General features: G+C 74.0%; 94 protein-coding genes and 5 pseudogenes (2 of these 99 cut by a window edge). 44 read left to right on the plus strand and 55 right to left on the minus strand.

Annotation, left to right across the window (positions count from 1 at the left end; genetic code table 11):
• The 4 genes from ACIOHG_RS00420 to ACIOHG_RS00435 all read right to left on the minus strand — a co-directional run.
• Positions 1-173: the 5' portion of a hypothetical protein gene (locus ACIOHG_RS00420; protein WP_400943495.1), read on the minus strand. The gene continues 424 nt to the left of window position 1, outside the view; the window shows 173 of its 597 coding nt (coding positions 1-173); the start codon lies at positions 171-173; the stop codon falls past the left edge of the window.
• Positions 174-341: 168 nt separating this feature from the next.
• The gene (locus ACIOHG_RS00425; RefSeq protein ID WP_400943498.1) at positions 342-2,372 is read right to left on the minus strand and encodes an FtsX-like permease family protein; all 2,031 of its coding nucleotides are present in this window, start codon (positions 2,370-2,372) and stop codon (positions 342-344) included.
• Between the two features lie 662 nt (positions 2,373-3,034).
• Entirely contained in the window at positions 3,035-3,718 is a 684-nt protein-coding gene (locus ACIOHG_RS00430) for an ABC transporter ATP-binding protein (protein ID WP_400943501.1), read from the minus strand.
• Positions 3,715-4,242 carry a PadR family transcriptional regulator gene (locus ACIOHG_RS00435; protein ID WP_400943504.1) on the minus strand — a complete coding sequence of 176 codons (528 nt, stop codon included), beginning with the start codon at positions 4,240-4,242 and terminating at the stop codon, positions 3,715-3,717. The genes ACIOHG_RS00430 and ACIOHG_RS00435 overlap by 4 nt, the downstream gene beginning before the upstream one ends.
• Positions 4,243-4,350: 108 nt before the next feature.
• On the opposite strand from ACIOHG_RS00435, the gene ACIOHG_RS00440 reads away from it, so the two are divergent.
• On the plus strand, positions 4,351-4,881 hold the full coding sequence (locus ACIOHG_RS00440) for a hypothetical protein (RefSeq protein ID WP_400943507.1): 531 nt from the start codon (positions 4,351-4,353) through the stop codon (positions 4,879-4,881).
• A 6-nt stretch (positions 4,882-4,887) separates the two neighbouring features.
• Here ACIOHG_RS00440 and ACIOHG_RS00445 read toward each other — a convergent pair whose 3' ends face one another.
• The 3 genes from ACIOHG_RS00445 to ACIOHG_RS00455 all read right to left on the minus strand — a co-directional run bounded on the left by ACIOHG_RS00445 (position 4,888) and on the right by ACIOHG_RS00455 (position 8,811).
• Positions 4,888-5,691 (minus strand): exodeoxyribonuclease III, encoded by an 804-nt coding sequence (locus ACIOHG_RS00445; RefSeq protein ID WP_400943510.1) that lies wholly within the window; start codon positions 5,689-5,691, stop codon positions 4,888-4,890.
• 108 nt (positions 5,692-5,799) lie between these two features.
• A complete protein-coding gene (gene ggt, locus ACIOHG_RS00450; RefSeq protein ID WP_400943513.1) occupies positions 5,800-7,590 on the minus strand; it encodes a gamma-glutamyltransferase in 1,791 nt (596 codons plus the stop codon).
• A gap of 123 nt (positions 7,591-7,713) precedes the next feature.
• Complete coding sequence (locus ACIOHG_RS00455; protein ID WP_400943516.1) at positions 7,714-8,811, minus strand: ROK family glucokinase; 1,098 nt, start codon at positions 8,809-8,811, stop codon at positions 7,714-7,716.
• Between the two features lie 222 nt (positions 8,812-9,033).
• Here ACIOHG_RS00455 and ACIOHG_RS00460 point away from each other — a divergent pair, with 222 nt between their 5' ends.
• Positions 9,034-10,185: an alpha/beta hydrolase gene (locus tag ACIOHG_RS00460; protein WP_400943519.1), complete on the plus strand. Its 1,152-nt coding sequence runs from the start codon at positions 9,034-9,036 to the stop codon at positions 10,183-10,185.
• 57 nt (positions 10,186-10,242) lie between these two features.
• Here the strand turns inward: ACIOHG_RS00460 and ACIOHG_RS00465 are convergent, their stop codons facing one another.
• Positions 10,243-11,166, minus strand: a complete 924-nt coding sequence (locus ACIOHG_RS00465; RefSeq protein ID WP_400943522.1) for a hypothetical protein — start codon at positions 11,164-11,166, stop codon at positions 10,243-10,245.
• 420 nt (positions 11,167-11,586) lie between these two features.
• Here ACIOHG_RS00465 and ACIOHG_RS00470 point away from each other — a divergent pair, with 420 nt between their 5' ends.
• The 3 genes from ACIOHG_RS00470 to ACIOHG_RS00480 all read left to right on the plus strand — a co-directional run bounded on the left by ACIOHG_RS00470 (position 11,587) and on the right by ACIOHG_RS00480 (position 15,614).
• Entirely contained in the window at positions 11,587-12,057 is a 471-nt protein-coding gene (locus tag ACIOHG_RS00470; protein WP_400943525.1) for a hypothetical protein, read from the plus strand.
• Between the two features lie 130 nt (positions 12,058-12,187).
• Positions 12,188-14,266 carry a bifunctional polysaccharide deacetylase/glycosyltransferase family 2 protein gene (locus tag ACIOHG_RS00475; RefSeq protein ID WP_400944811.1) on the plus strand — a complete coding sequence of 693 codons (2,079 nt, stop codon included), beginning with the start codon at positions 12,188-12,190 and terminating at the stop codon, positions 14,264-14,266.
• Between the two features lies 1 nt (position 14,267).
• Positions 14,268-15,614 carry an acyltransferase gene (locus tag ACIOHG_RS00480; RefSeq protein WP_400943528.1) on the plus strand — a complete coding sequence of 449 codons (1,347 nt, stop codon included), beginning with the start codon at positions 14,268-14,270 and terminating at the stop codon, positions 15,612-15,614.
• A gap of 55 nt (positions 15,615-15,669) precedes the next feature.
• Here the strand turns inward: ACIOHG_RS00480 and ACIOHG_RS00485 are convergent, their stop codons facing one another.
• Complete coding sequence (locus tag ACIOHG_RS00485) at positions 15,670-17,265, minus strand: PucR family transcriptional regulator (protein ID WP_400943531.1); 1,596 nt, start codon at positions 17,263-17,265, stop codon at positions 15,670-15,672.
• 285 nt (positions 17,266-17,550) lie between these two features.
• Here ACIOHG_RS00485 and ACIOHG_RS00490 point away from each other — a divergent pair, with 285 nt between their 5' ends.
• The 5 genes from ACIOHG_RS00490 to ACIOHG_RS00510 all read left to right on the plus strand — a co-directional run bounded on the left by ACIOHG_RS00490 (position 17,551) and on the right by ACIOHG_RS00510 (position 24,169).
• Positions 17,551-18,438 carry an FAD binding domain-containing protein gene (locus ACIOHG_RS00490; RefSeq protein ID WP_400943534.1) on the plus strand — a complete coding sequence of 296 codons (888 nt, stop codon included), beginning with the start codon at positions 17,551-17,553 and terminating at the stop codon, positions 18,436-18,438.
• The gene (locus ACIOHG_RS00495; protein ID WP_400943536.1) at positions 18,435-18,920 is read left to right on the plus strand and encodes a (2Fe-2S)-binding protein; all 486 of its coding nucleotides are present in this window, start codon (positions 18,435-18,437) and stop codon (positions 18,918-18,920) included. Before ACIOHG_RS00490 ends, ACIOHG_RS00495 begins: the two co-directional genes overlap by 4 nt.
• Entirely contained in the window at positions 18,917-21,277 is a 2,361-nt protein-coding gene (pucD, locus tag ACIOHG_RS00500; protein WP_400943538.1) for a xanthine dehydrogenase subunit D, read from the plus strand. Before ACIOHG_RS00495 ends, pucD begins: the two co-directional genes overlap by 4 nt.
• 148 nt (positions 21,278-21,425) lie before the next feature.
• Complete coding sequence (locus ACIOHG_RS00505) at positions 21,426-22,886, plus strand: NCS2 family permease (protein ID WP_400943540.1); 1,461 nt, start codon at positions 21,426-21,428, stop codon at positions 22,884-22,886.
• Between the two features lie 131 nt (positions 22,887-23,017).
• Positions 23,018-24,169, plus strand: a complete 1,152-nt coding sequence (locus tag ACIOHG_RS00510; protein WP_400943543.1) for an XdhC family protein — start codon at positions 23,018-23,020, stop codon at positions 24,167-24,169.
• A gap of 179 nt (positions 24,170-24,348) precedes the next feature.
• On the opposite strand, the gene ACIOHG_RS00515 is transcribed toward ACIOHG_RS00510, so the two are convergent.
• Positions 24,349-25,506 (minus strand): Dyp-type peroxidase, encoded by a 1,158-nt coding sequence (locus tag ACIOHG_RS00515; RefSeq protein ID WP_400943546.1) that lies wholly within the window; start codon positions 25,504-25,506, stop codon positions 24,349-24,351.
• A gap of 61 nt (positions 25,507-25,567) precedes the next feature.
• Between ACIOHG_RS00515 and ACIOHG_RS00520 the strand changes: the two genes are divergently transcribed.
• Positions 25,568-26,866, plus strand: a complete 1,299-nt coding sequence (locus ACIOHG_RS00520) for a right-handed parallel beta-helix repeat-containing protein (RefSeq protein ID WP_400943549.1) — start codon at positions 25,568-25,570, stop codon at positions 26,864-26,866.
• 28 nt (positions 26,867-26,894) lie between these two features.
• On the opposite strand, the gene ACIOHG_RS00525 is transcribed toward ACIOHG_RS00520, so the two are convergent.
• A complete protein-coding gene (locus ACIOHG_RS00525) occupies positions 26,895-27,719 on the minus strand; it encodes a hypothetical protein (protein WP_400943551.1) in 825 nt (274 codons plus the stop codon).
• A gap of 86 nt (positions 27,720-27,805) precedes the next feature.
• Entirely contained in the window at positions 27,806-30,499 is a 2,694-nt protein-coding gene (locus ACIOHG_RS00530; protein WP_400943554.1) for an SdrD B-like domain-containing protein, read from the minus strand.
• Positions 30,500-30,742: 243 nt separating this feature from the next.
• Between ACIOHG_RS00530 and ACIOHG_RS00535 the strand changes: the two genes are divergently transcribed.
• Positions 30,743-31,171, plus strand: coding sequence for a VOC family protein (locus ACIOHG_RS00535; RefSeq protein WP_400943557.1), 429 nt, complete (start codon positions 30,743-30,745; stop codon positions 31,169-31,171).
• An 80-nt stretch (positions 31,172-31,251) separates the two neighbouring features.
• Positions 31,252-31,545 carry a hypothetical protein gene (locus ACIOHG_RS00540; RefSeq protein ID WP_400943560.1) on the plus strand — a complete coding sequence of 98 codons (294 nt, stop codon included), beginning with the start codon at positions 31,252-31,254 and terminating at the stop codon, positions 31,543-31,545.
• Positions 31,546-31,578: 33 nt separating this feature from the next.
• On the opposite strand, the gene ACIOHG_RS00545 is transcribed toward ACIOHG_RS00540, so the two are convergent.
• Together ACIOHG_RS00545 and ACIOHG_RS00550 are read right to left on the minus strand one after the other, a co-directional pair.
• Entirely contained in the window at positions 31,579-33,735 is a 2,157-nt protein-coding gene (locus tag ACIOHG_RS00545) for a bifunctional serine/threonine-protein kinase/ABC transporter substrate-binding protein (protein ID WP_400943562.1), read from the minus strand.
• Positions 33,736-33,811: 76 nt separating this feature from the next.
• Positions 33,812-34,447, minus strand: a complete 636-nt coding sequence (locus tag ACIOHG_RS00550; protein WP_400943563.1) for a LysE family translocator — start codon at positions 34,445-34,447, stop codon at positions 33,812-33,814.
• Positions 34,448-34,607: 160 nt separating this feature from the next.
• Between ACIOHG_RS00550 and ACIOHG_RS00555 the strand changes: the two are divergent.
• Both ACIOHG_RS00555 and ACIOHG_RS00560 read left to right on the plus strand, forming a co-directional pair.
• Positions 34,608-35,600: pseudogene (locus ACIOHG_RS00555) on the plus strand (IS701 family transposase).
• Positions 35,597-36,214: a hypothetical protein gene (locus ACIOHG_RS00560; protein WP_400943565.1), complete on the plus strand. Its 618-nt coding sequence runs from the start codon at positions 35,597-35,599 to the stop codon at positions 36,212-36,214. The pseudogene ACIOHG_RS00555 and the gene ACIOHG_RS00560 overlap by 4 nt, the downstream one beginning before the upstream one ends.
• 127 nt (positions 36,215-36,341) lie before the next feature.
• Here the strand turns inward: ACIOHG_RS00560 and ACIOHG_RS00565 are convergent, their stop codons facing one another.
• Both ACIOHG_RS00565 and ACIOHG_RS00570 read right to left on the minus strand, forming a co-directional pair.
• The gene (locus tag ACIOHG_RS00565) at positions 36,342-37,112 is read right to left on the minus strand and encodes a transposase family protein (protein WP_400943568.1); all 771 of its coding nucleotides are present in this window, start codon (positions 37,110-37,112) and stop codon (positions 36,342-36,344) included.
• A 204-nt stretch (positions 37,113-37,316) separates the two neighbouring features.
• On the minus strand, positions 37,317-38,066 hold the full coding sequence (locus ACIOHG_RS00570) for a hypothetical protein (protein WP_400943571.1): 750 nt from the start codon (positions 38,064-38,066) through the stop codon (positions 37,317-37,319).
• A 629-nt stretch (positions 38,067-38,695) separates the two neighbouring features.
• Between ACIOHG_RS00570 and ACIOHG_RS00575 the strand changes: the two are divergent.
• Positions 38,696-39,385: pseudogene (locus ACIOHG_RS00575) on the plus strand (IS701 family transposase); the annotation flags it as partial.
• A gap of 211 nt (positions 39,386-39,596) precedes the next feature.
• Here the strand turns inward: ACIOHG_RS00575 and ACIOHG_RS00580 are convergent.
• The 4 genes and pseudogenes from ACIOHG_RS00580 to ACIOHG_RS00595 all read right to left on the minus strand — a co-directional run.
• Positions 39,597-39,764: pseudogene (locus ACIOHG_RS00580) on the minus strand (IS5/IS1182 family transposase); the annotation flags it as partial.
• Positions 39,765-39,786: 22 nt separating this feature from the next.
• A complete protein-coding gene (locus tag ACIOHG_RS00585; RefSeq protein WP_400943574.1) occupies positions 39,787-40,533 on the minus strand; it encodes a hypothetical protein in 747 nt (248 codons plus the stop codon).
• Positions 40,534-40,606: 73 nt separating this feature from the next.
• Complete coding sequence (locus tag ACIOHG_RS00590) at positions 40,607-40,984, minus strand: hypothetical protein (RefSeq protein WP_400943576.1); 378 nt, start codon at positions 40,982-40,984, stop codon at positions 40,607-40,609.
• 278 nt (positions 40,985-41,262) lie between these two features.
• Positions 41,263-42,099 (minus strand): annotated as a pseudogene (locus ACIOHG_RS00595) (DUF3626 domain-containing protein); the annotation flags it as partial.
• Between the two features lie 208 nt (positions 42,100-42,307).
• Here ACIOHG_RS00595 and ACIOHG_RS00600 point away from each other — a divergent pair.
• Positions 42,308-44,242: a glycoside hydrolase family 5 protein gene (locus ACIOHG_RS00600; protein WP_400943579.1), complete on the plus strand. Its 1,935-nt coding sequence runs from the start codon at positions 42,308-42,310 to the stop codon at positions 44,240-44,242.
• Positions 44,243-44,320: 78 nt separating this feature from the next.
• On the opposite strand, the gene ACIOHG_RS00605 is transcribed toward ACIOHG_RS00600, so the two are convergent.
• The 5 genes from ACIOHG_RS00605 to ACIOHG_RS00625 form a co-directional block, all read right to left on the minus strand.
• Entirely contained in the window at positions 44,321-46,054 is a 1,734-nt protein-coding gene (locus ACIOHG_RS00605; protein ID WP_400943582.1) for an SDR family oxidoreductase, read from the minus strand.
• Positions 46,051-46,893 (minus strand): M24 family metallopeptidase, encoded by an 843-nt coding sequence (locus tag ACIOHG_RS00610; protein ID WP_400943585.1) that lies wholly within the window; start codon positions 46,891-46,893, stop codon positions 46,051-46,053. The genes ACIOHG_RS00605 and ACIOHG_RS00610 overlap by 4 nt, the downstream gene beginning before the upstream one ends.
• Positions 46,894-46,897: 4 nt before the next feature.
• A complete protein-coding gene (locus tag ACIOHG_RS00615; RefSeq protein WP_400943588.1) occupies positions 46,898-47,983 on the minus strand; it encodes a PDR/VanB family oxidoreductase in 1,086 nt (361 codons plus the stop codon).
• Positions 47,984-48,125: 142 nt separating this feature from the next.
• Positions 48,126-49,019 (minus strand): metal-dependent hydrolase, encoded by an 894-nt coding sequence (locus ACIOHG_RS00620; RefSeq protein WP_400943590.1) that lies wholly within the window; start codon positions 49,017-49,019, stop codon positions 48,126-48,128.
• 307 nt (positions 49,020-49,326) lie between these two features.
• Positions 49,327-50,223, minus strand: coding sequence for a helix-turn-helix transcriptional regulator (locus tag ACIOHG_RS00625; RefSeq protein WP_400943592.1), 897 nt, complete (start codon positions 50,221-50,223; stop codon positions 49,327-49,329).
• Positions 50,224-50,412: 189 nt separating this feature from the next.
• Between ACIOHG_RS00625 and ACIOHG_RS00630 the strand changes: the two genes are divergently transcribed.
• Complete coding sequence (locus ACIOHG_RS00630) at positions 50,413-51,174, plus strand: SDR family oxidoreductase (RefSeq protein ID WP_400943595.1); 762 nt, start codon at positions 50,413-50,415, stop codon at positions 51,172-51,174.
• Between the two features lie 134 nt (positions 51,175-51,308).
• Positions 51,309-51,857: a pyridoxamine 5'-phosphate oxidase family protein gene (locus tag ACIOHG_RS00635; RefSeq protein ID WP_400943597.1), complete on the plus strand. Its 549-nt coding sequence runs from the start codon at positions 51,309-51,311 to the stop codon at positions 51,855-51,857.
• Between the two features lie 7 nt (positions 51,858-51,864).
• Here ACIOHG_RS00635 and ACIOHG_RS00640 read toward each other — a convergent pair whose 3' ends face one another.
• Entirely contained in the window at positions 51,865-52,263 is a 399-nt protein-coding gene (locus tag ACIOHG_RS00640) for a DUF6193 family natural product biosynthesis protein (RefSeq protein WP_400943600.1), read from the minus strand.
• Between the two features lie 152 nt (positions 52,264-52,415).
• Here ACIOHG_RS00640 and ACIOHG_RS00645 point away from each other — a divergent pair, with 152 nt between their 5' ends.
• The 3 genes and pseudogenes from ACIOHG_RS00645 to ACIOHG_RS00655 form a co-directional block, all read left to right on the plus strand.
• Positions 52,416-53,288, plus strand: a complete 873-nt coding sequence (locus ACIOHG_RS00645) for a hypothetical protein (RefSeq protein ID WP_400943603.1) — start codon at positions 52,416-52,418, stop codon at positions 53,286-53,288.
• A gap of 93 nt (positions 53,289-53,381) precedes the next feature.
• Entirely contained in the window at positions 53,382-54,212 is an 831-nt protein-coding gene (locus ACIOHG_RS00650) for an SHOCT domain-containing protein (protein ID WP_400943605.1), read from the plus strand.
• A 36-nt stretch (positions 54,213-54,248) separates the two neighbouring features.
• A pseudogene (locus ACIOHG_RS00655) lies at positions 54,249-54,350 on the plus strand (GNAT family N-acetyltransferase); the annotation flags it as partial.
• 94 nt (positions 54,351-54,444) lie between these two features.
• On the opposite strand, the gene helR reads toward ACIOHG_RS00655, so the two are convergent.
• Entirely contained in the window at positions 54,445-56,607 is a 2,163-nt protein-coding gene (helR, locus tag ACIOHG_RS00660) for an RNA polymerase recycling motor ATPase HelR (RefSeq protein ID WP_400943607.1), read from the minus strand.
• A 247-nt stretch (positions 56,608-56,854) separates the two neighbouring features.
• The gene (locus ACIOHG_RS00665; RefSeq protein WP_400943609.1) at positions 56,855-57,499 is read right to left on the minus strand and encodes a hypothetical protein; all 645 of its coding nucleotides are present in this window, start codon (positions 57,497-57,499) and stop codon (positions 56,855-56,857) included.
• Between the two features lie 151 nt (positions 57,500-57,650).
• Here ACIOHG_RS00665 and ACIOHG_RS00670 point away from each other — a divergent pair, with 151 nt between their 5' ends.
• Positions 57,651-58,682, plus strand: coding sequence for an AraC family transcriptional regulator (locus ACIOHG_RS00670; RefSeq protein ID WP_400943611.1), 1,032 nt, complete (start codon positions 57,651-57,653; stop codon positions 58,680-58,682).
• A 242-nt stretch (positions 58,683-58,924) separates the two neighbouring features.
• Here ACIOHG_RS00670 and ACIOHG_RS00675 read toward each other — a convergent pair whose 3' ends face one another.
• From ACIOHG_RS00675 to ACIOHG_RS00710, 8 genes are all read right to left on the minus strand, one after another.
• Positions 58,925-59,548: a GNAT family N-acetyltransferase gene (locus tag ACIOHG_RS00675; RefSeq protein WP_400943614.1), complete on the minus strand. Its 624-nt coding sequence runs from the start codon at positions 59,546-59,548 to the stop codon at positions 58,925-58,927.
• Between the two features lie 55 nt (positions 59,549-59,603).
• Complete coding sequence (locus ACIOHG_RS00680; protein WP_400944813.1) at positions 59,604-60,389, minus strand: IclR family transcriptional regulator; 786 nt, start codon at positions 60,387-60,389, stop codon at positions 59,604-59,606.
• Between the two features lie 144 nt (positions 60,390-60,533).
• On the minus strand, positions 60,534-61,994 hold the full coding sequence (locus tag ACIOHG_RS00685; RefSeq protein WP_400943617.1) for a catalase: 1,461 nt from the start codon (positions 61,992-61,994) through the stop codon (positions 60,534-60,536).
• A 228-nt stretch (positions 61,995-62,222) separates the two neighbouring features.
• Positions 62,223-63,371, minus strand: coding sequence for an allantoicase (gene alc / locus ACIOHG_RS00690; protein WP_400943619.1), 1,149 nt, complete (start codon positions 63,369-63,371; stop codon positions 62,223-62,225).
• Positions 63,372-63,392: 21 nt separating this feature from the next.
• On the minus strand, positions 63,393-64,748 hold the full coding sequence (gene allB, locus ACIOHG_RS00695) for an allantoinase AllB (protein ID WP_400943621.1): 1,356 nt from the start codon (positions 64,746-64,748) through the stop codon (positions 63,393-63,395).
• Positions 64,749-64,861: 113 nt separating this feature from the next.
• Positions 64,862-65,986 carry a glycerate kinase gene (locus tag ACIOHG_RS00700; RefSeq protein ID WP_400943623.1) on the minus strand — a complete coding sequence of 375 codons (1,125 nt, stop codon included), beginning with the start codon at positions 65,984-65,986 and terminating at the stop codon, positions 64,862-64,864.
• Positions 65,987-66,269: 283 nt separating this feature from the next.
• On the minus strand, positions 66,270-67,157 hold the full coding sequence (locus tag ACIOHG_RS00705) for a 2-hydroxy-3-oxopropionate reductase (protein ID WP_400943626.1): 888 nt from the start codon (positions 67,155-67,157) through the stop codon (positions 66,270-66,272).
• Between the two features lie 48 nt (positions 67,158-67,205).
• Positions 67,206-68,042, minus strand: a complete 837-nt coding sequence (locus ACIOHG_RS00710) for a TIM barrel protein (protein WP_400943629.1) — start codon at positions 68,040-68,042, stop codon at positions 67,206-67,208.
• 194 nt (positions 68,043-68,236) lie between these two features.
• On the opposite strand from ACIOHG_RS00710, the gene ACIOHG_RS00715 reads away from it, so the two are divergent.
• The 7 genes from ACIOHG_RS00715 (at position 68,237) to ACIOHG_RS00745 (ending at position 73,869) form a co-directional block, all read left to right on the plus strand.
• Positions 68,237-68,542: a thiamine-binding protein gene (locus ACIOHG_RS00715; protein WP_400943632.1), complete on the plus strand. Its 306-nt coding sequence runs from the start codon at positions 68,237-68,239 to the stop codon at positions 68,540-68,542.
• Entirely contained in the window at positions 68,539-68,910 is a 372-nt protein-coding gene (locus ACIOHG_RS00720) for a helix-turn-helix domain-containing protein (protein WP_400943635.1), read from the plus strand. The genes ACIOHG_RS00715 and ACIOHG_RS00720 overlap by 4 nt, the downstream gene beginning before the upstream one ends.
• 152 nt (positions 68,911-69,062) lie before the next feature.
• Positions 69,063-69,566 carry a 2-oxo-4-hydroxy-4-carboxy-5-ureidoimidazoline decarboxylase gene (uraD, locus tag ACIOHG_RS00725; protein ID WP_400943637.1) on the plus strand — a complete coding sequence of 168 codons (504 nt, stop codon included), beginning with the start codon at positions 69,063-69,065 and terminating at the stop codon, positions 69,564-69,566.
• A 67-nt stretch (positions 69,567-69,633) separates the two neighbouring features.
• Positions 69,634-69,966 carry a hydroxyisourate hydrolase gene (gene uraH / locus ACIOHG_RS00730; RefSeq protein ID WP_400943640.1) on the plus strand — a complete coding sequence of 111 codons (333 nt, stop codon included), beginning with the start codon at positions 69,634-69,636 and terminating at the stop codon, positions 69,964-69,966.
• A gap of 31 nt (positions 69,967-69,997) precedes the next feature.
• Positions 69,998-70,918 (plus strand): factor-independent urate hydroxylase, encoded by a 921-nt coding sequence (gene pucL, locus ACIOHG_RS00735; RefSeq protein ID WP_400943643.1) that lies wholly within the window; start codon positions 69,998-70,000, stop codon positions 70,916-70,918.
• Between the two features lie 201 nt (positions 70,919-71,119).
• Complete coding sequence (locus ACIOHG_RS00740; protein WP_400943646.1) at positions 71,120-72,526, plus strand: nucleobase:cation symporter-2 family protein; 1,407 nt, start codon at positions 71,120-71,122, stop codon at positions 72,524-72,526.
• Entirely contained in the window at positions 72,487-73,869 is a 1,383-nt protein-coding gene (locus ACIOHG_RS00745; RefSeq protein ID WP_400943648.1) for an 8-oxoguanine deaminase, read from the plus strand. The genes ACIOHG_RS00740 and ACIOHG_RS00745 overlap by 40 nt, the downstream gene beginning before the upstream one ends.
• A 107-nt stretch (positions 73,870-73,976) precedes the next feature.
• Here ACIOHG_RS00745 and ACIOHG_RS00750 read toward each other — a convergent pair whose 3' ends face one another.
• Positions 73,977-75,236 carry an MFS transporter gene (locus ACIOHG_RS00750; protein ID WP_400943651.1) on the minus strand — a complete coding sequence of 420 codons (1,260 nt, stop codon included), beginning with the start codon at positions 75,234-75,236 and terminating at the stop codon, positions 73,977-73,979.
• Positions 75,237-75,292: 56 nt separating this feature from the next.
• Between ACIOHG_RS00750 and ACIOHG_RS00755 the strand changes: the two genes are divergently transcribed.
• The gene (locus tag ACIOHG_RS00755; RefSeq protein ID WP_400943654.1) at positions 75,293-76,291 is read left to right on the plus strand and encodes a helix-turn-helix domain-containing protein; all 999 of its coding nucleotides are present in this window, start codon (positions 75,293-75,295) and stop codon (positions 76,289-76,291) included.
• A 7-nt stretch (positions 76,292-76,298) separates the two neighbouring features.
• Here the strand turns inward: ACIOHG_RS00755 and ACIOHG_RS00760 are convergent, their stop codons facing one another.
• From ACIOHG_RS00760 to aceB, 3 genes are all read right to left on the minus strand, one after another.
• Complete coding sequence (locus ACIOHG_RS00760; RefSeq protein ID WP_400943656.1) at positions 76,299-77,882, minus strand: TROVE domain-containing protein; 1,584 nt, start codon at positions 77,880-77,882, stop codon at positions 76,299-76,301.
• Between the two features lie 531 nt (positions 77,883-78,413).
• Entirely contained in the window at positions 78,414-78,800 is a 387-nt protein-coding gene (locus tag ACIOHG_RS00765; RefSeq protein WP_400943659.1) for a gamma-glutamylcyclotransferase, read from the minus strand.
• 62 nt (positions 78,801-78,862) lie between these two features.
• The gene (gene aceB, locus ACIOHG_RS00770; RefSeq protein WP_400943662.1) at positions 78,863-80,506 is read right to left on the minus strand and encodes a malate synthase A; all 1,644 of its coding nucleotides are present in this window, start codon (positions 80,504-80,506) and stop codon (positions 78,863-78,865) included.
• 125 nt (positions 80,507-80,631) lie between these two features.
• Between aceB and ACIOHG_RS00775 the strand changes: the two genes are divergently transcribed.
• Positions 80,632-81,402 carry an IclR family transcriptional regulator gene (locus tag ACIOHG_RS00775; protein WP_400943665.1) on the plus strand — a complete coding sequence of 257 codons (771 nt, stop codon included), beginning with the start codon at positions 80,632-80,634 and terminating at the stop codon, positions 81,400-81,402.
• A 68-nt stretch (positions 81,403-81,470) separates the two neighbouring features.
• On the plus strand, positions 81,471-82,037 hold the full coding sequence (locus ACIOHG_RS00780; protein WP_400943668.1) for a Uma2 family endonuclease: 567 nt from the start codon (positions 81,471-81,473) through the stop codon (positions 82,035-82,037).
• 60 nt (positions 82,038-82,097) lie between these two features.
• On the opposite strand, the gene ACIOHG_RS00785 is transcribed toward ACIOHG_RS00780, so the two are convergent.
• The gene (locus ACIOHG_RS00785; RefSeq protein WP_400943671.1) at positions 82,098-82,685 is read right to left on the minus strand and encodes a hypothetical protein; all 588 of its coding nucleotides are present in this window, start codon (positions 82,683-82,685) and stop codon (positions 82,098-82,100) included.
• Between the two features lie 268 nt (positions 82,686-82,953).
• On the opposite strand from ACIOHG_RS00785, the gene ACIOHG_RS00790 reads away from it, so the two are divergent.
• Positions 82,954-83,409 (plus strand): hypothetical protein, encoded by a 456-nt coding sequence (locus tag ACIOHG_RS00790; RefSeq protein WP_400943674.1) that lies wholly within the window; start codon positions 82,954-82,956, stop codon positions 83,407-83,409.
• Between the two features lie 7 nt (positions 83,410-83,416).
• On the opposite strand, the gene ACIOHG_RS00795 is transcribed toward ACIOHG_RS00790, so the two are convergent.
• Together ACIOHG_RS00795 and ACIOHG_RS00800 are read right to left on the minus strand one after the other, a co-directional pair.
• Positions 83,417-84,577: a hypothetical protein gene (locus ACIOHG_RS00795; protein ID WP_400943676.1), complete on the minus strand. Its 1,161-nt coding sequence runs from the start codon at positions 84,575-84,577 to the stop codon at positions 83,417-83,419.
• 400 nt (positions 84,578-84,977) lie between these two features.
• Positions 84,978-86,240, minus strand: a complete 1,263-nt coding sequence (locus ACIOHG_RS00800) for an esterase/lipase family protein (RefSeq protein WP_400943679.1) — start codon at positions 86,238-86,240, stop codon at positions 84,978-84,980.
• A 209-nt stretch (positions 86,241-86,449) separates the two neighbouring features.
• Between ACIOHG_RS00800 and ACIOHG_RS00805 the strand changes: the two genes are divergently transcribed.
• Complete coding sequence (locus tag ACIOHG_RS00805) at positions 86,450-86,845, plus strand: ribonuclease domain-containing protein (RefSeq protein ID WP_400943682.1); 396 nt, start codon at positions 86,450-86,452, stop codon at positions 86,843-86,845.
• 92 nt (positions 86,846-86,937) lie between these two features.
• Positions 86,938-87,267, plus strand: coding sequence for a MoaF-related domain-containing protein (locus ACIOHG_RS00810; RefSeq protein ID WP_400943685.1), 330 nt, complete (start codon positions 86,938-86,940; stop codon positions 87,265-87,267).
• Between the two features lie 313 nt (positions 87,268-87,580).
• Here the strand turns inward: ACIOHG_RS00810 and ACIOHG_RS00815 are convergent, their stop codons facing one another.
• Positions 87,581-88,786, minus strand: a complete 1,206-nt coding sequence (locus ACIOHG_RS00815) for an alpha/beta hydrolase (protein WP_400943688.1) — start codon at positions 88,784-88,786, stop codon at positions 87,581-87,583.
• Positions 88,787-88,974: 188 nt separating this feature from the next.
• Positions 88,975-89,739 (minus strand): SDR family NAD(P)-dependent oxidoreductase, encoded by a 765-nt coding sequence (locus tag ACIOHG_RS00820; protein ID WP_400943691.1) that lies wholly within the window; start codon positions 89,737-89,739, stop codon positions 88,975-88,977.
• 152 nt (positions 89,740-89,891) lie between these two features.
• Between ACIOHG_RS00820 and ACIOHG_RS00825 the strand changes: the two genes are divergently transcribed.
• The gene (locus ACIOHG_RS00825; RefSeq protein WP_400943694.1) at positions 89,892-90,611 is read left to right on the plus strand and encodes a TetR/AcrR family transcriptional regulator; all 720 of its coding nucleotides are present in this window, start codon (positions 89,892-89,894) and stop codon (positions 90,609-90,611) included.
• Positions 90,612-90,866: 255 nt separating this feature from the next.
• Here ACIOHG_RS00825 and ACIOHG_RS00830 read toward each other — a convergent pair whose 3' ends face one another.
• The 3 genes from ACIOHG_RS00830 to ACIOHG_RS00840 form a co-directional block, all read right to left on the minus strand.
• Positions 90,867-91,730 carry a universal stress protein gene (locus ACIOHG_RS00830; protein WP_400943697.1) on the minus strand — a complete coding sequence of 288 codons (864 nt, stop codon included), beginning with the start codon at positions 91,728-91,730 and terminating at the stop codon, positions 90,867-90,869.
• 108 nt (positions 91,731-91,838) lie between these two features.
• On the minus strand, positions 91,839-93,089 hold the full coding sequence (locus ACIOHG_RS00835; protein WP_400943700.1) for an alpha/beta fold hydrolase: 1,251 nt from the start codon (positions 93,087-93,089) through the stop codon (positions 91,839-91,841).
• Between the two features lie 118 nt (positions 93,090-93,207).
• Positions 93,208-93,510, minus strand: coding sequence for a hypothetical protein (locus ACIOHG_RS00840; RefSeq protein ID WP_400943703.1), 303 nt, complete (start codon positions 93,508-93,510; stop codon positions 93,208-93,210).
• Here ACIOHG_RS00840 and ACIOHG_RS00845 point away from each other — a divergent pair.
• The 5 genes from ACIOHG_RS00845 (at position 93,503) to ACIOHG_RS00865 (ending at position 98,505) form a co-directional block, all read left to right on the plus strand.
• On the plus strand, positions 93,503-94,324 hold the full coding sequence (locus ACIOHG_RS00845; protein ID WP_400943706.1) for a sensor histidine kinase: 822 nt from the start codon (positions 93,503-93,505) through the stop codon (positions 94,322-94,324). The genes ACIOHG_RS00840 and ACIOHG_RS00845 overlap by 8 nt on opposite strands.
• Positions 94,321-94,998, plus strand: coding sequence for a response regulator (locus tag ACIOHG_RS00850; protein WP_400943709.1), 678 nt, complete (start codon positions 94,321-94,323; stop codon positions 94,996-94,998). Before ACIOHG_RS00845 ends, ACIOHG_RS00850 begins: the two co-directional genes overlap by 4 nt.
• Positions 94,999-95,231: 233 nt before the next feature.
• A complete protein-coding gene (locus ACIOHG_RS00855; RefSeq protein WP_400943712.1) occupies positions 95,232-96,410 on the plus strand; it encodes a DUF262 domain-containing protein in 1,179 nt (392 codons plus the stop codon).
• A complete protein-coding gene (locus ACIOHG_RS00860) occupies positions 96,400-97,542 on the plus strand; it encodes a DUF3696 domain-containing protein (RefSeq protein ID WP_400943715.1) in 1,143 nt (380 codons plus the stop codon). The genes ACIOHG_RS00855 and ACIOHG_RS00860 overlap by 11 nt, the downstream gene beginning before the upstream one ends.
• A 66-nt stretch (positions 97,543-97,608) precedes the next feature.
• Positions 97,609-98,505, plus strand: a complete 897-nt coding sequence (locus ACIOHG_RS00865) for a hypothetical protein (protein WP_400943718.1) — start codon at positions 97,609-97,611, stop codon at positions 98,503-98,505.
• Between the two features lie 137 nt (positions 98,506-98,642).
• Here ACIOHG_RS00865 and ACIOHG_RS00870 read toward each other — a convergent pair whose 3' ends face one another.
• The 3 genes from ACIOHG_RS00870 to aspT (ACIOHG_RS00880) are packed head-to-tail and all read right to left on the minus strand — an operon-like array spanning position 98,643 to position 103,707.
• Positions 98,643-100,295: a bifunctional aspartate transaminase/aspartate 4-decarboxylase gene (locus ACIOHG_RS00870; RefSeq protein WP_400943721.1), complete on the minus strand. Its 1,653-nt coding sequence runs from the start codon at positions 100,293-100,295 to the stop codon at positions 98,643-98,645.
• Between the two features lie 22 nt (positions 100,296-100,317).
• Positions 100,318-102,015 (minus strand): aspartate-alanine antiporter, encoded by a 1,698-nt coding sequence (gene aspT, locus ACIOHG_RS00875; protein ID WP_400943724.1) that lies wholly within the window; start codon positions 102,013-102,015, stop codon positions 100,318-100,320.
• A gap of 18 nt (positions 102,016-102,033) precedes the next feature.
• Positions 102,034-103,707: an aspartate-alanine antiporter gene (gene aspT, locus ACIOHG_RS00880; protein WP_400943727.1), complete on the minus strand. Its 1,674-nt coding sequence runs from the start codon at positions 103,705-103,707 to the stop codon at positions 102,034-102,036.
• Between the two features lie 135 nt (positions 103,708-103,842).
• Between aspT (ACIOHG_RS00880) and ACIOHG_RS00885 the strand changes: the two genes are divergently transcribed.
• Positions 103,843-104,709 carry a GNAT family N-acetyltransferase gene (locus tag ACIOHG_RS00885; protein WP_400943730.1) on the plus strand — a complete coding sequence of 289 codons (867 nt, stop codon included), beginning with the start codon at positions 103,843-103,845 and terminating at the stop codon, positions 104,707-104,709.
• Between the two features lie 34 nt (positions 104,710-104,743).
• On the opposite strand, the gene ACIOHG_RS00890 is transcribed toward ACIOHG_RS00885, so the two are convergent.
• Positions 104,744-105,736, minus strand: coding sequence for an Lrp/AsnC family transcriptional regulator (locus ACIOHG_RS00890; RefSeq protein WP_400943733.1), 993 nt, complete (start codon positions 105,734-105,736; stop codon positions 104,744-104,746).
• Between the two features lie 205 nt (positions 105,737-105,941).
• On the opposite strand from ACIOHG_RS00890, the gene ACIOHG_RS00895 reads away from it, so the two are divergent.
• Complete coding sequence (locus tag ACIOHG_RS00895) at positions 105,942-107,561, plus strand: MFS transporter (protein WP_400943736.1); 1,620 nt, start codon at positions 105,942-105,944, stop codon at positions 107,559-107,561.
• 198 nt (positions 107,562-107,759) lie between these two features.
• Here ACIOHG_RS00895 and ACIOHG_RS00900 read toward each other — a convergent pair whose 3' ends face one another.
• The 3 genes from ACIOHG_RS00900 to ACIOHG_RS00910 all read right to left on the minus strand — a co-directional run.
• Complete coding sequence (locus tag ACIOHG_RS00900) at positions 107,760-109,907, minus strand: MMPL family transporter (RefSeq protein ID WP_400943739.1); 2,148 nt, start codon at positions 109,905-109,907, stop codon at positions 107,760-107,762.
• Between the two features lie 314 nt (positions 109,908-110,221).
• A complete protein-coding gene (locus tag ACIOHG_RS00905; protein ID WP_400943742.1) occupies positions 110,222-110,794 on the minus strand; it encodes a GNAT family N-acetyltransferase in 573 nt (190 codons plus the stop codon).
• A gap of 52 nt (positions 110,795-110,846) precedes the next feature.
• Positions 110,847-113,008, minus strand: the 3' portion of a protein-coding gene (locus ACIOHG_RS00910; protein WP_400943745.1) for a BTAD domain-containing putative transcriptional regulator. Its footprint extends 1,762 nt past the window's final position; the window shows 2,162 of its 3,924 coding nt (coding positions 1,763-3,924); its start codon lies beyond the right edge, outside the window; the stop codon is at positions 110,847-110,849.

Genomic DNA, 113,008 nt, shown 5'->3' on the forward strand with positions numbered 1-113,008 from the left:
TCGGTGCTGCTCGCGCAGGTCACGCTGACGGCGACCGACTGGCCGGGCTGCGCCTGCGCGGGGGTGACCCAGGCGGGTTCGCTGCCCTTCGCGGACGCGGGGGCGGCGGTGGCCAGGCCGAGCAGGACGGTGGTGCCGAGCAGAGCGGCGGCGGCGGTGCGCGTCGGGCGCATGCCGTACCTCCAGGGGGTCGGGCGGGAGGGGGCGGCTCCGTGTGCATCCCGCTACTCCCGGTTGCCGACCACGCTAGGCAGTGCTGTCCGGCCCGGCGACACCTCGGGGCCGTTCGGGGCCGTTCGGGCCGGGGTTTCCTCCGGGCCCGAACGGTTTCCGACGGCCCGTCACTCGTTGCGCGCCGTCTCCGGTCCGGTGATCCGGCGCAGCAGCGGCAGGGTCGCGCCGATCGCGGCCAGCGCGGCGGCCAGGCCCGCCGCGACCGCGAGCCAGTAGCCGGCGTCGAGGGGGTGCAGGGTGTACTTCAGCTGCGAGCGCAGGAACAGGTCGGCGGCCAGCAGACCGACGCCGACCGCGACCGCGGAGACCGCCAGCAGCGGGACGGCGGACTCCAGCAGCACCACCCGGCGCAGCATCCGCAGCGGCACGCCGGTCAGCCGCAGCAGGCTGAACGGCCGCTTGCGCTCGCCGAGTCCGGCGGCGGCCGCGACGGCCAGGCTGCAGCCCGCGATCGGGAAGGTCGCCAGGATCACCACGTTCGCCAGCTGCTGGTAGCCCTTCAGCTCGCCGCCGGAGAGGTTCCTCCCCTCTGCCAGGGTGATCGCCTGCCGGACGGCCGGGTACGCGGCGTCCACCGTGGTGCGGGCCCGCTCGACGGCGGCCTGCGAGCCGTCGGTGCCGACCACCAGCTTCTCCACCTGGAGCGCGGCCACCTGTTCGGCGGTCCAGGGGGCGGTGGGCCAGACGGTGGCGGAGTAGTCGCGGGCCCCGGCCCAGATGTACGGCACGTACGCGGTCGCCGCGCCGGGCGCGCAGCGGCCGAAGACCTGGAGGTCCGCCAGTTCCCGGCAGTCCGCGGTCTGGGAGGCCCGGTCCTCCCCGCCGGCGTCGATCGGCACCACCGTGCCGATGGGGTGCACCAGCAGGACGCCCGTGACGCCGGGGACGGAGCGGAGGCGGGCGAGCAGTTCGGGCGGCGCGGGCCGGCCCGCGGTCTCGAAGTGGCCGTCCGGGGTGTAGCCGCTGCCGAGTTCGTCCGACAGCACGTTGTCGAACTGCCGGCCGCCCTCGGGGAGGCCGCGTTCGGCGGTCATGGTGCCGATGATGCCGACGGTCGCGGTCATCACCAGCAGGGCCAGCACCAGGCCGCTGACGGCGCGGAACCCGGCGGTCGGGTTGTCGGCGAGCCGGCGCACCGCGATCAGGGTGGCGGGGCGCTGGGTGCGGCGAGCCAGCAGGGCGGCGGCCCGGCCGGTCAGCCAGGGGCCGGAGAGCACCAGACCCAGCATGATCAGGCCGAACGCGGACAGGTAGCCGCGGGTCTGGCCCTCGACCGAGGACGGGTGCCAGACCAGGAAGGCCGCCAGTTCGACCAGTCCGGCCAGCAGCGGGACCACCCGCCAGGCCCGGGGCGGCTTCGGGGTGACCCGGCGGCTCACCCCGAGCGGGGAGATCCGGACCCGGTGCAGCGCGATCCGGGCCGCGACGGCTGCCGCGAGCGGGACGCCGAGCGCGACGGCGAGGACCTGGAGAGGCGTCAGGGTGACGTCGGAGGTGAAGAACCGGTCGCCGCTCAGCGACATCCCGGCGACCGGGGCGCGCAGCGCGAGGTGCGGCAGGAAGCCGAGCGCGACGCCCGCGGCGGCGGCCGCGACGGCCTCGACGGCGGAGACCACCGAGACCTGCCGGGGCGTCGCGCCGACCAGCCGCATCGCGGCAAAACGGCGTTCGCGCTGGGTGGCGGTCAGCCGGGTGGCGGTGCCGATCAGGATCAGCACGGGGAAGACCAGCGCGCCGGTGGCGACGGTCAGGATCAGCGCGGTGCCGTTGGACTTGATGCCGACCACGCAGTCGTCGCACCGGTCGGGCGAGGTGCTGGCGATCCGGTCCACCAGGGCGGCGCCCGGCAGTTCGCGCATCGCCTGCGGGGACCGGCCGACCAGGGCGACGAGGCTGTCCGGGGCGGGCAGCGCGTCCTTGCCGAGGATGCCGACCCGGTGGCCGCCGAAGCGGTCGGCGAGCTGCTCGGCGGGCGTGGCGTCGACCAGCCGGGCCAGCGCGGGCGACAGGTAGTACTCGCCGTCGGCGGGCATCCGGTCCACCCCTGGCGAGGTCACGGCGGACGCCCCGGTGAGCGCGACGTCGACCCGCCCGATCTCCCGCCCCTGAAAGGCGTCCCGCCGGGTCAGCCACCACATCGGCGCCTTCCCCCCGGAGGCGGAACTCCCTACCCCCGCACCGGCAACAGCACCTCCCGCCACACCGCCGGAGGCCGTCGCCCCCACGCCGGAACCCCCGCCGGAGGCGGAACTCCCCACACCGGACTCCCCGCCGGAAGCAGAACCTCCCGCCGCACCGCCGGAAGCCGTCGCCCCCGCGCCCGCACCCCCGCCGGAGGCGGAACTCGCCGCCGCACCGCCGGAGGCCGTCGCCCCGACACCGGCTTCCCCGCCGGAGGCAGAACCTCCCGCCGCACCGCCGGAGGCTCCCGTTCCCACGCCGGAACCCCCGCCGGAGGCGGAACTCCCCACACCGGCTTCCCCGCCGGAGGCAGAACCTCCCGCCGCACCGCCGGAGGCTCCCGTTCCCACGCCGGAACCCCCGCCGGAGGCGGAATTCCCCGCCGCACCGCCGGAGGCTGTCGTTCCCGCCGCCTCCCGATCGGCGGGAGCGACCCGGGAGCCGGCCGTGAGGCCGGTGTTGAACCAGGCGTAGCGGTCGTTCTGGGTGTGCACGGCGTTGACGGCGGCGAGGGTGGTGAGCAGCAGTCCGACGCCGATGGCGACGGCCGCGGCGGTGACCAGGAGGCGCAGCAGCGCGTCCCGGCCGCCGCTGACGGCGAGGCGCAGGCCGAGGCGGATCACGGGGTGAGCCTTCCGGTGAGCGAGGTGGCGCGGCCGTCGCGGACGATGGTCTCGCGGTCCGCGTAGGCGGCGATCCGGGCCTCGTGGGTGACCAGGACGACGGTGGTGCCCTGGCTGCGGGCGGCGTCCACCAGCAGGTCCATCACGTGTTCGCCGGTCAGCGAGTCGAGTGCGCCGGTGGGCTCGTCGGCGAACAGCACGCGCGGCTCGGCGACCAGGCCGCGGGCCAGGGCGACCCGTTGGGCCTGGCCGCCGGAGAGCTCGCCGGAGCGGCGGCCCTCCAGGCCGTCCAGGCCGAGCCGGGGGAACCAGGCGCGGGCCCGGGCGAGGGCGGTGGCGCGCTTGGCGCCGCCGAGCAGCAGCGGCAGGGCGACGTTCTCCTCGGCCGTCAACTCCGGGACGAGCTGGCCGAATTGAAAGACGAAGCCGAAGGAGTCGCGGCGCAGGGTGCTGCGCTCCTGCTCGCCGAGGCGGTCGATCCGGCGGCCGTCGAAGTGGATCTCGCCGCTGTCGGGGGCGAGGATGCCGGCCAGGCAGTGCAGCAGGGTGGACTTGCCGGAGCCGGAGGGGCCCATCACGGCGAGGATCTCGCCGGCCTCCACTTCGAGGTCGGCGCCGCGCAGGGCGGGGGTCTCGCCGAAGGCGAGGGTGAGGGCACGGGCTTCGATCAGGGGGCTCATCGCTGGGTGACCTCCGCGGCGAGGGCGTCGAGTCGGGCGGTGGTGAGGTCGATCCAGCGCAGGTCGGACTCCAGGTGGAACAGGCCGTGGTCGGCGAGCAGGGCGTCGACCAGGCTGCCGGTGCGCTTGACCTCGGTGAGTTCGCGCATCCGCCGCAGGTGGGCGGCGCGCTGGGTGTCGAGGTACTGCTCGGCGTCGCGGCCGAGCATCAGGGCGAGCACGACCTTGCTGAACAGCACGGTCTGCAGGTGGGGTTCGGCGGCGACCGGTTCGCGCAGCCACTCCTCGAACTCGGTGGCCCCGGTGTCGGTGATCACGTACCGCTTGCGGTCCGGGCCGTCGCCGGCCTCGGGTTCGCCGACCACCACCTTGCCGTCCCGGGCGAGGCGGCCGAGGGTCGCGTAGACCTGGCCGAAGGGCAGCGGCTTGCCGCGCCCGAAGAAGGCGTCGTAGTCGCGCTTGAGGTCGTAGCCGTGGCTGGGCTCGCGTTCGAGGAGCCCGAGCAGGGTGAGGGGAACGCTCATGATCGAAGGCTACGCCGCGCGTACACTCCGCGTCTATACACTCAGAGAATAGCGACGTGCGGATCTTCGCCCGCTAGCCTCTCCCTGCGGTTTTCACCCACGGGGGGCATGATGCGGTTCGGGCCACTGGAACACTTCACGACGAAGACGGACACACCGCTCGGCGAACTGCTGCTGCTCCGGCGGCCGCTGAAGCAGGACCCCTTCGGCCTGCCGAAGATCAACGGTCCCGAGGACTGGTCGCTGAGTCTGGCCGGCCGGCAGCTCGCCGAACTGCCCGGGTTCGAGCTGTACGCGGCGCGGGGCGCCGGGCTGCGCCGGGGTGCGGTGGGCGGCGTCGAGGGCGCCGAGCTGCGGATCGAAGTGCGCGGCGGCCTCCGGCGCTCCCACCGCGGGGTGGAGTTCCGCAGCGGCGGGCGCACCCTCCGCTTCGTCCGCCGGGGGCTGGCCCGCGCCGAACTGCTGGAGGACGGGCGGACGGTGGCCCGCACCGGCTCCGGCGGCTGGGAGCACGAGGAGACCGACCCGCTGCGGGTGCTCGCCCTGGCGGTGTACACCTGGGCGGCCCTGGACCGCGTCAACACCAACCCGGTGCTGCGCGACGTGCTGCCGGCGCTCCTCGGCTCGCTGATCTCCTGACGGACCTCACAGGTCCAGGTCGACCACCACGGGGGCGTGGTCGGAGGTGCCCTTGCCCTTGCGGGCCTCGCGGTCGACGTAGGTGTCGGTGACGGCGTCCGCGAAGGGCTTGTTGGCGTAGGTGAGGTCGATCCGCATGCCGCGGTTCTTCGGGAAGGCCAGCGCCCGGTAGTCCCAGAAGGTGTACGGGCGGTCGTACTTGAGGGCGCGCGGGACGACGTCCTGCAGGCCGATCTCCTGGAGGGCGGTCAGGGTGGCGCGCTCGGGCTCGGTGACGTGGGTGAGGCCCTCGAAGGCGGCGACGTCGTAGACGTCCTCGTCGGCGGGGGCGACGTTGAAGTCGCCGAGGACGGCGAACGGGCGCCCGCCCGCCGCGTCCTCCCGGACGGCGTCGCGCAGCGCGGCCATCCACTCCAGCTTGTAGCGGTAGTGCGCGTGGTCGACCTCGCGGCCGTTGGGCACGTACACCGACCAGACCCGGACCGGGCCGCAGGTGGCGGCGATGGCGCGCGGCTCGACCACCGCGGCCGGCGCGTCCTCGGCGAGGTAGCCGGGCTGGCCGGGCAGGTCGCGGACCACGTCGGCCAGGCCGATCTTCGACAGCAGGGCGACGCCGTTCCACCGGCCGTCGCCGTGCGCGGCGGACTCGTAGCCCAGCTCGGCGACCGCCTCGGCGGGGAAGGCGTCGGTGGCGCACTTGAGTTCCTGCAGGCAGAGCACGTCCGGCCGGGCGGACTCCAACCATTCGAGCAGCTTGGGGAGCCGGGCGGTGACGGAGTTGATGTTCCAGGTGGCGATGCGGACGGTCACGGCGGCCTTCCCTCGGCGGTACGGACGGACGGGGCCCCGGCGCGCGGGCCGGTCGCCCCGTCCGAACATACCGCCAGGCGCCGACAGCGCCCGGCAGTCGACGGTCCGTCAGCGGGCGGGCCGCAGCACCGCCGCCGCTCCCCCGCCGCGCCGGACCGGTTCGGCGGCGGCGGTCCAGCTGCCGTCCGGGTGTCGTTCGACGCCGGTGGCGGCGCCGATCTCCGGGACGGCCGCGAAGACGTGGCCGAGCGCCTGCAGCCGCGCCGCCTCGGGCGAGGCCAGGAAGGCGGGTTCGGCCTGGGTGGCGGCGGTGTTGCGCTGGCTGGCCCGGGGCGCGGCGATGGCCTGCTCCAGTGTCAGGCCGCGGTCGACCCGGCCGGTCAGCACCTGCAGCACGGTGGTGATGATGGTCGCGCCGCCGGGCGAGCCGAGCGCCAGGTAGGGCCGGCCGTCCTTGAGCACGATCGTCGGCGAGATCGAGGAGCGCGGCCGCTTGCCGGGGCCGGGCAGGTTGGGGTCGGGCACGCCCGGGGTGAGCGGCGCGAAGTCGAAGTCGGTCAGCTCGTTGTTGAGCAGGAAGCCCCGGCCGGGGACGGTGATGCCGCTGCCGCCGGTCTGCTCGATGGTCAGGGTGTACGCCACCACGTTGCCCCAGCGGTCGGCGACCGTCAGGTGGGTGGTGCTCTGCCCCTCGTACGGCTCGGCCGCCGGCTGCCCGCTGCTCGCGCAGGCCGCCGGGTGGTAGGGGTCGCCGGGGGCGAGCGGGCTGGTCAGGGCGCGGTCCGGGTCGATCAGGCAGGCCCGGGCGGCGGCGTAGCGGGGGTCGAGGAGTTGCCGGGTCGGCACCTGGACGGCGCTCGGGTCGCCGACCCAGCGGTTGCGGTCGGCGAAGGCGATCCGGCTGGCCTCCAGGTACTGGTGGTCGTAGGCGGCCGGGTCGGTGAGCTTCGCGGCGCCGTTGGCGGCCAGCACGTTCAGCGCCTCGCCGACGGTGGTGCCGCCGGAGGAGGACGGCGCGATGCCGTACACGTCCAGGCCCCGGTAGGTCACGTGGGTGGGCTCCTGCACCCGGACCCGGTAGGCGGCCAGGTCGGCGGTGTCGACCTTCCCGGGGCGGGCGTTGCGGCCGGAGGCCGGGTCGACCGGCGGGTGCTGCAGGGTGCGGACCACGTCGGCGCCGATCGGGCCGCGGTAGAGCGCGGCGGTGCCGGTGCGGCCGAGTTCCCGGTAGGTGGCGGCCAGGTCGGGGTTGCGGAAGGTGGAGCCGACCACCGGGAGCTGCCCGTCCGGCAGGAACAGCGCCCGGCTGGCCGGGAAGTCCTGGAACCTGGCCTGGTTGCCGGCGGTCTGGTCGCGGAAGGTCTGGTCGACGGTGAAGCCGCGCTCGGCGATCCGCTCGGCGGGCTTCAGCACCTCGTCCAGGTTCCGGCTGCCCCAGCGGCGCAGCGCCTCCTGCCAGGTGGCGGCGGTGCCGGGGACGCCGACGGACAGGCCGCTGGTGACGGCGTCGGCGAAGGGCAGCGGGGTGCCGTTCTCCAGGAACAGCGCGCTGTCGGCGGTGCGGGAGGCGGTCTCCCGGCCGTCGATGGTCTCGACCTTCCCGGTGCGGGCGTCGTAGTGGACGAAGTACCCGCCGCCGCCGATGCCGGCCGAGTAGGGCTCGGTGACGCCGAGCGCGGCGGCGGTGGCCACGGCGGCGTCCACCGCGTTGCCGCCGCGCCGCAGCACCTCCAGGCCGGCGGCGGTGGCGTCGGCGTCGACGCTGGCGACCGCGCCGCCCCACCCGACGGCCTCCGGCTGCTTGCCCGGTGGGGCCTGGGCCGCCCGGGCGGGTGCGGCGGCGCCCAGCAGCCCGGTGACCAGGGCGAGGGCGGGGACGAGACGGGCGAGGGCGCGCATACGGCCTCCCAGGGACGGCGTCGGTCCCCCGTTCTCCCACAGCCGCCGGGCCCGGGACAACCGGTCGTTCGGCCAACCGCGCCGGTTTCACCGGATGTTGACACGGCGTCAACGAATGCGGGGTCAGCCGGGCAGGGCGCGGCGGCGCTTGACGGTGCGGAAGCGGCGGGCGACCTGGCGGGCCAGGTCGGCGGCGCCGACCAGGCCGGCCTCGTTGCCGAGGGCGGCGTGCACGATCTCGGCCTCGGGGCGGAAGCCGCGGCCGGTGAGGGTGCGGCGGAAGGCGTCCCGGGCGGGGCCGAGCAGCAGGTCGCCGGCCTCGCTGACGCCGCCGCCGACCACGAAGCGGCCGGGGTCGAGCGCGGCGGCCAGGTTGGCGATGCCGACGCCGAGCCAGCGGCCGACCTCGTAGAGCAGCTCCACCGCGACGGCGTCGCCCTCCCGGGCGGCCTCGGTGACCAGCGGGCCGGTGATGCCGAGCGGGCTGCCGCCGGCCCGGGCCAGCAGCGGCTGGACCACCGGGGACTCCTCGGCGGCGAGCTCGCGGGCCTCCCGGACCAGGGCGTTGCCGGAGGAGTACTGCTCCCAGCAGCCGCGGTTGCCGCACGGGCAGCGGTGGCCGCCGGGCACCACCTGCATGTGGCCGAATTCGCCGGCCAGGCCGTACCGGCCGCGGTCGACCCGGCCGTCCCGGACCACCGCGCCGCCGATGCCGGTGCCGAGGGTGATCATCACCATCTGCTCCTCGCCGCGGCCGGCGCCGAACCGCCACTCGGCCCAGGCGGCGGCGTTGGCGTCGTTCTCGACCACGACGGGGAACCGCAGCCGGGAGCTGAGCGCCTGCTGGAGCGGTTCGCCGCGCCAGTTCAGGTGCGGGGCGAACAGCACGGTGGAGCGGTCGGCGTCGACCCAGCCGGCCGCGCCGACGCCGACGGCGTGCACGTCGTGCTTGTCGGCGAGCTGCAGCACCAGCTCGACGATGACGTCCTCGACCACCTTCGGGCTCTTGCTCTTGTCGGGGGTCTCGGTGCGGACCCGGTCCAGCACCCGGCCCTCGCCGTCGACGACCCCGGCGACCACCTTGGTGCCGCCGATGTCCACGCCGATCGTCGGCAGGCGGAGCAGCCCGGCGGGCAGGGTGCGGCGGCGGCGTTCGGCGCGGGGGCCGAGGCCCAGCAGGTTCGGCAGGACGGGGCGGGCGGAGCCGTTGGCTGTGGTCACGTGATGAATGCTCCTGGTTTCGGTAAAAGGTCGGCCCGAGTGGAGGTCGGCCGTCGGCGAACTGGCAGACTGAGCCACGAACGCACAGCGGATTTTCACGAAAACGTGATGTTCCTCTCAGGTTTCTCCGGGTGTCGGCAGCAACTGATCGTGTGTTTGACGCAGTCTGACAAGTGTGATGTGCGAACCGGGGGACCGTGCCCCGGACGGCCGGACGACCCGATGCGAGAGACCCCGATGCAGCTGACAGGCACCCCGTTCCTCCTCCTCACGATCGTCCTGGTGCCGGTCTCGATCGTGGTGGCGCTGCTGCTCTGGGGCCGGGTCCGGGGCCCGCGCCCGGTGCAGGTGCTGTCCCGGATCGTGATGCTGCTGTTCTGCCAGATCACCGCGGTCACCACGGTCTTCGTGATGGTGAACAACGCCAACCTGATCTACGGCAGCTGGGACGACCTGCTGGGCACCGGCAACCACGTCCGCGCGGTGCCGAACGTGCAGGCGGAGACGGGCGGCGCGTCCGGCGCGCCGGGCACCCCCGGCAACGACGCCAAGCACAGCAAGGTGATCCAGAAGTTCGACCCGGTCGGCGACCCGAAGGTCCCGAACGACGTGCAGACCACCAACCTGAAGGGCGCGGTCTCCGGCGTCGACGGCGAGGTGCTGGTCTGGCTGCCGCCGCAGTACAACGACCCGGCGTACAAGGACAAGAACTTCCCGGTGGTCGAGCTGCTGCCGGGCTGGCCGGGCTCCTCGAAGACCTGGTTCGGCACGCTGCGGGTCTCCGAGCAGCTGAAGCCGATGATGCAGAGCGGGCAGGTCGCCCCGTTCATCCTGGTCTCGCCGCGCACCAACCTGCTCGGCGACAGCGTCGACACCGGCTGCGCGGACGTGCCCGGCAAGGTCAACGCGGACGCCTGGCTGTCCCGGGACGTGCCGCAGATGGTGCTGGACAACTTCCGGGTGGACCCGTCGGCGGACCGCTGGGCGGTGGCCGGCTACTCGGCGGGCGCGCACTGCGCGGCCAAGCTGGCGCTGGAGCACCCGGACCGCTACCGCGCGGGCGTCAGCCTGTCCGGCTACAACGACCCGGCCGGCGAGGAGAAGTCGCTGACCGCGAAGGACCCGCACCTGCGGGAGGTCTCCAACCCGCTGAACATCCTGAAGTCCGCCAAGACCCCGCCGAAGACCGCGCTCTACGTCAGCGGCAACAAGGGCGACGGCCTGGAGGCCGGCGAGGCGCTGAAGGCCGCCGCGAAGGCGCCGACCACCGTGACCGTGCAGGAGACCACCGGCGCGCACAGCAGCGACGTGTGGAAGCCGATGGTCCCCGGCATCTTCACCTGGCTGACCTCGGTGATCCCGGCCAACCACTGATCCGGCCCGGTGCCGGCCCCCGCGCGGGGGCCGGCACCGGGTTCAGGACTTCGGCTTTCAGGACTTCGGCACCGTGTTCACGTACTCGGTGCCGGCCGCGTAGAAGCCGTCCACGGTCTTCTGCACCTCGGCCGCGGGGACGGCCTGGTCGGCCTTGTAGTAGAACCAGTTGACCTTCATGTCCCAGCTGCGGCTGCCGCCGATCGCGGGCAGCAGGTCGATGAACCAGTTGCTGAAGTGGACGTCCACCTTCTCGCGCAGGACGTACTTGCCGGAGCTGGTGTACAGGTCCTTGCCGTCCATCGCGTAGGTGGCCTTGCCGTCCATCACGGTGATCGTCATCAGGTGCCAGCCGCCGAACGCCTGCTTGGTGGCCTTGGTGACCCGGTCCGGCGGGTCGGCCTTGAACCAGCTGGTGGTGTCGAGCTGCGGGCCGGGCGCGCCCCAGCCGCCGTTGGCCAGGTACTCGAAGTCCAGCTCGCTGTAGTTCGCCGAGGAGTCGGCGGGCGAGATCGGGAAGAAGGTCTGCACCACGTGGTCGCCGGTGCGGCCGGTGCTCGGCTTGTCGCTGAGGTAGATCCGGGCCGCGTAGGTGCCGTTGAGCAGGTTGGCGCCGGTGGTCAGCACCTCGACCTGCTGGGTGCCCTGCTTGGTGCCGTCGGTGGTGGAGCGCAGCTGCATGGTCCGGCCGCCCTGGGCGGTGGAGTCGGCGGGGAAGCCGGCGCCGGCCGCGGACCAGGTGTCCTTGATGCCGGGGCCGCCCGCGCCGGCCCGGACCTCCCAGCCGTGCGCGGCCAGCGCGGGGTCGTCGGCGCCGGTGTAGTGGAAGGTGTCGAACAGTGTCCCGGGCGGGCCGGTGGGCGTCGGCGAGGCGCTGGGGGCGTCCTTCGCGGAGCCGCCCTTGGCCCCCGTGGCCGCGCCGCCGGTGGCGGGGGCGCCGGAGGAGCAGGCGGCGAGCGCGCCCAGCAGGGCCGGCAGCACGAGGAGCCTCCACGCGCGGCGACGGGGTGTGCGGCGGGGCTGGCTCAACTCGGGCTCCTTGGGTGGCGCGGCGGTGGCGCGGCGGCGGTGCGGTGGGGCCCGCCCGCTGTGCGGGCGTCGACGGCCGTTCCGGTGAGGCGGTCATCCTAACGGGGCGCGCAAGGCGCACCGCCCTTGCCCCGACGGGTTCCTGACGTGCATGAGCCAAGGTCAACGGTCCGTGCACAGGTCTGCACCTGTACGTGGCGATACGTGGCGGAAGTCGTCTCGATCCGATTACAACACCGCGTCAGATCGCCGCAAAAACAGACATAGTTCCCATTTCTTCGAAGGTCCCCTCAGGTCCGTGGACTAGCGTTCGCCCTAATCTCCTGCGGCCCGAGGGCCGTGCTCCGAAAGGCCCGCACCATGTGCCCTGTCATGACTTCTCCCGAAGCCGGATCGGTGCCCGCCGCGGAGCCCGTTCCACCCGGTACGAACCCCGCCCCCGAAGAGGCGCTCCCCGAGCCGGTGTTCGTCGACGGATCGGGCCTGCGGGGCCGGCTGCTGCGCGGCCTGGGCTGGCCGGTGTCGCTGGTCGGCGCGGTGCTGGCGGTCGCCATGGGCGGCAGTCTGGTCGGCATGCAGGCGGACGCTCCCGCGCTGGGGATACCGCCGCAGCCCGCCCGGTCCCCGGCCGCCCCGGCGCCCTCCCCCTCGGCCCTGCCCACGACGCCCGCGACGCCCGCGCCGACCGCCTCCTCGGAGGCGAAGCCGGGCGGCGGCGCCTCCTCCTCCCCCGCCAAGCCGAAGAACTCGCCCAGCGCCCCGGCCAAGTCGACGGCCTCCACGGCCTCCACGGCCGGGCTGCGCGGGGCGGCGCCCACCGGCGCCGCGTCCAAGCGCCCCTGACCCGCTTCTCGGAGCAGCACCCCCGAACGTCCGCACCGCCCTCCCAGGAGCACCATTGTCCCGCCACCAGCGCCGCCGGCAGTCCCTGCTCAGGCCGCGCCGACTGGCCGCGCCGCCGCTGCGCTTCTTCATGCCGCTGTCGCTGCTGGCCTGCCTGCTGGTGCTGCTCGTGCTGCGCGGCCTGGCCACCAACGAGGTGTTCCACGACACCCGGATCGCGGTGTCGGTCGACAAGGACACGGTGCCGCCGGAGCTGCTCAAGGGCGGGCCGGTGATCGACGCCCGCGGCAGCAAGAACGCCCACCCGGTGAGCTACCGCATCCCCGACAGGACCGTGGTGCTGAGCTTCGACGACGGCCCCTCCCCGGAGTGGACGCCGAAGATCCTGGACGTGCTGGCCAAGCACGACGTGCGCGCCGACTTCTTCGTCACCGGCGCGATGACCACCCGCAACCCGGAGCTGATCCGGAAGATCGTCGCGGGCGGCCACGAGATCGGCCTGCACACCTTCACCCACCCCGACCTGGCCTACCAGTCGCACGCCCGGATCAGCTGGGAGCTGGCCCAGACCCAGCTGGCGCTGGCCGGCGTCGCGGGCGTGCACAGCTCGCTGTTCCGGCCGCCGTACTCCTCGGACGCCTCCGCGATGGACGACTGGAACTACCCGGTCATCAAGTACGTGGGCGCGCACGGCTACCTGACCGCGTTCATCGACCGGGACACCGACGACTGGAAGCGCCCCGGCGTCGAGGAGATCGTCAAGGCCGCGCTGCCGGCCACGCCCGGCGCGGGCGAGCTGATCCTGCTGCACGACGCGGGCGGCGACCGCGCGGAGACCGTCGAGGCGCTGGAGCAGATCATCGTCAAGCTGCAGGGCGAGGGCTACCGCTTCACCACCGTCTCGGACGCGCTCGGCGCGTCCAGCGCGATGGTGCCGGTGCACGGCTTCCAGCTGTGGGCGGGCAAGGGCTTCATCTGGGCCACCCACGCCGCCGTGGTCACCCTGCCGCTGCTGGTCGGGCTGCTCGCCCTGGTCGGCTTCCTGAACTTCGGCCGGTTCGCGCTGATGCTGGTGCTGGCCCCGGTGCACGCCCGGCGCGCCAAGCGCACCGACCAGTGGGGACCGCCGGTGACCGAGCCGGTCACCGTGCTGGTCCCGGCGTACAACGAGATCGAGTGCATCGCCAACACGCTGAACTCGCTGGCCGCGAGCGACTACCCGATCGAAGTGATCGTCATCGACGACGGGTCGACCGACGGCACCGCGGACGCCGTCGAGGAGCTGGACCTGCCGTTCGTCCGGCTGATCCGCAAGGTCAACGGCGGCAAGCCCAGCGCGCTGAACGCCGGCATCGCCGCCGCCTCGCACGACATCGTGGTGATGATGGACGGCGACACCGTCTTCGAGCCGTCCACCGTCCGCGAGGTGGTCCAGCCGTTCGCCGACCCGGCGATCGGCGCGGTGGCGGGCAACGCCAAGGTCGGCAACCGGGACAGCCTGATCGGCGCCTGGCAGCACATCGAGTACGTGCTCGGCCACAACCTGGACCGCCGGATGTACGACGTGCTCAACGTCATCCCGACCATCCCCGGCGCGGTCGGCGCGTTCCGCAAGGAGGCGCTGCGGCAGGCCGGCGGGATGAGCGACGACACCCTCGCCGAGGACACCGACATCACCATGGCGGTGCTCTGCGCGGGCTGGCGGGTCGTCTACGCCGAGCGCGCCCGGGCCTGGACCGAGGCCCCCGCCAGCCTCCAGCAGCTGTGGTCGCAGCGGTACCGCTGGAGCTACGGCTCGATGCAGGCGATGTGGAAGCACCGGCGCGCCGTGCTCGCCTCCGGCCCGGCCGGCCGGTTCGGCCGGATCGGCCTGCCGCTGGTGGTGCTGTTCGGCGTGGTCGCCCCGCTGCTGGCGCCGCTGGTCGACCTGTTCCTGCTGTACGGGGTGCTGTTCGCGGACGCCCCGATCACCCTGACCAGCTGGGGCGGCTTCATCCTGCTCCAGTCGGTGCTGTCCTGGTACGCCTTCCGGCTGGACCGCGAGAAGCCCTGGCACCTGATCAGCCTGCCGCTCCAGCAGGTGGTCTACCGGCAACTGATGTACATCGTCCTGCTGCAGTCCACGATCACCGCGCTCACCGGTGGCCGGCTGCGCTGGCAGAAACTGCGGCGCACCGGCGAGGTCTCCGCCGCGCCGGTGGAGGTCTGACATGACGTCACCTGCCGAGCCCGGCGGACCCGACGGCCACGACGGACGCGGCGGCCACCAGGACACCGTCGCGCTGCGCGTCCCGGCGAACTTCGGCGGTCACCAGGACACCCTGGCGCTGCGCATCCCCGAGCAGCTGCGCCGCGAGTACGCCGAGGACAGCGGGCACCCCGCGGAGCCGGTGGAGCCGGTGCGCAAGGGCGGCCGCGACCGCTACCTGGACCTGCTGCGCGCCCTGGCGCTGGTCCGCGTCGTGCTCTACCACAACTTCGGCTGGTTCTGGCTGCCGCTGCTCTTCCCGTCGATGGGCGTGATGTTCGCGCTGGCCGGCTCGCTGATGGCCCGTTCGCTGAGCCGCCCCGCGCTCGGCGTGGTCCGGGGCCGGCTGCGCCGCCTGCTGCCGCCGATGTGGCTGTTCGGCGCCCTCGTGGTCGGCCTCCAGGTCGCCGACGGCGGCGGCCCGCACAGCGACGGCCACCCCACCTGGTGGTGGGCCAAGCTGGCGTTCTGGGTGCTGCCGCTGAGCACCCCGCCGTACGCCGACGCGGGCCTGGGCGGCTTCGGCCACCTGGTGGAGTCGGGCTGGGCGACCCAGCTGGTGGTGCCGCTGTGGTACCTGCGGGCCTACCTCTGGTACGTGCTGCTGTCGCCGCTGCTGCTGAAGGCGCTGCGCCGCTTCCCGGTGCCGACGCTGCTGTTCCCGCTGGCGATGGTGATCGTCATGAACGGCTGCTTCCCGGACCAGGAGTTCGTCTACCAGCGGGTCTGGGAGACCGCCAACGACTTCGCCACCTTCGGCTCCTGCTGGGTCCTCGGCATGGCGCACCAGGAGGGGCTGCTGAAGCGGATCCCGCAGTACGTGCTGCCGTCGATCGCGCCGCTGGTGATGGTGGCGGGCTTCTGGTACCTGCAGACCCGGCCGGTCGACCCGGCCCAGTCCACCGACATCGAGGCCTGGCCGATCGCGCAGGCGGTCTGGTCGTTCGGTTTCGTGGCGCTGCTGCTGCACGTCAGCCCGTCCTGGGAGCAGTGGCCGGCCCCGCTGGAGCGCTGGAACGGGCTGGTCAGCCTGCTGAACTCGCGGGCGGTCAGCGTCTACCTGTGGCACGTGACGGCGCTGGTGCTGGCGGTGCCGGTGATCGACCACCTGTGGGACGTCGACTTCTTCTACTCCCACCTGCGCTGGCTGCTGACCAGCCAGTGGTTCACCCTGCTGGTCGGCATCCCGCTGCTGGCCCTGCTGGTGCTGGTCTTCGGCTGGGTCGAGGACGTGGCGGCGAAGCGCCCGCCGCGGCTGTTCCCGTACCCGCGCCGCAAGCGCGGCAAGCGGCGGGTCGGCACGGCCTGACCCGGCGCCGCCCCGCCGCGGGGCCCGGCCCCTCCCGGGCCGGGCCCCGCGGCGTTCAGCGGGCCAGTTCCAGGGCCAGGTAGAAGTCGACCCGGTCCTCCAGCCGGGACAGGTCGCGGCCGGTCAGCTCCTCGATCCGGCCGATCCGGTAGCGCAGCGTGTTGACGTGCACGTGCAGCCGGGCGGCGCAGCGGGTCCAGGAGCCGTCGGAGCGCAGGAAGGCTTCGAGGGTGCGGACCAGGTCGGCCTGGTGCTCCAGGTCGTAGGCGATCACGGTGTCGAGCAGGCGGGAGCGGAAGGCGCGGCGGACCTCGTCGGGGACGGCGGCGAGCAGCAGGACGTGCGAGGCGAGTTCCTCGGGGCCGGCCACGCAGACCCGGCCGACCCGGGCGGCGGCGATCCGGCGGGCGTGCCGGGCTTCTTCGAGGGCGCCGCGCAGGCCGCCGGACTCGGCGGCGGGGGCGCAGACGCCGACGGTGATCCGACCCTCGGAGCCGAGGCCGGCCTCCAGCGGGGCGAGCAGCTCGCGGACGGCGTCGGCGGGGACGGCGGCGTCCAGGGCGGGGAGGACGGCGACGGCGCCGGTGGGGCCGAGGGCGGCGGTCAGCGCCCGGTCGGTGGCGCCGGCCAGCGCCTCCTCCAGGACCGGGCGGAGCGCGCCGTCGGGCAGGCCGGTGGCGTCGGCGGACAGCACCAGCCACTGCGGGTCGGTGCCGGGCCGCTCGGTGGAGCCCTCGTAGCGGACGGCCATGGTGGTCGCGGTGTGCAGGGCGCGGCCGATCTCGGCGGGGTCGGCGTCGCGCTGGAGCAGGGCGAGCACCTCGTCGGCGATCCGGCGGCGCAGCCGGCGGCCCTCGTCGCGGCGGGCGCGTTCGGCGGCGACCAGCCGGGCCAGGTTGTCGGCGAGCTGCTGGCGCTCGGTCGTCCACTCGGTGACGTCGCCGGCGACGGCCAGGATCCAGTCGGCGAGCGGGGACTCCTCGGCGCCCTCGGCGGCGGCGGGCAGCAGCGAGTAGGTGTCGGCGGCGAGGCGGACCCGGTGCGGGGGCCGGCGGCGGCCGCGCTGGGCGGCGAGGTGGGCGCGGGCGAGCCGGTCGCGGTCGGCGGCCGGCAGGTGGTCGGCCGGTCCGGCGACGACGCGGCCGGTGGGGGTGAGCACCCAGCAGTCGAGGTCGAGGTCGCCGCCGAGCAGGTCGAGGACGGCGTCCAGGCCGCCGGCGCCGGCGGCGGAGACCAGCAGGCGGTGCCGGTCGACCAGGGCGGCCAGGTCGGCGGCCCGGTCGGCGGAGACCTGGCGTCCGACGTACTCGGTGACGGCGCCGAAGGCGACGTCGTCGGGGACGGCGAGCAGCGGCAGCCGGTGCCGGCGGCAGGCGGCGGCGAGGTCGTCGGGGACGGGGCCGACCTCGACCTCGCCGGCGCCGAGGGCGGCGGCGCCGGCCGTGACCAGGGTGCGGACGAAGCGTTCGGAGTCGGCGGGGGCGGTGCGCCAGAGCATGCCGGTGAGGACCAGTTCGCCGCCGTGCAGGTAGCGGCCGGGGTCCTGGAGGTCGGTGGTCATCACTCCGGTGACCTGCCGGTCGAGTTCGTCCTCGCCGGCGAGCAGGCGGAGCCGGGGCGCACCGGGGGCGAGCAGGTCGCGGACGCGCATGGGCGGGCCCTTCTGTGGTCTGTGAGGGTGGCAGCGAGGGCTGGGACGGCCCAGTGTGCACGACCTGAGCTGGAGGATCGTCCACCTTGGAGGAACGTACAGGACGGTGCTGCGGGCCACCGCCGGGGCTCATGCCATCGGTGACTGCCAGTGGCCCCCGTCACAGCGGTTCACTTGCCAACACGCCGCCGGGCTGCACCGCGGCGCCCGACCGGCCCCGGCCCCGGGCGCCGGCAAGGGCGCAGTGCCCGCGTCCGGTCGGCGCCGACTTGAGGAGTTACCCGCATGGAGTTCCTTCGGCCCGCCACCTGGGACGAGGCACTCGCGGCGAAGGCCGAGCACCCCACCGCGCTGCCGATCTCCGGCGGCACGGACGTCATGGTCGAGATGAACTTCGACGTGCACCGGCCATCCGCGATCCTCGACCTGAACCGCGTCACCGAGCTGGCCGAGTGGTCGGACGACGGCGCGGTGGTCCGGCTGGGTGCGGCGGTGCCGTACACCCGGATCATCGAGGAGCTGTCGGGGCCGCTGCCGGGCCTGGCGCTGGCGGCGCACACGGTGGGGTCGCCGCAGATCCGCAACCGCGGCGGCGTGGGCGGCAACCTGGGCGCGGCCTCGCCGGCCGGCGACTCGCACCCGGCGCTGCTGGCCGCGGGCCGGGACGTGTTCGTGGAGGCGGCGTCGGTGCGCGGGACCCGGCTGATCCCGATCGACGAGTTCTACGTCGGGGTGAAGCGCAACAGCCTGGCCCCGGACGAGCTGATCCGGGCGGTGCGGATCCCGGTCGCCGACGGGCCGCAGCAGTTCTCGAAGATCGGCACCCGGAACGCGATGGTGATCGCGGTCTGCGCGTTCGGCTTCGCGCTGCACCCGAAGGACGGCACGGTCGGCACCGGCATCGGCTCGGCCGCGCCGACGCCGCGCCGGGCGGTGGCGGCCGAGGAGTACCTGGCCGGGGTGCTGACCGAGCGCGGCCTGTGGGAGTCCGGCGGCCTGCTGGGCCCGGAGGTGCTGCGGCGCTTCGGCGAGCTGGTGCAGGAGGCGGCCTCGCCGATCGACGACGTCCGGGGGACCGCCGCGTACCGGCGGCACGCGCTGGCCGTGCTGGCCCGGCGCACCCTGACCTGGTGTTGGAACGACTACGGCAAGCAGATCAGGAGCGCGGCATGAGGGTCACGTTCACCGCGAACGGCAAGCCGGTGGAGGCCGACGACGTGTGGGAGGGCGAGTCCCTGCTGTACGTCCTGCGCGAGCGGGTCGGCCTCCCCGGTTCGAAGAACGCCTGCGAGCAGGGCGAGTGCGGCTCGTGCACGGTCTACCTGGACGGGGTGCCGGTGTGCTCCTGCCTGGTGGCGGCGGGCCAGGTGCAGGGCCGCGAGGTGCGCACCGTGGAGGGCCTGGGCGGCGAGGACGGCGAACTGGGCCTGGTCCAGCAGGCGTTCGTGGACGCGGGCGCCGTGCAGTGCGGCTTCTGCACCCCGGGCTTGCTGGTGCAGACCGACGCCCTGCTGGCCGCGGACCCGCAGCCCTCCGACACCGACATCCGGGAGGCGCTGTCGGGCAACCTGTGCCGCTGCACCGGGTACGAGAAGATCATGGACGCGGTGCGGCTGGCCTCGGCCCGCACGTGCGCCGGGGGGAACGAGAAATGACGACCCGTACGGTGCAGGGCGAGAAGAACCTGCAGAACATCCACCAGTCCTCGAAGGACGGCATCGGCGGCTCGCCGCTGCGCCCGGACGGCCACCTGAAGGTGCGCGGCGAGTTCGCCTACTCCTCGGACCTGTGGCACGAGGACATGCTGTGGGGCACGGCGCTGCGCTCCCCGCACCCGCGGGCGAACATCCTGTCCGTCGACATCTCCGAGGCGCTGAAGGTGCCCGGCGTGTACGCGGTGCTCACCCACGAGGACATCCCGGGCGAGAAGTACTACGGCCTGGAGATCGCCGACCAGCCGGCCCTGGCGATCGACAAGGTCCGCTACCACGGCGAGGCGATCGCCCTGGTGGCCGCGGACCACCCGGAGACGGCCCGGCGCGCGGTGCGGAAGATCGAGGTCGAGTACGAGGTGCTGACCCCGATCACCACCGAGGAGCAGTGCCTGAACCCCGAGGTGCACGGCTACGTGCACGAGCCGCACGAGTACAAGTCGCACGCGTACGGCAACGTCTGCCACGAGCAGAAGCTGGTCTCCGGCCTGGGCGTCACCGACGAGGTGCGGGCGCTGGCGGACGTGATCGTGACCGGCGAGTACGAGGTCGGCATGCAGGACCAGGCGTTCCTGGGCCCCGAGTCGGGCCTCGCGGTGCCGGCCGAGGACGGCGGCGTCGACCTGTACATCGCCACCCAGTGGCTGCACGTGGACCGCCAGCAGATGGCGCCCGTGCTGGACCTGCCGCTGGAGAAGGTCCGCCTCACGCTGGCCGGGGTGGGCGGGGCGTTCGGCGGCCGCGAGGACCTGTCGATGCAGATCCACGCCTGCCTGCTGGCGCTGCACACCGGCAAGCCCGTCAAGATCGTGTACGCCCGCGACGAGTCCTTCTTCGGGCACGTGCACCGCCACCCGGCCAGGATGCGCTACGAGCACGGCGCCACCCGGGACGGCAAGCTGGTCTTCGCGGACTGCCGGATCGTGCTGGACGGCGGCGCCTACGCCTCCGCCTCCCCCGCGGTGGTCGGCAACGCGGCCTCGCTCGGCCACGGCCCGTACGTGATCCCGAACGTCGGGATGCACGCCATCGCGCTGTACTCCAACAACCCGTCCTGCGGGGCGATGCGCGGCTTCGGCGCCGTGCAGGCCGCGTTCGGCTACGAGTCGCAGATGGACAGGCTGGCCGAGGCGCTCGGCATGGACCCGGTGGAGCTGCGGCAGCTGAACGCCGTCACCCAGGGCGACCGGATGCCGACCGGGCAGGAGATCGACGCGCCCGCGCCGGTCGCCGAACTGCTCCAGCGGGTCAAGGACATGCCGCTGCCGCCGCCGCTCGACCCGGAGCACCCGGACGTGCGCACCCTGCCGGGCGCGCTGTCCAACACCTCGCACGGCGAGGGCATCGTGCGCGGCGTCGGCTACTCGGTGGGCATCAAGAACGTCGGCTTCTCCGAGGGCTTCGACGACTACTCGACGGCGAAGGTCCGGCTGGAGGTGATCGGCGGCGAGCCGGTCGCCATGGTGCACACCGCGATGGCCGAGGTCGGGCAGGGCGGCGTCACCGTGCACGCCCAGATCGCCCGCACCGAGCTGGGCGTCGAGCAGGTCACCATCCACCCGGCCAACACCGAGGTCGGCTCGGCCGGCTCGACCTCCGCCTCCCGGCAGACGTACATGACCGGCGGCGCGGTGAAGCTGGCCGCCGAGGCCGTGCGGCACGAGCTGCTGGAGCGCGGCCGGCAGCGCTACGGCTGGACCCAGGACGACCTGGCGCTGGCCGGCGGCAAGGTGGTCTCCGCCTCGGCCGGGGTGCTGATCCCGATGGTCGACCTGCTCGGGGACGACGTGATCGAGCAGACCCGCGAGCACCACCACCGCCCCACCGTCCCGTTCGACAAGGAGACCGGGCAGGGCTTCGGCCACGTCCAGTACACCTTCTGCGCCAACCGGGCCGTGGTCGACGTGGACGTCGAACTGGGCCTGGTCAAGGTGGTCGAGCTGACGGCCGTCCAGGACGTCGGCAAGGCGCTGAACCCGCTCTCGGTGGTCGGCCAGATCCAGGGCGGCTGCACCCAGGCGCTCGGCCTGGCCGTGATGGAGGAGATCGTGGTGAAGGACGGGAAGGTGCGCAACGCCTCCTTCACCGACTACCTGATCCCGACCATCCTGGACACCCCGCCGATCCCGGTGCAGCTCCTCGAACTCCCCGACCCGCACGCCCCCTACGGCCTGCGCGGCGTCGGCGAGGCCCCCACCGTCTCCGCGACGCCCTCGATCGTCGCGGCGATCCGGCAGGCCACCGGCAAGGCGCTCACCCGCATCCCGGTGCGGCCCGAGCACCTGACCGACACGCTCTGACGGTGCGCCACCCCGGGCCGCCCGCGCCTCGCCGGGCCGGGCGGCCCGCGCACCACCCGTGAGTCGAACCAGTCCCCCTGCGTACCCCCCTGACGGGCGCTCAGGTCGGCTCGCCCACCCCAACCCCCTATGAACCTTGGGAGTGGACATGAACCGGACCTCCACGGAGCCCGGCCCCACCGAAGCGGCCCCCACCGCGCCAGTACCGGCACCGCGAGGCGCCCTGGACGCCTACTTCAAGATCTCCGCCCGGGGCTCCACCCTCGGCAACGAGATCCGCGGCGGCCTGACCACCTTCATGGCGATGGCGTACATCGTCCTGCTCAACCCGATCATCCTGAGCGGCGCCGACGTCAGCGGAGCCAAGCTCGACCACGCCCAGCTGACCACCGCGACCGCGCTGGCCGCCGCCGTCACCACGATCCTGATGGGCCTGGTCGGCAACGTGCCGCTGGCGGTCGCCGCCGGGCTCTCGGTCTCCGGCGCGATCTCCGCGCTGGTGGTGCCGCACACCACCTGGGCGCAGGCGATGGGCCTGTGCGTGATCTACGGCCTGCTGATCGTGCTGCTGGTGGTCTCCGGCCTGCGCGAGAAGATCATGAACGGCATCCCGCTGGCGCTCAAGCACGCCATCACCATCGGCATCGGCCTGTTCGTGGCGATCATCGGCTTCTACAAGGCCGGGTTCGTGCACACCGGCGGCCCCACCCCGCTCTCGCTCGGCCCCTACGGCGAGCTCCAGGGCTGGCCGGTGCTGGTCTTCGCGCTCACCCTGCTGACGATCTTCGTGCTGCTGGCCCGGGGCGTCCGGGGCGCGATCCTGATCGGCATCGCGGCCGGGACGGTGGTCGCGCTGGTGGTCGACAAGGCGGCCGGACTGACGGCGAAGGACTGGGGCGGCTCGGCGCCGGCGTGGCCCGGCTCGCCGGTCGCCGCCCCCGACTTCGGGCTGTTCGGGCACGTCGACCTGTTCGGCGCGTTCGGTGCGCACGGGCTGGGCGCGATCAGCGCCTCGGTCGCCGTCTTCACGCTCGTCCTGGCCGGGTTCTTCGACGCGATGGCCACCATCATCGGCGTCGGCACCGAGGCCGGGCTGGCCGACGCCAAGGGCCGGATGCCCGGCCTGTCGAAGGCGCTGTTCATCGACGGCGCGGGCGGCGCGATCGGCGGCCTGTCCGGCGCGTCCGGGCAGACCGTGTTCGTCGAGTCGGCGACCGGCGTCGGCGACGGCGCCCGCACCGGCCTGGCCTCCACCGTCACCGGCGGCGCGTTCGCGCTGATGCTGTTCTTCTCGCCGGTGGCCGCCGTGGTGCCGGTACAGGTCGCCTCGGCCGCGCTGGTGGTGATCGGCGCGATGATGATGAGCCAGGCCCGACACATCGACTGGGCCGACCGGGAGACCGCGATCCCCGCCTTCCTGACCTGCGTGCTGATGCCGTTCACCTACAGCATCACCGCGGGCGTCGCGGCCGGCGTCGTCTCCTGGACCGTCATCAAGGCCGGGACCGGGAAGTGGCGCGAACCCGGCCCGCTGATGTGGGTGCTGACGGCGGTGTTCGTCGTCTACTTCGCGCTCGTCCCGGTCAAGTCCTGGCTGGGCGTGCACTGATCCACCCCAATCCCACCCGCCCCGGCCGCCCCACCGGTTGCCCTTCCGCCGGTGGGGCGGCGCCTTCCGCTTCCGCCGGTGGGGCGGCGCCTTCCGTCGCACACTGGACCGGTACCGCAAGGAGCAAGCTCGTGCACGACATCGCCGCACAACTCCGCGACTGGCACGCCGCCGGACGCCCGTTCGCCGTGGCCACCGTGGTCGGCGTCTCCGGCTCCGCCCCGCGCGAGCCCGGCGCGGCGCTGGCCGTGGACGCCGACGGCGAGGCGGTCGGCTCGGTCTCCGGCGGCTGCGTCGAGGGCGCCGTCTACGAGCTGTGCCGGGAGGCGCTGCGCACCGGCGCACCCGTCCTCGAACGCTTCGGCTACAGCGACGAGGACGCCTTCGCCATCGGCCTGACCTGCGGCGGCCTGCTCGACGTCTTCGTCCAGCCGGTGCGGCCCGGCTCCTCCCCCGGCCTGGACGCCGCCGTCCCGCTGATCGCCGCCGGCACCCCCGTCGCCGTCGCCCGGATCGTCGACGGGCCGCCCGCCCTGCTCGGCGCGACCCTCGCCGTCACCGCCGAGGACCGGCACGGCGTGCTCGCCTCCTTCCCGCTGGAGCGGGCGGTGGTCGCCGAGGCCCGCGCGATGCTCACCGCCGGGCGCACCGGTCGCCTGGTCCTCGGCCTGGACGGGCGCCCCTGCGACCCCTCCTCGGCGGGCACCGTCACCGTCTTCGTCGAGTCCTACGTGCCCGCGCCGCGGATGCTCGTCTTCGGGGCGATCGACTTCGCCTCCTCCGTCGTCCGGATCGGCAAGTTCCTCGGCTACCACGTCACCGTCTGCGACGCCCGGCCGGTGTTCGCCACCGCGCGGCGCTTCCCCGAGGCCGACGAGATCGTGGTCGACTGGCCGCACCGCTACCTCGACACCCAGCTCGACCGGATCGACGGCCGCACCGTCCTGTGCGTCCTCACCCACGACGCCAAGTTCGACCTCCCCCTGCTGGAGCGCGCCCTGCGCCTGCCCGTCGGCTACGTCGGCGCGATGGGCTCCCGCCGCACCCACCGCGACCGCCACGCCCGCCTCCGCGAAGCCGGCCTCACCGACGCCGAACTCGCCCGCCTGCACTCCCCCATCGGCCTCGACCTCGGCGCCCGTACCCCCGAGGAGACCGCCGTCTCCATCGCCGCCGAACTCGTCTCCCACACCCGCGGCGGCTCCTGCCTCCCCCTCACCACCACCCCGGGCCCCATCCACCACGACCCCACCCCGACCGACCGCTCCCCGCACGCGGCCTGACGCCCCGCCGAACGGCCCCGCCCGAAGGGCTCCCCTCCGTTCCGAGCCCCCCGCGGCGAGCGGTTTTCTTCTCCTAGAGCACTGCGCCCAGGGGCTCGCCCGACTAGACGCCCGGGAGGACCCCCGGGCGACCGCTCTCTTCCCCCTGCCCCGGCCCCGCGGCGAGCGGATTTCTTCTCCTACAGCGCTGCGCCCAGGGGCTCGCCCGGCTTTGCGCCCGGGAGGACCCAGGCGATGGCGGAGGCGGTGTGGGTGAGGAAGGGGGTGAGGGCGTCGTGGTCGGTGAGGCGGGTCTGGATGCGGGTGAAGAGGGCGGGGTCGCGGAGGAAGGCGCAGAAGAGGAGGCCGCGGTCGGTGGGGGCGTCGTCGTAGGAGTAGCCGCGGCGGAGCATCCGGGTGCCGCCGTCGAGGCGGGGGCTGGTGAGGCGGACGTGGGCGGTGGCGGGGATGAGGTAGGAGCCGTCGGGGTGCTTGGCGTAGATGTCGGGGTCGTCGTGTTCGGCGGTGCCGGTGAGGGGCGCGCCGCTCGCGGCCCGGCGGCCCATGGCGAGTTCCTGGCGGTCGGTGGGGAGGGCGGCGAAGGCGGCGGTGTCCATCCGGATCCGGCGGTAGACCAGCAGGGTGCCGTCCTGGTGCCAGAGGCCGGGGTCGGCGGGGTCGGGGTTGGCGGTGCCGTCCTTGAAGCCGAACAGGTTGCGCGGGGTCTGCCCGTCGGGGACGGGCGGCAGGAAGCCGTCCTGGTGCCAGCGGACGGTGGCGCCGGCGGTGGTCGCGGCGGTCACCAGGTGCTCCGTCAGGACGCCGGTGGTCCACGGCTGTTCGGCGCAGACCTGGACCAGGACGTCGCCGCCGCTGCGCGCCGGTTCGAGCCGGTCGCCGGCGAAGGCCGGCAGTTCGGCGAGGGTGGCGGGCGCGGGCAGCCCGAGCCGTCCGGCGAGCGTCGCGCCGACGGCGACCAGCGAGGTGACGGGCGGGGTGCCGGTCAGCCGGGCGTCGCCGAGCGTGCCGTCGGCGGTCCGGGCGAGGACGTCGGAGAGCCCGGCGAGCAGCCCCCGCAGGGTCCGGCGGTCGGCGTCGGCGGGCAGGTCGAGCGCGAGCAGCCGGGTCACCGGGAGTTGGGGGTGCGTCAGCGCGGACTGCCGGGCCCCGTGGAAGGGGACGGCGGCCGGCGGCGGCGGTGCGGCGGGCGCGGGTGCGCGGTGGGTCTCCCGGGCGAGCACGGTCGCGGCGCCCGCCCCGGCGGCGAGCGCGGCCCCGGCGGCGAACAGCGTCCGCCGGTCGAGCCGGGGGCGGACGGGGTCGGGCGCGGCCTGCGGGTTCCCGGGTTCGATGTGCATGTCCGCCATTGCAGACGATAGAACACGTTTCATGCAATTCCTCCGTGGTCTCCTGTCATTGATGGACCGTCAGCTCCGTACGGTCCCGCCCCTGCTGGGCGCGCTGCTGCTGGCGGCGGCCGCGGCCGGCTGCTCCTCCGCCCCCGGCGGCGCCTCGGCGGACCGGCATCCGCCGGGGACGGTGCTGCGGGTCCCGGCGGACTTCCCGTCGGTGCAGCGGGCGGTGGACGTCGCGGTGCCGGGCGACCTGGTGCTGGTCTCGCCGGGCACGTACCGGGAGAGCGTGCGGATCACGAAGCCCCGGGTGGTGCTGCGCGGCACGGACCGCAACGCGGTGGTCTTCGACGGCGGCTTGAAGCTGGTCAACGGGATCACCGCGACGGGCGCGGGCACCGTGGTGGAGAACCTGACGGTGCACGGGTACCTGGCGAACGGGGTGCTGTTCACCGGCGTCACCGACGAGAAGCTGCAGCGGCACGGCGCGGGCGGCTCCGCGTACGACCCGCTGGACACCACCCGGTTCCCGGCGGTGGAGGGCTTCCGGGCGACGCGGGTGACCTCGTACGGGAACGCGCTGTACGGCATCTACGCGTTCGACGCCCGGGGCGGGGTGATCGAGGACTCGTACGCCTCGGGGATGGCGGACTCGGGGATCTACGTGGGGCAGTGCCGGCCCTGCGACACCCTGGTGCGCGGCAACACGGTGGAGCGCAACGCGGTGGGCATCGAGATCACCAACGCCTCGGAGAACCTGACGGTGGTGGGGAACCGGGCGGTCGGCAACCGGGTCGGGGTGACGGTGAACTCCAACGACCTGGAGTCGCTGGCCCCGCAGCACGCCGCGGTGATCGCGGGCAACGTGGTGGCGGACAACAACGCGGCGGACTCCCCGGAGCAGGCCGACGGCGGGTTCGGCATCGGGATCGGGATCGGCGGCGGCACCGGCAACCGGGTGGAGCGGAACCTGGTGCGCGGCAACCGGGCGGCGGGCGTGGTGGTGACCGACCCGCCGGGGCACCCGGCGAGCGGCAACCGGGTGGCCGGGAACCGGGTCTCCGGCAACGGGGTGGACCTGGTGGGCGGGGCCGCCGATCCGAGCAACTGCTTCGCCGACAACGCCCCGGCGGTGCAGAGTCCGCCCGGGCTGGAGCAGGTGGCCCCGTGCGGGGCGACGGGCGGGGCGAAGGTCCCGGCGGGGCGGGCCGCCGCCGTGCAGGCGCCGCCCGGCACCGCGTTCAACGCCGTGCCGGCGCCGCCCGCGCAGCCCGGGCTGCCGGACCCGAACGCCCCGGCCGTCCCGGCGGTGGGCCTGCCCGGCCCGGTCGACCCGGACGCCTACCCGCTGCCCAGCGGCGTCTGACGCCCCGTCGGCCACGGTCGCGGGCCGGTCAGCCGGCCGTGGCCCAGGGGGCCTCGGGGAGTTTCGCGCCCGCCAGCTGCCCCCGCAGGTCGAGGGTGGTGGGCGTGCCGAGGCCGGTGATCCGCATGGTGACGCGGCGCAGGCCGCCGTCGGCGTCGATCCAGTAGGTGAGCGGGGAGGCGGCGGTGTCGCGGTCGGCGGCCTCGCGCGGGCGGGGGCCGGAGATCCGGTCGTAGGCGCGGCCGTCGATGGTGTCCCGGCCGAGCCGGCGCGGGCCGGACTGGGCGAGCAGCAGCGGGTTGTCGGGGCGGTCCGCGCCGAGCTGGACCAGCAGGTTCAGGCCGGAGTCGAGCGGGTCGGTGCCGTAGGCGCGGGAGGACCAGCCGCTGCGGGGCACGTGGTCGGCCTGCTCCCAGGCGGGCCCGGCCGCCCCGTCGGGGGCCTTGGCCAGGCCGAGGCCGCCGGCGTCCCAGACCACCAGGCCCTGGTCCACCGTCCCGGCGGGTCCGCGGACCAGGTAGCTGCCCGCGGCGTGCCGGGTGCGGTAGTCGACCACGCCGCGCACCTCGACCACCATGCCGTCGCCCTCCTGCGCGGTCAGCGCGACCTGGACGGGGCTGGCCCCGTAGAGGGTGAACCGGGACAGCGCGAGCCGGGACGCCTCCTCGGTGGTGAGCGGCCGCGCCCCGTCCTGACCGTCCGTCAGCCACCAGGCCGTCGCGCCGCCCGCGGCGAGCAGCACCGCGGCGAGGACGGCGGCCACGACGGCGCGGCGCTTCTTCCCGGTGGGCCGGGGATTCCCGGCAGGCCGGGCCTTCTCGGTGGGCTGGTTCGGGCTCGTGCGGATCGCCATGCGGGTCGGGTCCTCCGGGGTGCGGGGCTCGGACGGGGCCCCGGGGTCGTCCGACCCCGGGGCCCCGGTGCTGCACTGACGGTACGTCAGCCGGTGCGGCGCCTGCGGACGGCGATCAGCAGGCCGGCGCCGAGGGCGACCAGCAGGCCGCCGCCGGCGAGCAGGTACGGCAGGTTGCCGCCTGCTCCGGTGCTGGCCAGCGGGCCGGACGGGACCGGGCGGGCCTGCGGCGGGGCGGGGGTGTCCACCGTCGGGGTCGGGGTGGGTGTGGGGGTGGGCGGGATCGGGGTGTTGACGGCGGTGGTGGTGATGCCCGCATCCAGGTGGTCGTCGTCGAGGACGACCGGTCCGAGGACCGGCTCGCGCGGGGCGGTGTAGCCGGGGGGCGGGGCGAGTTCCTCCCAGTAGTAGGTGCCCTGGTCGGCCCGGGTGGTGCAGGTGCCGTCGGTGCCGGTGGTGCAGGGGCCGCCGACCTTGGTGTCGGCCTTGTCGCCACGGGCCTGGAGGCCGTCGGTGCCGTTGGTCTCGCGCCACAGCTGGAACACCGCCCCGGCCAGCGGCTTGCCGTCCTGGTCCTGCTTGGCCAGGCGCAGCGCGCCGCGCTGGGGCTGGAAGCCGAAGTCGAAGCTGTGGTCGTCCTGTCCGGCCGCTCCGGTGGTCAGGGCCCGCTCGGCGTAGGTTCCGCCCTCGGGGACGGTGCCGTCGGAGTCGGTCAGCCGGTTGTCGCCGACGTTCGCGCCGGTGGGGACCCAGTGGTGGAGCGGGCCGCCCTTGGCGTAGTCGGCAGGGTTGTCGAGCCGGATGGTGTACGCGGTCTTCGGCTTGAGGCCGCCGGTGACGTTGCTGTCGTCGAAGTAGTACTCGCCGCGCGCGGTGGTCTTCGTGCTGCCGACCTTCTTGCCGTCGGCGTCGTACAGGTCGACGGTCGCGCCGGGGACGGGCTGCTGCTGGGGCAGTTGCAGGCCGGAGCGCTCCGGGTCGTACCAGACCCGGTTGCCGATCTGCAGCGGCGCCCGGTCGCAGAGGACTTCGAGGTCGGCCATGGCGGCGCCCTTGCCGAAGCGCGAGCGGCCGTCGGAGAGCTCCTGGCCGAAGCCGGGGTCGGGGCCGCCGGTGCGCAGGGTGAACATGGTGCCGGCGGTGACGATGTTGTTGGACACGTCGTAGCCGGAGCTGGCGATCGAGTTCTCCACCTTGGACAGCGCCAGGCCCGCGAACACCGGGTACGGGTGGCCGCCGGGGTAGGGGCGGTGCAGGTCGAAGAAGCCCTTGTTCCGGGTGGTGGCGCCGCAGCCCAGGTTGACGTCGAGCACGTAGGCGTCGCCGGCCTTGCAGGCCTTGTTGAGGTCCGCGGAGGCGAGCACGTACACGAAGCCGGGCGGGAACGGCTGGCCCTCGGCGGGTGCGGCGGCGGCCTGGTCGGCGTACCGGTCGCGGAAGGCGAGCAGCATCGAGCCGTCGGTCTCGAAGCCGACCTCGCCCAGTTCGGGCTCCGGATAGAGGCCGCAGGTCTGGCCGTTGGCCGACCGGACCGGGGTGTCCGTCCACGGGTACCAGTAGTAGCCGCCGGTGCAGGACACCGGGGGCGTGCCGCGGTGGTCGAGCGGCTGGTCCAGCACGGCGGCGCCGAAGACGCCGGTGGCCGGGTCGAACGGGAGGACCACGGCCCGCAGGTCGGCGGTCTTCTGGGTGGACTCGCCGGAGCAGACGCCGCCGAGGTAGCCGACGCCGTCCTGCATGCCGAGGCCGTAGGGACGCCAGTCGCCGGCGGCCGGGCAGTCGGCCGCCGGGATGGGGTAGACGGCCTTGGGTGCGGACGCCGTCGCCGCGGTGGCGTCGTACCGGTAGAGCTTGCGGTCGTTCAGGTTGACCACGTACAGGTCGCGGCCGTCCTCGGTGAGCTTCAGCCCGCCCAGGCTCTCCTTGCCGACGGCCGGGTAGAAGGCCGCGTCGTCGCCGCCGCCGTGCGCGGTCGCCCCGGCGTTCGGGACGGTGGTGAACAGCGAGGTGGCCTTGGTGGCCGGGTCGGTGACGTAGACCGCGCCCGGGCCGCCGGGGCCGTACTTGGTGTCGCGCTTGGCCTGGGCCGAGCTGAACAGCCGCTTGTCGTCCCGGTTCCAGGCGATGCCGAAGACGTTCCCGGTGTCGGCGGTGTCGCCGATGTTCGTGACGTCCTTGTTCACGCCGCGCGAGCGGTACGGGAAGGTCAGCAGGGTGCGCTGGGTGTCGGGGCCGAGGGCGGCGGGTTGGCAGGCGGTGGCGAGGGGGGCGTTGGCCTGGCAGTAGTCGGAGGGGTTCCACAGGCCGGTGGTCAGGGTGGCCTGCTTGCCCGCCGAGAGGTCGACGAACTCCTCGTTGCTGCTCAGCCGGTTCGGGGCGCCGGCCAGGCCCTCGCGGGCGGCGAACGCCGGGAACAGCACGCCCGGTTTCGGATTGACCACCTCCACCCGGTACTTTCCGCTGGCGGTGGCCCTGGCGGGGGTGAGGGTGGCGGTGCCGTCGGCGGCGGTGACGGCGGTGCGCACCGCCCCGTCGTCGCCGGTGAGGGTGACCGTCACGCCGGCCAGGCCGGGTTCCAGCGCGGGGCTCCACGTCCCGCTCGCGTCGACGGCGCGGACCACCCGCACCGTGACCGAGCCCTCCGCGCCGGCGGGCGCGGCGGACGGCGCCGCCACCGCCGTCGCGGCGGCCAGTGCCACCGCCACGGCGGCGGCCCGCCCGGCCCGCCGCCGGCCCGTGCCCGGCACGGGTGATCGAGGCTGTTCTGCTGTCTGGATCATGCCCTGCTCTCGTGGTCGGGAAGGCACGCCGGACCGGGGCCACGGAACCACCCGGATGGCCCTGCGCACACCTCTTTTGGCCGAATCGTAAGCGGAATACGGCCATCCGGCGTACGGAACAGGAAAATTGACGCACCGTCAGGAAGCACACCCGATCCTCCGCGTGCGCCCGGTGCGCCCCGCGTGCCCCGCCCGGCGACTGCCATGTCAAACGCTTTCGGCCACCGGCACTAGGGTGATCCGATGATCGAACAACCCTTGCCGCCCGCCCACGGGGCACTGCACCACGTCGAGCTGTGGGTGCCGGACCTGGACCGGGCGGTGCGGTCCTTCGGGTGGCTGCTGGAGTCGCTCGGGTACGCCGTGCACCAGGAGTGGTCCGCGGGGCGCAGCTGGCTGCTGGGGGCGACCTACCTGGTGGTGGAGCAGTCGTCCGCGCTGGCCGCCGATCAGCACGAGCGCCGCCGGCCGGGGCTCAACCACCTGGCGTTCCACGTACGCGACGCCGCCGCGGTGGACGCGCTGGTGGCGGCGGCGCCCGGGCACGGCTGGCGGCTGCTGTTCGCGGACCGGCACCCGTACGCGGGCGGGCCCGGGCACTACGCCGGCTACCTGGAGGACGAGGACGGGTTCGAGGTCGAGCTGGTCGCGCTCGCGGGGCCGGGCGACTGACCGTTCCGCCGTGACCGGGGCGCGGGGGCGGGGGAGAATGGGACGGTTCGCCGAAGGCCCGCACCCCTGGGAGGCACGCGATGCGAACGATGATCGTGGCGGAGCTCGACACCGAGAAGTCCAACCGGCTGATCGCCGAGGGGCTGATGCCCGAGCGGATGGGCGCCATGCTGGCGGCCCTGAAGCCGGAGGCGGCCTACTTCTACCCGGCGGGCGGCCACCGGGCGTTCACCCTGGTCGTGGACCTGGACCAGGAGTCCTCGCTGGTCGCCGCCGTCGAACCGCTCTGGCTGGAGCTGGGCGCCCACGTGACGCTGACGCCGTGCATGAACGCGGAGGAACTGCGGGCCGGTATCGACAAGTTGACGAGTTGACGAGTTGACCGCAGGACGGCGGACCCCGGCGGTTCAGCGGGTCAGCCGGACGGTGCTCTCCTGCGCCCAGGCGGCGTTCCGGACGGCCAGCACGCCCAGGGTGGGCTGGGCCAGGTCGCCGTACTGGTCGAAGGCGACCGGGCCGGTGACGCCGTCGAAGGAGAGTTCGGCGAGGGCCCGGACCACCTCGGCCCGGGCGTCGGCGGGCAGCGCCCTGCCGTGCGCGGCGGCGACCGCGCCGACGGCCCGGACGATCGCGGTGGTGGCGTCGTAGGCGTAGGCGCCGTACTGCTCGGGGTCGCTGGTGTAGCCGCCCTTGGCGAAGGCCGCCAGGAACTGCTTGGCGCCGGGCATCCGGCTGCCGGGGACGGTGGTGGAGACGGTCAGGTCGCCGGGGGCGGCGGCCTGCGCGAACTCGGGCGCGTACAGGCCGTCGCCGCCCATCAGCGGGCCGTCCACGCCGCCCTGCTTGAGCTGCCGGGAGAGCGGGCCGGCGTCCGGGTACATCCCGCCGAAGAACACCGCCTGCGCGCCGGAGGCCCGGACCTTCGCCACCAGCGCGGTGAAGTCGGTGTCACCGGCCCGGACGTGCTCGGCCCCGGCCGCGGTGCCGCCGATCCGGTCGAGTTCGGCGGTGAACCGGGCGACGATGCCGCTGCCGTACGCGGAGCCGTCGTCGACCAGGAACACCTTGGGCCGCTTCGCCGTCCGCACCAGGTGGTCGGCGGCGGTGGCGCCCTGCTCGACGTCGTTGGCGCAGACCCGGAAGAACGAGCCGTACTGGCGGGTGGCCCGGCCCGCCGCCCAGTCCGGGCCGAGGGTGAGCGCGCCGTTGGTGGCGACCGGCGAGACGGTGGCCAGCCCCGCGGCGTCCAGCGACGGCAGCATGCTCTGCGCCACCGAGGAGTTGACCGGGCCGACCACGCCCAGCACCGCGCCGTCCTCGGCCAGCCGGGTCGCGTTGGCCCGCCCGTCGGCGGGCTGCGAACGGTCGTCCAGGGCGCGCAGCTCGAACTGCACGCCGGGGACGGCGCCGGTGCGGTTGGCGTCCTTGACGGCGAGGTCGGCGGCGTCCTTGACGGCCTGGCCGGTGGCGGCGAGCGCGCCGGTCAGCGGAGCGTCCAGGCCGATCACCACCTTGACGGCCTTGCCGTCCGGGGGCGGCGCCGCGTTCAGCCCGCTGCCGGTGCTGCCGGTGTTGCCGCCACCGCCGTGACCACTGCCGGTGAGCCGCCAGGCCAGCACCCCGCCGCCCAGTACGGCGAGCGCGACGGCGAGGGCGGCGATCCGCAGGCCGGTCCGCTGTTGGGTCGACTGTCCGGTCCGGCGGGGGTGGGCCGCCGGGGCGGGGTCCTGAGGTGCCGTCAGGCTCTCGGTGGCGGCGGCCAGCAACGCGGCGGCCCGGTCGGCGTCGGCGCGCTGCCCGGGGTCCTTGGCGAGCAGCGCGTCCAGGACGGGGGCGAGCCCACCGGCCCGGGCCGGTGGGAGGTGCGGGCGGGTGAACACGGCGAGGGCGAGCGCGTGCAGGCCGTCGGCGTCGAACGGCGGGCGGCCCTCGACCGCGTGGTAGAGGGTGGCGCCGAGCGCCCACAGGTCGTTGGCGGGGGCGGGGTGCTTGCCCTCCAGCTGTTCGGGCGGCATGTAGTGCGGGGTGCCGACGACGGCGCCGCTGTGGCTGAGCCGGGTGGTGGCGTCGGCGAGGTGGGCGATCCCGAAGTCGGTGAGGACGACCCGGTCCCGGGTCAGCAGCACGTTGTCGGGCTTGAGGTCGCGGTGCACGATCCCGGCGGCGTGCGCCTCGCGGAGCGCGCCGAGCAGCGCGACGCCGATCTCGGCGACCCGGGCGGGCGGCAGCGGCCCGTCGGCGCGCAGCGCGGCGGCGAGCGAGCGGCCGCGCAGGAACTCCATCACGATGACGGGCGAGCCGCGGTGCTCGGCCACGTCGTGGACGGTGACCACGGACGGGTGGTTGAGCAGGGCGACGGCGCGGGCCTCGGCGGCGAACCGGCCCAGCAGGCGGGCGCGTTCCTCGTCCTCCAGGCCGGGCGGGAAGAGGATCTCCTTGACCGCGACCTCCCGCCCGAACAGCTGCCGGTCCCGGGCGCGCCAGACCCGGCCCATCCCGCCCTGCCCGACGAGTTCGGCCAACTCGTAGCGGCCCGCGACGACTTCCGGTTCCTGCTGGGTCACCCGGGCACTCTAACGGGGCGACCCGCCCGGCCCGGGGCCCTGTCGACAAGTCGTGACGTTCCGACCTGACGGTCCGTCAGTCGCCGAGGGCGAGCTTGGCGCCGAAGCCGAGGACGGCGGTGCCGGTGACCCGGTCGAGCAGGCGGCGGGCGGCGGGGCGGCGCAGCCAGCCGCGCAGGGTGTGCGCGAAGCCGATCAGGACGGCGGACCAGAGCAGTCCCTCGGCGACGTGCACGGAGGTGAGCAGCACGCCGGCGGCCAGGTGCGGGGCCCCGGCGGGGATGAACGGGGGTAGCACGGCGACGTAGAAGACGCCGACCTTGGGGTTGAGCAGGTTGGTGACGGTGCCGCGCCGCCAGCCGGCCCACCAGCCGCCGTCCCGGTCGGCGGGGCCGGCCTCCTCGCCCTGCTCCGCGTTCCGGCTGCGCAGCAACTGGACGCCCATCCACAGCAGGTAGCAGACCCCGGCCCAGCGCAGCGTCTCGTACGCCAGCCGGGAGGCGGTGAGCAGCACGCTCAGCCCGGCGGCGGAGGCGGTGCCCCAGACCAGGGTGCCGGTCTGGATGCCGAGCACCACCCCCCACGCCTGCCGCCGCCTGCCCAGGGCCGCCGTCCGCAGAATGAGCGCGGTGTCGAGCCCGGGCGTCAGCGTGAGCAGGCCCACCACCAGGGCGAAGGAGGCCAGCGGCCCGGCCATCGTCGTCAGGTCCATGGGCGCCCAGCGTAGTACTCCAGCAGCACTTCGTGATCTTGCCGGTGGGGGCTGGTGGAGAGATGGGTGCGGCCACCGTTGATCATCGTGGTTTGTGAAGACAACGAATGATCAAGTGCTGGCCGCAGGCCATAGCGTAGACCTTGCCCGTTGGCGGGCCATGGTCGATGAGGCCATGGCCGGAGGGGCCGGCCGGTTCTACCGTGTGGAACCCCGCGCGGCGGCGCGGGCGTTCGTCCTGGGACTGCTCTCGGCAGTCGAGCGAAAGAACTGCTGGGGACCGGCCGAGCAGGCCGGGCATGGCAGCCCCGATGCGATGCAGCGCCTGGTCCGCTCTGCTCGGTGGGACGCAGAGGCGGTACACCGGCACAGCGGGAAGAATCGAGAATGCCCAGGTCGGAGTGTTCCTGGCCTACGCATCCGCACGTGGACGGGCGTTGGTCGACCGTCGCCTCCACCTTCCTGAGCAGGCCTGGTGCCAGGACGCCGAGCGTCGCAGCGGCTCTGGCATCCCGGCGACGGCCCACTTCGCCACCAAGCCCCGCTTGGCCGGGCAGATGATCGTCGCGGCTCTGGCGGCCGAGGTCCCGGCCCGCCGGGTGACCGGAGACGAGGTCTACGGCCAGGCCCCGCAACTACGCACCACCCCGGAGGAACTGGGTGTCGGCTACGTCCTCGCGATCGCCTGCAGCAGCCGGGTCAGGGTCAACGCGGACCGCACCACGGTGCGCGCCGATCACGTCGGTTCCCGGTTGCCGGCCGAGATCCGGCAGCGGCACAGTGCCAGAGCCGGCGCGAAGGGAGCGCGCTACTACGACTCGGCTGCGACTGGGCATGGGTGGAAACCAGCACTGACCAGCACCGGGGACTGCTGATCCGGCGCAGCCCCGACATCGGGGAGTTGGCGTTCTACCTGTGCTGGTCACCTGAACCTGTCCCGCTGTCGGCCCTGGTGCGCGTCGCCGGGATCAGATGGTGCATCGAGGAGTGCTTCCAGGCTGCGAAGGGTCAGGTCCGCCGCTGGACCTCCTGGCACCGCCACATCACCCTGGCGATGCTCGCCCTGGCCTTCCTCGCCGTCCTGGCTGCAGCAGCCACCCCGGACCGGCCCGCCCGCGAACCCCGAGAGCGGATCACTATCCTGGCCCGATGATGCGCGACCTGATCGCCGCGTTCAGCACCGCCGCGCGGGACCGGATGATCGGTGCCGGGTGGCGCAAGCGCACCGGCGACATCTACACCCAGAACCTCGGCAACGGTTTCCACGCCTGGGCCGGACTCAACCGCGCCTCGAAACACCACCCGCTGGAGATCAATCCCGTAGTCGGACTGCGCTACGACCCCCTCGAACGACTCCTCGCCGACATCACCGGGGCCGTGTCCCGGACGACCGCCACGATCAGCCGACCAGTCGGCTACCTCACCCCCGACAACGCCTTCCTGCAACTACGGGTCGCCGAACCCGGTGACGCCGAACGGGCCGCAGACGAGCTGCACGAACTCGTTCAGACCTACGGCCTGCCGTTCGCCCGGCAGCACGCGAGCCCGGACAGGCTGCTGACCGCGCTTCAGACAGGCGGCAACGTGCCCAATCCCGACCGGACCGGACTCCTCCTCCCCGCCCTTCACTTCCTGCGCGGGGACACCGACGAGACACGCTCATGCCTCGCACAAGGACTCGTCCACTACGGGCAGAACACGAGCATGCCGGTCGTCGCCGAATTCCACCGATTCGCCAACGCCCTGACCACACGCCTGCCAGCATGAATCAGCCGCTGCACAGCCAGCCTGCCCGACGCCACCTCGGCCATGATCACGAAGTGCTGCTGGAGTACTGAAGGTTGTTGCAGAAGGTCTTGGGCGGGCAGGGTTGAGCGTGCTCTGAGCTGGTGTTTCATCCTGTCTGGGCGGGGTTGTGCATGTGGGCGACGGCCTGCACCGCGTGGTGCGGGCCGTCGCCTTTCTGTCGGCAGTCGCGGAGGATCTTGTCGTTCTTCATGCGGGCGAAGGTGTGCTCGATGCGGGCGCGCACGCGTCGGTGCTCGGCGTTGCCCTCCTCCTGGGCCCGCAGCAGGGGCCGGCCCGGGCGTCTGCGGTGCGGGACGGCCAGGCCGGTGTTGATGTGGGCGCCGTCCGCCAGGACCTTGGCGTTGGCGCACCGCGCGGGCAGGTCGGAGGCCCGCCGGACGTGGGCGTCGGCCCTGTTGCCCGGGGCCGGGCGGGCGGCGGCGACCACGAGGCGGGTGTCCGCGTCGACGACGACCTGCACGTTCGCCGAGAACCGGTAGTTGCGGCTGGATGCGCCCACCGTGCGGTCGCGTACCGGGACCAGGGTGCCGTCCACGCTCCACAACCGCTCGACGCCCGGAGCCGACGACCGCACAGGCTCCAGTGCCGGCAGCGGACCGAGACGCCGCACGACGCGGCACACCGTCGCCGTCGAGACACCGAACAACGGAGCGAGCTGCCGCATCGTCAGGTTCGTCCGGTAGTACACCGCCACCAGCAGCACCCGCTCCGCCAACGGCAGACACCACGGCCTGCCCCCACCGGACCCGTCACCGCCCCGCTCCCGCACCACCTTCACCAGGCCCTCGAACCGCCGCATCCGCAGACCCGTGAACGTCTCCACCCACAACGGCTCAACCCTCAGCACCCCACCCATACAGGAGAAATGCCCCACGCACAGCCTTACGGAACAACCTTTAGTACTCCAGTGTGGTTTCGCGATCTACGCGCTGGAGGGAGCGGAGAGTCGCTTCCGGTAGCCATGGGCCGTGCCGCCGGTACCTGCGGCAGCGCGGCATCCGGCACCGACTACACGCCAGAGCCGTTGACTGGACACACCCCCGTCTACTGGACAGGCCCGCTATTGGTTCCATTGTGCGGGCGGGTGGGCGAAGGAAACGGGGCACGTGTAGATCTGCATGCCGTCGCCATGGACGGAGACACCAATGTTGCTGAGGTGTGTGGGAGTGCCGGTGGGGTTGGTGATCGGATCGTATTCCTCCTGCGGCCTCCAGCTGGTCGTGCCGTTGTCCCACTCGCGGCAGTCAATGTAGAGGAACGGGCGCATTTCGCTTCCGCACGGGCAGTCGATGCGGGTTATGTCGCGGAAGCTCACGGGTGCCCAGCCACCGAGCTTCCAGCCCGGTGCGACAGACAAGTCGCCTTGGTAGTTGGGTGTGCTGTCCCTGGAGCTCCACGGGGCCAGTCGGGTTTCAAGGTCTTTCGGCAGCTGAATCTGCGGAGGGTATTCGGTGACGGGTTCGGGGTGCAGGACACAGGGCTGGGGTAGGAAGTCCTCCTCTTCGATGATGGCCGGGCTCGGGGGATTCCGGAGGATCTCGTGGATGGTTGCTGCTGTGCGCCAATGGATGCTTGTGGCTGGTACGTAGTCGGGTTCGTGGCCGAAGGGGCACCACAGGACCTGCAGGAGATCGGCGCCGGGCGGGCCGGTGACCACGCCGTGGGCGTCGCGAAGGTAGAGCTGGAGGATCGGCAGCATCGGAGTGGGGCGCTCGTCATCCGAGTTGTCCACGATGGCCACTGGTCCGCTTTGTCCGTCGGGGATGAAGGCACCGCCGCTCTCGGAACGCGAGTGCTGCAGATCGCGCATCCGTCTGACCTCGGCAAGGGTGACGAGGTCCCCGTGCGGAGTGGCACCGTGGTCCTCAGCACATGTTGGCCAGGGCTCGTCGATGGGCCACAGGAGGGGCCCGCCAACCGAACTCTCTGCGGTGCTCGGAGTTCCCTGTCGTGGATGCAAGCGCAGCGCTGTGCGGGCGTAGACGGCGAGTTCGGGGACGGCGATGGCGATGTCGATCGGCCGTGGTGGTGTTGTGCGCGTCATGGATGATGTCAGCCCTTTTCGAAGCCGCGCCTTCCGGGGCGGCGCGTCACGGGGCACAGTACAGTCGCCGACTGACAGATCGGGGGGGGAGACTGAGCTTGGCGTGCAACTTCCTTGGTCACTCCCATGGTTGGTACACCGAGGCGATCCCCCTCCCCGAGAAGAGGTACGCGAGCTACGTGAAGGACCGAACGGACCAGGAGGAAGCGAAATGGGCGGCTGCACATGCTGGCAGGACATCCGGGCCGAGCACGTGGAGCGAGCCGGCGGCGAAGGAGCCGTGGGGCAGGGCAAGCGCGAGATGGTCAAGGGTTGTGCGGACTCTTGAAGATCGTGCAGTGGCCGCGGGCCATCGCGTAGACCCTGCCCGATGGCAGGCGTTGTTCGACCAGGCCATGGCTCGGATCGCCGGCTTGTTCGGTCGAGTGGAACCTCGGGCCGCGGCCCGCGCCTATCTGCTCGGGTTGCTGTCCGGGACCGAGCGCAAGAACTGCTGGCAGTTGGCGGAGCACGCCGGCCATAGCCGTCCCGGTCCGATGCAGCGGCTGCTGCGGTGCGCTCGCTGGGACGCGGCTGCGGCGCGTGACGAGGTCCGACGCTACGTCATGGACCATCTCGGCACCGGTGACGGTGTTCTGATCGTGGATGAGACAGGCTTCCTGAAGAAGGGCGACGGTTCTGCGGGTGTCCAGCGGCAGTACACCGGGACCGCCGGGCGGATCGAGAACAGCCAGGTGGGCGCCTTCCTCGCCTACGCCTCCAGCAGAGGGCGGGCGTTGATCGACCGCCGTCTCTACCTGCCCGAACACACATGGAGCCGGGACTCCAAGCGGCGCCGCAGTGCCGGAGTACCCGAGGACGTCGTCTTCACGACCAAGCCTCGTCTCGCCCTGCAGATGATCGAGCATGCGCTGGACACCGGCGTGAACACGTCGTGGGTGACCGGTGACGAGGTCTACGGCCAGGGCCCCGGCCTGCGGGCAGGACTGGAGGCCCGCGAGGTCGGCTACGTGCTGGCGATCTCCTGCGCGACCAGGGTGCGGATCAAGACGACGCGAGGCCGACCAGACCTGCGGATACGAACCGCCCGGCCCGAAGCGGGGACCCGGTCGACCTGACCGTCCCGGAGATCCGCCGCTTGATCGGAGCACTGTTCAGGCCGCCGATCACGTCCCTGAACGCGCTTCTGCTCTGGTCGAACTGGCGCAGAAGCCACCAAGCCTCGGCACGTCGCAGCCACTACCGGAAGCGACTCTCCGCTCCCTCCAGCGCGTAGATCGCGAAACCACACTGGAGTACTGGAAGCACCCGGCCTTTCAGTGGCAGTGACCGGGGACGCCCTCGGCGAGTCTGATCGGCCCCTTCCCGGTGCAGCATCGTGATCAGCTTGCGGAAGTCGCGCGGCCGCAGCCCGGTGAACGGCGCTGTCCAGGAGGGTTCCGTTGCCGTGATCAATGCAGTCACCGAGAGATCTTCTCCGTGCGGATCACGCCCCGATGTCCGCGTGCCCGGCCAATGCGGCACTGACTCGGGCCAAGCGCTCGCCGGGCAGGGCGAAGTCGTTGGCGGGGTTGCGGAGCGAATACCTGCCGTCGTTGACCTGTGTGCCGCCCGCGGCCGTTGCCCAGCGCACCGGACCAGCAAGGCCTTGACCTTCGAGCATGGTCGCGGCAAGCGGTTCGGCGGCCGGCGTTCCCAAGCGGGCGCGCAACGCCGCGGCCAGGCGGTCGACGGCCTCCGGTGGTGCGGCCGCGTCTCCGAAGGCGGGCAGCAGGAGCAGCAGGCGGGCGTGGGGGTCGGCGACGGTGCCGTCAAGGGACAGACCGTTGTCCGCGGCGGTGATCAGGTCCGGCCAGGACAGGCCGGGGCTCATGAAGTGCCCGTCGATGCGCGCGAGCAGCTCGGCTCGTTCCCAGTCGGGATGGTGGAGCAGGTAGTCGACTCCTGCGTCGTCGGGAACGGTGCGGTGGACGACATGGATGCGGTGGCCGGCTGCGAGCGGAATGGTGAACGTGGGCCAATCGGCCCGCTGCTGCAGGCGCTGCTGGTAGGCCCGGTGCTCCGCCCAGGCATAGCCCTGTCCGAACAGCAGCCCCCCAGCACCGCCCGAGGCACAGGAGTAGAGGTGCCCCATCCAGAACGGTCTCTCGGCCAGCAGCTCGGGGCGCAGGCCGAAGGGACCGTCGTGGTAGCCGGGTAGCCGTGAGGGATGTGCATCCGCGCCCTTGGTCACGCGGGCAATCATGCCGCGATGACCTCCGGCTGACGGACCGGCCCACTGCCGCGCGACCTTTGCGGGACAGCCCTTAGCAGTTCTCCTCGATGTAGAGCAGCGTCAGGCCGTCCGGCGAGACGAATTGATACGGTTCGTAGCCAGGGGTATCGGCCGTATTGAACCGGTCGTTCACCTGCGTCCAGAATTCGAGCCGCTCGGACAGGGGAATGCGACGGAGGCGAGTGCCGACGCCCTCGCCCACGATCACGACATCGGCTGACGTCAGCAGCCTCTTTGCCAGACGGCGTTCGAACGGGCCGCGGACCTTGCGCCAGCGCCCACCCTCGCCGTCGAGGAACTCGTCAACCCCCGCGGGCGAGGGGAGTCCAGTGCCGTACCAGTCGACAGCAGGCGGCAGGGAGATCAGCAATTCACTGAAGGGTTTGGCTCGGTGTCGCTTCTTCGACATGACCTCATACTCCCAGGAGCGCAGCGGCCACGTCTCGCCCAAATTGGACAAGATGCTCGTGAATATCATAAATGACCATCATTGCGAACATTTCGGGCCCGAAACTCGCCCACAACTCTGCAATGGGGACGAACAAAGATAATGGAGGTATCCATGCTCAAGGCGTTCCGTGCGGTCGCCACCGGATACGACAAGTGCGGCTGCGTCCACCTCGGCACCGTCGCCGCAGCCGCAGCCGCACTTGTCATCCGGCTCCGCCCCTGATCATCAGGACATTGCCCAGCCCCGGGCCGGCGGCCGTAGCGGGCGAGGCAGTGCCAGACCTGCTTGAGGTGCTGGGGGTCGTGGGCGCCGCTGCGGGCGGCGGTGCCGATCGTGGCGGGGTCGAGGACGCCGTCCTGGGCGAGGGTGGCGGCGAGGGCGGTGATGTGCGGGCCCCGGTAGTCGGCGTACCGGTGGAGGTCGGTGGCGGGGAGGCGGTGGCCGGGGTGCCATTCGAGGGGGCAGGGCAGCAGGCGGGCGGCGGTCTCGATGTCGGTGCCGCGGTAGCAGGGGTCGAGGACGAGGGCGTCGACGTGTTCGGCGAACCGGACGGGGCCGTGCAGGTGGGCCTCGATGTAGGAGTCCAGCAGGTCCTGGTCGTCGGCCTCGGCGAGGGCGATCAGGTCGTTGGCGGCGGCGGTGCCGAAGTCCTCGGGTTCGAGGAAGCTGTCGGGGTAGCAGAAGGTGGCCCGGTGCAGGGTGTCGGGGCGCAGCCGCAGGTGGGCGGAGCCGAACCGGGGCGCGCCGCCGTAGGGGTCGCGGCGGTGGTTGAGGGCACCGTAGACGGGGCGGAGTTCGGCGGGGGCGTCGTCGTAGGCGCCGCCGAAGATCCGGCTCTCCCACGTCCAGCGGTCGCCGCCGGGGTGGGCGGTGAGGCCGCCGTTGCTGGTGCCGGTGGAGAACTGGGAGCGGTAGACGCCGTCCTCGGCCATCGAGCGGAGGATCGGGCGGCCGTCGATCAGCCGGTCGGGGTGGAAGTTGAGCGTGACGTCGAGCCCGGCGGGCAGCGGGCCGCCGCGGCTGCGGGCGGCGACGTGGTGCAGGGCGCGGGCCTCGGGCGTCGGGTCGTTCATGCCTCCGCAGTCTGCCCGTTCCGGACCGGGCGGCGCAGCCGGTTTTCGGGCGGACGGCGGGCGAGTGGCGACCGGGCACCGGCCGGTACGTCAACGCCCTTGCCGTGGTGGCTACTTGCGAGTAGGAAGTGTCCGAGCCCGTTGTCGCGTGCATGCGCAGAGCCGCCCGGCGGGCCGTCGAATCCCTCCTCCTCCCCCAGGGACGGTCATGAAGCTGTTCGTCCGCCGCGCGCTGTCCGCCGCGGCCGCGCTCGCGCTCTGCCTGCCGCTGTCCGTCTCCGCCGCCCGGGCCGCGCCGCTCGCCGCGGCCGACCCCGGCCCGCCGCCGGTGCTGACGGGGGCCCAGCTGGCCGCGTCCTGGACCGGGCCGCTGAGCACCCGGGGGCGGTACGTGGTGGACGCGAACGGGAACCGGTTCAAGCTGAAGGCCGGCAACTGGTCCGGGGCGCAGGGCACCTGGCAGGGCAGCGGTTCGACCACCGACCCGGCGAACAACCAGGCGGGGCAGGTCTCGTCCAACCTGCCCCTCGGACTGGACCGGGCGCCGGTCGCGGACATCCTGGCCGGGTTCCACCGGCTGGGGATCAACAGCGTCCGGCTGCCGTTCGCCAACGCGATGCTGCACGACAGCACCCCGGTGCCGGACGCGGCGGTGGCGGCCAACCCGCAGTGGCGGGGCCGGACGCCGCTGCAGGTGTACGACGGAGTGGTGGCGGCGCTGACCGCCGACGGCTTCGCGGTGATCCTGAACAACCACACCACGAGCTACCGGTTCTGCTGCGGCCTGGACGGCAACGAGCGGTGGAACAGCGGCCAGTCCACCCAGGCCTGGGAGGACGACTGGCTGGCCCTGGCGGCCCGCTACCGGGACAACAAGCGGGTGGTCGGCGTGGACCTGCGCAACGAGGTGCGCCGCGACACCTGGGACGACCCCAACTGGGGCCTGGGCGACGCCCACGACACGTACGCGGCCTACGAGGAGGCGGGCAACCGCCTGCTGCGCGCCGACCCGGACCTGCTGGTGATCATGGAGGGCATCAACTGGTACGGTATCCCGGCCGCCGGGTTCAGCCACGGGCGGCCGCAGTTGACGCCGGTCCGCACCCTGTCGAACACCCTGGTCGACTCCGGGAAGCTGGTGTACTCGGCGCACTTCTACGGCTACACCGGCCCGGCCAACACCGGTGCGGGCAGCGGGCCCGGCGCGACGAACGACCCGCGCTACCAGGACTTCACCCCGCAGCAGTTGGAGCAGGTGGTGAACGACGAGGCGCTGTTCGTCACCCGGGCCGGGCAGCACTTCACCGCCCCGGTGTGGATCAGCGAGTTCGGCGCGGGCGGCCGGGGCGACACCGATGCCGCCGGGCAGAACTGGTTCGCGAACTTCACCGCGATCCTGGCCGCGCACGACACCGACTTCGCGATCTGGCCGCTGGTCGGCTGGCAGAACGGCGGTGTCCCGCAGGACAGTTGGGCGCTGCTGAGCTTCGACCCGGCGGGCCGGGTGCTCGGCCTGGAGGACCCGGGCGACTGGCGGGCACCCGCCTGGAACCGGCTGCTGGCCGCCCCGTCCGCGACCGGGCCGGTGGCCCCCGTCGCGCACTGGAACCTGCTGGACCTGGACCACGCCGACGCGGTCGCCTCCCGCCGGATGCTGGCCCTGCCGGACTGGAGCGGCGGCAACCGCAAGGGCAACTGCCCGGACGGGCAGCGGGTGGTGGGCCTCGGCCGGGGCAGCGGGCGCGGCCTGTGCACCGACGCGGGCGAGCCCGCGACCGGCCCGGGCGGCTGGACGGCCGTCACCGACGAGCGGTACGTGACGGGCGGCGACTGGGCGTCCGGCTACAACAAGCTCCAGTGCCCGGAGGGGAGTTTCGCGGTCGGCTACAGCGTCCACAACAACGCGATGGCGGCGCTGCTCTGCGCCCCGGCGGCCGGGCCGCTGCCGTCCACCGGGCGGGTGCTCTGGTTCGACCACGGCGACAACCGGCCGGCCGCCGGGGGCTCGGCGGGCAGCGACTGGGCGCCGGGCTCCTACAAGGGCCAGTGCGCGGACGGCGAGTACCTGGCCGGGGTCGCCTACACCTGGAAGTGGCTGCACTACGGCGTCCCGGACGCCGTGCTCTGCCGCCCGCTGGCCTGACGCACCGGCAGGAGCACGGCGGTGGCGCGGCCCCCCGACCGCGCCACCGCCCCACCCCCGCCCCCGCCCGACGGGCCGTCAGCCCGCGTTGATCCGGGCGGCCTTGCGCAGCAGCGCGGGGCTGAGCCGGCCGAGCAGCCGGGCCGCCTTGGCCTCCACGGTGACGGGCACCACGGCCTTGTTCGCCCGGACGGCGCGGACGATCTCGGCGGCCACCTTCTCCGGCGGGAAGCCCCGGCGGGCGTACATCTTGGACACCTTGGCCTGCTTGGCGGCCTGGTCGTCCGCCCCGAGGCCGGAGAAGGTGGTGGTGCGGGTGATGTTGGTGTTGACGATGCCGGGGCAGATGGTGGAGACGCCGATCCGGTGCGGGGCGAGTTCGGCCCGCAGGCAGTCGGAGAGCATGAACACCGCCGACTTGGAGGTGGCGTACGCGGCCAGCACCTTCGACGGCAGGTAGGCCGCCGCCGAGGCCAGGTTGACGATGTGTCCGCCCTGGCCGCGCTCCACCATCAGCTGCCCGAACGCCCGGCAGCCGTGGATGACGCCCCACAGGTTGACGTCCAGCACCCGCTTCCACTCGGCCTCGGTGGTCTCCAGGAACGTCCCGGAGTGGCCGACGCCCGCGTTGTTGACCACCACGTCGGGGACGCCGAAGTCGGCGGCGACCTGCCGGGCGAAGACGTCCACGGCGGCGCCGTCGCTGACGTCCACCCGGTAGGCGGCGGCCTTGACGCCGGACAGCTCGCACAGTTCGGCGGTGCGCTGCGCGGCGGGCAGGTCGCGGTCGCAGACCACCACCCGGGCGCCCCGGTCGGCGAAGGCCAGCGCGGTGGCCCGGCCGATGCCGCTGCCCGCGCCGGTGACCACCACCAACTCGCCCGCCCCGGACGGCTCCTGTCGGAGTGCGCCGTGGTCGCGGGCGGCGAACTCGCGCACCAGCGCGGCCACCGCCGGGCCCTTCTCCAGCAGCGCCGACCAGTGCGTGGCGTTCAGCGAGCGCCTGGTCAGCCGGGGCACCCACTGCTCCAGGCCCTCGGAGAGGAAGTCCGAGACGTAGTGGTCCCGCTCCAGGGTGATCAGCTGCACCGGGACCTCGGTGAACCGCTCGCGCGGCCGCCGCACGGTGGGCTTCATGTTGGCCCGGTACAGCTCGATGCCGTGCACCGCGTCCTTGGCCAGCGTCGCCTGCGGGTGCCCGGGGCGCGGCCGGACCGCCTCCAGGTCGCGCAGCACCCGGGGCCAGAGCCGGGCCAGGCCGAGCTTCCAGGCGGCGGGCGCCAGCACCGGCAGGTGGAACAGCGCGATGTACCAGGAGTGCGCGCCCTGCCGCAGCAGCTGGGAGAGGTGCCGGGGCGTCGGGCGGCGGGTGCGGTGCCTGATCCAGTGCCCCATGTGGTCCAGGCAGGGGCCCGACATGGTGGTGTAGCTGGCGATCCGCCGGTACGAGCCGGGCGTGGTGATCGCTTCCCAGGACTGCACGCTCCCCCAGTCGTGCGCCACCACGTGCACCGGCCGGTCCGGGCTGACGGCGTCCGCGACCGCGAACAGGTCCTCGCCGAGCAGCTCCAGCCGGTAGCCCTCGCGGCCGGCCGGCACCCCGGACGCCCCCGAGCCCCGGGTGTCGTAGCGCACCACATGGTGGTCGGCGGCCAGGTCCGCGGCCACGTCGTCCCAGACCGAGTGGTCGTCCGGGTAGCCGTGCACCAGGACCACCGTCGGGTTCGTCGGGTCGCCCTGCTCGTAGACGGCGAGCGCCAGCCCGCCGGAGTCGACGGTGCGTCGGCGGATCTCGGTGTTGCCGCTGGTCATGCCGCGTCCTCCAGGAGTGCCCAGCGCCGCACGTGCGGCAGGTCGTCGTCGAGCCAGTACACGTCGTCCTCGGTGACCACGAGGAGTTCCTCGAACTTGATGCCCACCTCGCGGAACCCGATGTGCGGCTCCACCGCCCACAGGCCCGGCGTCGGCGCGTGCCGGGAGGCCCGGCCGCCCGCCCACAGCGGGGATCTGCCCTCCAGCCGCTCCTTCACCAGTTCGCGTCCGAGGGTCTGCAGCGTACGCACCCCGAAGCCGAACAGGTTCACCCCGGCCGGGCCGCGGGCCGTCATCCGGGTCACCTGGTGGCCGATCACCCGGCCCGGGTAGACCTGGTGGCGGTTGTCGTAGCCGTGCTCGGCGATCTGCGCGTCCACCGCCGCGTACACCTCGGCCAGGGTCCTGCGGGCCTTCACCTCACGGAGGATCAGCTCCCGGTACGCCTTCAGGTCCAGCGCGAGGCGGTCCCAGACCGGGTTCTCGCCGACCTTGCCGCCGTAGCCGATGTCGGCGGTGTAGCCGTCCACCACGGGCGCGCAGTCCAGCACGTACGGCATGCCTTCCTCCAGCACCCGGGAGCCCGCGAAGAACTGCAGCGGGGTGTGGAAGTGCCGGAACGCCGTCCGGTCGCCGAACCAGGCGAACGGCACGTGGAAGAAGTCCTGCACGCCGGCCCGGACCAGGCAGCGGCGCAGCTGCGCGGTGGCCTGGCGCTCGGTCACGCCCGGCTCGATCCAGGCCGCGACCTGCTCGGCGCAGTGGTACGCCAGCTGCTGGGTCTCCCGGAACCGGACCAGGTCGCGCTCGTCGAAGGGGAACTTCGGGGGCTGCTTCATCCGACTACACCTCCAGTTCGAGGGTCTCGCCCTCGGCGGCCCGGGACACGCACGGCAGCATCAGGCCGGCGGCCCGCTGCTCCTCGGTCAGCCTGCGGTCGCGGTGCTCGGGCGTCCCCGACGCCACCTTGAGCACGCACGTCCCGCAGAAGCCCTGCTTGCACGAGTACGGCAGCTCCGGCCGGGCCTCGCGCGCCACGTCCAGCGCGGAGCGGTCCGCCGGGACGGCCAGCTCCGGGCCGCCCGCGCCCAGCCGGAGCGTGAACGGACGGCCGTTCAGCACCGGGGCGGCGCCGAACCGTTCGTAGTGCAGCGCGACCGCGGGCGAGGCGTCCAGCGCCCGCTGCACGGCCGCCAGCATCGGCGCCGGGCCGCACACGTACACCGCGGCGCCGCGCGGGGCCCGGGCCAGCAGTTCGGCGGCGTCCGGGAGGCCGTGCTCCGCGTCGGTCCTGATCTCCACCCGGTTCGGGTCCAACGACTTCAGCTCGTCGGTGAACGGCAGCGAGGCGGCGCTGCGGCCGGTGTGCACCAACCGCCAGTCCACGCCCGCGTGCTGGGCCGCGCGGGCCATCGGCAGCAGCGGGGTGACGCCGATGCCGCCGGCCAGGAACAGCACCTTCTCCTCGCCGCAGAACGCGAAGCCGTTGCGCGGGCGGCGCACCCGCAGCCGCATCCCCACGTGCAGTTCGTCGTGGACCTCGACGCTGCCACCGCCGCCGCCCTCGACCCGGCGCACCGCGATCCGGTAGCCGTGGCGGTCGGCCGGGTCCCCGCACAGCGAGTAGTGGCGCTCGCGCCCCGACGGCAGCGTCACCTGCACCCGCGCGCCCGGCTGCCACTCCGGCAGCATCCCGCCCGACGGGTCGGTCAGCCGCAGCTCGACCACGTCCTCGGCCACCACCCGGTGCGCCGCCACCACCAGGAACAGCGGCGGCACCCCGCGCGCCTCCGGCCGCCGCGGGCTGCGCCGCAGCCCGGGCCGCCCCAGTGCCGGGCTGTACCAGTCGCCGAACGCGGTCAGCCGCTCGAAGAACCGGTCCGCCCGCGGGCGTCCGTACAGGTCCGGCGGCGGGGTTTCGAGATCCATGGTGAGCGGCTCCGTGGGAGAGGGCTTCGGGGACGGGGTTCCGCGGCTGGGGTTGCGCGGGTGGGGTTCCGCGGGGTGGGGTTCCGCGGGGTGGGGTTCCGCGGGGTGGGGTTCCGCAGGCGGGCGGAACGGGGGCGCGCGTTCAGCGCGTCGCGGCGGCCCGGGCGGCCGGGGACTTGGCCAGGTAGGCGAGGGCCTGGGAGGAGCTGCCCTCGCGGGTGGGGTGGTAGCCCGGGCCGAAGTAGCGCAGCGCCGAGCGGACGAAGCGGGCCGGTTCGGGGAGCAGGCCGCGCCGGGCGGCGCGCTGGGCCTCGCGCCAGGTGGGGACGATCCGGCCGTCGAGGGTGGGGTCGGCGGCGAGCATGAAGCGGGCGCCGCGGACCCAGAGGTGGACGAGCAGCGGGCCGGAGACGAACATGCCGCGGATCCGGCGCAGGTAGCCGGGGTCGAGGTGGCGCATCAGGTCGTAGGCGACGCTGCGGTGCTCGACCTCCTCGGCGCCGTGCCAGCGCAGCAGGTCGAGCATGGTGGGGTCGGCCTTGGCCCGGTCCAGGCCGGGCGAGTTGAGGGCCCAGTTGCCGAGGAAGGCGGTGAAGTGCTCGATCGCGGCGACGAAGGCGACCCGTTCGATGACGTTCTCGCGGCGCTGCCGGGCGGTCAGCCCGGGCTTGTCGCCGAGGACGCGGTGGAACAGCCAGCTGACCTGCCGGACGTACGGCCGCGGGTCGAGGCCCTGGCCGAGCAGGTGGTCGAGGACCTCCTGGTGGGCCTCGGCGTGGATCGCCTCCTGGCCGATGAAGCCGAGCACCTCCTCGCGGAGCTGGTCGTCCCGGATCAGCGGCAGCGCCTCCTTGAAGACCTTGACGAACCAGCGCTCGCCCTCGGGGAGCAGCAGGTGCAGGACGTTGATGGTGTGGGTGGCCATCGGCTCGTCCGGGATCCAGTGCATCGGCAGCGCGGACCAGTCGAAGTGCACGTCGCGGGGTTCGAGGACCAGGCTGTCGTGCACGGCGGGCGGCGGGGTGGTGCGGGGCATGGGGGTGCCTCCTTGGGCGCGGACGGACGGGTGGCTCCGGGCCTTCCGGTGCGGCCATCTCCCGTCGGCGGGGCTTCGGTTCCGCACCCGGCGGCAGGAGGGGTGCGGGCGCCGGCCGGGAGATGGCCGTACCGGAGGGTCCGGGTCCGGAGGGCTCCGGGGGACCGGTGGGCACACCGGCAAACTACTCGCGGGTAGTGGGCTGGACAAGGGGTTCGACCGTTCTTATCAACATTGAGTCTAATAAGAGGTCGCGCGGGTGGGCGGCGGGCGGGGCCGGTGGACAGGCGGGGCCGGCCGGCGGAAGTCAGGGTGTCCTCGGGTGCCCGGTGTCCACCGGCCCGCTGGGTGCCGTGTCGGTGGGCGCGGTGTCGGTGGGTGTGGTGGGTGCGGCGTGGGAGAGTGCGGCGAGGAGTTGCAGTTTCTCGTCGCTGTCGCTGTCCTTGTCCGGGTAGTAGACGACCAGGATGACGTCGTCCACGGGGAGTTTGTCGCGGTGGAGCCGTAGGTCACCGACGACCGGGTGGTGGACGGTGGTGGTGCCTCCGTCGAGGTTGCGGACGTCGTGCCGGGCCCACAGGGTGCGGAACCGCCCGCTGGACAGGGCGAGTTCTCCGACGAGTTCGACGAACCGGGGGTCGTCGGTGTCGTCCCCGATGGTGCTGCGAAGGGTGGCGACGAAGTCGGCGGCGGCTTTCGTCCAGTCCTGGTGGAAGGCTTGTTCCTCGGGGTCGAGGAAGAAGGAACGGAGCCGGTTCTCACCGGGCCGCAGTCGCGGGGAGAGCGCGACGGCCATCGGGTTGGCGGCCAGGACGTCGAAGGCGCGTCCCTCGACGAACGCGGGGATCCGAAGGTGGGCGAGGAGCTGGTGCACCCGTGCCGGCACCTGCTCGGGTCGCCTGCGGCGCGGCGTCCTCGGGCGGGCTGCCGCGAGGCCGAGCAGATACGTCCGCTCGATGTCGTCGAGGTGCAGGACGCGCGCGAGTGATGCGAGGACCTGGGGAGAAGGGTTCTTGTCGCGGCCCCGTTCCAGGCGCAGGTAGTAATCGGCGCTGATTCCGGCGAGCAGGGCGACTTCCTCGCGGCGCAGGCCCGGGACGCGGCGGTTGCCGCCGGACGGGAGCCCCGCCTGCGCCGGGGAGACCAGCTCGCGCCGGGCGCGGAGGTAGCTGCCGAGCCGGTTGCCGGATTCCTCGTCCTTCATACCGACACCGTAATGCGGTGCGCGCGTTCCGGAGGGGGTCCTGGCAGGACCAGGGAGGACGGGGGCCCTGCCGCACCCGGCCGATGCCGTCAAGACTGGCTGGCATCCCTGCCGGTGAAGGACAGGGGCCATCACCGAATGCGCCACGGGCCCGAACGCCGTCGCGCCCCGAACTGAAGGGAAGATCCCGTGGATCTCTCCAACCGCACCGTTCTCGTCGTCGGCGGGACCTCGGGCATCGGACGGGAACTGGCCCGCCGGTTCGCCGCGGCGGGCAGCGCCGTGGCGGTCGGCGGCCGTAACCCGGAGGCGCTCGCGGAACTCGCCCGGGAAGGCTTCGGCACTTTCGGCATCGACGTCACCGACGGTGCCTCCGTCGCCCGTGCCCGTGACGCCGTGCTCGCCCGGTACCCCGAACTGGACACCGTGGTGACCATGTCGGGCGTCATGCTCCTGGAGGACCTGCGCGACCGCGCGCACTTCGAGGCGGCCCGGACCACGATCGACACCAACCTGCTCGGCACCATCCGCGTCATCGACGCCTTCACCCCGCACCTGGTCGAACGCGGCGCCGGCACCTTCGTCACCGTCACCTCCGGCATCGCCTTCCTGCCGTTCCCGCCCATGCCCACCTACGCCGCCTCGAAGGCCGCGGTGCACGCCTACTCCGAGGCACTGCGCGCACAGCTCGGCGGCACCGGCGTCGGCGTGGTCGAGCTGGTCCCCCCGGCCGTCGCCACGGCAGGACAGGAGAAGGTGAACCCGCTCGCACTGCCGCTCGACGACTTCGGCGCCGAGGTCATGCAGTTGCTCTCGCAGGACCCCACCCCCGAGGAGATCCTGGTCGACCGGGTCCTCATGCACCGCTGGGCCGAACGCGACGGCACCTACGACGACCTCGTCGCGCAGCGTTCCCTGGCCCTGAGCATGCTCCCCGGCCGCCAGGGCTGACACGGCCGCTCGTCCTCCCGCCGTGATCACGGAACCCGGGCCCGTTCCGTCCGCCGACCGGCCCCGCCTGCCGCCTGTCCGCGCGGCCTCCGAGCCGCTCGATAGGGTGACTCCGAGCCGCCCAGGGAGACGCCGTGACCGACCGCCCCGCACCCGCCCCGCTCGTCGCCGCGCTGCTCGCGCACCCGGTGCTGGCCGCCCCGGCCTACCCGGCGCCGCCGCCCGGGCCGGTCGCCGACCCGGCGGGCCTGCTCGCCGCCTGGCTGCTGGACGCGCTGGCTGCCGGGGAGCCGGACGCCCAGGTGGTGACGCTCTCCACGCTCGGCGCCGACGGGCACCCGGACGCCCGGGTGCTCGTCCTGCGCGACCTCGAACCGGGCACCGCCGCCTGCCACTTCTGGACCGAACCGGACTCCGCCAAGGCCCGGCAGTTCGCCGCCCACCCGCAGGCCGCGCTGACCGCCTACTGGCCCCGGTACGGCCGCCAGGTCCGCCTGCGCGGGCCCGTCCGCCCCGGGCCGGGCTGCTGGACGCCGTCGCCCGCCCTGCGCTGCTACGTCCTGCACCCCGTCGCCGCCGACCTCTGGCAGGCCGCCCCGGACCGCCGGCACCTGTCCCTGCACGCCGAGCGCACCCCGGACGGCTGGACCCCGGCCGACTGGACCGCCGCCCCCGTGGGCTGACGGACCGTCAGGCCACCGGGGAGGACGGGGCGCTCTCCTCGGGGAGGTGCTGCAGGACCAGCGCCACCGAGGCGGCGGCGGTGCGGCCCTCGTGCACCCGGCCGTCGGCGAGGTGGACGTCGAAGCGGTTCCCGCCGTGGGCGCGGACCCGGGGGAGGTCGTGGCACTGCGGCGGGGCGGCCCGGTGGCTGAAGGTGATCCAGTACATGGCGCGGCCCGGCGCGAGCGCCCGCAGCCGGGGCTGGGCGTAGGCGGCCTCGACGAACTCCCGGGCGTCCGCCCCGGGTTGGCCCGCCGCAAAGGCCCGCAGCGCCTCCCAGCGGACGGCGATCGGATCGAGGGTGCGGGATCGGGCGTCGTGGTCCTCGGAATCGTGGGGCTCGGCGACCTCGGTCAGCTCGGACATGGGCCCGAGTGTGCCAGAGCGGACCCGGGTTTCCCCGGAGCTTCGGAAGTCCGCCGCCCGTTCGTGGGGCTTCCGCCCGATTCCCGTCACCCCGCGGCCGTCGCACCCCCTCGCGCGGTGCCCTGCGCACCCGAACCGCTACCCTCCCCCGCATGGAGAAGATCACCGTTCCGGAGGAGCCGCGCTGGCCCGGGTACCCGGCGGGGCGGTGGGCCGCGCTGGCGGCCCTCGCCGTCCTGGTGGCCGGGCTCGGCCTGGCCATGGGGCTGCTGCGGCACGCGGGGCTCACCGCCGGGGCCGGGTCCCTGGGCACCGCGGCGCTCCTGGTCCTCGCGGCCGGGGCGTCCGGCTGGGCCCAGCAACTGGCCCGGGGCGCCAGGAGCTGGACGTACCGGCCCCCGATCGGCCGGTGGACCGCCTCGCTCGGCGCGGTGGCGCTGTTCGCCGCCGGGGCGGCCGCGGGCGGCATCGGCCGGCCGGCCGTCGCGGTGGCGCTCGCCGCCGCCGGACCGGCCGTCGCCACCGGCCGGACGGACCGCCGCAACCGATTGGAGTGGCTGACGGCGGAACGGGAGGACGCCCTGCGCCGGGTACGCATCCTCGAAAAGGGCGAGACCGCCCGCGGCACGGTGGTCGAGGTCCCCGAATTCCCGGGCGGACCGGACGACGAGGGCCCGTACTTCACCCAGTTGACGTTCCGTTACACCACTGCGGCGGGCACCGAGCACACCGCCCGGCGCCACGGCGGCTTCCCCACCCGCCGCCCGCCCCGGGTCGGCCTCGGCGTGACCGTGCGCTTCCTCCCCGAGGACCCGACCGACACCGAGGTCGAGTTCGACACCCCGGAGCGCCTCGACCCGACCCCGCCCCGCGACACCGTTCCCGCTCCCCCTCCCTCGGACGCCCCGCGTTCCCCCACCCTGCCCGCCCAGCTGGAGCACCTGCACCACCTGCACCTGGACGGGGCGCTCACCGCCGAGGAGTTCGCGCTCGCCAAGCGGAAGCTGATCGCCCCGCCGGACTGACCCCGCCCCGCCGCCCACGCGCCCGCCGGGCTTCTCCCCCGCTTCACCGGAAAATGGTCCGGACCAATCCGGGCGGCCGTTACGCTCCCCCGCATGGAGGAGATCATCGTCCCGGACGCGCCGCGCTGGCCCGGGCTGTCGGGCGGGCGCTGGACCGGGATCGGCCTGCTCGCCTCGGTGGTGATGGTGTTCGGGTGGCTGGCCGGGTCCGCCCTGCGGGGTGCCGGAGCGGCCGCCGAGCGGTACGTGCTGTTCGGGCTGGCGGCGTTCTTCGGGTTCCTGGCCTTCGTCTGGGCGCAGTACCTGGCCCGGGCCGAAGGAGAGCTGCACCGCCCGGTGTTCGGCTGGTGGGCCGCGTTCCCGGCGGGGGCGGCGGTGTTCGCGGCCGGGGTCCTGCTCGGCGGCGCCGGCGGGTGGCGGCTCGCCGCCGGGGCGGGTGCCGCCGTCCTGGCCGCGGCCGGGTCGGCCCGGCACGACCGCCGGCTGCGGCTGGCCGCGCTGGCCGCGCTGGCCGGGGTCCGGGCGGCGGCGCTGCACCGGGTGCGCGTCCGGGCGGAGGGCGAGACCGTCCGCGGCACAGTGGTCGAGGTGCTGTCCCGCGCCGATACCCCCGACGACCGGGGCCGGTATTGGACGGAGCTGACGCTGCGTTACACCGTCGCGGCGGGCACCGAGCACACCGTCGAGCACCGGGCCGGCTTCTCCGTGCACGACACCCCCCGGGTGGGCCGGGGCGCGACCGTGCACCACCTGTCGGCGGACCCGGCCGACATCGAGGTCGTCCTGGACCCGGCGGGCCTGCCCGCCGACGACCCCGACCTGCCCGACCGGATCGCCCGCCTGCACCGGCTCCACCTGGACGGGGCGCTCACCGCCGAGGAGTTCGCGCTCGCCAAGCGGCAGTTGCTGGCCCCGGGGAACTGACCCCGCGTTCGGTTCGGGTGCGACAGGTTCCCGGGCATGACCGGGATACCGCCCGCCGCCTGGCCGCCGCCCGCCCCGATCCGGACCGCCCGCCTGGTGCTGCGCCCCTCGGAGGCCCGCGACCGGGCGGCTTTCGTCCCCCCGCCCACCGGCTGACGCCGGGTCGGCCCGCTCCCGTCGCTCCCGTCGGTCCCGTCGTCCGCGCCGTGCGGCCGACGCCCGCTCAGCCCGCTCAGCCCGCCAGGATCGCCAGTTGCCCGGTGGCCCGGGTCATCGCCACGTAGCGGTCGACCGCGCCCTCGATGCCGGTGCCGAAGGACTCCGGGTCGACCAGCACCACGAAGTCGAACTCCAGACCCTTGACCAGCTCGGGGGCGAGCGAGCGGACCCGGGGCAGGCCGAGGAAGGACGGGTCGCCGATCACGCAGGCGGTGCCCTCGGGGTGCGCGGCCAGCCACTCGGCGAGCACCGCGTCCCGTTCGGCCCGGACGCCGTGCCGGACGGGCAGGCCGCTGGAGCGGATCGAGGTGGGCACGTTGGCGTCCGGCAGCACGGCCCGGATGACGGGCGCGGCCTCGGCCATCACCTCCTCGGGCGTGCGGTAGTTGACGGTCAGCGAGGTGAGCGTGGTCCGGTCCAGGCCGGCCCGCGCCAGGCGTTCGGTCCAGCTCTCGGTGAAGCCGTGCCGGGCCTGGGCGCGGTCGCCGACGATGGTGAAGGAGCGGGACGGGCAGCGGGCGATCAGCATCTGCCACTCGGCGTCGGTGAGTTCCTGCGCCTCGTCGACCACGATGTGCGCGAACGGGCCGGCCAGCAGGTCGGGGTCGGCCGGTTCCGCCTCGGAGTGGTCGATCAGGGCGTCGCGCAGGTCGGCGCCGCGCAGCATGGCGACCGCGCCCTCGCCGTCGTCGTCGGCGGTGAGCAGGTGGTCGACCACGCCGTCCATCAGCTCGCGTTCGGCGGCGAGCCGGGCCCGGTGGGCGCGCTGGCGGCGGTCGGCGTCGGTGTCGCCGAGGCGGCGGCGGGCGGCGTCCAGCAGCGGCAGGTCGGAGAGCGTCCAGGCGGCCGGTTCGGTGCGCTGCAGGGTGCGGATCTGCTCGCGGTCCAGGAACGGGGCGCACAGCCGCAGATAGGCGGGGACGGTCCACAGGTCGCCGACCAGGTCGGTGGGCTCCAGGATCGGCCAGGCCCGGCGGAGCGCGCCGAGCAGTTCGGGGTCGCGGCGCAGTTCGCGGCGGAGCACCTCGGGCGAGATGCCGTCCTCGTCGTCGAAGGAGTCGGCGTTCTTGTCGAGCAGGATGGTGATCAGCTCGTCGAGGATCTGCTCGCGGGCCTCGTTGTGCGGGACGCCGGGGCCGGGGGCGGCGAACGCCTCGGACCAGTCCTCGGGGTCGATCCAGAGCTCGTACCACTCGGTGGACAGTTTGCGGCCCTCGGCGGGCGGCTCCTCGTAGACGGCGACGGCCTTCTCGATCGCGTGCACCATCCCGGCGGCGGCCTTCAGCCGGGCCACCTCGGGGTCGGGCTCGGGCTCGACGGCGGCGCCCTCGGGCAGCAGGTCGCGCAGGGTGCAGGTCTGCACGCCCTCCTCGCCGAGGCTGGGCAGCACGTCGGCGACGTAGGCCAGGTAGGGCTGGTGCGGGCCGACGAACAGCACCCGGCCCTTGCGGTGGCCCAGCCGGGGGTCGGAGTACAGCAGGTGGGCGGTGCGGTGCAGGGCGACCACGGTCTTGCCGGTGCCGGGGCCGCCGTCGACCACCAGGGCGCCGCGCGAGCCGGCCCGGATGATCGCGTCCTGGTCGGCCTGGATGGTGGCCAGGACGTCGCGCATCCGCTCGGAGCGGGAGCTGCCGAGGCTGGCGATGAACGCGGACTGGTCGTCCAGCGCGGCGTGGCCCTCCAGGCCCTCGGCGGTGAACACCTCGTCCCAGTAGTCGCCGACGGCGCCGCGCTGCCAGCGGTAGCGGCGGCGGCTGGCCAGGCCCATCGGGTTGGCGTGGGTGGCGGCGAAGAAGGGTTCGGCGGCGGGCGAGCGCCAGTCGACCAGCAGGCGGCGGCCGTCGGCGTCGGCGAGGCCGAGGCGGCCGATGTACACCGGCTCGGGGTCGTCGGCGCGGACGATCCGGCCGAGGCACAGGTCGGTGCCGAAGCGGCGCAGGGTGCGCAGCCGGGCGGAGAGCTGGTGGACCTCGTTGTCGCGGTCCATCGCGGCCCGGCCGGCCCCGCCGGGGCTGCGGCGGACCTCGTCCAGGCGGGCGGTCAGTTCGGCGATGTCGGCTTCCAGGGTGCTGGCGATGTCCGCGAAGTGCCGTTCGTCGGCGGCGATCAGGGCCGGGTCCGCCTTGGCGGCGAGCCGCTCCGGCAGGTCGAAGGCACTGGTCGTCGGGTGGTTCATGGGTGTCGACTCCGATCCGCTGCCCGGTGTGCCGCGCGCCGCCCGCGTGCTGCTCGCGGTCTGCCCCGTTTGTGCTGTTTGCGCGGGTTCCCGGGTTCAGACCAGTGATTGTGCGCCACCTGGGGGGCCTTGCCGCAAGGCCCCCCGTGCGGTATACATTGGACAACGGCAGGAGAGTGCGAACTCCCTGCCCTTCGTGTTTCCCGGGGCCCTTCCGGTTTCCCGGGCCGGTGCGACCGGTGCCCGCTCAGAGGCGGTCCAGCACGTCGACCGGGTCGGGGCCGTCCCATTCTTCCGGGTCCTCGTCCGTGCCGTCCGGGCCGGTCGCCTCGAACTCGGCGTCGGCGGCCCGGACGGCGGCCGCGTACTCCTCGGCGTCCCGCTCCGGGTGCAGCACCCGGGCCCCGGTGGGGGCCAGCGCGAGCACGCCGAGGGTGTAGCGGTCGCGCGGGCCGGGCCAGAGGTGGTCGCGGACCACCGCGAAGCCGCCGGCGGGGCCGGTCCAGGGGGCGGCGCCGCGGATCAGGGCCAGGAACCAGAGCGGGTTGCGGAAGGCCTCCCGGTGCACCGTCAGGTTCACCACCGTCAGGACGCCCCGCTCCGCGTCGTGGTCGAGCCGGGCCAGGCCGGGTTCCCCGGCGGTGCGCAGGAAGGCCCGGAGCTGGGCGCGGTGGTCGTCGCCGTCCGCCAGCCAGCGCGCGACCGTCCCGTGGTCCGGTGCCGGGTGCAGCGACCAGGGCAGTCCGCCGTCCTTCCCGGTGCGGTCGTGACGGCCCGTCAGCTCCGCCCGGTCGGTCCACTCGGCCAGCGGCCGGGGCGCGGCCGCCAGGTAGCGGCGCAGCGCGGCGGGCTCCAGGTGCAGTCGGGCCATCGCGGCGTACGGCTCGGACATCGCGGCTTCCTCCACGCTCGGTCGACGGTGCGTCAGGCGGCCGATCCTGCCAGGGTGTTGCGACAGCCGCTCGGGGCGGTCCCGGGCCGGGGCGGGGGACCTGGGATGCTGGCGGGTGGCGGGGGTCGGCGAGGAGGAGGACGGGCGGAGCATGGCAGGGGCGACGGGCGCGGGCGATCCGACCGCGGGGCTGGACCCGAAGGAGCGGTTCGACGCCTGGCGGGAGCTGATCGGCCTGACCAGGGACTGCGACACCACCAGCCCGCACGCGGACCGGTTCGAAGCCGAACTGCGGCGCTCCGAGCTGGGCCCGGTCACCTTCCTCGGGACGTCCTTCCCCTCGGCGAGCTTCCGGCGCACCGACACCCGGGTGCGGCGCTCCGACCCCGGCGTGTTCCACCTGACCCTGGTGCTGCGCGGTGAGCTGAACCTGACCCGGGCCAACGAGCCCGCCCGGTCCTTCCGACCCGGGCAGCTGACCGTGGTCGACAGCTCCCGGGCGTACGAGCTGCGGGCGCTGGGCGGGCGCGCAGACGGGCACGACCGGCCCGCCTCGGTGGACGCGGTCGGGATCGACTTCCCGATCTCGCTGCTGCCGATGTCGCCGTTCCAGTTGCGCCGGCTGCTCGGCCGGGGCTTCACGGCGGGCGAGGGCACCGCGGCGCTGGTCACCGACTTCCTGCTCAGCCTGGACCGGCAGTCCGGCTCGCTCGGCCCGGCGGCCGCCGCCCGGCTCGGCCCGCTCGCCGTGGACCTGGTCTCGGCCTGGCTGGCCGACGAGTTGGAGCACGACGCCGCGCTGTCGCCGACCGCCCGGCGGCGGGTGCTGGTCGAGGGCGTCCGGGCGTTCGTCCGCCGCAACCTGCACGACCCGGAGCTGACCCCGGGCACGGTCGCCGCCGCGCACCACATCTCGGTCAGCTACCTGCACCGGGTGTTCGGCCAGGAGTCGCCGGGCGAGACGGTGGCCGGTTGGATCCGCCGCCAGCGCCTGGCCCGGGCCCACCGCGACCTCGCCGACCCGGCCCTGCGCGCCACGCCCATCCAGACCGTGGCGGCCCGCTGGGGGATGCCCCGCCCGGACGACTTCAGCCGCGCCTTCCGCGCCGAGTACGGGTGCTCTCCCCGCGACCACCGCCGGGAGGCCCTGGCCGCCGCCGAACGCCCGGACCGGGACGGGTGAACGCAGTGCCAATCCGCTGTCGACGCAGTGCCAACACCCGCCCGGCCCGCCCGCCTAGCCTGGACACCGCGGGGGCGCCCGGGCCCCTCCCCACGGCGGCCCGGACCTGAACGGACCGCCACCGGCCACCGGGGGACCTGGCCGGACCACGGGGGAGGTCCGTCGCACGCCGGGAGCGGCCGGTCCGGATCACCCGATCCGCCGGCCGCTCCCGCGTCCGTCCCACCGGGAGTGACGGGGCGTCAGGCGAGGTGGCGGCCCAGGTAGGTGACGGGGCCGGGGTCGGGGACCGGGACGGGGTGGAAGCCCAGGCGGTCGTAGAACGGGCGGGCCCGGGTGTTGGCGGTGACCATGCCGAGGTGCAGGCCGGGGACGCCCCTGGCGGTCAGCGCGGCGACCAGGGTGTCGATCAACTCCCGCCCGTAGCCGGAGCGCTGGTGGCTGGGCAGCAGGTCGATGTGCAGGTGGGCCGGGTAGGCGGCGAGTTCCGGCAGCAGCATCCGCTCGGGCGCGTGCAGCAGCCGCACCATCTCCTCGCCGGGCGTGCCGGGTTCACCGGTGGGCGGCGGGTAGCGGTCGGCGACCCGGGGCAGCCACTCGGCGCGGAACCGCCGGACGAACTCCGCGGTGTCGGCGGTCGCCACCACGTAGCCGACCGCCCGAGTGCCGTCGTCCACCACGAAGGCGAGGTCCGGCTCCAGTTCCGCGTACGGGGCGGCGAAGATGGTCGGCAGCAGGTCCAGGTCCGGGTACTTCTGCCGCGAGTCGCCGCCCAACTCCCCCGTCCGGACGCAGATGTCGAACAGGTCGGCCCGGTCGCGCGGCTCGTACGGGCGCACCACGGCCCGTTCCAGGTGATCGCTCATCGTCCCATCCTGACCACCCGGGGAGCGCTCCCACAAGGGGGTTTCCGCCGGGCCGTCAGACCGCCATCGCCAGCATCAGCGGCGCGGCCCGCCGGGACAGCAGCTCGGCCGCCTCGCGCAGCCGGTACGCCTGCGCGACCGGCAGCGAGGTCGCCAGGCAGCCGACGGTGCCGCCCGCGACCACCGGCACGGCCGCGCACACCGTGTCCATCGAGTACTCCTGCAGGTCCAGCACCGGGACGGTGGCGGGCTGCCGGTCCAGCCGGTGCAGCAGCCGGTCGGTGCGGGTGATGGTGCGGGAGGTCAGCCGGGCCGCCGGGTGCCGGGACAGGTGGTCCAGCCGCCCCGCGTGGTCGAGCTGCGCCAGCAGGCACTTGCCGATCGCCGAGGCGTGCGCCGTCGCCCGGAAGTCCGCCCACTCGTGCACCGCCGGGGCGTGCTCGGCGGCGCTCACCGCCTCCACCGAGAGCTCCCCGTCGTGGTAGCGGGAGAAGTACACGGCGGCGCCCAGCTCGTCCCGCAGCTCCTCCAGCCGGTGGTGCAACCTGGCCCGCACCATCGGCTCCCGGTGCTGCGCCCCCAGCAGGGTGAACGCCCCGCCCAGGGTCCAGACCCCGTCCAGGTGCACCAGGTACCCCTCGGCCTCCAGCTCCTCGGCCAGCAGCCGCACCGACGCCACCGGCATCGTCAACTCCCGGGCCAGCTCCGCCGACGCGACCCCCTCGGGGCGGCGGTCCACCGCCTCCAGCAGCCGCAACGCCCGCCGCAGCACCCCGAACGGCCCGGCCCCGCCACCGCCCCCGAGCAGTCCCCCGTGCCGCCCGCTGCTCACCATCGCCATCGCCTCGCCCCCCTCCGCCACCACCCTAGCCAGCCCGCCCCGAACCCGTGCCCCACCCACCGAATATTCGCCCGATGGGAGCCGGGCCCTCTTGACAGGCATATGCCCCGACCGGAGGCGGGGACGTACGGCGGTGACGGGGCGTCAGCGGCCTTCGCGGTCGCGGAGTTCGGTGACGGCCCGTTCGACGCGGCGGCCGTAGTCGGGGTCGGCGGCGTGGAAGTGGGCGAGGTTCTTCTCCACCACGTCGTCGCGGACGACCTGGGCCAGCGAGCCGGCCAGGTTGGCGACCAGCCGGGCCTTTTCCTCGGCGGACATCAGGCGGTAGAGCTCGCCCGCCTGGTGGAAGTCGTCGTCCTTGGCGTGCGCGACCGCGCGGTACGTCCCGGTGTGGCCGGTGACGGGGAGCGGGGCGTGCAGGGCCTCGTCGGTCTGGACCGGGCCGCCGTGCGAGTTGGGCTCGTAGTTCCTGTCCCGGCCGTTCCGGTGGAGCGCGTGCCGGCCGTCCTGCCCGTAGTTGGCCGCCTCGACGGCCCGCGGGGCGTTCACCGGCAGCTGGGTGTGGTTGACGCCGAGCCGGTAGCGCTGGGCGTCCGCGTACGCGAACAGCCGTCCCTGCAGCATCTTGTCGGGCGACGGGCCGATCCCGGGCACGAAGTTGTTCGGCGAGAACGCGGCCTGCTCGACCTCCGCGAACACGTTCTCCGGGTTCCGGTTCAGCACCAGCCGCCCGACCTTGACCAGCGGGTAGTCGGCGTGCGGCCAGACCTTGGTGACGTCGAACGGGTCGAACCGGTAGTCGGCGGCCTCCTCGACCGGCATCAGCTGCACGTACAGCGTCCAGGACGGGAACACCCCCCGCCCGATCGCCCGGTGCAGGTCCCGCTGGTGGCTGTCGGCGTCCCCGCCGGCCGTCTCCGCGGCCTGCCCCGCGTCCAGCGAGCGCACCCCCTGGTCGGTCTTGAAGTGGTACTTCACCCAGTGCGCCCGCCCCTCCGCGTTGACCCACTGGTAGGTGTGCGAGCCGTAGCCGTTCATGTGCCGGTACGAGGCCGGGATGCCCCGGTCGCCGAACAGCCAGGTGATCTGATGGGTCGAGGCCGGCGAGTGCGCCCAGAAGTCCCAGACGTTGTCCGCCTCCTGCACGCCCGTGTGCGGGTCGCGCTTCTGCGAGTGGATGAAGTCCGGAAACTTGATCGGGTCCTTGATGAAGAACACCGGCGTGTTGTTCCCGACCAGGTCGTAGTTCCCCTCCTCGGTGTAGAACTTGACCGCGAAACCGCGCGGGTCGCGCACCGCGTCCGTCGAGCCCAACGCCCCCGCGACGGTGGAGAACCGCAGGAACACCTCGGTCCGCCGCCCCACCCCGTTCAGGAACGCCGCCCTGGTGTACCCCGTGACGTCCTCCGTCACCTCGAAGTACCCGTACGCCCCCGACCCCCGGGCGTGCACCACCCGCTCCGGAATCCGCTCCCGGTTGAACCGGGCCAGCTTCTCCAGCAGGTGCTGGTCCTGGATCAGCAGCGGCCCGTACTCCCCTGCGGACGCGCTGTTCTGATTGTCGGCGACGGGCGCGCCGGACTCGGTGGTGAGAGTTCTGGGCATGGGGATTTCCTTTCGAGCGAGCATGCGGGAGAAAATTCGGGGGCCCGGGGAACGGCGGGGCCGAGGGGCTGATCGCCGGAGCACAGTGGGGCGCGACGGGGCTTTCGCCGAGGACCTCCGGCCCGAAACGGGGTGGCGCCTCGCGGCCCGTCGGACACCAGCCACTCGGCCCCGCCGTTCCCCGGGCCCCTGGATGGAGCTGCGCTCCACCCCGGGCCCCTGTGGGTGTCAGTCCGCGTAGAGGGCCCGGATGGGCGTCGCGTCGGGGAGCGGCCGGGCCTCGGCGAGGGCGGTGGGGAGGCCGGCCGCGGCGAGGGCTTCGCGGGCCTCGGCCGGGGGGAGGGCGTTGAACCAGCGGAGCGCGAGGGTGTCCTGGCCGGCGGGGGTGAGGCGGCCGGTGAGGCGGAGGCGGGCGAGGCCGCCGTCGGGGTAGACGTTGATCCGGACGTGGGTGACGGGGGTGCCGGCCGGCAGGCGGTAGCGGTGGCGGGTGTCGGGCTGGAGGCGGGTCCGCGGGAGCAGGACGGTCTCGGTCCCGCCGTCGGAGCCGACGAGTTCGGCCCAGCCGGGGGCGTTGGCGACGAAGCAGGAGGTGTCCACCTCCGCCGCCAGGACCTCGCCGCCCCCGGCCAGGGCTATCTGCACCCAGTCGTTGGCCTTGTCGCGCCGACGCCGGGTCTCCCAGCCGTCGCCCATGACGGTGGCGCGGCCGGGAGCGTTGAGGTGGTGCGGGGAGGAGAAGTAGCGGTCCGAGGCGGCCTCGGCGACGCCGCCGTACTCCTGGGCCGCCAGGTCGAAGGTGAGTCCGGCCAACTCCCGCGGGTCGGGCAGGACTTCGCCGTGCACCCGGAGCCGGGCGACGCCGCCGTCGGGCCAGATGTTCAGCCGGACGTGGGTGTACCGGGTGGAGTCGGTGACCGCGAAGGCGTGCGCGGTGTTCCCCTGCAGGGGGGTGCGCGGGACGAGGTCGGTCCACTCGGCGGCGGCGAGTTCGTCCGGCGAGGGGTAGCCGGGCACGGACGCGGCCTGGACGGACGCGGTCTCGGGGTAGTTGCCGGTGAAGTGCGCGGTGTCGACGATCACGCCGCGCACCACGCCCGCGACGCCGAGCCGGACGATCGCCCAGTCGTGGTCCTCATCGGTGGGGTGCGGCTGCTGGGCGCTGACGCCGCGGCGGCGGCGGGACTCCCAGCCGTCCATGATCTGGCCCTTGTGACCGAAGGTGTGCGGGCGGAACTCGGCGGGCGCGGCGACCAGCAGGTTCTCGGCGTCGGCGAAGGTGTCCTCGTTGGTGGCGACCACGCCCGCGCCGAGCAGCCGGGAGGCCAGGTCGACCAGTTCGGTGAACGGCGCGTCCGCGGTCCGATCAGTACTCAACTGACTCTCCTTCAGGTCGGTTCAGGGGCGGGCGAGTTGGCGGCCGTGCGGGGCGCCGTCGAGGTCGACGGGGCGGCCGCGCAGCCAGCTGCGGCGGACCCGCCCGGTGAGGGTGCGGCCCGCGTACGGGGTGACGGGGTTCTTGTGGTGGAGCCGTTCGGGGTGGACGGCGAACTCGGCGTCCGGGTCGAAGGCCACCAGGTCGGCGTCGTGGCCGGGGGCGATGGCGCCCTTGGTGCCGGTCAGGCCGACCAGCGCGGCGGGGCCGGCGGACATCCAGCGGACCACGTCGGCCAGGGTGTGGCCGCGGCGGCGGGCCTCGGTCCAGATCGCGGGCAGGCCCAGCTGGAGGGAGGCGATGCCGCCCCAGGCGGCGGCGAAGTCGCCGCTGCCGCCCAGGTGCCGGAGCAGTTTCAGGTCGGGGGTGGACGGCGAGTGGTCGGAGACCACGGCGGCGAACTCGCCGTCGGCGAGGGCCTGCCAGAGCAGGTCGCGGTTGGTCTCGTCGCGGATCGGCGGGCAGCACTTGAACGCGGTGTCGCCGTCCGGGACCTGTTCGGCCGTCAGGGTCAGGTAGTGCGGGCAGGTCTCGGCGGTGACCTGGACGCCGTCCGCCCGGGCGGCGCGCAGCAGCGGCAGCACGGCGGCGGAGGAGACGTGCAGGACGTGCACCCGGGCGCCGGTGCGGCGGGCCGCGTCGAGCAGGGCGGTGACGGCGGTGGCCTCGGCGTCGTCGGGGCGGGAGGCCAGGAAGTCGCGGTAGCGGGCGCCGGGGACCTGCGGGGCGGCGGCCAGCACGGCCGGGTCCTCGGCGTGGACGATCGCCAGCGCGCCGAGCCGGGCCTGTTCGGCGAGCGCGGCCTCCAGGTCGGCGGGGGTGGCCAGGTGCGGGAACTCGTCGACGCCGGAGGGGGCGAGGAAGGACTTGAAGCCGAACACGCCGGCCCGGTGCAGCCCCTCGAGTTCGCCGGTGCTGCCGGGGACCGCACCGCCCCAGAAGCCCAGGTCGACCCAGGTCTGCCCGTCGGCCGTCCGCCGCTTGGCTGCCAGCCCTGCGACGGTGGTGGTCGGCGGGACGGAGTTGAGCGGCATGTCGACGATCGTGGTGACACCGCCGGCCGCGGCGGCCTTCGTGGCGGAGGCGAAGCCCTCCCAGTCGGTCCGGCCGGGCTCGTTGACGTGCACGTGGGTGTCGACCAGGCCGGGCAGCAGGGCGGTGTCGCCGAGGTCGGTGAGCGGCAGTCCGGTGCCGTCCAGGGTGCCGTGGTCGGCGACCCGTTCGATCGTTCCGGCCCGCACCAGCACGTCGGCGGGGCGTTCGCCGACCGGCAGCAGGACCCGCCGGGAGCGGAACACCGCGCTGTCGCCGAGGGGCATGGGGGGACCTCCGAACGTCGGGAAGGACAGGGGTGGGTCGAAGGAGTGCTGGGAGCGTAGGCCCGCCTTCAACAAAACGTCAATGTGTGAACGTACGAGGCCCCGACCGCGCGTCAGGCCAGCAGTTCGGCCGCCAGCCGCTCCCCCGCCAGCTCCGCCAGCTCGCCCGCCCGGGCCATCGACTCGGCCGGGTCGGCGGCCAGGTCGGCCAGCGCCAGCGCCCGGACGAAGCCCGCGCCGCGCCACTCCCGCTCGGACAGCTCCAGCCGCCCGGCCACCGCCGCGACCGGCACCCCGGCCCGGGCCGCGGCCGCCGCCACCCCCGCCGGGGCCTTGCCGTGCAGGGTCTGCCCGTCCAGGCAGCCCTCCCCCGTCAGCACCAGGCGGGCGCCCCGGACGGCCCGGTCGAAGCCCAGCAGGTCGAGCAGCAGCCCGATCCCGGGCCGGGTGGCGGCCCCGAGCAGGGCCAGCGCCGCGAACCCGACCCCGCCGGCCGCGCCCGCACCGGGCACATCCCGGACCTCACGGCCCGTCAACTCCGCGACGGTGTCCGCCCACCGGGTCAGCCCGTCCTCCAGCACCACCAGGTCCGCGGCGTCCGCGCCCTTCTGCGGGCCGTACACGGCCGCCGCCCCGCGCGGCCCCAGCAGCGGGTTGTCGACGTCGCACGCGACCACCACCTCCACGCCGCGCAGGCTCTCGGCGAGCGGCCCCGGGTCGATCCGGGCCAGCCGCCGCAGGGCGGCTCCGCCGGGCGGCAGCGGCCGGCCGTCCGCGTCGTACAGCCCCGCCCCGAGCGCCTGCACCAGGCCCGCCCCGCCGTCGGTGCAGGCGCTCCCGCCGAGACCGAGCACCACCCGGGACGCCCCCAGCGAGACCGCCTTGGCGATCAACTGCCCCACCCCGTACGAGCTCGCCGCGAGCGGCGCCGTCCGGCCCCCCGGCAGCCGGGCCAGCCCCGACGCCTGGGCCAGCTCCACCACCGCGGTGTCCCCCCGCACCGCCAGCCCCGCGACCACCGGCAGTCCGGTCGGCCCCGCGACCTTCACCTCCGCCCGCGAGAACCCCGCCGCGAGCGCGGCCGCCACCGTCCCCTCCCCGCCGTCGGCCACCGGCAACTCCCGCACCTCCACCCCGGGCACGGCCCGCCGGACCCCCACCGCGAGGCGCGCGGCCGCTTCGGCCCCGTCCATCGAGCCCTTGAACTTGTCGGGGGCGACGACCACATGACCTCGCACGGGCGGACTCCTTCTGGCAGGTGGTACGGGAGCGAACAGGGGCCCGGGGAAACTTTTCGGTAGACGAGGGTGCGAAATCAGGGGCCCGGGGAACGGCGGGGCCGAGAGGCTGATCGCCGGAGCACAGTGGGGCGCTACGGGGCGTCGGCCAAAGGACCTCCGGCCCGAAACGGGGTGGCGCCTCGCGGCCCGTCGGACACCAGCCACTCGGCTCCGCCGTTCCCCGGGCCCCTGAATGGAGCTGCGCTCCACCCCGGGCCCCTGACGGGACTCCCCGGAGGGGCTAGGCGACCTGGCGGCCGGAGAGGCGTTCGACGCCGCGGAGGAGGGCCGAGTGGTCGAGGGAGCCGTCGCCGTTGGCGCGGGCGGAGGCGACGAGTTGGGCGGCGACCGCGCCGAGCGGGAGTGCGGCGCCGACGGCGCGGGCCGCGTCGGTGACGATGCCCATGTCCTTGTGGTGGAGGTCGATCCGGAAGCCGGGGGCGAACTCACGGGTGAGCATGTTGGCCTTCTTGCGGTTGAGCACCGTGGAGCCGGCCAGTCCGCCGCCGAGGACGTCGAGGGCGGCGGCGAGGTCGACGCCGGCGTTCTCCAGGAAGACCACGGCCTCGGCGAGGACCTGGATGTTGACGGCGACGATCAGCTGGTTGGCGGCCTTGACGGTCTGGCCCGCGCCGGCGGGGCCGACGTGCACGACGGTGGTGCCGAGCACGTCGAACAGCGGCCTGGCCTCGGCGAAGTCGGCGGCCTCGCCGCCGACCATGATGGAGAGCACGGCCTCGACCGCGCCGGCCTCGCCGCCGGAGACGGGGGCGTCCAGGGTGCGGACGCCCTTCTCGGCGGCGGCGGCCGCGACCTTGATCGAGGTCTGCGGGGTGATGCTGGACATGTCGATCACCAGGGTCCCGGCGGGGACGTGCTCCAGCACGCCGCCCGCGCCGAGGACCGCCTGCTCGACGTGCGGGTCGGCGGGGACCATGGTGATGACGATCTCGGCGTCGGCGACGGCCTCGGCGATGGAGCCGGCGCCGTGGCCGCCGGCGGCGACCAGCGCGTCGATGGGCTCCTGGGTGAGGTTGTAGCCGGTGACGTGGTGGCCGGCCTTGACCAGGTTGACGGCCATCGGCCTGCCCATGATGCCGAGGCCGATGAAGGCGATCTTGCGGCTCATCGCGTGCGCGTCCTTACGTGAGGGTGGGTCGGGGGAAGTGAGGGGGCGTCAGCGCAGCTCGCACGGGAGCCACCCGAAGCTGTCGGCGCTGACGCCGCCGGCCGGGCGGTACTCCAGGCCGATGCGGCCTCGGTAGCCGGCGGCGGTGAGGCGGGCGAACAGGTCCTCGAAGTCGAGGTCGCCGGTGCCGGGCTCGTTGCGGCCGGGGGTGTCGGCGATCTGCACGTGGCCGATCCGGTCGGCGTGGCGGTCGATGACGGCGGCCGGGTCCTCGCCGTTGCGGGCGAGGTGGTAGAGGTCGCAGAGGAACCTGGCGTTGCCGAGTCCGGTGGCGGCGTTGACCTTGTCGACCACGTCGACCGCGGCCTGCGCGCTGACCAGGGGGTAGTCGGGCGACTCGGCGGAGTTGAGCGCCTCGATCAGCAGCACGGCGCCGATGCCGTGCGCGGCGTGCGCGGCCAGGGCGAGGTTCTCCAGGGCGAGCGCGTCCTGCTCGGCCGGGTCGGCGTCCGGGAGGCGGTTGCCGTAGAGGGCGTTGAGGGCGCCGGTGCCGAGGCGTTCGGCGAGCCGGACGGCGACCGGGAGGTTCTCCCGGAAGCGCTCGCTCTCGGCGGGCAGCGAGAGGGTGCCGCGGGCGCCGCGAGCCAGGTCGTCGAGCAGGTTGAGGCCGGTCAGCTGCACCCCGGCGGTCTCGAACGCCGTTGCCAGCGCGTCGAGTTCGTCCTGGTCGGGGGTGGGGTCGGTGCCGAACGGCCACCAGAGCTCGGCGGCGGTGAAGCCGGCCGCGGCGGCCGCGGCGGGCCGTTCCAGCAGCGGGAGTTCGCCGAACAGGATGGACAGGTTGACCGTGAAGCGGTGCTGGGCGGCGGCGGTCACGTGGTTCACCTTTGCTCTCTCGCCGGCGATCCTACTTCCACGATCCGGAAGTCGGATTCTGCTTGACGGAAGCTTCTCCGCCACTCGCCCGGACTGTCAAGAACGCCGCAACAATTTGTTGAAGCAGCTGAACAGCGGCCCTCCGCCCGGCCGACCGCTGTCCGATCGACCAGGCCGGTCGATAAGGTGAGCGGGTGCGATTGATGGTGGAGTTCACGACAGAGCCGTTCGAACTGGACGGCTTCCCCGAGCACGCCAGGGCCGCCCGCCGGGTGGTCGACGAGGCGGGCCTGGAGGTCGCCGTCGGACCGTTCGGCACCAGCGCCGAGGGCGACGCCGAGCAGGCACTGGCCGCCGTCACCCGACTGCTGCGGGAGACCCTGGCGGCGGGGGCGAGCCGGATCTCGGTCCAGGTCAGCGTGCTGCCGGAGGAGAGCCGGGGAGCACATCCGGCGGAGACCCCGACCCAGGCCCCGACGCAGGACCGCGAAGGAGGGGGTAGGCAGTGAGCGACGCCCTGCACCACCCGTTGGCCACGGCGCTGGAGCCGCTGCTGGCGGCGGTCGGCGCGACCGCGGTCGACCCGGCCGAGGCCCGCGCCGAGGACGTCGTCCTGGAGTGGGACGGCGCGCCGGCGGTGGCCGTCCGGCTGCCGCATCTGAGCAGCGCGCTGGACCGGCTGCTCGCCGAGATGACCCGCCAGTTCGACGGCCGCCCGCTGGACGGGCTGGACCGCGCGGAGAAGCAGCGGGTGGTGGCCCTGCTGGAGGAGCGCGGGGCGTTCACCGTCCGGCACGGCGTGGAGACGGTCGCGTCGGCGCTCGGGGTCAGCCGGTTCACGGTGTACAACTACCTGAACCGGCAGGAGAAGGGCTGAACGGCGGCCCGGCGCTTGGCGGATCGCACACCGCGCCGGGCCGGGCGGCCCGGCGGCGCGGGTTCGCGACACAAACACTTCAACAAACTGTTGACGGCATGTTGCCGCGGATCTAGCTTGTGCGGGTGGCACCAACCCTCAGGAGGTCCACCGTGACCCAGCCACCCCCCGCCCTCGCCGCCCTGGCCGCCGTTGACGCGGCCGGGCTGCGGGAGATCCTGCTGGAGGTCTGCTCCAGCCCCACCTGGGCCGCCGCCGTCGCGGCGTCCCGCCCCTGGTCGGACCGCGCGGAGCTGCTCGCCGCCAACGCGAAGGCGATGGCGGAGCTGTCCGCGGCCGACCTGCACGACGCGATGGCGGGCCACGCCCGGATCGGCGCGCCGAAGCCCGGCGACGCCGTCTCCGAGCGCGAGCAGGCCGGCGTCCGCGGGGCCGACCGGGCCCTGCTGGACGAGCTGCGCGCGGCCAACGCCGCCTACGAGGCGAAGTTCGGCCACGTCTTCCTGATCTGCGCGACCGGCCGCACCGCGGCCGGGATGCTCGACGCGCTGCGCGAACGCCTCCCGAACGACCCGGCCGCCGAGGCCGAGACCGTCCGGGGCGAGCTGCGCCGGATCAACGACCTCCGCCTCGGCCGACTGCTCGACGCGTCCTGATCACCCGACGCGCCGTCATGTCCGGCCGTCGGCACGCTCTTCCCGCCACCAGTGAGGTCTTCCCCCCATGACCGGCATCTCCACGCACGTGCTCGACACCAGCCTCGGCCGCCCGGCCGCGGGCGTCCCGGTCGAACTGGCACTGCACACCGAGGGTGGCTGGACGGTGCTCGGCACCTCCGCCACGGACTCCGACGGCCGGGTCAAGGACCTGCCGGCCGTGGAGGCGGGCTCGGTCGTCCGGCTGCTGTTCGACACCGCGCAGTACTGGGCGGGGTCGGACGGGCCGCCGTTCTTCCCCGAGGTCTCGATCGTCTTCACGGTCGCGCCCGCGCAGCACCACTACCACGTGCCGCTGCTGCTCACCCCGTTCGGCTACTCGGTCTACCGCGGAAGCTAGGTAGACCGCCTGGACCCCTAGGAGTCACGTCATGGCCCACGTGCTCGGCCAGAACCAGTACGGCAAGGCGGAGAACCGCATCGTCCGGGTGTACCGCGACTCCACCCGGCACGAGATCAAGGACCTGAACGTCTCGGTCTCGCTGCGCGGCGCGTTCGAGGACGTCCACCTCACCGGCTCGAACGCCAACTGCCTGCCCACCGACACCACCAAGAACACCGTGTACGCCTTCGCCAAGGAGCACGGCATCGAGTCCGCCGAGGGCTTCGGCATCCGGCTGGCCCGGCACTTCGTGGACGACACCGAGCGCGGCGTGGTGCACGGCGCCCGGATCAGGATCGAGGAGTACGCCTGGGACCGGATCGGCACGCCCGACTCGTCCGCCCGGTTCATCGGCGCCGGGGAGGTCGGCCACTCCTTCGTCCGCAACGGGCAGGAGGTCCGCACCACCGAGGTGGTGTACGACGGCGACCGGTTCCGGGTGGTCTCCGGGCTCAAGGACCTGGTGGTGATGAACACCACCAACTCCGAGTTCTGGGGCTACATCAAGGACCGCTACACCACCCTCCAGGAAGCCTACGACCGCATCCTGGCCACCCAGGTGACGGCCCGTTGGGCGTTCGGATTCCACGGCCGCGACGGCCAGCCCGAGCCGAACTGGAACCGCTCGTACCAGCAGGTGCGCCGCCACCTGCTGGAGGCCTTCGCCGAGACCTACTCCTTCTCGCTGCAGCAGACCCTGCACGCGATGGGGACCCGGGTGCTGGACAGCCGCGCCGAGGTGGACGAGGTCCGCCTGGAGCTGCCGAACAAGCACCACTTCCTGGTCGACCTCGAACCCTTCGGCCTGAAGAACGAGAACGAGGTCTACTACGCCGCCGACCGGATGTACGGCCTGATCGAGGGCACCGTGCACCGCGAGGGCGTCACCCCGGTCATCCCGGTGTCCTGACACTTCGTCAGAACACCTTCAGCGCACCGCTTTCCGCTCCCCCCACCGTTCGGAGACCGTGCCCGCCCCCGCGGCGGCGGTCCCGGGAGCCGGAGAGCCCGCCCGAGGGACCCTTGCACCGTCGTCCCGCCCTCGGGCCCACCCGTCCTCTCCAGCGCCCGGGTCGCGCCGAGGGCCAGGGGCAGCAAAGGGGCTACTTCCATGGCACTCCGCACCACCCCCACCACCGACGACGGTTCCACCCCCACCCACCCGGTGGACGAGGTGCTCTCCCCGCCGAAGCTGTTCGGCACCGGGCTGCAGCACGTCGCCGCGATGTACGCCGGCGTGGTCGCTCCACCCCTGATCGTGGGCGCGGGCGTCGGGCTGACGCCCGGCGAACTCGCCCTGCTGATCTCGGCCAGCCTGTTCACCGCGGGCCTGGCCACCCTGCTCCAGACCCTGGGCGTCTGGCGGATCGGGGCCCGGCTCCCGTTCGTCAACGGCGTCTCGTTCGCCGGCGTCGCCCCGATGCTGGCGATCGCGAAGGAGCACGGACCCGACGACGCCCTCCCGGTGATCTTCGGGGCGGTGATCGTCGCGGGGGTCCTGTGCTTCCTCGCGGCGCCGTACTTCTGCCGGCTCGTCAGGTTCTTCCCGCCGGTCGTGCAGGGCACCGTGATCACCCTGATCGGGGTGTCGCTGCTGCCGGTCGCGGTCAACTGGGCGCGCGGCGGTGCACCGTCCGCACCCGGGTACGGCTCGGTGCGGGCGATCGGCCTGGCCGGGTTCACGCTCGGCGCGGTCGTGCTCGGCAACCGGCTGCTGCGCGGCTTCTGGCAGCAGCTGTCGCTGCTGATCGGGCTGGCCGTCGGCACCCTGGCGGCGTTCCCGCTCGGCCTGGCCGACTTCTCGCAGGTCGGCGACGCGCAGGTGTTCGCGCTGCCCTCGCCGTTCCACTTCGGCGGGCCGCGGTTCGACGCCGCCGCGATCGTGTCGATGTGCATCGTCATGGTGGTCTCGATGACCGAGTCCACCGCCGACATGCTCGCCCTGGGCCGGATCGTCGACCGCGAGGCCGACGAGCCCACCCTGGCGGCCGGCCTGCGCGCCGACGGCCTGGCCACCGCCGTCAGCCCGGTGTTCAACGGCTTCGCGTGCAGCGCCTTCGCCCAGAACATCGGACTGGTCGCCCTCACCAAGGTGCGCAGCCGGTTCGTGGTCGCGGCGGGCGGCGGCATCCTGGTGCTGCTGGGCCTGTTCCCGGTGCTCGGCTCGCTGGTGTCGCTGGTGCCGCAGCCGGTGCTCGGCGGCGCGGGGATCGTGCTGTTCGGCACGGTCGCCGCCTCCGGCATCCGCACCCTCGCGGAGGCCGGGATGGAGTCCACCTCGCACACCGTCCTGGTGTCGGTCTCGCTCGGGGTGGGGATCGTCCCGATCGCCGCCCCCACCTTCTACGACGGGTTCCCGGAGGCCGTCCGCACCCTGATGCACTCCGGCATCTCGGCCGGCTGCCTGGCCGCAGTGCTGCTCAACCTGCTGTTCCACCACGTCGGCTCCGCCGGCCGTTCCCTGCAAGGAGTTCCCCCATGGCAGTCCAGCCCCCCGCCGCCGACCGGCGGATCGTGATCGAGAACGTCGCGATCGCCACCGTCGACGCCCAGGACACCGAGTACGCGCGCGGCCACGTGGTGCTGCTCGGCAACACGATCGAGTCGGTCGGCGACGGGCCCGCGCCCGCCTGGCTGGACAACGTGGTGCGGCGGATCAACGGCGAGGGGCACCTGCTCACCCCCGGGCTGGTCAACACCCACCACCACTTCTACCAGTGGATCACCCGCGGGCTGGCCCAGGACGACATCCTGTTCGACTGGCTGGTGGCGCTGTACCCGACCTGGGCCCGGATCGACGCCGACCTGGTGCACGCCGCCACCCAGGGGTCGGCGGCGGCGCTGCTCAAGTCGGGCTGCACCACCGCCTCCGACCACCACTACGTCTTCCCGCGCGGCGGCGGCGACCTGCTCGGCGCCTCGATCGACGGGGTGCGCGAGCTGGGCCTGCGGTTCACCGCGCTGCGCGGCTCGATGGACCGCAGCCAGAAGGACGGCGGCCTGCCGCCGGACCACGCGGTGGAGGAGACCGACGAGATCCTGGCCGCCTCCGAGGCCGCCGTCGACACGTGGCACGACGCCTCGTTCGGCTCGATGCTGCAGGTCGCCCTCGCGCCCTGCTCGCCGTTCTCGGTCTCCACCGAACTGATGCGGCAGTCGGCCGAGTTGGCCCGCCGCAAGGGCGTCCGGCTGCACACCCACGGCTCGGAGACCGCCGAGGAGGAGGAGTTCTGCAAGCAGCTGTTCGGGATGGGCCCGACCGACTACTTCGAGTCGACGGGCTGGCTGGGCGAGGACGTCTGGATGGCGCACTGCGTCCACATGAACGACTCCGACCTCGCCAAGTTCGCCGAGACCGGCACCGGCGTGGCGCACTGCCCGTCCTCCAACGCCCGGCTGGCCGCCGGGATCGCCCGGGTCCCCGACATGCTGAAGGCGGGCGTGCCGGTCGGCCTGGGCGTGGACGGCACCGCCTCCAACGAGTCCGGCGAGCTGGGCACCGAGTTGCGCAACGCGCTGCTGATCAACCGCCTGCACGGCCGCCCCGACGCGCTGACGGTCCGGCAGGCGCTGCGGCTGGGCACCATGGGCGGCGCGCGGGTGCTGGGCCGGCAGGCCGAGATCGGCTCGATCGAGCCCGGCAAGCTGGCCGACCTGGCGCTGTGGAAGGTCGACGGCGTGCTGCACTCCTCGATCGCCGACCCGGTGGCCGCCCTGGTCCTGGGCGCGCTCCCGCCGCTCGCCGCCCTCTTCGTCAACGGCAACGCGGTGGTCGAGCACGGCCGCCTCACCACCGTCGACGAGGACCGGATCGCCCTCGCCGCCGCCCGCGCCGCCCGCACCTTGGCCGCCCGCAGCTGACGACCCCTCATACCCCGGGAGCCCACCGCCAGGGACGACGGCGGGCTCCCGGACCACGGCCCCGGACCCACGGCGAAGGGTCCGGGGCCGACCACGTCCCTTCCGCGCTATGCGGCGGCGGTGGCGGTGCGGGGCCCGGTCGCGCCGCGGGTGGCCAGCGGGATCGCCAGGCCCGCGGCGGCGAGCAGGGCGCCCAGGACGGCCCAGCCCGCGACGCCGTGAGTGAGGACGGTGGCGGTGACGACCAGCGGGCCGATCACGTGCGAGCCGGCCTGGCCGCTCATGAAGACGCCCTGGTACTCGCCGTGCGCGGCCGGGTCGGCCAGGTCGAGGCTGAGCGTCCAGCCGCCGGCCGAGGTGAGCAGTTCGGCCAGGCTGTGCAGCAGCACGCCCGCCAGCACCAGTGCCACCGCGAGCACCACCCCGTGCCCGGCGGCGGCCGCGTACACCAGGCAGGCCGCGCCGAGCAGCACGCCGCCCCGGGCACAGGCCCGCGCGGCGCTGCGCAGGTCGGTGACGCCCCGCCCGGCCCGGACCTGGAACAGCACCACCGTCAGGCAGTTGACGATGCCGACCACCGCGACCAGGGCGCGCGGCGCGCCGGTGTGGACGGCGATCCACAGCGGGATGCCGATCTCCAGCATGGCGAACTGCAGCTCCAGCACGGCGTGCAGGAACGCCACCAGCAGGTAGCGCCGGTCGGCGAGTGCGGTGCGCGGCCGGGCCCGGCGGTCCCGGGGGCCGGCGGGCGCCCCGGCGTCGGGGAGAGCGGCGTCGGGGAGGCCGCGCAGCAGCAGCGAGGTGGCGGCGAAGCTGACCGCGTCCAGGGCCAGCACCAGGGCGTACGCCCAGTGGCTGTCCTCCTGGAGGGCGAAGATCGCGCCCGTGCTGCCGATCACCAGTCCGGCGTTCATCACCGAGCGCAGCAGGGCCCGGGACTTCACCTGGTCCTCGGCGGGCAGCAGGTGGGCGATCAGCGCGCTGCGCACCACGACGGCGCCGCGCTCCAGCACGGTGGCGACCACGATGGCCACCGCGAACGCGGCGAAGCCGTGCACCACGGTGTAGGCGAGCACGGCGAGGCCCTGGAGCGGTCCGAGGACGTACAGCAGGCGGCGGTGGCCGACCCGGTCGGCGAGCCGCCCGAACGGAACGCCCGCGAGCATCCCGGCGACCCCGGCGAACGCCATGCCGGTCGCCAACTGGGCGGCGCTGAGCCCAACTTGCCGGGTGAAGTAGAGCGCGCTGACGGAGTAGTAGAGGCCGTTGCCAACGGTGTTGACGGCGGTCAGTACGGCGAGCCGGCGCAGGACGGGGTCGGCGGGCAGCGGGGAGCGGCGCCCGGCGGGCGCGACGGTGGCGGTCATGGCGGTCAGGACACCAGGGTTCCCAACGCCCGGGCACTCTTTTACCGTGGGGGTCAATGTTCGAGTTCTCCTTCGGCGTGGACGACCTCGCCACCACCTGGATCACCTACTCGCCCTTGCAGGAGGCGGTGTTCACGCTGCGGGCCCGCCGGCGGCCCGCGGCGTACCCGCACTACCGGCGCTGGACGGAGTCCTGGGCGGACGGCTACCGCGCGCTGGACACGGCGCTGCTGGACGCCCTGGTGACGCCGCGGGTGTGGGTGCCGGACTTCCTGACGCCGCGTCCGGCGGTGCGGCGGCCGTCCTTCGAGAGCGAGTTGGCGGTGCTGGCGGCGACGCCGCCGGCCGTGGCGGCGGCGGACTTCCTGGCCGCGTACCGGGGCGACGGGGCGCCGCTGCCGCCGGTGGTGGCCGAACTGCTGGACGATCCGGCGGAGTTGCCGGCCCGCTGCGCGCGGGTGCTGGCCGCCTACTGGGAGCGCTGCCTGCTGCCGCAGTGGTGGCCGCGGGCCCGGGCCGTGCTGGAGGCCGACCTGGCGCACCGGGGGCGGATGTTCGCGGAGCGCGGCGCGGAGGGCCTGTTCGCCGACCTGGCGCCCGAACTGTCGTGGCGGGACGGCGTGTTGCGGCTGGACGACCCCGATCCGCGGGTGCGCGCGCTGGGCGGGCGGTGCACCCGGGTGGCGGGGCGCGGGCTGGTGCTGATCCCGGCCCTGTGCGGCGGCCGGGCGCACACCGTGATCAGCCCGGACGGGCCGCCCGCGATCAGCTATCCGGCCCGCGGGCAGGCGCTGCTGGGCGAGCGGCCGCCGCTGCGGGTGCCGGACGCGCTGGCCGAGTTGATCGGCCCGCCGCGGGCCCGGCTGCTGGTGCTGCTCGACCAGCCGGCCTCGACGACGGCGCTGGCGCACCGGCTGGACGTCACGCCGGGCGCGGTCAGCCGCCACCTGTCCGCGCTGGCCGCCGCGGGCCTGCTGACCCGGACCCGCAGCGGCCGCTCGGTGCTCTACGCCCGCTCCGCCCTCGGCAACGCGCTTGTCGAGGGTGGGAGTTGACACTCCGTCAGTTCTCCTGCCCCTCCCACGGCCAGGCGGCGTTCCGCCCGGCCTCCAGCAGCGGGATCAGCCGGAACGCGGCGTCGGTGAGGCCGCCGAAGGTGTGCCGGCGGGCGCCGCCGGACGGGGCGTGCCCGGTCCGGTAGCCGGCCAGGTTCCAGGTGTAGACCGGGACGTGCGCCGGGACGGCCTCCAGCGGGTCGTGCCGGAAGTCGCCGTACGCCTGCTCGTCGGTGACGATCACCACCCGGTCGTGGCCGCGGTAGTGGCCGCGCACCGCCGCGGCGGTGTTGGTGCCGCCGAGGTCGCCGAACCGGTCGACCACCTTGAGCACCGACTCGGCCCGCTGCAGCCGGACCGGCCGGCTGCCGGTGCCGAACTCGACCAGGTCGGCGTCGGCGGCCCGGAGGGCGAGCGCGGTGCCGAACACGGCCGCGGTGTCGGCCCGGTTGAGCTGGGTCTGCTCGCTCGGCCGGTCGAACATCGAGCCGGAGCGGTCGACCAGGACCAGGGTGCGGCCGGGCAGCACGGGGACGTTGGCCAGCGAGTGGCGCAGCGCCGTCTCCAGCGCGTGCCCCCAGCGCAGCGAGGGCGCGTGCCGGTACGCGGCCAGGTAGCGGAACGGGAACTGGCGCGAGCGCCGGACCTCCTCGGGGTCGGAGATCCGCCGGGCGACCCGTTCGGCGACCTGGTCGGACACCCCGGCCCGGTCGAAGTTGCGCAGGTTGCGCACCAGCGCCATCGGGCCCATCGCGGGGATGACGGCCGTCCAGACCTCGGCGTCCAGCGGGCCCTGCAGCCAGCCGGCCAGCGCCTCCCAGGTCAGGCCCGCGGCGGCCAGCCGCTCGGCCCCGCCGGGGCCGGTGACGGCGGCGCGGCGCTGTTCGACGGGCAGCGCCAGCAGTTCCCGGTGGGCCGTCAGCACGGCGTCGCCGGACGGCGGGACGGCCTCGTCGGGGCGGTGCCGCCGGTCGAGCGCGTACCGGAACAGCTCGCCCTGCCACGGCTTGTCGCGGTGCGGCGAGGGGTGGGTGAGTTCCAGCACGTCGCCGAACCGGAAGCCCTTCCCGGCGGTGTCGTACTTGAGCAGGGCGCGGCTCCCGTAGAGCCGGGCGGCGGCGTCGGCGACGCCGCGCTTGACCGGCTTGGGCAGCGCGCGGCCGTAGCGGGACGTCCAGTAGGCGAGCAGTTCGCCGGGCTCGTCGGGGCGCTGCAGGACGGCGTCGACCGCCTGCCGGGAGTGGCCGGGCAGGCCGGCGTCGAGCCGGGCGCGGGTGAACTCGGCGGCGCCGACCAGCGAGGCGGTGCGCATCGCGGCGCCGTCGCGCAGCCAGCGCAGCAGGCCGAGCGTCCACTCGGGGTCGGCGACGGCGAGTTCGCGCACCAGCGCGGTGTACCGGTCGTCGCGGGCGCCGCCGCGCTCGTAGAAGGTGTCCTGGCCGACCAGGTTGGCGACGGCGAGCAGGAAGAGTTCGGACTTCCGGTCGCGCAGGAAGCCGGGGGCGCCGTGGTGGTTGGCGACGGTGCGCCCGGTGGTGGCGACGGGCGAGGTCGGGCCGCTGCTGGGACGGCGGTGGTTGAAGCGGGCCATGGCGGACTCCTCTCCTGCGGCGAGGCAGGCCGAACCGGGGCGTCCGAGGTCGGGCCGGCCCGGTGGGCCGGCCGCGGTGGGGGGTGCTTTTCCCGGCGCTCTACCCACTGAGCTACCGGCGGCGCACGCCGCCGTCCGGGACTCGAACCCGGGACTGCCGAAATCAGAAGTAACCCCCGCCTGCGCACCGGACGCCCCGGCGCGGTGCCTCCCGAGATCGAAAGCGGCGCCGGTGGTTTCGTTGGAGGAAGTAACCGGCGCCTGCGCACCGGGAGGTGGCAGTGGTGTGAAGTTGGGTGTCCGGAGATCGGAGGCGGCGGAGGCGACATTGGCTGCTCTACCGACTGAGCTACACCGGCTCGGAAAGCCGATGACGGGACTCGAACCCGCGACCCGCCCATTAACAGTGGAAGTAACCCCTGCCTGCGCACCCGGACGTGGACGACCCTAGCGATCTCCCGCCCGGGCCCGCACCCGGTTTTCCCGCCGCTTTCCCCGCCGCCCGTCCCGCCACCGCAGCGGGTGTGCTCCTCAGGCTTCGCGGCCGAGGGTGGCGAGGTAGGCGCGCCAGCCGCCGTACACGGTGATCTCCCGGTGCACGCCGCGCTCCAGCTGGCCACGGGCGAGCAGCATCGAGAGCGCGGCGGTGCCGTCGGCCAGTTCGATGACGCCGAGTTCGAGTTCGCGGGGTTCGCCGGGGAGGACGGCGTCCCGCAGGTGGGCGAGCGGGAGTTCGTAGAGTTCGCCCTCGATCGCGGTGTCGACGGACGGGTCGACGAGCAGGCCGGGGCACTCGTCGCGGATCGAGAAGAAGCGGTGGCCGGGGGCGGTGGAGGCCGGGCCGATCAGGTGGCCGTGGACCTTGGCGTGGAACGGGCCGCCGGTCATCGCCTGGCCGTTGAAGAAGATGCGCGCCATGGTGCTCCTTGGCGGGGTGGGGCCGCCCCGGCGCGGGGCCGGGGCGGCGGGCCGGCGGGGTGTCAGTCGAGCAGGGCGAGCGCGGGGAGGGTGAGGAAGTCCGGGAACTCCTCGGCCAGGGCGACCTGTTCGAAGAGGGCGGCGGCCTCGGTCCAGCGTCCGGCGGCGTACGCCTGCTCGCCGAACTCGGCCCGCAGCGCGGCGAGTTCCTCGGCGACCAGGCGGCGGACCAGTTCCGCGGTGGTCTTCTCCCCGGTGTCGGCGAGGACCACGCCGTTGTGGACCCACTGCCAGACCTGCGAGCGGGAGATCTCGGCGGTCGCGGCGTCCTCCATCATGTGGAAGATGGCGGCCGCGCCGAGCCCGCGCAGCCAGGCCTCGATGTAGCGCAGTCCGACCTGGACGGCGTTGTGCAGCCCGGCGCGGGTGCAGTTGCCGCCCGCGCCGGCGACGTCCAGCAGCTGGGCGGGGGTGACGGGTTCGGGCCCGCCGGGGTGCTCCTTCTGGTGCGGGCGGTCGCCGAGCACCGCGTCGAAGCACTCCCGGGCGACCGGCACCAGGTCGGGGTGGGCGACCCAGGAGCCGTCGAAGCCGCCGCCGGCCTCGCGCTCCTTGTCGGCCCGGACCTTGACCAGGGCGGCGGCGTTCACCTCCGGGTCCGTGCGGGAGGGGATGAACGCGGCCATCCCGCCGATGGCGTGCGCGCCGCGCCGGTGGCAGGTGCGCACCAGCAGGCGGGTGTAGGCGGCCATGAACGGGGAGGCCATGGTGACGGTGTTGCGGTCGGGCAGGACGTAGTGCTCGCCGGCGTCCCGGAAGTTCTTCACGATCGAGAACAGGTAGTCCCACCGGCCGGCGTTCAACCCGGCGGCATGCTCGCGCAGTTCGTACAGGATCTCGTCCATCTCGAAGGCGGCGGTGATGGTCTCGATCAGCACGGTGGCGCGGATCGTGCCGTGCGGGATGCCCAACTCGGCCTGCGCGTGGGTGAAGACCTCGTTCCAGAGCCTGGCCTCCAGGTGGCTCTCGGTCTTCGGGAGGTAGAAGTACGGGCCGGAGTTGGGGTCCTGCTCGCCCTTGGCGAGCAGCCGGGCGGCGTTGTGGAAGAAGTACAGGCCGAAGTCGACGAAGGCGCCCGCGACCGGCGTGCCGTCCACCGTCAGGTGGCGCTCGTCCAGGTGCCAGCCGCGCGGGCGGACCACGACGGTCGCCAGTTCGGCGGCGGGCCTGAGGGCGTACGCCTTGCCCCGGGCGTCGGTGAAGTCGATCCGGCCCTCGAAGGCGTCGATCAGGTTGACCTGCCCGGCCAGCACGTTCTCCCAGGTGGGGGCGGAGGCGTCCTCGAAGTCGGCGAGCCAGACCTTCGCGCCGGAGTTCAGCGCGTTGACCACCATCTTGCGGTCGGTGGGGCCGGTGATCTCCACCCGGCGGTCGGTCAGGGCGCGCGGGGCGGGGGCGACCTTCCAGTCGGCGGCGCGGACGTCGGCGGTCTGCGGCAGGAAGTCCAGCGTCCCGGTCCGGGCGATCTCGGCGCGGCGCACCCGGCGGGCGGCCAGCAGTTCCTGCCGCCGGGCCTCGAACGCCCGGTGCAGGCCCGCGACGAAGGCGACCGCCGCCGGGGGCAGCACCTCCTCGGCGCGCGCCACCGGCGGGCCCGCGATCACCACGCCGGGGACAACGGGGGACGAACCCTGATCTGCGGCCATGGGCAGGACTCTCCTCGGCAGTTCCGTTCTGTACAGTGGAGACTAGTTTCCGCGATACAGAATTTCAACGGTTTGTTGATCGATCGCGTGGACTCTACTCCCCACCCACAGCAAAGGGAACGCCCGTGGCCAGCACGCCCACCGAACGCCCCACCGGCTCGGTGCAGTCCGTCGAGCGCGCCTTCCAGCTCCTGGAGGCACTCGCCGACTCCGGCGGCGTCGCCACCCTCAGCGAGCTCTCCGCCACCTCCGGCCTGCCGATGCCGACCATCCACCGCCTGGTCCGCACCCTGGTCGCCCAGGGCTACGTCCGGCAGGACACCGCGCGCCGCTACACCCTCGGCCCGCGCCTGATCCGCCTCGGCGAGACCGCCGGCCGGCTGCTCGGCTCCTGGGCCCGCCCGCACCTGGCCGAACTGATGGAGGCGACCGGCGAGACCGCCAACCTCGCCGTCCTGGAGGGCGGCGAGGCGGTGTACGTCGGCCAGGTCCAGTCCCGGCGCTCGATGCGGATGTTCACCGAGGTCGGCCGCCGGGTCCAGCCGCACTGCACCGGCGTCGGCAAGGCGCTGCTCGCCCAGCTCCCCGAGGACGAGGCCCGCGCCCTGCTCGGCCCCGGCCCGCTCCAGGCCCACACCCCGCACACCGTCACCGACCCCGCCGAACTGCTCGCCCAACTCGCCGCGGCCCGCGAGCGCGGCTACGTGGTCGACGACCAGGAGCAGGAGATCGGCGTCCGCTGCCTCGCCGTCGCCGTCCCCGGCGCCCCCACCCCCACCGCCCTCTCCGTCTCCGGCCCCGAGGCCCGCATCCAGGCCCTGGAGGCCCAGTCCGGCACCAGCGCCCTGGTCCCCCTCCTCCAGTCCGTCGCGGCCCGCCTCGGCGAAGTCCTCTGACCGGAACCGCTGAACAGTACGCTGGGCCCAGCAGCACGGAGCCCGTCGACTCCTGAGGAGGTACGCCGATGACCGCCGAGATGGTCGCGCCCGAGTGGATGCACCACCAGATCACCGCGGACGAGTACGACTCCTGGTCCGAGGAGCAGTGCGCGGGCATCGAGATCGTGGACGGGATGGTCGTCGTGAGCCCGAGCGCGTCCAAGCGGCACAACCGCCTGGCCCGGATCCTGGCGAACGCGCTGGACGCGGCCGCCGGTCCGGACTGGAACGCCGACACGGACTTCGACGTCCGGTTGCAGGACGTGCCGCTCACCAACCGGCGGCCCGATGTCGTGGTCTACCGGGCCGACACCATCGACATCACGCCCACCCGACCGGAGCACGTCCTCCTGGTCGTCGAGGTCGTGTCACCCGGCTCGGAGACCACCGACCGCATCGTGAAGGTGGATCAGTACGCCCGGGCCGGCATCGCCTTCTACTGGCGGATCGAGCAGACCGCCAACGGCGTCCCCGTCGTCCACACCTACGTCCTCGACCCCGCGAGCCGGTCCTACCGCGACACGGACGTGTTCACGGGCACCATCAGGACGGCCGCTCCGTTCGCGGTCGAGATCGACCTCGGCACAGTCTGACCCGCCCCCGCACGCGCTCCTCGGAAACGTCCCGGGTCAGGGCCGCCTGATCGTGTCGGGTCACCGGCACCAGAACAGGACCGGGGTGCAGGTCGGGGACGCGGAGGGCTGCGGGCCGGGCCGGCCGCCGGAGGCGGTGGGGGCCGGGGTGCTCGGTGCGGGCGTGGTCGCGGGGGCCGTGACCGGGGCGGCGGTCGACGGCGCGGCGGTGGCGGGTGCGGCAGCGGACGGCTTCGCCCCCGGGCTGTGGGACGGCTTGGCGGTGGTCGCGGACGGCGTCGGGCCGCCCGACGGCGGGGCGCTCGCGGGGGCCGACGACGACGCCTGCCGGTCGGGACTGCCGATGGGGGCGGGCGGCGGGGAACCCGCTCCGCCGTCGACGGTGGCGGCGACCACGCCGGCCCCGCCGAGGACGAGCCCGGCGGCGGTGAGCACCGCGACCCGGCGGCCCGGCGACCCGGCCCGGCGCCGGGAGCCGGCGCGGTCCCGGCGGGGCCGGTCCGCGACGACGGCGGGCAGCACGGCGGTGGCGGGGGCCGGGGCGGCCTCCGGGGCGGGGCCGACACCGGCCGGGGCGCCGCAGCCGGGGCAGGAGAACGCGCCGTTGAGGTGGCGCCGGCACGGCACGCAGTAACTCGTAGCTGTCATCGGAACTCGGAGCTTTCGCAGTTCTGGGGATCTCCGAGCTTGGCAGAACACGATCACCTGCGGCATGGACGACCTGTGAGGCCTTCGCGGAGATCCGTTGCGGACACGAACCACAGCTCCGACTGCGGACCGGCTCACCCGCCCGGCCCCGGACCGGACCGCCGCCCGACTGCGGGCGGCCTGCCCGGCGGGCGTGCTGCGCGGTGGATTCCCCCGGCGCGCAGCTACGCTGAGTGAACGTCAGACCGCCGTCCGCTGGAGCGTTCCCGTGCACCCTCTCGTTCCGCTGCTCCTCGCCCCCGTGCTCGCGCTGGCCGGGCCGGCCACGGCTCCCGCCGTCTCGGACTCGGACCTCCTGGTGGTCCGGCTGGACCCGGACCCGGTCGAGCCGGGCGGGACGACCACGGTGCACGCGTTCGTCGCCAACGGCGGGCCGGAGCGGACGGCCTCGCCGTTCACGGTGCTGGTGGAGCTGCCCGCCGGGTTCACCGCCGAGGGCCCGTACTTCCCGGCCTCCTGCACCGCGTCCGCGGCCGGCCGGCGGGTCGGCTGCACCTTCCCGGCGGGGCTGCCCCCGCTGCGCTCGGCGACGGCCCTGGTCCCGGTCCGGGCGGACCCGCACCTGCCGCACGGGCTGACGGCCGCGGGGCAGGTGCGGGTGGTGGGCGCGGACGACCACGGACCGGCGAACGACCTGACGCCGTTCACCCTGCTGGTCTCCTGACGGAGCGTCAGCGGTAGACCCGGATCCAGTCGGCGCTGAAGCCGATCGGCGCGCTGCCGCTCACCGTCGGGTGGTACTGCCCGGCGCCGACCGACAGGTTGAGGATCGGGTAGGCCGACCAGTTCGCGCCGACGCCGTTGCCGTCGGAGAACACCTTCGCCCCGTCGACGTACCAGTCGACGCTGTCGGCGCCGTAGTACGTGCCGACGGTGACCCAGCGGTCGGGGCCGATCGCGGCCGCGTCGGTGTGGTACTTCAGGCTGGACCGGATCCGGTTGGAGAGTTCCAGCAGGTTCGGGTTGTCGGGGTGGTACTCGAAGGAGTCGATCTCGTTGTTGCCGTCCTTCCAGGTCCACAGCGCGGGCCAGGCCCCGTCCCCGGTGGGGAGCTTCACCCGGGCCTCCAGGTAGTCGCCGGTGCGGACCTGGAAGCCCTCCTGGCTGTACTCGGTGGTCAGCATGCCGGTGTCCCAGGCCTGCTTGCCGCTCTCCAGGGTGTGCGCGGACGGGGTGGCGGTGAAGACCGCCGAGCCGCCGGCGACGGTGACGGCGGACTGCGCCAGCCAGTCCAGCTTGTTGTCGTCCGGGTTGTGGGTGCCGTAGCGGTAGGAGCTGGACCGGTCGCCCGTCCACTTGGTGCCCCAGGCGATCGGGCCGTCGAACTCGTCGGACCAGGTCAGCTTCTTGCCCTGGACGGGGCCGGCGGGCACGGTCGGGGCGGGCGCGGCGGCGACGGTCAGGGTGCGCGCGGGCAGGTTGTGCCAGCCGCCCGCGGTGTCCTGCCAGAAGCCGAACTGGGTGTAGCTGCCGGCCGGGAGCTGCTGCCCGCCGGTGGTGACGGTGGTGCCGCCGGGGCAGATCCGGACGTTGCTCGCGCTGCCGGGGAAGTCCAGGTTCGCGCCGGAGGCGTCCCGGACGCCGACGCCGACGGTCTTCGCGGTGAAGCAGCGGGCGGCGTGCAGGGTCACCGAGGCGGTGCCCGCGGTGCCCGCGGTCATGCCCGCCGGGGTGAGCCGGTCCTGGGTGACGGTGGGGGCGGTGGCCGCACCGGCGGGGGTGGTGGCGAGCGGTACGCCGATCAGCGCGGCCGCGCCGGCCAGCACGCCGAGCCGGACGGGGGCGGTCCGGCGGGCGGCGTGGCGGGCAGGGGTGGCAAGGGGTCGTCGCATGGGGTGGGGTCCTCCGCGACGCCTGCGAGGTGAGCTGTCGGGTTCGGGCGCCGAGGTCGCCCGGCCGCGCGGGACCGCGCCCGGTCGGGCGCGGGCGCGGCTTCACCCCGAGCCGCGCCGCTCACCGCTGTCGCCGGGCGGGCCCGGGCAGGCGCGGGGGAAGGCACGGCGTACTGCCGTGGGTCCCCCGCTCCCGCCCGTGGTGTGCTGTGGGAACCGCGCCGTCGGCCGGGCAGGATTCGGCGTCCCGACGGCGGGGCCGCCCAGAGCCGGACGGCCTCTGCAGGCTAGGCGGATTGTCGCTTTGTCTCCAAGAGTCCCCGGCCCGCTGAGAGCAGCCTCACAGACCCTCATGTGACCCCGCTCACCTGGGCGTTCGCCCGGACGCTCCCCCGGGCGGTCACCCCAGCCAGGTGCGGACCTGCCCGATCGCCGCCGGGTCCCAGGCCAGCTCCATGTGGTTCAGACCACTCAGCAGCGCGGTGCCGCCGACCGTCCCGTACCCGGCGGTGTCGAGCGCGCTGGCGGTGAACACCAGCCCGTCGCTCGGGCCCCGGTTCTCGTTCAGGATGCCGGGGACGTCCGCCGAACCGCCCGCCAGCAGGTACGCCCGCACGGACGCCGGGACGCCCGCCCGCTTCAGCGGGGCGATCAGCGAACCGGCGTCGATCGCGGCCTGGATGCCCTGGCCGGAGGTGTAGTAGCCCTGGCCGCCGTAGTACGTGGTCCACCAGTCCTGCATGCCGCTGTCCACCCCGTACGTGCCGTCCCAGCGGGCCAGCAGCTGCCGCTGGCCGGGGAAGCAGTCGCGGCCGCCGCTGGGCAGCACGCCCAGGCAGGGCTGCGCGGTGTACGTGCCGTAGCAGGTCATGTACAGGTGCGGGGAGGGCGCGTTGGCGGTGCCGCCGCAGGCCGGCCAGGTGGCCAGCGAGAACGCCCAGCCGTGCGCGTAGACGTAGTCCAGGCCGCCGTTCGGCCCGCCCAGGGTGACCAGCCGGCGGACGTCGCCCGCGTAGGCCCGGCCCCAGGACGGCTTCACCGAGGAGACGTAGGCGCGGGCCGCGACCTCGCCCTTGCTCCAGGCGACCAGGTCCACCTGGGGCGCGCCGGTCCTGGCCCGGATCAGCGCGAGCGCGTCGCCGACGGCCTGGGCCTGCATCAGGTCGTCGCCCTGCTGGTGCGCGAACCCGACCGCGAACACCCGGTGCCCGGCCGCCGCCAGCGCCTGCGCCATGCCGGTGCCCGGGCAGCTCGACGCCCCGCAGCTGCCGCTCTCCCCCGGGTTCGCCCAGGCCCGGTCGGCGTTGTCGTTGGCCCCGTGCACCAGCAGCACGGGCGTCCCGGCGGCAGTGTCCCAACCCGCCGCGCTGTACAGCAGGAACCGGCCGGAGAACGGGCGCCCGACCCCGCCGAACCAGGTGACGCGGGCGCCGTCCTGGTCGCCGCGCCCGTCGTCCGGGTACTGCTCCTGGGTGAATCCCGGCGTGCCGTCCAGGTAGCGCTCGACCTGCGCCCAGCCGTTGCCGGGCGCGGTGAACACCGCCTCCCGGGTCAGGTACGCGGGGGCGGTGGCGGCGGTCGCGGCCCGGACGGGGACGGGGCCGAGCGCGAGCAGCGCGCCGGCCAGCAGTGCGGTGAACAGGGACCTCAGCGGGTGGCGCACGCGGTCCTCCTTGCCCTGGTGACGGGGTGACGACGGGTCAGGTCACGGTAGGGGCGCCGCTGCCCGCCGCCCATGTGCCAGGCCCACAGGGTGCGGCCGCCGCCGGTGGCGGTACGCCACAAGTCGCCGGGTTTTCCCCGGAGTTACCTCGAAATGAAGTGTTCGCGCCAAGGGTTCCGCCGGACCCCGGGCAGCGCCACACTGCTGACATGCGAATGACTCTACGCGCGTTGAAGATCCGGGCCGCCTCGGTCGCCGCCCTCGGCCTGCTGACCCTCGCCCCGGTCGCCGCGGCCACCACCGAGGCCCACGCCGCCGTCAGCGGCAGCATCTGCTACACCGCGCTGCCCAGCCAGGGCCGCGACACCATCCGCCTGATCGACGCGGGCGGCCCGTTCCCGTACTCGCAGGACGGCGTCGTCTTCCAGAACCGCGAGGGCATCCTCCCGGCCCGGAGCACCGGCTACTACCACGAGTACACCGTCATCACCCCGGGCAGCCCGACCCGCGGCGCCCGCCGGATCATCACCGGCACGGTCTACCACGAGGACTACTACACGGCCGACCACTACGCGTCCTTCCGCCGCGTGAACTTCGGCTGCTGAGCCGGGGCCCGGTCGGATAGGTTGGACGGGCGGCGGCCGCACCGGGCCGCCGCCCGTCCACCGCGCCGACCGTCCGAAGGACCGCCCACACCATGACCGCCGCCCCCCTGCCGGGCTTCGCCGGCCGCACCTACCTCTTCGAGGTCGACAACGGCGCCGCCTTCCGCAACTCCTACTCCGCGGACGGCACCCGGCTGCGCTGGGAGGGCCTCGGCGAGTCCGCCGGCCAGTACGAGGACGTCCCGCTGCACACCGCGCCGATCGCCCCCGGCATCTGGTTCGTCTCCTGGACGGAGCGCAGCGGCATCACCGTCAGCCACGTCATGGACCTCAACGCCCTCACCGTCCGGGTCTTCTGGACCTGGGAGGGCGAGACCGGCCGCGTCGGCGAACTCCACACCGGCACCCTCACCCCGGCCTGACGACCCGCCAGCCCCCGCCCGGGCCCCTCGGCCACCCCGCCCTCATTCGGCGGAACCTCCCCGCACCTCCGCCCCGGGCCCGCCAGGGGGTCTCCCCTCCCCCGGGCCCGTCAGGACCTCTCCTCCTCACCGTCCCGGGGCCCGTTCAGGGACTCCCCTCTTTTCCAACTGTCCGGCCGCCAAGGCGTCTTCTCCTCCGCGTCCTGGACCCGCCAGGGCATCCCCGCCCCGGACCGCGCGAGGCGGGGGCATACGCGGCAGCGCGTCCCCGGCCCCGCCAGGGCATCCCCTCCCCCGGGCCCCGGCCCCGTTCTCAGGGCTTGAGGTGGGCGGAGAGGAACTGGAAGCCGGCCGGGAGCAGGCGGATCCAGGTGGTGTAGTTGTGGCCGCCCTCCGGGACGGAGGCGACGGCGGTGGTGAGCGGGGGCCTGGCGGCGGCGGTGAAGGCGTCGGCGTCCTTGCGGAAGTCGCCGTCGCCCTTCTCGGCACCGCTGAGCATCACGGCGGTGTTCGGCATCGGGAGGTGCTGGAGGCGCCACAGCAGGTCGGCCTCGTCGCGGCGCTGCTGGCTGCCCTTGAACAGGTCCCCGGTGGTGACGTCCTCGGCGGCCTTGAGGTAGCCGGAGATGGAGACGCCGCCCGCGAAGACCTCGGGGTGCCGCATGGCGAGCTTGGCCGCGCAGTAGCCGCCGGTGGAGTTGCCCATGACGCCCCAGGCGCCGGGGCCGGTGGCGAGGCGGTAGGTGGCGGCGAGGGCGCGCGGGGCGTCCTTGGCGAAGTAGGTCTCGGCCTGCGGGCCGCCGGGCACGTTCTCGCACTCGGGGTCGGCGGGCATCGCGGGCGAGGGCCGCATCAGGACCAGGACGGTGGGCTGCATCCGCCCGGCCCGGATCTCGTCCAGGGCGACGCCCGGGTAGTTGAAGCGGGTGATCAGCGCCTTGGCGTCGCCGGGGAAGCCGGTCATGGCGATGATCGCGGGGAACTTCCGCTGCTCGTTGCCGGGCTGGAAGTACTGCGGGGGCAGGTAGACGTAGCCGTCGGTGCTCAGGCCGGTGCGGGCGCCCGGAATCCGGACCGCGCGGATCTCGCCGACCTTGCCGGGGTCGCGGCCGAGACCGGTGTTCACCGGCTCCTTGCCGGTCTCCTCGGCGGGCAGCAGCGGCAGGTTCGCCGGGTCGGGCTCGGCCCCGGACTCCGGCTCGGCGGTGGTACCCGGGGTGGGCGCGGTGCTCGCGCCGGGGGCGGTGCTGGGGGTGACGGCGGCCCGGACGCTGACCGGGGCGTCCTTGCCGGAGCCCAGCAGGTCGTCCCAACTGCTGTAGAACGAGAAGTAGTTGTTCGCCAGCAGGCCGACCACGGCGAGCAGTGCGAGCTGGCCGCCGAGCAGCAGGCCGATCCGGGCGAGGACGGCCCGCCAGTTCCGGGCGGCGAGCGCGGGCCACCAGAAGACGGTGGCGGCGAGCACGCCGACCGCGATCTCGATCGTGAACAGCAGCAGCGCGGTGCTGGTCAGCCCCATGGCCCGTGATCCCCGTGTCTCCCACTCGCGGCGCGTCCGCGAGCCGGGTGGAGTCGGGTGCCTCGGGCTCGGCGCGGCCGTGACGAACGTGCGGTCCAGTATGCACGCCGCCCGGAGGACGCCCGCGCCGGGCCCGACGGCTCCGGGCCCGGCCGCTCCGGTCCCCGGACGCGTCAGGCGTGGGTGCGTCAGGCGTGGGTGCCGCCGTCGATCCGGATCTCGGTGCCGGTGACGAAGGCGCCGTCGTCGGAGGCCAGCATGGCGATCACCCCGGCCACCGTCTCGGGGCCGGCGAAGCCCTGGCCGAGGGCGGGCTGGAGCTTGGCGAACCAGGACAGGTCGGCGTCGGCGGGCAGGCCCGGGTCGGCGGTCATCCCGGAGGCGATCGAGCCGGGGGCGACGCAGACGGCGCGCAGGCCCTGCTTGGCGTACTCGGCGGCGACGGCGTGGGTGAAGGACTGGACGCCGCCCTTGGTCGCGGCGTAGGCGGCCATGTAGGGGTGGGCGAAGGAGGCCGAGGTGGAGGAGAAGTTGACCACCACGCCGCGGCCGGTGGCGAGCAGCGCGGGCAGCGCCTCGCGGGTGACCAGGAAGGTGCCGGTCAGGTTGACCGCGAGCATCCGGTTCCAGAACTCCAGCGTGGTCCGCTCGGTATGCGCGGAGCGCAGGATGCCGGCGGCGTTGACCACCGCGTCCAGGCCGCCGAGTTCGGCGATCGCGCCGCCCACCCCGGCCCGGACGGACGCCTCGTCGGAGACGTCGACCAGCCGGGTCAGCAGGCGGTCGGCGGTGCCGTCGGCCTCGGCCTGGGCGCGGGTGCCGGCCAGTCCGGCCTCGACCACGTCGGCGGCGACCACCGTGCCGCCCTCGGCCAGGACGCGGTGGACGGTGGCCCGGCCGATGCCGGAGCCGGCGCCGGTGATCAGGACGCGGCGGCCTTCGAAGCGGTGCATGGGGGTCTCCCTGGGGTGCGGTGCGGGTCGGTTCGACCTCTCAAAAGGCACGGTACGCCTCGATGGCACGTTGTGCCACATTCGCATGCGGTGACGTTCCGGCTACGCTGGAGATCTTCCGCGCCCGCGCCGCACCTCCGGGGGAACCGACCATGGCCGCACACCCGACCGCACCCGACTTCGGCCCCGGCCCCGATGCCGGCTCCGTCCCCGGTCCCGACTCCGGTCGTGGCTCCGCCCCCGGCCCCGCGCTCTCGCTGACCGAGCGGCGCAAGGCCGCCACCCAGCAGGAGATCGCGCTCACCGCGGCCCGCCTGTTCGCCGAGCGCGGCGCGGAGGGCACCACCGCCGAGGACATCGCGCGCACCGCGGGCGTCTCGCTGCGCACCTTCTACCGCTACTTCCGCACCAAGGAGGACGCCGTCGCCCCGCTGCTCGCGGAGGGCTCCCGGCAGTGGATCGCGCTGCTCGCGGCGGCCGGGCCCGGCAGCGCGCCGCTGCCCGCACTGGTGGCGGCGGCCCGGGCCGCGCTCGACCCGGCGCCCGGCACCCCCGCCGAGTCACTGGCCTGGACCCGCGGGTTGCTGCGCGCGATGCCGGCCGACCCGGCGCTGCGCGACGTCTGGCACCGCATCCACCACGAGGCGGAGGCGGCGCTGCGTCCCGTGCTGGCCCGGCTGGGCGGCCTCGACCCGGAGGGCCTGGACGCCCGGCTGCTGGCGGCCACTGCCAACACCGCGATGCGGGTCGCGGTCGAGACCTGGGCGGCCGGCGAGGCCCCGCCCGCGAGCGCCGCCGAGCTGGCCGCGACCGCCCTGCACCGGCTGGCCGCGCCGCTCCCGTCCCTCACCGCCTCCACCGCCGGAAGCTGACCCCCGCTTCCCGACGGTCCGCCAACCCAGTTTCCCCGCAGAGCCGTTCGGGCCAGGACGACCACAACTCCCGCCCCTCGCCGGCCCACACCGCCGAAGACCGGGCAACCCGCCCCGGCCAGCCACCAACTCCGCTTCCCCACAAGGCCGTTCAGTCCAGCACGGCCACAACTCCCGCCCCTCGCAACCCCGTACCACCGAAAACCGAGCGCCCCGCCCCGGCGGAACGCCAACTCGGCTCCCCCGCAAGGCCACTCAGACCGGGACGACCGCCACCGGGCAGTGCGCGTGGTGCAGGACGGCGTGCACGGGGGTGGTCAGCCGCAGGCCGAAGCGCGGGGCGGGCTCGTGCCGGGAGAGCACCACCAGAGCGGCGGTGCGGGACTCCTCGACCACCGTCGCGGCGGTGGAGCCGGTCAGCTGGTGGGCCTCCAGCGCGACGTCCGGGTAGTCCTCCCGGACGGGGTCGCAGGTCCGTCGCAGCAGCCGCTCGTGCAGTTCGGCCTCCTCGCCGAGCTCGTCGACCACGGGGGCCATCCGTCCGACGTCGGCGACCACCGGCGACCAGGTGTGCAGGGCCCGCACCGGCAGCCCCCGGCGGGCGGCGCTCTCGCAGGCGAAGCGCAGCGCGGCGGCGTCCCGCTCGTCGTGGACGGCGACCAGGACCGGGCCCTCGGGGTGGTCGGCGCCGCGGACCACCACCACGGGGCAGTCGGCGTGGGCGGCGACCCGGAGGCTGACCGAGCCGAGCAGCAGGGCGGCGAAACCGCCGTGGCCCCGGGTGCCGAGGACGGCCAGCGCGGCGTGCTCGGCGGCGGCCAGCACGGCCTCGGCGGCGTCGCCGGGCACCACGTCGGCGGTGATCCGCAGCGCGGGGTGGGCGGCTTCCAGGGTGGAGCGGACGGCGTCCAGCAGTTCGGCGGCCTCGCGCAGGATCAGGTCGGTGACGGCGATGCCGGTGCGCGGCGAGAGCGTGACGGTGCCGGTGTTGACGGCGTGCACCAAGTGGAGCCCGGTGCCGCGCCGCTCGGCCTCGCGGGCCGCCCACTCGGCGGCCTCGGCGGCGGACGGCGATCCGTCGACGCCCGCGACCACCCCGTTCGGTCCCCTGATCTCCATGACGCACTCCTCGGAGCCGGGCTCGTCCTTCCAGCATGCTCCGCCCGGCGGGCCGCGGACAAACAGGGGCGCTCCGGGGGGCGTGGTCGGTGCTCCGGGGGCGCGGGGTCAGTGCTTCGCCGGGTCCTCGGCGCCGATGTAGGGGGCGGTGGGCAGCGGGGCGCCGGTGAGGAAGGCGAGCACGGCGGCGCGGTACTCGGCGGGCCGGTCGACGGCGATGGCGTGGCCCGCGCCGGGGACGTAGAGCAGCTGCGCGCCGGGCAGGGTGTCGCGGTACTCGCGGGTGACCTCCCAGTGCTTGTAGTCGCACTCGCCGCGCAGCACCAGGGCGGGGACGTGCAGGATGCGCAGCCGGGGGCGCGGGTCGGGGCGGGTGGCCAGGTCGGCGGTGATCAGCCGGTTGGCGTAGAACCCGGGTGCCTTGACCGGGAGTTCGGCGGTGCGGCCGGGGTCGCAGGTGGCGGCGGGGCCGGCGGCGGCGAGCAGGCGGGCGAACAGGGCGTCGGCCTCGGCGTCGGGCACCAGGGCGTGTGCCTGGGCGGGGTCGAGGGCCGTCAGCAGGGTCCAGAGCGGGACGCGCGGGCCGGTGCCGCCGATCCGGGAGATCCGGTCGCGCTGCCCGGGGGTGAGCCGGTCCCAGAGCTGGCCGGCCTGCTGCTCGGTGTACTCGGGGGTCCAGAGCGCGCCGGGCGAGGTGAACACGACGGCGGCGACGTGCTCGGGGTGGGCGGCGAGGTACTCGGCGGCGAGGGTGCCGCCCCAGGAGGCGCCGATCAGCACCACCCGGTCGGCACCGATCCGCTGCCGGACGGCCTCCAGGTCGTCGACCTGCCGCTGGACGGTGTAGCCGGCCAGGTCGGCGGGGCGCGGCGAGTCGCCGGAGCCCAGTTGGTCGTAGCCGTGGACGGGCCAGCCGGCCGCGGCGAGGGCGTCGTCGAGCCCGTCGGCGGTCTCGCCGGGGGTGCCGGGGCCGCCGTGCAGCCGGATCACGGGGGTGGCCCGGGCCGCGCCCCGGGCGGGGGTCAGGTGGTGGGCGAGGCGGGAGCCGGTGGGCAGGTCCCACAGGTCGGCGGCGGTGCCGGGGGCGATCCGCTCCCCCGGCGGCAGGACGGCGGCGGCCAGCACGGCGGCCAGCAGCACGCCGATCCCGAGGGGTGTCCGGCGGGGCCAGCCCCCGATCCGCCGGGCCCACCGTCCGGGCAGCCCGCACCCGGCGGCGAGCCCGGCCGCCGCCCCGACCAGCATCACCCCGAGCCGGGGCACCAGCGCCCCGGCCGCCACCAGTCCGACCCCGGCCCCGAGCGTGCCACCGGCCACTGCGACCAACACCATTGCCACCGCGAGCAGTTGCTTCTTCATGCCCCCACCCTCGGCCCGGCCTCGGCCCCGCCGCGTCCCCCGGACCGCGCCACGCGATCCTCCCGGAGGGGGATGGGGGGTCAACTCCCGGGCGGACGACCGGTGGTGGGGCCGGTGCCTAGCCTGGCGGGATGGGTGCGGCGAGCTGGGCGGGCGGGGTGGGCCGGTGGCGGGCGGACGGGCGGGTGGCGCGCGGGTGGTGGGTGGCGCTGGACGGGGTGGTGGCGTGGGCGTCGGCGGGGATCGCGGTGGGCGGGGCGGGGTACACGGCGTCGCCGCTGCACGGGTCGCCGGTGTCGCGGGTGGCGGTGGTGGTGTGGTTCGGGGCGCTGCTGGGGCGGCGGTTCGTGCCGGTGGGGGCGCTCTGGGCGGGGGCGGGGGCGACGGTGGCGGTGGTGCTGGCGGGTGAGCCGGTGACCAATCTGTCCTTGGCCTCGGCACTGCCGCTGGCGGTGCTGGGGCGGACCAGGCCGCCCGTTCCGGCGGCGGTGCTGGCGGCGGGGCCGGTGCTGGCGGTGCTGCTGGCGCTGGCGCAGCGGCCCGGGTTCGCGCTGGTGTGCCTGGTGCACGCCGGTTCGGCGCTGGCGGGGGTGGCGGCGCGGGCCCGGGCGGAGCGGCGGCGGGCGGCCGCGGCGGACCGGGCGCGACAGGCACTGGCGGAGGAACGGGCGCGGATGGCACGGGAGTTGCACGATGCGGTGGGGCACGCGGTGACGGTGATGGTGACGCACGCGGGCGCGGCCCGGCTCTGTCTGGGGGACGGCCCGGCGGCAACGGAGGAGGCGCTGGAGCGGATCGAGCGGGTGGGCCGGGCGGCGATGGGCGATCTGGACCGGGTGCTGGGGCTGCTGGAGCCGGCGCCGCCCGGCCCACTGGAGGGGGTGCTGCGGGCACTGCTCGCCGATCTGCCGCCCGGGCTGACCGGACGGCTCGAACTCCCGCCGTCCGAGCTGGAGTTGACGCCGGAGCAGGCGGAGGCGGTGCACCGCGCGGTGCAGGAGTCGCTGACCAACACGCTGCGGCACTCCACGGCGACCGCGACCACCGTCCGGCTCTCCGTCGGCCCGACGGCGCTGCGGCTGGTCGTCACCGACAACGGCCGCCCACAAAAAGGGAGTTCGGGCGGTGGTCGCGGCCTGGCGGCGATGCGGCACCGGGTGGCGGCGCTGGGCGGCACACTGACGGCGGGGCCGACGGCACGGGGCTGGCGGCTGGAGGTGGAGCTGCCGTGGTGAGCGAGGGCGGTCCGGTCCGGGTGCTGGTGGTGGACGACGAGGACCTGATGCGGGCGGGCCTGCGGATGGTGCTGGGGACGGCGCCGGACCTGCTGGTGGTGGGCGAGGCGGCGGACGGTGCGCAGGCGGTCCGGCTGGCCCGGGAGTTGCGGCCGGACGTGGTGCTGATGGACGTCCGGATGCCGGTGCTGGACGGGGTGGCGGCGACCCGGGAACTGGCGGCGCGCCACCCGGGGGCGCGGGTGCTGGTGCTGACCACCTTCGAGCTGGACGCGTACGTGTTCGCGGCGGTCCGGGCGGGCGCGGCCGGGTTCCTGCTGAAGCGTTCGCCGCCGGAGCTGCTGCTGGAGGGGGTGCGGACGGTGGCGGCGGGCGAGGCGCTGTTGGGGCCGTCGGTGACCCGGCGGCTGCTGGCGGAGTTCGCCCGCTCGGCGCCGGCCCGGGGCAGTGCGGCGGGGCGGCGGGCGCTGGGGCGGTTGACGGAGCGGGAGCGGCAGGTGCTGGAGCTGCTGGGCCGGGGCGCTTCGAACGCGGAGATCGCGGCCGCCCTGCACCTGGGCGAGGCCACCGTGAAGACCCATGTCCGGCGGGTGCTGGACAAGTTGGGGGTGCGGGACCGGGTGCACGCGGTGGTGTTCGCCTTCGACCACGGCGTGGTCCGCCCGGGCCCCTGACGGGCGGTGCACCCGGGAAAACCTCGAGCAGGCAGGCCTGGCGCCCCGGTGATAGAGCGGGCGGACACCGCCGTTCGGCAACGGGGCCCTGTCGTGGGTAGGGGTGGCAGCAGCACCCAGACGATAGGGTGCAGGCGGGGTATCGGCCGCAGCCCGGGAATGCCCGCGCTGCCTCCTCAATGCGTGTGCACGGCAGTGGCCGCGAGTTACTCGAAAGGCGGTTCCAGGAGCCCATGTCCGACAGGTTGTTCGAGATCGAAGAGGCGGGCGCACCGATCTCCGTCGAACTGGATGACGGCGGAAAGAGCTCCGGGGTCGAGTACGAGGACATCGGCGAGCGGATCGACGTGCCGTTCGATCCGGAGAAGATCGAGGTTCAGACCCGGACCCCCACAGTCGGCCTGCTGATCAAGCGGATCAAGCGCGGCACCATCGATCTCGCCCCCGACTTCCAGCGCCGCCCCGGGATTTGGACAGAACGCGCACAGAGCCGCCTCATCGAATCGCTGCTCCTGCGCATCACCCTGCCGACGCTGTACGCCGCCGAAGCCGAGAACGACACCTGGGCGATCGTGGACGGCGTCCAGCGGCTCTCGACCATCGCCCGGTTTGTCGATCCGGAATCCATCGGCGAGCCCCCACTGCGACTGACTGGAATGGAGTATTTGACCGAGTTCGACGGATGCCTGTTCAGCGATCTCCCGGATCGTCTACAGATCAGGATCGAAGAGACCGAACTTGTCGTCCTTCTTATTCGCTTCGGGACTCCCGAAGAGGTCAAGTTCAACATCTTCGCGCGCATCAATACTGGTGGCCGTCCGCTCACCCGGCAGGAACTCCGCCACGCCCTGATTCCCGGCCGGTCCCGGACATTCCTCCAAGAGCTGGCAGCCACCGAGGGGTTCCGCAGTGCCACCACGGGAAGCGTCTCCCCGGAGCGCATGTCGGACCGCGAAATGTGTCTGCGCTTCCTGTCCTTCATGCTCGATCCCCCCGCCTCCTACTCCTCCCAGGACTTCGACGGCTTGCTCCGCGCGAGCATGCATAAAATCAACTCCCTACCGGAGCCTGCCCTCGCCGAACTGAAGGAGAAGTTCCTCCACTCGATGGAAGCCGCGCAAAGGATCTTCGGCCCGCACGCGTTTCGAAAGCGCTTCCCCGGGACCGACCGGCGCTCTCCGGTCAACAAAGCCCTCTTCGAGGTCACGTCGGTGAACCTTGCGAACCGCACCGCTGCGGAGGTCGACCATTTGGCAGACCATGCGCTCGACATCGAGGAGAAGTTCATGGCGCTCATGGACGACCCGGGTTTCGTCAACTCCATCTCCTCGGGAACCGGCGACGTGGCAAAGGTCCGGCTCCGCTTCCTCAGAATGGACCAGATCTTCCGGGAGGTACTCGATGCTGGATGAAATCGGCATGACCAATTTCAAGGCCTTTTCCCGGCAGGTAGTCCCATTGGCGCCCTTCACCCTGCTCACCGGATTGAACTCCTCGGGGAAGAGCACCGTCCTGCAGTCCCTCGGCTTGCTGCGGCAGTCGTACGAGGCCGGCCTGCTGGACGAGTCGGACGATTCCTGCGGGTTTCTGCTCAACGGCGAGTTCGTCGAACTGGGAACCGGGCAGGACGTCCGCCACAACACCTACGTCCGCCATCGGTCGAACGATGTGGACGACCGGATCATCTCCTTGCAGGTGGTCGCGGGCGGTCGCTCCTTCGAGTGGTCTGCCGAATACGGCCAGGAAGACGACCTGCTCCGGCTCGTCCCGGATTCCCAGCAGAGCACATCGCCGCTCCCACCGGAGCTCCGTCCACTTTTCGGACGGGGATTCCAGTATCTGAAGGCCGACCGGATCACACCGGCCGTCAGCTACCCGAGATCCCACGAGGCCGCAGTCCGTCGCGGTTTCCTGGGAGCGCGGGGCGAACACACCGTCAACTTCCTCCGCGCCAATCAGGACAGCGTGGTCGAAGCCCAGGGGCTGCGCCTGCCCGACGCCCCGTCGGGAAATCTCCTGACCCTGACCGATGCCTGGATGCAGCGACTCTGCCCCGGCGTGAATCTTCAGGTGCACGGAATCGACGGGACCGACAGCGTCCGGCTGAGCTACGGTTTCGGATCGACTTTCACCGCAGACAACCGCTACCGCCCGACGAACGTCGGGTTCGGCCTCACCTACGCACTGCCCATCGTGGTCGCCTGCCTCGCGGCGCAGCCCGATTCGCTGATCCTCCTGGAGAATCCGGAGGCGCATCTTCACCCCCAGGGGCAGACCTGGCTCGCCTACCTTGCGGTTGCCGCAGTGGGCGCAGGCGCACAAGTGATCATGGAAACCCATTCGGATCACGTCCTGAACGGCCTGCGGATCGCCGTGAAGAACAATCTCGTACCGGCCGGAAGGACTGCCGTCCACTATTTCAGGCGCCATGAGCTGGCGACCGAGATGGTCAGCCCGGAGATGAACTCCGACGGGATGCTGTCCGACTGGCCCTCGGGGTTCTTCGACGAGTGGGAGAACTCCTTGGAACAGCTCCTGGACTGAATTCCTCACCCTTGGCACGCGTGGGCACACCGGAGAGAACGGGACGAGTTGTCTCTCATCATCTTCTTGAACGAGCTTTCCTGCACATCCGATTCGGAACCTCGAGAAATCGATTCGGCCATGGCAGGGTTCATTGCGACGCTGAAATCATTGAAGGACTGGCAGAACATCTCGCTGGTCACCAGGAGTCCTCTCCCGGCCACCGAACTCGCCCGCGGGTACGTCTACCAGCAGTGGATGCACGAGAACCCCCGGAATCGTGACCGCCATCGTTTCCTGCTCGCGCTCCGCAATCGGTCCCCGATCCGGGAGGCACTGCCCGCAGCTTGTGATCCGGACGAAGTGGAGTACCTCCACCGGGGACAGCCCGCCGAAGCCCTCGGCGCGGCCCACCTGACCGACGGGCTGACCGTCAGCCTCCCCGTGTGCCATCCGGAGTGGGCGTCCAGTTGGCTCGACGCCGATGTCCGGACGCTCACCGAGGACGGAATCGAAGAGGTCACGGTGCAAGTCCGGCACTGTTCCTCCCCCGCCGAAGCCGAAGTGCACAAGGCCTGGGCACTGGATGCCGGACTGGCTCGCCTCAGCACGCCGGAGAGCGTCCTGGCCGCCTGGCAGGAGTTCTTCCCGCACCTGCAGTTCCTGCCACGCTTCGAGCGCGATCTGCGCAGGCTGGACCTCAAGTGGTTCCGCGCAGTGCGCGAGATGCTGGTGAACCTGGAGTCGACCGCGGCCGGCTGGGACCCCTCGCTCACCCCGGAGCCCGTGTGGAAACACCCGCACATCACGCCCGAGTCCTCGAGTCGGCTGAAGCACGTGACCTTCCAGGACCTGGACGGCGAAAGGCGCCCCTTCTCGTGGCACGGCCGGATGACGCCGGGGAAGGGACGGTTGTACTTCAGGCTGATCCCTGAGGAGCGAAGCATCCGGCTGGGATTCGTCGGTGCCAAACCCGATAGTTGATCACCGTCCGGTGATCGTGCGGCACACTCCTCTCCGCTCCCTGATCGCTCTCCGCCGGAGCACCGCTCACCGGGCCCCGCCCGGGCCGCTGAGGGCCGGGGCCCGCCGGGGTGGTCCGGCGGGCCCGGTGGGGGGTGTCAACTGGCTTCGGCGGCCTGCCACTCGGCGCGGTACTCGTCGAAGATGGTCTTCAGGTGGTGGCCGATCTTCAGGTAGTCGAGGTCGTCGAGGTTGGCGAGCGAGACCCGGACCGACCACTGCGGGCCGTCGAAGCCGCCGCCGTTGAGCAGCACCACGCCGGTCTGCTCGGCCAGCCGGAACAGCGGTTCGGTGGGCTCGTAGGTCTGCTCCAGGAAGGCCGCGAAGGCGGGCCCGGAGGTGCGTTCGGCCTCGGCGAGCAGGTCGAGTTCGATGTAGTAGCCGGCCCGCTGCGGGTCGTCGGAGATCTTCATCCCGGAGCCCTCCAGCAGCAGGTCGAGGCGCCGGTGCACGATCGACTGCACCTTGGCCTTGTAGGCGCGGCCCTCGGGGAGCAGCGCGAACAGCGAGAACAGGGTGAGCTGGGCCTGCTGGGGCAGCGAGAGCCCGGCGGTGTGGTTGAGCGCGACCTGCCGGGAGTCGGCGACCAGCCGGTCGATGAAGCGGATGCTGCCGGGGTCGAGGCTGAGGCTGCCGTAGCGCTTGGCGAGCCGGGCCTTCTCCTCCTCCGGGAGGGCGGCGATGGCCTGGTCGATGACGTTGTCGCGGTGCAGGCCGATCACGCCGAGGCGGTGGCCGGTGCAGCCGTAGTGCTTGGAGTAGGAGTACACCAGCAGGGTGTTGCGGGGCAGTTCGGCGGCGATCGAGCGGAAGTGGTCGACGAAGGTGCCGTAGACGTCGTCGGTGACGACGATCAGCCCGGGGTTGTCGGTGGCGACGATCTCCTTGATCTGGTCGGTGACCCGCCGGGAGAGCGCCAGCGAGGGCGGGTTGCTGGGGTTGACCAGGCAGACCAGCTTGATGGAGGGGTCGGCGAGCTTGGCGACCTCCTCGGTGGGGTAGCGCCACTCCCGCACGCCGGCCTCGGCGAAGGAGCTGGCCTCGACCCGGACCACGTCGAACTCGTAGGTGTCGAGTTCGGGGATCTCGATGTAGGGGGTGAAGACCGGCACCATCAGGGCGATCCGGTCGCCCTTGTGCAGGACGCCGTTCTTCATCAGCGAGTCGAAGATGTAGCACATGGCGGCGGTGCCGCCCTCGGTGGCGAACAGGTCGAGCTGCCCCTCGGGGGGCCGGCGGTCCATCAGCTCGTCCTGCAGGTAGCCGGCCACGACCTGTTCGGCGCCGGTCAGCATCCGGTCGGGGACCGGGTAGTTGTCGCCGACCGCGGCGTCGGCGAGCTCGTGCACGAAGTCGTCGCGGTCGAGGTCGAAGCGGTCGACGGCGAGGCCGATGCAGGCGGTGAGCAGTTCGATGCCGGGCAGTTCGGGGTGCGAGCGGGCGAAGCGGTCGTAGCGGGCGGCGATGCCGGCCCGTTCGGGCATGCCGCCGAGGTTGTCGGCGGTCCAGACCCGGCGGGACTCGGAGAGCGCGAAGTGGCCGAGCGCGAGCATCGCCTCGCGCGGGCCGGTGCAGATCCAGTTGGGGTTGCCGCGCCCGGCGTTGAGCATGTGGGCGGTGGACTTCTCCTTCTGCCCGGGCCGGTCGCCCTGGTAGTGCTCGGCGAGCTTGATGAACTCGCCCTTCAGCTCGAAGGGGCTGAGCTGCGAGAGCCGGTGGATCTCCGCGCGGCCGATCGTGGGCTTGGTCATGGTGCTGGGTCCTCCGGGACGACTAGCCGAGCAGGGCGACGATGACCGCGCCCCAGATGGTCAGCAGGACGTTCCCTGCCGCGTACGGGATGGTGTAGCCGAGGGTGGGGATCTGGCTGCGGGAGGCTTCGTTGATCGCGCCGATCGCCGCGGTGGTGGTCTGGGCGCCCGCGACGACGCCCAGCAGGATCGGCGGGCGCATCCGGAACCCGAAGTGGCCGACCAGCAGGCCGACCACCAGCGGGACCACGGTGGCCACCGCCCCCCACAGCAGCAGGCCCCAACCGGCCTGGGAGAGGCCGCTGGTGAAGCTCGGCCCGGCGTTGATGCCGACGATGGCGACGAACGCGCACAGGCCGAAGGTGTCCATGAACCACTGCGCGCCGGGCGGCACGTTGCCGAAGGTCGGGTACTTGCCGCGGATCCAGCCGAACACCAGGCCCATGATCAGCGCGCCGCCGGAGGTGGACAGGCTGATCGGGACGCCGCCGAGGGTGAGCGCGGGGATGCCGATGCAGCCGCCGAGGAAGATGCCCAGGCCGACCCAGGTCATGTCGGTGGCGAAGCTGGTCGGGACGGGTGTGCCGATCGCCTTCGCGGCCGGTCCGACCAGCCGTTCCGGGCCGGTGAGCAGCAGGGTGTCCCCGCGTTCGACCTCGGTGCTCAACCGGTAGGGGAACTCGGCCCCGGCCCGGTAGAGCTTGTCGACGAAGACCCCGACCATGAACGGTTCGCGCCGCAACTCGGCGATGGTCTTCCCGAGTTGGGCTTTCTCGGCGGCGACGACGTGCAGCGTCTCGGTGCGGTAGCCGAGCAGTTCGACGTCGTCGGTCTCGGGGCCGATCGCGGTGGCCGGGTCGAACTCGACCAGGTCGTGGCGGAGCGCGCTGACGGCGAGCACGTCGCCGGCCTCGATCACGGTCTGCTGGTCGTGGTCGAGGATCTTCCCGTTCCGGCGGACCCGGGTGAGGTAGATCCGGCGTCCGGCGTCGCGCTGGCGCTGCTCGAACTGCTCGACGGTGGAGCCGATCGGGCCGGTGCGGACGGTGTGGGCGCGCAGCACGACCTCGTAGTAGCCCTCGGCGAGGTCGGGGTCGTCGGCGGGGGCGTCGAGTTCGGCGGCGAGTTCGCGGGAGTCCGCGGCGAGGTCGCTGTGCAGGAGGCGGGGGGCGATGTTGGCGAGCAGGATCGCGCACAGCACGGTGCCGAGCGGGTAGGTGACGGCGTACCCGATCGGCACCAGGTTCTGCTGGGCGGTGATCTGGTCGTGGCTCAGGCCGGGCAGTGCGGCGATGGCGTCCTGGGCGACGCCGATGACCGCGGACTGGGTGAGCGCGCCGCCGAGCAGTCCGGCGCCCAACCCGGGGCCGTAGCCGAGCAGTTCGGCGAAGCCCCAGCAGACCGCCAGGCCGCTGAGGCAGACCGCGAGGGTGACGGCGACCTGCGGCAGGCCGTCCTTGCGGAGGCCGCGGAAGAACTGCGGGCCGACCTTGTAGCCGAGGGCGAACAGGAACATGATGAAGAACACCGATTTGACGGTGCCGTTGACCTCGACGTCGGTGAGCCAGCCGGTGCCCAGCCCGGCGACCAGACAGCCCGTCACGGCGCCCAGCCCGATGGCCTTCCAGTGCAGCCGGCCGACCAGGAAGCCGAGCGCGACGGTCAGGAAGATCAGCAGTTCCGGGTAGGGCTTGAAGACGTGCGCGGTGATCCAGTCCATCGGTCGTCCCCCTCCCGCTCAGAGGCCGACCAGGCCGACCAGGACCGGGCCGGTGAGCGGGAGCAGGAAGTTCGAGAGGGTGTAGGTGATGGTGTAGCCGAGCATCGGGACGCTGCTCTGCGCGACGTTGCCGATCGCGGTGATCGCGGGGGTCGAGCACTGCTGTCCGGCGATCGCGCCGATCAGGATCGGCGGTTCGATCTTCAGCAGCTTGCGGCCGACGAACAGGCCGAGGAACGCCGGGATGACGACCATCAGGATGCCGGAGACGGGCAGCAGCACCGGGTACTGCTTGAGCAGCGGCCCGGCGTCGGGCCCGGCGGCCATGCCGGTGACGGCGATGAAGACGGCCAGGCCGAGGTCCTTCATGGTCTGCGCGGCGACCGGCGGGTAGGCGCCGAAGGTGGGGCGCAGCGAGCGGGCCCAGCCGAAGACCAGGCCGGAGATCAGGCAGCCGCCGCCGGTGCCGAGGGTCAGGTTGACCTCGCCGAAGTGCACGTTGACCTTGCCGAGCAGGACGCCGAGGCAGATCCCGAGCGAGAGGTAGACGTAGTCGACGGTGTCCTGCCGGACGGTGGCGCCGACCTTGGCGGCGAACCGCTCCACCCGGGAGCGGGCGCCGACCACGGTGAGGGTGTCGCCGCGGTGGACCTCGGTCTCGCCGACGGCGGGCAGGTGGTGGTCGATCCGCTGGATGTCGGTGAGGAAGACGCCGCCGGTGGCCTGCGCGTCCCGGTCGCGGACGGCGTCGAGGGTGTGCCCGGCGACGTCCTTGCTGGTGACGACGACCTGGCGGACCGTCATCGGGCTGTCCAGGCCGGGGACGCCGCTGGTCTCGGGGCCGAGGTCGTGCCCGGCCTCGATCACGGCGGCGCGGCGGCCGACCACCAGCACCTGGTCGCCGCGGCGCAGCACCGGGTCGTCGTCGACCTTGAGCTTCTTGCCGCCGCGGCTGACCGCCTCGACGGTCACCAGCTGGCCGGAGCCCTCCTGGACCTGGCTGATCCGGGTGCCCTCGCCCTGCGAGACCAGGTAGGTGCGGCCGACCAGCGCGGGCAGCGACGGGGCTTCGCCGGCCTCCAGTTCGCCGGCCGCGCCGCGCATCTTCTCCCACAGCTTGCGGGAGGACTCGGCGAGGTCGATCCGCATCAGCAGCGGGAACAGCTGGCTGGTCAGCAGGACGATGCTGATCAGGCCGAACAGGTAGCAGACCGAGTAGGCGGTGGCGACGTGCGCCTGCAGCTGGGTGGTCTGGTCGTGGGTGATGCCGGGGAGCTTGGCGATGGCGTCCTGGGCGGTGCCGACGGCCGCGGACTCGGTGGCGGCGCCCGCCAGGATGCCGGCGGCGGTGCCGACGTCGAGGTCGGCGGCCTTGGCGATGCCCAGCGCCATCACGATGACCAGGACCGCCTCCATCACCGAGAGCACGCCGAAGCGCAGGCCCTTGGCGTTCATGTTGGCGAAGAACTGGGGGCCGGCGATGTAGCCGAGCGAGAAGATGAACAGCGCGAACGCCACGTTCTTGACGTCGGCGTTGACCGAGACGTGCCGGGCGCCGACCAGCATCGAGACGATCAGGACGCCGCAGATGCCGCCGAGTTGGATCGGCCCGACCCGCAGCTTTCCGACCAGGTACCCCAGGCCGAGGCAGAAGAAGAGGGCGAGGACGGCGTTCTCGCGCAGGAGGCTCATGTTCGCATGAGAACCCATTCACCCCTTTTGCACGCATTTGACACGCCGTCACCACGTCCGTGATCACACCGGCGCCGCCCCGGCCGGGGAAAACCGGGTGCGGACGGCCCGGGCGGTGGTGTGGGATGCGTGGCCATGACCTTCGTCGTGAACGAGCCCGGCACCGCCGACCTGCCCGCGGTCGTGGCCGCGCTCCGCTCCTGGCAGGACGACCGGACGCCGCTGCAGTTCCACCCCGGCGACCTCGGCTGGGCCTGGGCGGTGGGCCCGGAGCGGCTGGCCGCCACCCTGCGGACCTGGACCCTGGACGGGCGGATCGTCGCCCTCGGGTACCTGGACTCCCCCGACCTGCTGCGCCTGACCACCGCGCCGGAACTGCGGCAGGACGAGGCGCTGGCCCGGCAGTTGCGGGCCGACCTGGACGACCCGGCGCGCGGCGTGCTGCCCGCCGGGCGGGCCGGGGTGGAGGTCCCGAACGGCGCGCTGCTGCGCGAGGTGCTCGCCGGGGCGGGCTGGCGGCCGGACGAGGCGTGGACGCCGCTGCGGCACGACCTCGCCGGGCCGCTGCGGGTCGACGGCCTGCGGGTCGAGGTGTCCGGCCCGGGGACGGCCGCGGTGCGGACGGCGGTGCACCGCTCGGCCTTCGCCAGCGCCCGGTTCACCGAGGAGCTGTGGCACGTCCTGGCGGCCGGGCCGCTGTACGCCGACGCCCGCTGCCTGCTCGGCTACGACGCGCGGGGCGCCGCGGTGGCCGCGGCGACGGTCTGGTCGGCCGGCCCGGGCCGGCCCGGCCTGCTGGAGCCGCTGGGCGTGCACGCCGACCACCGGGGGCGCGGCCACGGGAGGGCGATCGGCGTCGCCGCGGCGGCCGCGCTGCGCGACCTGGGGGCCTCCGCCGCCCTGGTCTGCACCCCGAGCGCGAACACCGGCGCCGTCGCCACCTACCGGGCGGCCGGGTTCGTGGCCGGCCCCGAACGGCTGGACCTGGTCCGGGGCGCCTGAGCCCGGGCGGGTCCGGGGTCAGGCGAGCGCGGGGTCAGGCGAGCGCGGGGTGGACCAGCCGCCCGTGGTGGATCAGCGAGGCGGACTGCTTGAGCCGGTTCACCCGGACGCTGATCTCGTAGCCGCGCAGGCCCTCGACCCCGGACAGGCGGGTGGTCAGGTAGCGGTAGAAGTCGGCGGTGTCCCGGCAGAGCACCACGGCCATCAGGTTGTGGCGGCCGCTGATCGCGGCGGCGAACGCGCACTCGTGGTGACCGCCGATCTCCTCCCCGGCCGCGTGCAGCCGCGGCAGGTCGACCTGGAGCCACAGCGTGGCGTTCAGCCGGTACCCGAGGCGCTCGGGCAGCGTGTCGACGTCGTAGACCAGCGAGCCGGCCGCCTCCAGCGCCTCCAGGCGGCGGGCGACCCGGGGCTTGGACCAGCCGGTCAGCTCGGCCAGCCGGGTGTGGGTGGCCCGGCCGTCCTCGGCGAGCGCCCGCAGCAGCGGCTGGTCCGCCTCGCCCGGGGGCAGCACCGGACCGGTGGGCGCCGGGCGGTCGGCGGTCAGCTGCCGCACCTGCTCGGCGGTGAGCGAGGCGGCCGGGTCGGTCCCGGGGGCGCTGCCGGGGTTGCCGTAGCTGCGCACCACCAGGTCGACGTTGACGTCCAGCACCGCACCCGCGCGCGGGAGTTGACGCAGCAGCAGGTCGTCGCGGTCGGTCCCGGACGGCGAGCGGATGATGCAGATGATCTCCGACCCGCCGGAGGCGACGCCGACGTACGCCACCTCGGGCCGGCGGGCCAGCGACTGGGCCAGCGGGCCCACCGCGTCCGGGCGGCAGCGCAGCCGGGCGATCCACTCGGCCTGGCCGTGCGCGCCCGGGTTGCCGAGCCCGACCACCCGCAGCACGCCGTCCCGCCGCAGCGCGGCGTAGCGGCGTGCCACGGTCTGCTCGGACACGCCGAGGACCTCGCCGAGCCGCCGGAACGGGACCCGGGGCGCGCACGTGAGGCCGTGGATGATTCTATGGTCCAGCTCGTCGGGCATGGCGGAATTCTGCCACTGCGGCGGACTCTGGTGAAGGTTCGAGCACGCCGGGGCGGATCGGCCGCGGGTTCCGGCCCCGCCCGGGCGAAGCTGATCGGCGGCCCCACGGGCGGCGGTCACCGCCCCGCGCGGGGCGGGCGCCCGCCGGACGGCGGTGCGCCGAGGACCCGGGGCTCCGCCCCGCAGCAGCCGAAGGAACGACTCCGTGAACTCCGCAACGACGCCGGGCCCCCGGGCGGGACGGGCCGCCACGCTCGTGCTGGCCTGTCTGGGCGTCTTCGTCGCCTACCTGCCCGTCACCACCGTGTCGGTGAGCCTGCCCGCGATCCAGCGCGCGCTGGGCGCCTCGACCTCCGAACTGTCCTGGGTGTCGGACGCGTTCGTGCTACCGATGGCGGCGCTGATCCTGACCACCGGGGTCTGGGGCGACGTCCACGGCCGCAGGCGGGTCTTCCTGGCGGGCCTGGTGTGCTGCGGGCTGGGCGCGGCGGTCTCGCTGCTGTCCGGCTCGGTGCAGCTGCTCTGGGCCGGGCAGGCGGTGTCCGGCGTCGGCGCCGCCGCCCTGCTGCCGACCACGCTCGCCCTGATCAGCCACGCCGTGCCCGACCACCGCGAGCGGGGCCGGTTCATCGGCTTCTGGGCGATGAGCCTGACCGCGCCGCTCGCCGTCGGCCCGCTGGTCGCCGGCGTCCTGCTGGAGCACACCTCCTGGCGCTGGATCTTCCTGCTGCCGATCCCGGTCACCGCGGCCCTGTTCGCCGTCGCCGCCGCCCGGCTGCCGGACTCCCGCGCCCCGCACGGCCGCCGCCTCGACCCGCCGGGCCAGCTCACCGCCGCCCTCGCCGTCACCGCCCTGGTCTACGGCGTCATCGAGGGCGGCGCGGACGGCTTCGGCGAGCCCGCCGTGCTCGGCGCGCTGGCGCTCGGCACGGCCGCCGCCGTCGCCTTCGTCCTGGTCGAACGACGCAGCTCCGCCCCGATGCTGGACCCGGCGCTGTTCCGCAGCCCGGCGTTCACCGCGACCGCGCTGGTCGCCCTGGTCAGCTTCCTCGGCCTGATCGGCTTCTTCTTCGTGCTCAGCCTGTACTTCGGCCTGGTCCAGCACCTGAGCACGCTGGACGCCGCGCTGCGGCTGGTGCTGGTGTCCGGCACCTCGCTGCTGGCCGGCCTCCCGGTCGGCCGGCTGGTGCACCGGGTCTCCCCGCGGCTGCTGATCACCTCCGGGCTGCTGCTGACCGCGGCCGCGCTGCTCAGCATGACCGGCCTGGACGCGCACACCTCCTACCCGGCGCTGGCCTGGCGGCTGGTGCTGCTCGGCCTCGGCATGGGCCTGGTGCTCACCCCGATGACCGCCACCGCGGTCTCCGCCGTCCCCTTCCACCTGGCCGGGACGGCCGCGGCCGGGAACAACGCGATCCGCCAGGTCGGCGCGGCGCTCGGCCCCGCCGTCCTGGGCGCGCTGCTCACCACCCGCGCCCTGCACGCCCTGCCCGGGCGGCTCGCCGACGCCGGAGTCCCCGCCGGGACCGGGGCGCAGGTCCTGGACACCGCCCGCGCGCACGGCCTCGGCGCCGTCGCCGGGCTGGACCTCGGCCCCGCCACCGGCCGGGTGCTGGGTGCGCTGGGCGACTCCTTCCTGGACGGCATGCGGCTGTGCCTGCTGGTCTCCGCCGCGCTCGCCCTGCTGGCGGCGCTGGCCTCCGCCCTGCTGTTGCGGCGCCCGTCGGCAGCGGGGCGGGACACGACGGGCCCGGACACGGCCGGCCGGAACGCGGCGGGCCCGCGGCTGCGGGCGGTCGACGGGGCGGAGCGGGTCGCGCCGTAGCGGGTCGCGCCGGAACGCGCACCTGGCCGTGCGGCCCCGCCCGGGTCTCTCCTCCGGGGCGGGGGGGCCCGGGGGGGGGGGGGGGCCGCGGGGGCGGCGGGGGGCGGCGCGTCGGGGGGCGCGCCGGCCCGCGCCCGGGGCGGGGCGGCCCCGCCGGGGCCCCCCCGCGGGGGGGGGGCCCCGCGACCCGACGATCCGTCAGACGGTGGCCGGGGCCGGGGCCGGGGCCGGTTCCCCGGCCGGGGCGGGGACCCGGTCGCCGTGCTCGATGTTCAGCTTCGGCAGCAGGCGGTCGAGCCAGGCCGGGAGCCACCAGTTGTAGCGGCCGAGCAGGGTCATGGTGGCGGGGACCAGGACCAGCCGGACCACGGTGGCGTCGACCAGGACGGCGACGGCCATGCCGACGCCGATCATCTTGACGGTGATGTCGGGGTCGATGGCGAAGCCGGTGAAGACCGCGACCATGATGGCGGCCGCGCTGCTGATCACCCGTCCGGTCGCGGACAGGCCGCGCACCACGCTGCCCCGGGCGTCGCCGGTGACCAGCCAGTCCTCGCGGACCCGGGCCAGCAGGAACACCTCGTAGTCCATCGACAGGCCGAACAGCACGGTGAACATCAGGATCGGCACCCAGCTGGAGACCGGCACCCCGTGCGGCAGCCCGAGCAGCTTCGCGCCCGCGTCGTGCTGGAACACCGCCGTCATCACGCCGTACGCGGCGGCCACCGAGAGCAGGTTCATCGCGGCGGCCTTGACCGCGATCACCGGGGCCCGGAACAGCACCGTCAGCAGGATCAGCGAGAGCGCGACCACGAACGGGACCACCACCCACAGCCGGGCCGAGAGCCGGTCCGAGATGTCGGAGAAGGACGCCACCACGCCGGTGACCTCCACCCCGGCCGGCAGGTCGCGGTCGCGCAGCCGCTGCAGCAGCTCCGCAGTGGCCGGGTCCTGCGGGCCGGTCTTCGGCTGCACGGTGATCACGGCGGCGTTCCCGACCGCGTTGACCTGTGCGGGCTGCACCGCCGCAATGTCCTGATCCGTCGTCAGCTTCTGTACCAGCGACGGCAGTTCGTCCTTCGGCAGCCGGTCCAGGTCGACCGCCAGCAGCAGCGGGCCGTTCGCACCCGGCCCGTACCCGGCGTCGATCAGGTCGTACGCCTTGCGGGTGGTGTTGCCGGACGCCTGGCTGCCCGCGTCCTGCGGCCAGGTCCGCATGTCGAGCATCGGCGCGGCCAGGCCGAGCAGCGCCACCAGCGAGAGCGCGGCGGCGGCCAGCGGGCGGCGGCCGATCAGCTTCGCCCAGCGCTCGGTCCGGGTCGGGGCGCCGGCGGTGCGGGCGGCGGGGTCCTTGCGCTCGGCGCGGCGCAGCAGGCGCGGCCCGGCGAGCGCGGCCAGCGCGGGCACCAGGGTCAGCGAGGCGGCCATCACGCCGCCGACGGTGGCGAAGGTCGCGTAGCCGAACGACGCGTAGACCGAGAGCCCGGCCAGCTTGAGGCCGAACAGCGAGACCAGCACGGTCGATCCGGCCACCACCACGGAGGACCCGGCGGTGGCGTTGGCCTCGGCCGCCGCGGCCCGGGCGTCCAGCCCCCGGCGCAGCCCCTCGACGTGCCGGGAGACCAGCAGCAGCGCGTAGTCGATGCCGACGCCGAGGCCGACCATCGAGGCGACGGTCGGGGCGACGTTGCTGATGTCGGTGACGGCTGCCATCAGGGTGATCAGCCCCGTGCCGACGCCGAGACCGGCCAGCGCGACCAGCAGCGGCAGCCCGGCCGCGATCACGGTGCCGAGCGCCACCACCAGGATCACCAGCGCCGCGGCCATCCCGAGACCTTCGGCGGTGCCATCCGGAGCACTGAAGTTCTCCGGCAACTGCCCGCCGAACTCCACCTGGTAGCCCGCGTCGGTGGTGGCCCGCGCGGCCTCCCGCAGCGCGTCCAACCCGGCGGAGCCCTTGAACTCGGTGACCTTGACGTCGTACCCCACCGTCAGCAGCGCGGTCGCCCCGTCCGCCGAGGGTATCGGCGGCGTCACCGACAACGCGTGCGGCAGCGCCCCCAACCGCTCCCGCAACGCGAGCAGCGGCTCCGCCGGCAGCTGCTTCCCGCCCTTGTCATGCACCACCACCCGGGCGCTGGTCCCCGCCGTCTCCGGAAAGCGCTCGTTCAGCAGGTCCAACCCCGCGGTCGAACGGGTGCCCGGCACCCGGTAGTTGTCACGGGGCTGACCCCCGAAAGCCTGCGCCAGGCCGAACACCGCGGCGATCAGCAGCACCCAGGCCGCAACAGTGCGCCAGGGCCGGGCCGCCGCGGCCCCGCCGAGGCGGCCGAGGAGAGTGGACATTGCGTACGCCTTCCGTACTGCGGTCGAGTCGATGTCGAACCCCAGTCTGAAACCCCCACCTTGGAACCCACTTGGCACCCCACCCGCCGACCCACCCGGCAGGGCACTCCCCCACCAACCGGCCGCCACAACACCGACGCTGCGCTCCAAGTCGCACAGACCGCCACAGCCTTGAGCCTCATCCGGCAGGGCGCCGCACCATCAGCCGGCCTCCCCGATCCGCGCGATCTGCCCCAAGTCGCGCAGACCGACACAGCCGTGGACCCCACCCCTCCCCCCACACCCCCGCCCGCCCGGCAGGGCACTCACCCCCCTCAGCCGGCTGCCTCGATCCGGGCGATCTGCTCCAAGTCGCGGAGGCCGACGCAGTCGTGGGTCCAGAACGGGTCGGCGTAGACGAAGGTGCCGGTCATCCAGGGGCGGTGGGCGGGGAGGAGGGCGACTTGGAAGGCCGGGGCGGGGATGCGGAGGGAGGGACGGCGGAAGCCGAGGGTGTCGGCGCGGGTGAAGCCGCGGGTGCGGTAGTAGGTGGGGGAGCCTTCCAGGAAGACGGCGGGGCAGGCGAGTTGTTCGGCGGCGGCGAGGGCGGCGGCGACCAGTCGGGTGCCGAGTCCGTGGCGCTGGTGGTCGGGGTGGACGCCGAGCGGGGAGAGGCTGAGGACGTCCACCAGGCGTTCGGGGGCGTCCAGTCGGCCGGGGCTGAGCATCACGTGGCCGACGACGGCCCCGTCCGCGGTGGCGACGAGTGCGGTGGTGCCGCCCCGGGCGCGGAGGGCGTCGACCAGGCCGGGGACCCGGTCGGGGTCACCAAAGGCGAGGGCGTGCAGGCAGCGGACGGCGGAGTGGTCGGCGTCCTGCTCGGAGCGAATGTCGTACACGGGGCTCATGCGGGGCAGGGTAGGACGCAACGGCCTTGCGGGCGAACGGGTTTCCGCCCCGTCAGGGCGCGGGGAGCGCGGCGAGCGCGGTGGCGGCCTCGGCCTCCCAGGAGGGGGACTCCCAGCGGCGGGCGACTTCGGCCGCGCGGCGGAACCACTCGGCGGCCTCGGCGGTGCGCCCGAGGTGGCGGGCGAGTTCGCCGAGCGACAGGGCGACCGGCCGGATGGCGATCGAGGTGGACGCCGCGCCGGACACCAGGTGGCCCAACGGCCGCATCTCCTCCAGGAGTTCGGCGGCCTCGGCGCGCTCGTCCAGGGCGATGACCACTTCGGCGCGCAGGGTCAGGAAGAGCGAGCGGAAGTAGTCGGCGTGCACCTCGACCCGGTTCCGGCGGACCGCCCGGGCCTCCTCGGGGTCGCGGCCGGCGGCGAGCAGGGCGAGCGCGGTGACGTCGACGATCAGCGGACCGTACTGCTCGCGGTGGTGCTCGATCAGCGGCAGCGTCTCGGCGAGGCGGCCCTGCCGGTGCGCGATGACGATCCGGGTCAGCGCGCCGAGCCCGGCGGCGTGCAGCGAGCCGCGTTCGCGCAGGCCGGTCAGGGCCTGTTCGTAGAGGGCCGCGGCGGCGTCGATCCGGTCGGCGGCGAGTTCCAGCATGGCACGCTGGAACAGCACCACGTCGGCGAGTTCGAGCAGGCCGTAGCGGTGCGCGATCTCCTCCCCGGCGGCCAGGTGGCGGCGCAGCGCGGGCAGGTCGCCGTGCACGGCGGCGGCGGTCGCGGCGAGGTGCTCGGCGTGCCAGCGGTAGGCGGGCAGGTCGTGCTCGGTGGCGAGGGCGGCGAGTTCGGCGGCCAGCCGGGAGCGGTCGACGGGCGCCAACTCGTGGTCGCAGGAGCGGGCTTGGGCGGCCAGGGCGAGGCAGAGCAGCCGCGGGTCGCCGACCGCGCGGGCGATCGCCACCGCCTCGGCCCCGGCGTCCAGCGCGTCGGGCGAGCCGGCGCAGTCGAGTTCCTGGGTGAGCGCGTCGAGCAGGCGGCAGCGGGTGGCGGGCGGCAGGTCGGGGCGGCGCAGCAGCCGGGTGAGCTGTTCGACGGCCTCCTGGTCGAAGGCACCGTAGGGGTGGGTGACCCAGGGGGTGGGTTCGGTCCAGGCCGTCCAGGCGGCGATCAGCAGGTCCTCCCGGCCGCTCTCCCGGGCCAGCCGCAGGGCACGCGCCTTGGTCTCGGTGGCGGCGGTGACCTGCCCGGCCCGGACCTGGGCGCGCAGCAGGGCGCCGAGCAGCTCGATCCGGCGGGCGGCCCGGTCCTCGCCGGGCCGCTGGGCGGCGCGCTCCAGGTTGTCGACGGCCTGCCGGTAGAGGGCGACGGCGCTGCGGTGGGCGTAGCGCCGGCCGGCCGCCTCGGCGGCGCGGACGCAGTGCTCGACCGCGAGGGCGGCCGTGCCGGTGGTTGCGGCTTCGGTGAAGTGGTGGGCCAGCGCGGTGAGTTCACCCGGCCGCAGGTCGTGCAGGGCGTGGCCGATCCGGCCGTGCAACCGGGCCCGGCGCAGGCCGCCGAGATCGGCGTACAGGGTGTCGCGGACCAGCACGTGCGCGAACCGGACGGTGCCGGGCCGGGGTTCGAGCAGCAGGCCGCCCGCGACGGCCGCCTCGACGGCCTCGGTGGCGGTGTCCTCGTCCTGCTCGCCGGCCCGCAGCAGCAGGTCGACCTCGCTCTCCCGGCCTGCGACGGCGGCCAGCCGGAGCAGGTCGACGGCGGGCGCGGGCAGCCGCTCGAAGCGGCGCCGCAGCACCTCCCGGACGCCCTGCGGGACCTGCCGCAGCGCCGTCGACTCGTCCCCCAGGGCGAGCAGTTGGGCGCTCTCGGCGAGGTAGAACGGGTTGCCGCCGGTGCGTTCGGCCAGCGCCCGGACGGTCTCCGGGCGGACGGGGGCGGCGCACACCGCCTCGATCAGCCGGCCGGCGTCCCGCTCGGCCAACCCGCCGAGCACCACCCTGGTCGGCGTGCGGCGCGCCAACCGGGCCAGCACCTCGGCGAGTTCGCCCTCGCCGGGGCGCAGCGCGGCCACCACCAGCAGGCCGCCGGCCGGAGCGTCCGGGCCCGGGTCGGCAGCCAACTCACCGAGCAATTCCCGGGTTTCGGGGTCGGCGGCGTGCAGGTCGTCGAGCAGCACGGCGAGCGGCGCGCTGCGGGCGGCCGTGTTCAGCCGGGCGATCACCGCCC

The sequence above is a fragment of the Kitasatospora sp. NPDC088134 genome, assembly GCF_044741705.1.
Lineage (GTDB): Bacteria > Actinomycetota > Actinomycetes > Streptomycetales > Streptomycetaceae > Kitasatospora.

Coding starts and splice junctions, on each gene's coding strand:
- ACIOHG_RS00425 (WP_400943498.1), bottom strand. CDS start 2,372: ATGTGGTGGCTGACCCGGCGGGACGCCTTTCAGGGGCGGGAGATCGGG.
- ACIOHG_RS00430 (WP_400943501.1), bottom strand. CDS start 3,718: ATGAGCCCCCTGATCGAAGCCCGTGCCCTCACCCTCGCCTTCGGCGAG.
- ACIOHG_RS00435 (WP_400943504.1), bottom strand. CDS start 4,242: ATGAGCGTTCCCCTCACCCTGCTCGGGCTCCTCGAACGCGAGCCCAGC.
- ACIOHG_RS00440 (WP_400943507.1), top strand. CDS start 4,351: ATGATGCGGTTCGGGCCACTGGAACACTTCACGACGAAGACGGACACA.
- ggt (WP_400943513.1), bottom strand. CDS start 7,590: ATGCGCGCCCTCGCCCGTCTCGTCCCCGCCCTCGCCCTGGTCACCGGG.
- ACIOHG_RS00460 (WP_400943519.1), top strand. CDS start 9,034: ATGCGAGAGACCCCGATGCAGCTGACAGGCACCCCGTTCCTCCTCCTC.
- ACIOHG_RS00470 (WP_400943525.1), top strand. CDS start 11,587: ATGACTTCTCCCGAAGCCGGATCGGTGCCCGCCGCGGAGCCCGTTCCA.
- ACIOHG_RS00475 (WP_400944811.1), top strand. CDS start 12,188: ATGCCGCTGTCGCTGCTGGCCTGCCTGCTGGTGCTGCTCGTGCTGCGC.
- ACIOHG_RS00480 (WP_400943528.1), top strand. CDS start 14,268: ATGACGTCACCTGCCGAGCCCGGCGGACCCGACGGCCACGACGGACGC.
- ACIOHG_RS00485 (WP_400943531.1), bottom strand. CDS start 17,265: ATGCGCGTCCGCGACCTGCTCGCCCCCGGTGCGCCCCGGCTCCGCCTG.
- ACIOHG_RS00490 (WP_400943534.1), top strand. CDS start 17,551: ATGGAGTTCCTTCGGCCCGCCACCTGGGACGAGGCACTCGCGGCGAAG.
- ACIOHG_RS00495 (WP_400943536.1), top strand. CDS start 18,435: ATGAGGGTCACGTTCACCGCGAACGGCAAGCCGGTGGAGGCCGACGAC.
- pucD (WP_400943538.1), top strand. CDS start 18,917: ATGACGACCCGTACGGTGCAGGGCGAGAAGAACCTGCAGAACATCCAC.
- ACIOHG_RS00505 (WP_400943540.1), top strand. CDS start 21,426: ATGAACCGGACCTCCACGGAGCCCGGCCCCACCGAAGCGGCCCCCACC.
- ACIOHG_RS00515 (WP_400943546.1), bottom strand. CDS start 25,506: ATGCACATCGAACCCGGGAACCCGCAGGCCGCGCCCGACCCCGTCCGC.
- ACIOHG_RS00520 (WP_400943549.1), top strand. CDS start 25,568: ATGGACCGTCAGCTCCGTACGGTCCCGCCCCTGCTGGGCGCGCTGCTG.
- ACIOHG_RS00525 (WP_400943551.1), bottom strand. CDS start 27,719: ATGGCGATCCGCACGAGCCCGAACCAGCCCACCGAGAAGGCCCGGCCT.
- ACIOHG_RS00530 (WP_400943554.1), bottom strand. CDS start 30,499: ATGATCCAGACAGCAGAACAGCCTCGATCACCCGTGCCGGGCACGGGC.
- ACIOHG_RS00535 (WP_400943557.1), top strand. CDS start 30,743: ATGATCGAACAACCCTTGCCGCCCGCCCACGGGGCACTGCACCACGTC.
- ACIOHG_RS00540 (WP_400943560.1), top strand. CDS start 31,252: ATGCGAACGATGATCGTGGCGGAGCTCGACACCGAGAAGTCCAACCGG.
- ACIOHG_RS00550 (WP_400943563.1), bottom strand. CDS start 34,447: ATGGACCTGACGACGATGGCCGGGCCGCTGGCCTCCTTCGCCCTGGTG.
- ACIOHG_RS00560 (WP_400943565.1), top strand. CDS start 35,597: ATGATGCGCGACCTGATCGCCGCGTTCAGCACCGCCGCGCGGGACCGG.
- ACIOHG_RS00565 (WP_400943568.1), bottom strand. CDS start 37,112: ATGGGTGGGGTGCTGAGGGTTGAGCCGTTGTGGGTGGAGACGTTCACG.
- ACIOHG_RS00570 (WP_400943571.1), bottom strand. CDS start 38,066: ATGCGCGATCTGCAGCACTCGCGTTCCGAGAGCGGCGGTGCCTTCATC.
- ACIOHG_RS00590 (WP_400943576.1), bottom strand. CDS start 40,984: ATGTCGAAGAAGCGACACCGAGCCAAACCCTTCAGTGAATTGCTGATC.
- ACIOHG_RS00600 (WP_400943579.1), top strand. CDS start 42,308: ATGAAGCTGTTCGTCCGCCGCGCGCTGTCCGCCGCGGCCGCGCTCGCG.
- ACIOHG_RS00605 (WP_400943582.1), bottom strand. CDS start 46,054: ATGACCAGCGGCAACACCGAGATCCGCCGACGCACCGTCGACTCCGGC.
- ACIOHG_RS00610 (WP_400943585.1), bottom strand. CDS start 46,893: ATGAAGCAGCCCCCGAAGTTCCCCTTCGACGAGCGCGACCTGGTCCGG.
- ACIOHG_RS00615 (WP_400943588.1), bottom strand. CDS start 47,983: ATGGATCTCGAAACCCCGCCGCCGGACCTGTACGGACGCCCGCGGGCG.
- ACIOHG_RS00620 (WP_400943590.1), bottom strand. CDS start 49,019: ATGCCCCGCACCACCCCGCCGCCCGCCGTGCACGACAGCCTGGTCCTC.
- ACIOHG_RS00625 (WP_400943592.1), bottom strand. CDS start 50,223: ATGAAGGACGAGGAATCCGGCAACCGGCTCGGCAGCTACCTCCGCGCC.
- ACIOHG_RS00640 (WP_400943600.1), bottom strand. CDS start 52,263: ATGTCCGAGCTGACCGAGGTCGCCGAGCCCCACGATTCCGAGGACCAC.
- ACIOHG_RS00645 (WP_400943603.1), top strand. CDS start 52,416: ATGGAGAAGATCACCGTTCCGGAGGAGCCGCGCTGGCCCGGGTACCCG.
- ACIOHG_RS00650 (WP_400943605.1), top strand. CDS start 53,382: ATGGAGGAGATCATCGTCCCGGACGCGCCGCGCTGGCCCGGGCTGTCG.
- helR (WP_400943607.1), bottom strand. CDS start 56,607: ATGAACCACCCGACGACCAGTGCCTTCGACCTGCCGGAGCGGCTCGCC.
- ACIOHG_RS00665 (WP_400943609.1), bottom strand. CDS start 57,499: ATGTCCGAGCCGTACGCCGCGATGGCCCGACTGCACCTGGAGCCCGCC.
- ACIOHG_RS00670 (WP_400943611.1), top strand. CDS start 57,651: ATGGCAGGGGCGACGGGCGCGGGCGATCCGACCGCGGGGCTGGACCCG.
- ACIOHG_RS00675 (WP_400943614.1), bottom strand. CDS start 59,548: ATGAGCGATCACCTGGAACGGGCCGTGGTGCGCCCGTACGAGCCGCGC.
- ACIOHG_RS00680 (WP_400944813.1), bottom strand. CDS start 60,389: ATGGCGATGGTGAGCAGCGGGCGGCACGGGGGACTGCTCGGGGGCGGT.
- ACIOHG_RS00685 (WP_400943617.1), bottom strand. CDS start 61,994: ATGCCCAGAACTCTCACCACCGAGTCCGGCGCGCCCGTCGCCGACAAT.
- allB (WP_400943621.1), bottom strand. CDS start 64,748: ATGCCCCTCGGCGACAGCGCGGTGTTCCGCTCCCGGCGGGTCCTGCTG.
- ACIOHG_RS00705 (WP_400943626.1), bottom strand. CDS start 67,157: ATGAGCCGCAAGATCGCCTTCATCGGCCTCGGCATCATGGGCAGGCCG.
- ACIOHG_RS00715 (WP_400943632.1), top strand. CDS start 68,237: ATGGTGGAGTTCACGACAGAGCCGTTCGAACTGGACGGCTTCCCCGAG.
- uraH (WP_400943640.1), top strand. CDS start 69,634: ATGACCGGCATCTCCACGCACGTGCTCGACACCAGCCTCGGCCGCCCG.
- pucL (WP_400943643.1), top strand. CDS start 69,998: ATGGCCCACGTGCTCGGCCAGAACCAGTACGGCAAGGCGGAGAACCGC.
- ACIOHG_RS00740 (WP_400943646.1), top strand. CDS start 71,120: ATGGCACTCCGCACCACCCCCACCACCGACGACGGTTCCACCCCCACC.
- ACIOHG_RS00745 (WP_400943648.1), top strand. CDS start 72,487: ATGGCAGTCCAGCCCCCCGCCGCCGACCGGCGGATCGTGATCGAGAAC.
- ACIOHG_RS00750 (WP_400943651.1), bottom strand. CDS start 75,236: ATGACCGCCACCGTCGCGCCCGCCGGGCGCCGCTCCCCGCTGCCCGCC.
- ACIOHG_RS00755 (WP_400943654.1), top strand. CDS start 75,293: ATGTTCGAGTTCTCCTTCGGCGTGGACGACCTCGCCACCACCTGGATC.
- ACIOHG_RS00760 (WP_400943656.1), bottom strand. CDS start 77,882: ATGGCCCGCTTCAACCACCGCCGTCCCAGCAGCGGCCCGACCTCGCCC.
- ACIOHG_RS00765 (WP_400943659.1), bottom strand. CDS start 78,800: ATGGCGCGCATCTTCTTCAACGGCCAGGCGATGACCGGCGGCCCGTTC.
- aceB (WP_400943662.1), bottom strand. CDS start 80,506: ATGGCCGCAGATCAGGGTTCGTCCCCCGTTGTCCCCGGCGTGGTGATC.
- ACIOHG_RS00780 (WP_400943668.1), top strand. CDS start 81,471: ATGACCGCCGAGATGGTCGCGCCCGAGTGGATGCACCACCAGATCACC.
- ACIOHG_RS00785 (WP_400943671.1), bottom strand. CDS start 82,685: ATGACAGCTACGAGTTACTGCGTGCCGTGCCGGCGCCACCTCAACGGC.
- ACIOHG_RS00795 (WP_400943676.1), bottom strand. CDS start 84,577: ATGCGACGACCCCTTGCCACCCCTGCCCGCCACGCCGCCCGCCGGACC.
- ACIOHG_RS00805 (WP_400943682.1), top strand. CDS start 86,450: ATGCGAATGACTCTACGCGCGTTGAAGATCCGGGCCGCCTCGGTCGCC.
- ACIOHG_RS00810 (WP_400943685.1), top strand. CDS start 86,938: ATGACCGCCGCCCCCCTGCCGGGCTTCGCCGGCCGCACCTACCTCTTC.
- ACIOHG_RS00815 (WP_400943688.1), bottom strand. CDS start 88,786: ATGGGGCTGACCAGCACCGCGCTGCTGCTGTTCACGATCGAGATCGCG.
- ACIOHG_RS00820 (WP_400943691.1), bottom strand. CDS start 89,739: ATGCACCGCTTCGAAGGCCGCCGCGTCCTGATCACCGGCGCCGGCTCC.
- ACIOHG_RS00825 (WP_400943694.1), top strand. CDS start 89,892: ATGGCCGCACACCCGACCGCACCCGACTTCGGCCCCGGCCCCGATGCC.
- ACIOHG_RS00830 (WP_400943697.1), bottom strand. CDS start 91,730: ATGGAGATCAGGGGACCGAACGGGGTGGTCGCGGGCGTCGACGGATCG.
- ACIOHG_RS00835 (WP_400943700.1), bottom strand. CDS start 93,089: ATGAAGAAGCAACTGCTCGCGGTGGCAATGGTGTTGGTCGCAGTGGCC.
- ACIOHG_RS00855 (WP_400943712.1), top strand. CDS start 95,232: ATGTCCGACAGGTTGTTCGAGATCGAAGAGGCGGGCGCACCGATCTCC.
- ACIOHG_RS00860 (WP_400943715.1), top strand. CDS start 96,400: ATGCTGGATGAAATCGGCATGACCAATTTCAAGGCCTTTTCCCGGCAG.
- ACIOHG_RS00870 (WP_400943721.1), bottom strand. CDS start 100,295: ATGACCAAGCCCACGATCGGCCGCGCGGAGATCCACCGGCTCTCGCAG.
- aspT (WP_400943724.1), bottom strand. CDS start 102,015: ATGGACTGGATCACCGCGCACGTCTTCAAGCCCTACCCGGAACTGCTG.
- aspT (WP_400943727.1), bottom strand. CDS start 103,707: ATGAGCCTCCTGCGCGAGAACGCCGTCCTCGCCCTCTTCTTCTGCCTC.
- ACIOHG_RS00885 (WP_400943730.1), top strand. CDS start 103,843: ATGACCTTCGTCGTGAACGAGCCCGGCACCGCCGACCTGCCCGCGGTC.
- ACIOHG_RS00890 (WP_400943733.1), bottom strand. CDS start 105,736: ATGCCCGACGAGCTGGACCATAGAATCATCCACGGCCTCACGTGCGCG.
- ACIOHG_RS00900 (WP_400943739.1), bottom strand. CDS start 109,907: ATGTCCACTCTCCTCGGCCGCCTCGGCGGGGCCGCGGCGGCCCGGCCC.
- ACIOHG_RS00905 (WP_400943742.1), bottom strand. CDS start 110,794: ATGAGCCCCGTGTACGACATTCGCTCCGAGCAGGACGCCGACCACTCC.